The sequence below is a fragment of the Candidatus Brocadia sinica JPN1 genome (assembly GCF_000949635.1).
GTDB classification, from domain to species: Bacteria; Planctomycetota; Brocadiia; order Brocadiales; family Brocadiaceae; genus Brocadia; species Brocadia sinica.
Genome location: NZ_BAFN01000001.1, coordinates 2,248,534 through 2,363,876 on the forward strand (window position 1 = coordinate 2,248,534; position 115,343 = coordinate 2,363,876).

115 protein-coding genes, 8 tRNA genes, 1 other RNA gene and 1 pseudogene (2 of these 125 only partly in view) are annotated in these 115,343 nt (G+C 42.8%); 90 read left to right on the forward strand and 35 right to left on the reverse strand.

What is annotated here, in order from left to right:
• Positions 1-736, reverse strand: the 5' portion of a protein-coding gene (locus tag BROSI_RS10130; protein ID WP_052563652.1) for an RNA ligase. 389 nt of this gene lie to the left of the window's left edge; the window shows 736 of its 1,125 coding nt (coding positions 1-736); the start codon lies at positions 734-736; its stop codon lies off the left edge, out of view.
• Between the two features lie 262 nt (positions 737-998).
• Here BROSI_RS10130 and BROSI_RS10135 point away from each other — a divergent pair, with 262 nt between their 5' ends.
• From BROSI_RS10135 to BROSI_RS10185, 11 genes are all read left to right on the forward strand, one after another.
• The gene (locus BROSI_RS10135) at positions 999-2,471 is read left to right on the forward strand and encodes a DHH family phosphoesterase (protein WP_052563654.1); all 1,473 of its coding nucleotides are present in this window, start codon (positions 999-1,001) and stop codon (positions 2,469-2,471) included.
• A gap of 38 nt (positions 2,472-2,509) precedes the next feature.
• A complete protein-coding gene (locus BROSI_RS19850) occupies positions 2,510-3,637 on the forward strand; it encodes a hypothetical protein (RefSeq protein ID WP_052563656.1) in 1,128 nt (375 codons plus the stop codon).
• Between the two features lie 229 nt (positions 3,638-3,866).
• The gene (locus tag BROSI_RS10145) at positions 3,867-4,352 is read left to right on the forward strand and encodes a hypothetical protein (RefSeq protein WP_052563658.1); all 486 of its coding nucleotides are present in this window, start codon (positions 3,867-3,869) and stop codon (positions 4,350-4,352) included.
• 382 nt (positions 4,353-4,734) lie between these two features.
• Positions 4,735-8,664: a cache domain-containing protein gene (locus BROSI_RS10150; protein WP_052563660.1), complete on the forward strand. Its 3,930-nt coding sequence runs from the start codon at positions 4,735-4,737 to the stop codon at positions 8,662-8,664.
• A 236-nt stretch (positions 8,665-8,900) separates the two neighbouring features.
• Positions 8,901-10,748, forward strand: coding sequence for a sensor histidine kinase (locus BROSI_RS10155; RefSeq protein WP_052563662.1), 1,848 nt, complete (start codon positions 8,901-8,903; stop codon positions 10,746-10,748).
• A gap of 204 nt (positions 10,749-10,952) precedes the next feature.
• Positions 10,953-11,402, forward strand: coding sequence for a response regulator (locus BROSI_RS10160; protein WP_052563664.1), 450 nt, complete (start codon positions 10,953-10,955; stop codon positions 11,400-11,402).
• Between the two features lies 1 nt (position 11,403).
• Positions 11,404-12,525, forward strand: a complete 1,122-nt coding sequence (locus BROSI_RS10165; RefSeq protein ID WP_052563665.1) for a sensor histidine kinase — start codon at positions 11,404-11,406, stop codon at positions 12,523-12,525.
• Between the two features lie 22 nt (positions 12,526-12,547).
• Positions 12,548-14,242 (forward strand): MEDS domain-containing protein, encoded by a 1,695-nt coding sequence (locus BROSI_RS10170; protein ID WP_052563667.1) that lies wholly within the window; start codon positions 12,548-12,550, stop codon positions 14,240-14,242.
• Positions 14,243-14,324: 82 nt separating this feature from the next.
• Positions 14,325-14,801 carry a response regulator gene (locus BROSI_RS10175; RefSeq protein ID WP_052563669.1) on the forward strand — a complete coding sequence of 159 codons (477 nt, stop codon included), beginning with the start codon at positions 14,325-14,327 and terminating at the stop codon, positions 14,799-14,801.
• A 275-nt stretch (positions 14,802-15,076) separates the two neighbouring features.
• The gene (locus BROSI_RS10180; protein WP_200891736.1) at positions 15,077-15,760 is read left to right on the forward strand and encodes a phosphoribosyltransferase; all 684 of its coding nucleotides are present in this window, start codon (positions 15,077-15,079) and stop codon (positions 15,758-15,760) included.
• A 98-nt stretch (positions 15,761-15,858) separates the two neighbouring features.
• Complete coding sequence (locus BROSI_RS10185; RefSeq protein WP_052563670.1) at positions 15,859-16,524, forward strand: dienelactone hydrolase family protein; 666 nt, start codon at positions 15,859-15,861, stop codon at positions 16,522-16,524.
• Between the two features lie 64 nt (positions 16,525-16,588).
• Here the strand turns inward: BROSI_RS10185 and BROSI_RS10190 are convergent, their stop codons facing one another.
• The gene (locus BROSI_RS10190; protein ID WP_052563672.1) at positions 16,589-16,918 is read right to left on the reverse strand and encodes an RNA recognition motif domain-containing protein; all 330 of its coding nucleotides are present in this window, start codon (positions 16,916-16,918) and stop codon (positions 16,589-16,591) included.
• Positions 16,919-17,121: 203 nt separating this feature from the next.
• On the opposite strand from BROSI_RS10190, the gene BROSI_RS10195 reads away from it, so the two are divergent.
• Positions 17,122-19,329, forward strand: coding sequence for a heavy metal translocating P-type ATPase (locus tag BROSI_RS10195; protein ID WP_052563674.1), 2,208 nt, complete (start codon positions 17,122-17,124; stop codon positions 19,327-19,329).
• Positions 19,330-19,380: 51 nt separating this feature from the next.
• On the opposite strand, the gene fusA (BROSI_RS10200) is transcribed toward BROSI_RS10195, so the two are convergent.
• The 5 genes from fusA (BROSI_RS10200) to BROSI_RS10220 all read right to left on the reverse strand — a co-directional run bounded on the left by fusA (BROSI_RS10200) (position 19,381) and on the right by BROSI_RS10220 (position 24,639).
• Positions 19,381-21,417, reverse strand: a complete 2,037-nt coding sequence (fusA, locus tag BROSI_RS10200; RefSeq protein WP_052563676.1) for an elongation factor G — start codon at positions 21,415-21,417, stop codon at positions 19,381-19,383.
• Between the two features lie 78 nt (positions 21,418-21,495).
• On the reverse strand, positions 21,496-22,266 hold the full coding sequence (gene hisA / locus BROSI_RS10205; RefSeq protein WP_052563678.1) for a 1-(5-phosphoribosyl)-5-[(5-phosphoribosylamino)methylideneamino]imidazole-4-carboxamide isomerase: 771 nt from the start codon (positions 22,264-22,266) through the stop codon (positions 21,496-21,498).
• A 170-nt stretch (positions 22,267-22,436) separates the two neighbouring features.
• Positions 22,437-23,060: an imidazole glycerol phosphate synthase subunit HisH gene (gene hisH, locus BROSI_RS10210; protein ID WP_052563680.1), complete on the reverse strand. Its 624-nt coding sequence runs from the start codon at positions 23,058-23,060 to the stop codon at positions 22,437-22,439.
• Between the two features lie 8 nt (positions 23,061-23,068).
• Positions 23,069-23,722: an OmpA/MotB family protein gene (locus BROSI_RS10215; RefSeq protein ID WP_052563682.1), complete on the reverse strand. Its 654-nt coding sequence runs from the start codon at positions 23,720-23,722 to the stop codon at positions 23,069-23,071.
• A 68-nt stretch (positions 23,723-23,790) separates the two neighbouring features.
• Positions 23,791-24,639, reverse strand: a complete 849-nt coding sequence (locus BROSI_RS10220) for a prepilin peptidase (RefSeq protein ID WP_052563684.1) — start codon at positions 24,637-24,639, stop codon at positions 23,791-23,793.
• 264 nt (positions 24,640-24,903) lie between these two features.
• On the opposite strand from BROSI_RS10220, the gene BROSI_RS10225 reads away from it, so the two are divergent.
• Together BROSI_RS10225 and BROSI_RS10230 are read left to right on the forward strand one after the other, a co-directional pair.
• Positions 24,904-26,184: a glucose-1-phosphate adenylyltransferase gene (locus tag BROSI_RS10225; RefSeq protein ID WP_052563685.1), complete on the forward strand. Its 1,281-nt coding sequence runs from the start codon at positions 24,904-24,906 to the stop codon at positions 26,182-26,184.
• Between the two features lie 319 nt (positions 26,185-26,503).
• The gene (locus BROSI_RS10230) at positions 26,504-27,520 is read left to right on the forward strand and encodes a DUF2156 domain-containing protein (protein WP_157842476.1); all 1,017 of its coding nucleotides are present in this window, start codon (positions 26,504-26,506) and stop codon (positions 27,518-27,520) included.
• Between the two features lie 122 nt (positions 27,521-27,642).
• Here the strand turns inward: BROSI_RS10230 and BROSI_RS10235 are convergent, their stop codons facing one another.
• The gene (locus BROSI_RS10235; RefSeq protein WP_157842477.1) at positions 27,643-28,176 is read right to left on the reverse strand and encodes a peptidase associated/transthyretin-like domain-containing protein; all 534 of its coding nucleotides are present in this window, start codon (positions 28,174-28,176) and stop codon (positions 27,643-27,645) included.
• 172 nt (positions 28,177-28,348) lie between these two features.
• Here BROSI_RS10235 and BROSI_RS10240 point away from each other — a divergent pair, with 172 nt between their 5' ends.
• Genes BROSI_RS10240 through BROSI_RS10250 form a run of 3 tightly spaced genes read left to right on the forward strand, consistent with a single transcriptional unit; the run spans position 28,349 to position 31,823 of the window.
• Positions 28,349-29,260, forward strand: a complete 912-nt coding sequence (locus tag BROSI_RS10240) for a deoxyribonuclease IV (RefSeq protein ID WP_052563690.1) — start codon at positions 28,349-28,351, stop codon at positions 29,258-29,260.
• On the forward strand, positions 29,244-30,419 hold the full coding sequence (locus BROSI_RS10245; protein ID WP_052563693.1) for a pyridoxal phosphate-dependent aminotransferase: 1,176 nt from the start codon (positions 29,244-29,246) through the stop codon (positions 30,417-30,419). Before BROSI_RS10240 ends, BROSI_RS10245 begins: the two co-directional genes overlap by 17 nt.
• 18 nt (positions 30,420-30,437) lie before the next feature.
• Entirely contained in the window at positions 30,438-31,823 is a 1,386-nt protein-coding gene (locus BROSI_RS10250) for a hypothetical protein (protein ID WP_052563695.1), read from the forward strand.
• 168 nt (positions 31,824-31,991) lie between these two features.
• Here BROSI_RS10250 and BROSI_RS21375 read toward each other — a convergent pair.
• The 11 genes and pseudogenes from BROSI_RS21375 to BROSI_RS10290 all read right to left on the reverse strand — a co-directional run.
• A pseudogene (locus tag BROSI_RS21375) lies at positions 31,992-32,078 on the reverse strand (CDGSH iron-sulfur domain-containing protein); the annotation flags it as partial.
• 142 nt (positions 32,079-32,220) lie between these two features.
• Positions 32,221-32,463: a DUF5615 family PIN-like protein gene (locus BROSI_RS10255; protein WP_052563697.1), complete on the reverse strand. Its 243-nt coding sequence runs from the start codon at positions 32,461-32,463 to the stop codon at positions 32,221-32,223.
• Entirely contained in the window at positions 32,463-32,699 is a 237-nt protein-coding gene (locus BROSI_RS10260; RefSeq protein WP_052563699.1) for a DUF433 domain-containing protein, read from the reverse strand. Before BROSI_RS10260 ends, BROSI_RS10255 begins: the two co-directional genes overlap by 1 nt.
• 131 nt (positions 32,700-32,830) lie before the next feature.
• Entirely contained in the window at positions 32,831-33,094 is a 264-nt protein-coding gene (locus BROSI_RS21380; protein ID WP_420886079.1) for a DUF5647 family protein, read from the reverse strand.
• Positions 33,095-33,268 (reverse strand): DUF7718 family protein, encoded by a 174-nt coding sequence (locus BROSI_RS21385; RefSeq protein ID WP_420886080.1) that lies wholly within the window; start codon positions 33,266-33,268, stop codon positions 33,095-33,097.
• A gap of 346 nt (positions 33,269-33,614) precedes the next feature.
• Positions 33,615-36,479, reverse strand: coding sequence for a c-type cytochrome (locus BROSI_RS10265; RefSeq protein ID WP_157842478.1), 2,865 nt, complete (start codon positions 36,477-36,479; stop codon positions 33,615-33,617).
• 174 nt (positions 36,480-36,653) lie between these two features.
• Positions 36,654-37,496 carry a cytochrome C gene (locus BROSI_RS10270; RefSeq protein ID WP_082059157.1) on the reverse strand — a complete coding sequence of 281 codons (843 nt, stop codon included), beginning with the start codon at positions 37,494-37,496 and terminating at the stop codon, positions 36,654-36,656.
• 202 nt (positions 37,497-37,698) lie between these two features.
• Positions 37,699-39,405, reverse strand: a complete 1,707-nt coding sequence (locus tag BROSI_RS10275; protein ID WP_052563703.1) for an FAD-dependent oxidoreductase — start codon at positions 39,403-39,405, stop codon at positions 37,699-37,701.
• 6 nt (positions 39,406-39,411) lie between these two features.
• On the reverse strand, positions 39,412-39,564 hold the full coding sequence (locus tag BROSI_RS20300; protein WP_164468392.1) for a hypothetical protein: 153 nt from the start codon (positions 39,562-39,564) through the stop codon (positions 39,412-39,414).
• Between the two features lie 120 nt (positions 39,565-39,684).
• Complete coding sequence (locus BROSI_RS10280; protein ID WP_052565776.1) at positions 39,685-40,467, reverse strand: cytochrome b N-terminal domain-containing protein; 783 nt, start codon at positions 40,465-40,467, stop codon at positions 39,685-39,687.
• A gap of 245 nt (positions 40,468-40,712) precedes the next feature.
• Positions 40,713-41,219 carry a QcrA and Rieske domain-containing protein gene (locus BROSI_RS10290; protein ID WP_052565778.1) on the reverse strand — a complete coding sequence of 169 codons (507 nt, stop codon included), beginning with the start codon at positions 41,217-41,219 and terminating at the stop codon, positions 40,713-40,715.
• 566 nt (positions 41,220-41,785) lie between these two features.
• Between BROSI_RS10290 and BROSI_RS10295 the strand changes: the two genes are divergently transcribed.
• The 5 genes from BROSI_RS10295 to BROSI_RS10315 all read left to right on the forward strand — a co-directional run bounded on the left by BROSI_RS10295 (position 41,786) and on the right by BROSI_RS10315 (position 50,687).
• Positions 41,786-43,105: an ammonium transporter gene (locus BROSI_RS10295; protein ID WP_052563707.1), complete on the forward strand. Its 1,320-nt coding sequence runs from the start codon at positions 41,786-41,788 to the stop codon at positions 43,103-43,105.
• A gap of 1 nt (position 43,106) precedes the next feature.
• The gene (locus tag BROSI_RS10300; protein ID WP_052563708.1) at positions 43,107-44,660 is read left to right on the forward strand and encodes a tetratricopeptide repeat protein; all 1,554 of its coding nucleotides are present in this window, start codon (positions 43,107-43,109) and stop codon (positions 44,658-44,660) included.
• A gap of 186 nt (positions 44,661-44,846) precedes the next feature.
• Positions 44,847-47,939, forward strand: coding sequence for a PAS domain S-box protein (locus tag BROSI_RS20795; RefSeq protein WP_052563710.1), 3,093 nt, complete (start codon positions 44,847-44,849; stop codon positions 47,937-47,939).
• Positions 47,940-47,981: 42 nt separating this feature from the next.
• A complete protein-coding gene (locus BROSI_RS10310) occupies positions 47,982-48,464 on the forward strand; it encodes a response regulator (protein ID WP_052563711.1) in 483 nt (160 codons plus the stop codon).
• Positions 48,465-50,687 carry an EAL domain-containing protein gene (locus BROSI_RS10315; protein WP_052563713.1) on the forward strand — a complete coding sequence of 741 codons (2,223 nt, stop codon included), beginning with the start codon at positions 48,465-48,467 and terminating at the stop codon, positions 50,685-50,687. It begins immediately after the preceding gene.
• Positions 50,688-50,836: 149 nt separating this feature from the next.
• Here the strand turns inward: BROSI_RS10315 and xerD are convergent, their stop codons facing one another.
• From xerD to BROSI_RS10355, 8 genes are all read right to left on the reverse strand, one after another.
• Entirely contained in the window at positions 50,837-51,748 is a 912-nt protein-coding gene (gene xerD, locus BROSI_RS10320; RefSeq protein WP_052563714.1) for a site-specific tyrosine recombinase XerD, read from the reverse strand.
• A gap of 51 nt (positions 51,749-51,799) precedes the next feature.
• Positions 51,800-54,334: a DEAD/DEAH box helicase gene (locus BROSI_RS10325; protein ID WP_052563716.1), complete on the reverse strand. Its 2,535-nt coding sequence runs from the start codon at positions 54,332-54,334 to the stop codon at positions 51,800-51,802.
• 7 nt (positions 54,335-54,341) lie between these two features.
• Positions 54,342-54,773, reverse strand: a complete 432-nt coding sequence (locus BROSI_RS10330) for a type II toxin-antitoxin system VapC family toxin (RefSeq protein WP_052563718.1) — start codon at positions 54,771-54,773, stop codon at positions 54,342-54,344.
• Positions 54,754-54,963, reverse strand: a complete 210-nt coding sequence (locus BROSI_RS19855; RefSeq protein ID WP_052563720.1) for a hypothetical protein — start codon at positions 54,961-54,963, stop codon at positions 54,754-54,756. The genes BROSI_RS10330 and BROSI_RS19855 overlap by 20 nt, the downstream gene beginning before the upstream one ends.
• 73 nt (positions 54,964-55,036) lie before the next feature.
• Entirely contained in the window at positions 55,037-56,764 is a 1,728-nt protein-coding gene (locus BROSI_RS10340; RefSeq protein WP_052563722.1) for a site-specific DNA-methyltransferase, read from the reverse strand.
• 48 nt (positions 56,765-56,812) lie between these two features.
• On the reverse strand, positions 56,813-58,504 hold the full coding sequence (locus BROSI_RS10345; RefSeq protein ID WP_052563723.1) for an ABC1 kinase family protein: 1,692 nt from the start codon (positions 58,502-58,504) through the stop codon (positions 56,813-56,815).
• A 3-nt stretch (positions 58,505-58,507) separates the two neighbouring features.
• The gene (locus BROSI_RS10350) at positions 58,508-58,825 is read right to left on the reverse strand and encodes a phasin family protein (protein WP_082059161.1); all 318 of its coding nucleotides are present in this window, start codon (positions 58,823-58,825) and stop codon (positions 58,508-58,510) included.
• A 21-nt stretch (positions 58,826-58,846) separates the two neighbouring features.
• The gene (locus BROSI_RS10355) at positions 58,847-59,413 is read right to left on the reverse strand and encodes a DUF2284 domain-containing protein (RefSeq protein WP_052563726.1); all 567 of its coding nucleotides are present in this window, start codon (positions 59,411-59,413) and stop codon (positions 58,847-58,849) included.
• 217 nt (positions 59,414-59,630) lie between these two features.
• On the opposite strand from BROSI_RS10355, the gene radC reads away from it, so the two are divergent.
• The 14 genes from radC to pssA all read left to right on the forward strand — a co-directional run bounded on the left by radC (position 59,631) and on the right by pssA (position 69,710).
• The gene (radC, locus tag BROSI_RS10360) at positions 59,631-60,329 is read left to right on the forward strand and encodes a RadC family protein (protein WP_052565780.1); all 699 of its coding nucleotides are present in this window, start codon (positions 59,631-59,633) and stop codon (positions 60,327-60,329) included.
• A gap of 176 nt (positions 60,330-60,505) precedes the next feature.
• Positions 60,506-60,579, forward strand: a tRNA-Arg gene (locus tag BROSI_RS10365).
• A gap of 41 nt (positions 60,580-60,620) precedes the next feature.
• A complete protein-coding gene (gene tadA / locus BROSI_RS10370; RefSeq protein ID WP_052563728.1) occupies positions 60,621-61,091 on the forward strand; it encodes a tRNA adenosine(34) deaminase TadA in 471 nt (156 codons plus the stop codon).
• A 60-nt stretch (positions 61,092-61,151) separates the two neighbouring features.
• A tRNA-Ser gene (locus BROSI_RS10375) sits at positions 61,152-61,243 on the forward strand.
• A 182-nt stretch (positions 61,244-61,425) separates the two neighbouring features.
• A tRNA-Ser gene (locus BROSI_RS10380) sits at positions 61,426-61,518 on the forward strand.
• A 16-nt stretch (positions 61,519-61,534) separates the two neighbouring features.
• An RNA gene (gene ffs, locus BROSI_RS19110) (signal recognition particle sRNA large type) lies at positions 61,535-61,801 on the forward strand.
• Positions 61,802-61,960: 159 nt separating this feature from the next.
• The gene (gene dnaX, locus BROSI_RS10385; RefSeq protein ID WP_052563731.1) at positions 61,961-63,628 is read left to right on the forward strand and encodes a DNA polymerase III subunit gamma/tau; all 1,668 of its coding nucleotides are present in this window, start codon (positions 61,961-61,963) and stop codon (positions 63,626-63,628) included.
• 19 nt (positions 63,629-63,647) lie between these two features.
• Complete coding sequence (locus BROSI_RS10390; protein ID WP_052563733.1) at positions 63,648-63,998, forward strand: YbaB/EbfC family nucleoid-associated protein; 351 nt, start codon at positions 63,648-63,650, stop codon at positions 63,996-63,998.
• Positions 63,999-64,042: 44 nt separating this feature from the next.
• Positions 64,043-64,651: a recombination mediator RecR gene (gene recR / locus BROSI_RS10395; protein WP_082059162.1), complete on the forward strand. Its 609-nt coding sequence runs from the start codon at positions 64,043-64,045 to the stop codon at positions 64,649-64,651.
• Between the two features lie 28 nt (positions 64,652-64,679).
• Positions 64,680-66,119, forward strand: coding sequence for an RNA polymerase factor sigma-54 (rpoN, locus tag BROSI_RS10400; RefSeq protein ID WP_082059163.1), 1,440 nt, complete (start codon positions 64,680-64,682; stop codon positions 66,117-66,119).
• Entirely contained in the window at positions 66,120-66,329 is a 210-nt protein-coding gene (locus BROSI_RS10405) for a hypothetical protein (protein WP_052563735.1), read from the forward strand.
• 74 nt (positions 66,330-66,403) lie between these two features.
• Complete coding sequence (locus BROSI_RS10410) at positions 66,404-67,984, forward strand: N-acyl-D-amino-acid deacylase family protein (RefSeq protein ID WP_052563737.1); 1,581 nt, start codon at positions 66,404-66,406, stop codon at positions 67,982-67,984.
• A gap of 23 nt (positions 67,985-68,007) precedes the next feature.
• Positions 68,008-68,661: a CYTH domain-containing protein gene (locus BROSI_RS10415; protein ID WP_157842479.1), complete on the forward strand. Its 654-nt coding sequence runs from the start codon at positions 68,008-68,010 to the stop codon at positions 68,659-68,661.
• A 317-nt stretch (positions 68,662-68,978) separates the two neighbouring features.
• Positions 68,979-69,710 (forward strand): CDP-diacylglycerol--serine O-phosphatidyltransferase, encoded by a 732-nt coding sequence (pssA, locus tag BROSI_RS10420; protein WP_157842480.1) that lies wholly within the window; start codon positions 68,979-68,981, stop codon positions 69,708-69,710.
• Between the two features lie 129 nt (positions 69,711-69,839).
• Here the strand turns inward: pssA and BROSI_RS10425 are convergent, their stop codons facing one another.
• The 4 genes from BROSI_RS10425 to BROSI_RS10440 form a co-directional block, all read right to left on the reverse strand.
• Positions 69,840-70,649 carry an inositol monophosphatase family protein gene (locus tag BROSI_RS10425; protein ID WP_052563742.1) on the reverse strand — a complete coding sequence of 270 codons (810 nt, stop codon included), beginning with the start codon at positions 70,647-70,649 and terminating at the stop codon, positions 69,840-69,842.
• Positions 70,650-70,671: 22 nt separating this feature from the next.
• Complete coding sequence (locus BROSI_RS10430) at positions 70,672-71,577, reverse strand: phosphoribosylaminoimidazolesuccinocarboxamide synthase (protein WP_052563743.1); 906 nt, start codon at positions 71,575-71,577, stop codon at positions 70,672-70,674.
• Positions 71,578-71,588: 11 nt separating this feature from the next.
• A complete protein-coding gene (locus BROSI_RS10435; protein WP_261338851.1) occupies positions 71,589-72,404 on the reverse strand; it encodes a J domain-containing protein in 816 nt (271 codons plus the stop codon).
• A 247-nt stretch (positions 72,405-72,651) separates the two neighbouring features.
• On the reverse strand, positions 72,652-73,914 hold the full coding sequence (locus BROSI_RS10440) for an ABC transporter permease (RefSeq protein WP_082059165.1): 1,263 nt from the start codon (positions 73,912-73,914) through the stop codon (positions 72,652-72,654).
• Between the two features lie 112 nt (positions 73,915-74,026).
• Between BROSI_RS10440 and aroC the strand changes: the two genes are divergently transcribed.
• From aroC to BROSI_RS10690, 53 genes are all read left to right on the forward strand, one after another.
• Positions 74,027-75,163: a chorismate synthase gene (gene aroC, locus BROSI_RS10445; RefSeq protein WP_052563750.1), complete on the forward strand. Its 1,137-nt coding sequence runs from the start codon at positions 74,027-74,029 to the stop codon at positions 75,161-75,163.
• A 61-nt stretch (positions 75,164-75,224) separates the two neighbouring features.
• Positions 75,225-75,299: transfer RNA gene (locus BROSI_RS10450), tRNA-Thr, on the forward strand.
• Between the two features lie 42 nt (positions 75,300-75,341).
• Positions 75,342-75,426: transfer RNA gene (locus BROSI_RS10455), tRNA-Tyr, on the forward strand.
• Positions 75,427-75,454: 28 nt separating this feature from the next.
• A tRNA-Gly gene (locus tag BROSI_RS10460) sits at positions 75,455-75,525 on the forward strand.
• A gap of 149 nt (positions 75,526-75,674) precedes the next feature.
• Positions 75,675-75,749, forward strand: a tRNA-Thr gene (locus BROSI_RS10465).
• Positions 75,750-75,805: 56 nt separating this feature from the next.
• The gene (tuf, locus tag BROSI_RS10470) at positions 75,806-77,008 is read left to right on the forward strand and encodes an elongation factor Tu (protein ID WP_052563752.1); all 1,203 of its coding nucleotides are present in this window, start codon (positions 75,806-75,808) and stop codon (positions 77,006-77,008) included.
• An 18-nt stretch (positions 77,009-77,026) separates the two neighbouring features.
• Entirely contained in the window at positions 77,027-77,176 is a 150-nt protein-coding gene (gene rpmG, locus BROSI_RS19115) for a 50S ribosomal protein L33 (protein WP_082059166.1), read from the forward strand.
• A 42-nt stretch (positions 77,177-77,218) separates the two neighbouring features.
• A tRNA-Trp gene (locus tag BROSI_RS10475) sits at positions 77,219-77,295 on the forward strand.
• A gap of 19 nt (positions 77,296-77,314) precedes the next feature.
• Complete coding sequence (gene secE, locus BROSI_RS19120; RefSeq protein ID WP_082059167.1) at positions 77,315-77,776, forward strand: preprotein translocase subunit SecE; 462 nt, start codon at positions 77,315-77,317, stop codon at positions 77,774-77,776.
• A 192-nt stretch (positions 77,777-77,968) separates the two neighbouring features.
• Positions 77,969-78,517, forward strand: coding sequence for a transcription termination/antitermination protein NusG (nusG, locus tag BROSI_RS10485; RefSeq protein ID WP_052563753.1), 549 nt, complete (start codon positions 77,969-77,971; stop codon positions 78,515-78,517).
• Between the two features lie 15 nt (positions 78,518-78,532).
• Entirely contained in the window at positions 78,533-78,958 is a 426-nt protein-coding gene (rplK, locus tag BROSI_RS10490) for a 50S ribosomal protein L11 (protein WP_052563754.1), read from the forward strand.
• Positions 78,959-79,005: 47 nt separating this feature from the next.
• Positions 79,006-79,686 (forward strand): 50S ribosomal protein L1, encoded by a 681-nt coding sequence (gene rplA, locus BROSI_RS10495; protein ID WP_052565789.1) that lies wholly within the window; start codon positions 79,006-79,008, stop codon positions 79,684-79,686.
• Between the two features lie 36 nt (positions 79,687-79,722).
• Entirely contained in the window at positions 79,723-80,250 is a 528-nt protein-coding gene (gene rplJ, locus BROSI_RS10500; protein WP_052563755.1) for a 50S ribosomal protein L10, read from the forward strand.
• Between the two features lie 36 nt (positions 80,251-80,286).
• Positions 80,287-80,709, forward strand: coding sequence for a 50S ribosomal protein L7/L12 (gene rplL / locus BROSI_RS10505; protein WP_052563756.1), 423 nt, complete (start codon positions 80,287-80,289; stop codon positions 80,707-80,709).
• Positions 80,710-80,746: 37 nt separating this feature from the next.
• Complete coding sequence (gene rpoB, locus BROSI_RS10510) at positions 80,747-84,439, forward strand: DNA-directed RNA polymerase subunit beta (protein ID WP_052563757.1); 3,693 nt, start codon at positions 80,747-80,749, stop codon at positions 84,437-84,439.
• An 84-nt stretch (positions 84,440-84,523) separates the two neighbouring features.
• Positions 84,524-88,633, forward strand: a complete 4,110-nt coding sequence (gene rpoC, locus BROSI_RS10515; RefSeq protein ID WP_052563758.1) for a DNA-directed RNA polymerase subunit beta' — start codon at positions 84,524-84,526, stop codon at positions 88,631-88,633.
• Positions 88,634-88,654: 21 nt separating this feature from the next.
• A complete protein-coding gene (rpsL, locus tag BROSI_RS10520) occupies positions 88,655-89,026 on the forward strand; it encodes a 30S ribosomal protein S12 (protein ID WP_052563759.1) in 372 nt (123 codons plus the stop codon).
• 25 nt (positions 89,027-89,051) lie between these two features.
• Positions 89,052-89,534, forward strand: coding sequence for a 30S ribosomal protein S7 (gene rpsG, locus BROSI_RS10525; RefSeq protein ID WP_052563760.1), 483 nt, complete (start codon positions 89,052-89,054; stop codon positions 89,532-89,534).
• 18 nt (positions 89,535-89,552) lie between these two features.
• Positions 89,553-91,607 (forward strand): elongation factor G, encoded by a 2,055-nt coding sequence (fusA, locus tag BROSI_RS10530; RefSeq protein ID WP_052563761.1) that lies wholly within the window; start codon positions 89,553-89,555, stop codon positions 91,605-91,607.
• A gap of 31 nt (positions 91,608-91,638) precedes the next feature.
• Complete coding sequence (gene tuf, locus BROSI_RS10535; RefSeq protein ID WP_052563752.1) at positions 91,639-92,841, forward strand: elongation factor Tu; 1,203 nt, start codon at positions 91,639-91,641, stop codon at positions 92,839-92,841.
• 94 nt (positions 92,842-92,935) lie between these two features.
• Positions 92,936-93,244: a 30S ribosomal protein S10 gene (gene rpsJ / locus BROSI_RS10540; protein ID WP_102046795.1), complete on the forward strand. Its 309-nt coding sequence runs from the start codon at positions 92,936-92,938 to the stop codon at positions 93,242-93,244.
• 41 nt (positions 93,245-93,285) lie between these two features.
• Positions 93,286-93,909 (forward strand): 50S ribosomal protein L3, encoded by a 624-nt coding sequence (rplC, locus tag BROSI_RS10545; RefSeq protein ID WP_052563762.1) that lies wholly within the window; start codon positions 93,286-93,288, stop codon positions 93,907-93,909.
• A gap of 17 nt (positions 93,910-93,926) precedes the next feature.
• On the forward strand, positions 93,927-94,538 hold the full coding sequence (gene rplD, locus BROSI_RS10550; protein WP_102046796.1) for a 50S ribosomal protein L4: 612 nt from the start codon (positions 93,927-93,929) through the stop codon (positions 94,536-94,538).
• A gap of 13 nt (positions 94,539-94,551) precedes the next feature.
• A complete protein-coding gene (locus tag BROSI_RS10555) occupies positions 94,552-94,833 on the forward strand; it encodes a 50S ribosomal protein L23 (protein WP_052563764.1) in 282 nt (93 codons plus the stop codon).
• A gap of 35 nt (positions 94,834-94,868) precedes the next feature.
• Positions 94,869-95,714 (forward strand): 50S ribosomal protein L2, encoded by an 846-nt coding sequence (gene rplB, locus BROSI_RS10560; RefSeq protein ID WP_052563765.1) that lies wholly within the window; start codon positions 94,869-94,871, stop codon positions 95,712-95,714.
• A 30-nt stretch (positions 95,715-95,744) separates the two neighbouring features.
• On the forward strand, positions 95,745-96,029 hold the full coding sequence (gene rpsS / locus BROSI_RS10565) for a 30S ribosomal protein S19 (protein ID WP_052563766.1): 285 nt from the start codon (positions 95,745-95,747) through the stop codon (positions 96,027-96,029).
• Positions 96,030-96,077: 48 nt separating this feature from the next.
• Complete coding sequence (rplV, locus tag BROSI_RS10570) at positions 96,078-96,437, forward strand: 50S ribosomal protein L22 (protein ID WP_052563767.1); 360 nt, start codon at positions 96,078-96,080, stop codon at positions 96,435-96,437.
• Positions 96,438-96,446: 9 nt separating this feature from the next.
• Positions 96,447-97,145 carry a 30S ribosomal protein S3 gene (gene rpsC / locus BROSI_RS10575; RefSeq protein ID WP_052563768.1) on the forward strand — a complete coding sequence of 233 codons (699 nt, stop codon included), beginning with the start codon at positions 96,447-96,449 and terminating at the stop codon, positions 97,143-97,145.
• Entirely contained in the window at positions 97,090-97,509 is a 420-nt protein-coding gene (rplP, locus tag BROSI_RS10580) for a 50S ribosomal protein L16 (RefSeq protein ID WP_052563769.1), read from the forward strand. Before rpsC ends, rplP begins: the two co-directional genes overlap by 56 nt.
• A complete protein-coding gene (gene rpmC, locus BROSI_RS10585) occupies positions 97,506-97,736 on the forward strand; it encodes a 50S ribosomal protein L29 (RefSeq protein ID WP_052563770.1) in 231 nt (76 codons plus the stop codon). The genes rplP and rpmC overlap by 4 nt, the downstream gene beginning before the upstream one ends.
• Complete coding sequence (rpsQ, locus tag BROSI_RS10590) at positions 97,733-98,002, forward strand: 30S ribosomal protein S17 (protein WP_052563771.1); 270 nt, start codon at positions 97,733-97,735, stop codon at positions 98,000-98,002. The genes rpmC and rpsQ overlap by 4 nt, the downstream gene beginning before the upstream one ends.
• Before the next feature lie 20 nt (positions 98,003-98,022).
• Positions 98,023-98,391, forward strand: a complete 369-nt coding sequence (rplN, locus tag BROSI_RS10595; RefSeq protein ID WP_052563772.1) for a 50S ribosomal protein L14 — start codon at positions 98,023-98,025, stop codon at positions 98,389-98,391.
• Positions 98,392-98,433: 42 nt separating this feature from the next.
• Entirely contained in the window at positions 98,434-98,769 is a 336-nt protein-coding gene (gene rplX / locus BROSI_RS10600; RefSeq protein WP_052563773.1) for a 50S ribosomal protein L24, read from the forward strand.
• A gap of 19 nt (positions 98,770-98,788) precedes the next feature.
• Positions 98,789-99,331, forward strand: coding sequence for a 50S ribosomal protein L5 (gene rplE, locus BROSI_RS10605; protein WP_052563774.1), 543 nt, complete (start codon positions 98,789-98,791; stop codon positions 99,329-99,331).
• A gap of 9 nt (positions 99,332-99,340) precedes the next feature.
• Positions 99,341-99,526: a type Z 30S ribosomal protein S14 gene (locus tag BROSI_RS19125; RefSeq protein WP_082059168.1), complete on the forward strand. Its 186-nt coding sequence runs from the start codon at positions 99,341-99,343 to the stop codon at positions 99,524-99,526.
• A 56-nt stretch (positions 99,527-99,582) separates the two neighbouring features.
• Positions 99,583-99,984 (forward strand): 30S ribosomal protein S8, encoded by a 402-nt coding sequence (gene rpsH / locus BROSI_RS10610; protein ID WP_052563775.1) that lies wholly within the window; start codon positions 99,583-99,585, stop codon positions 99,982-99,984.
• 26 nt (positions 99,985-100,010) lie between these two features.
• The gene (gene rplF, locus BROSI_RS10615; RefSeq protein ID WP_052563776.1) at positions 100,011-100,574 is read left to right on the forward strand and encodes a 50S ribosomal protein L6; all 564 of its coding nucleotides are present in this window, start codon (positions 100,011-100,013) and stop codon (positions 100,572-100,574) included.
• Positions 100,575-100,595: 21 nt separating this feature from the next.
• The gene (gene rplR / locus BROSI_RS10620; protein WP_052563777.1) at positions 100,596-100,964 is read left to right on the forward strand and encodes a 50S ribosomal protein L18; all 369 of its coding nucleotides are present in this window, start codon (positions 100,596-100,598) and stop codon (positions 100,962-100,964) included.
• Between the two features lie 53 nt (positions 100,965-101,017).
• Positions 101,018-101,476, forward strand: coding sequence for a 30S ribosomal protein S5 (gene rpsE / locus BROSI_RS10625; RefSeq protein ID WP_052565791.1), 459 nt, complete (start codon positions 101,018-101,020; stop codon positions 101,474-101,476).
• Positions 101,473-101,916 carry a 50S ribosomal protein L15 gene (rplO, locus tag BROSI_RS10630; RefSeq protein ID WP_052563778.1) on the forward strand — a complete coding sequence of 148 codons (444 nt, stop codon included), beginning with the start codon at positions 101,473-101,475 and terminating at the stop codon, positions 101,914-101,916. The genes rpsE and rplO overlap by 4 nt, the downstream gene beginning before the upstream one ends.
• The gene (secY, locus tag BROSI_RS10635) at positions 101,913-103,295 is read left to right on the forward strand and encodes a preprotein translocase subunit SecY (protein ID WP_052563779.1); all 1,383 of its coding nucleotides are present in this window, start codon (positions 101,913-101,915) and stop codon (positions 103,293-103,295) included. The genes rplO and secY overlap by 4 nt, the downstream gene beginning before the upstream one ends.
• Positions 103,292-103,975 (forward strand): adenylate kinase, encoded by a 684-nt coding sequence (locus BROSI_RS10640; RefSeq protein WP_052563780.1) that lies wholly within the window; start codon positions 103,292-103,294, stop codon positions 103,973-103,975. The genes secY and BROSI_RS10640 overlap by 4 nt, the downstream gene beginning before the upstream one ends.
• A gap of 1 nt (position 103,976) precedes the next feature.
• Positions 103,977-104,729, forward strand: coding sequence for a type I methionyl aminopeptidase (gene map / locus BROSI_RS10645; protein WP_052563781.1), 753 nt, complete (start codon positions 103,977-103,979; stop codon positions 104,727-104,729).
• 25 nt (positions 104,730-104,754) lie between these two features.
• The gene (gene infA, locus BROSI_RS10650) at positions 104,755-104,973 is read left to right on the forward strand and encodes a translation initiation factor IF-1 (RefSeq protein ID WP_052563782.1); all 219 of its coding nucleotides are present in this window, start codon (positions 104,755-104,757) and stop codon (positions 104,971-104,973) included.
• A 52-nt stretch (positions 104,974-105,025) separates the two neighbouring features.
• Positions 105,026-105,139, forward strand: coding sequence for a 50S ribosomal protein L36 (gene rpmJ, locus BROSI_RS19130; protein ID WP_082059169.1), 114 nt, complete (start codon positions 105,026-105,028; stop codon positions 105,137-105,139).
• A gap of 42 nt (positions 105,140-105,181) precedes the next feature.
• The gene (rpsM, locus tag BROSI_RS10655) at positions 105,182-105,565 is read left to right on the forward strand and encodes a 30S ribosomal protein S13 (protein ID WP_052563783.1); all 384 of its coding nucleotides are present in this window, start codon (positions 105,182-105,184) and stop codon (positions 105,563-105,565) included.
• Positions 105,566-105,619: 54 nt separating this feature from the next.
• On the forward strand, positions 105,620-106,456 hold the full coding sequence (locus tag BROSI_RS10660) for a class I SAM-dependent methyltransferase (protein ID WP_052563784.1): 837 nt from the start codon (positions 105,620-105,622) through the stop codon (positions 106,454-106,456).
• A 34-nt stretch (positions 106,457-106,490) separates the two neighbouring features.
• Positions 106,491-106,871 (forward strand): 30S ribosomal protein S11, encoded by a 381-nt coding sequence (rpsK, locus tag BROSI_RS10665; protein WP_052563785.1) that lies wholly within the window; start codon positions 106,491-106,493, stop codon positions 106,869-106,871.
• 34 nt (positions 106,872-106,905) lie between these two features.
• The gene (gene rpsD, locus BROSI_RS10670; RefSeq protein WP_052563786.1) at positions 106,906-107,532 is read left to right on the forward strand and encodes a 30S ribosomal protein S4; all 627 of its coding nucleotides are present in this window, start codon (positions 106,906-106,908) and stop codon (positions 107,530-107,532) included.
• Positions 107,533-107,686: 154 nt separating this feature from the next.
• Positions 107,687-108,703, forward strand: coding sequence for a DNA-directed RNA polymerase subunit alpha (locus BROSI_RS10675; protein ID WP_052563787.1), 1,017 nt, complete (start codon positions 107,687-107,689; stop codon positions 108,701-108,703).
• Between the two features lie 16 nt (positions 108,704-108,719).
• Positions 108,720-109,268, forward strand: coding sequence for a 50S ribosomal protein L17 (gene rplQ, locus BROSI_RS21005; RefSeq protein WP_200891737.1), 549 nt, complete (start codon positions 108,720-108,722; stop codon positions 109,266-109,268).
• 83 nt (positions 109,269-109,351) lie between these two features.
• Positions 109,352-109,939, forward strand: coding sequence for a Maf family protein (locus BROSI_RS10685; RefSeq protein ID WP_052563789.1), 588 nt, complete (start codon positions 109,352-109,354; stop codon positions 109,937-109,939).
• A gap of 5 nt (positions 109,940-109,944) precedes the next feature.
• Positions 109,945-110,406: a dual specificity protein phosphatase 23 gene (locus BROSI_RS10690; protein ID WP_052563790.1), complete on the forward strand. Its 462-nt coding sequence runs from the start codon at positions 109,945-109,947 to the stop codon at positions 110,404-110,406.
• A gap of 53 nt (positions 110,407-110,459) precedes the next feature.
• Here BROSI_RS10690 and BROSI_RS10695 read toward each other — a convergent pair whose 3' ends face one another.
• Complete coding sequence (locus BROSI_RS10695) at positions 110,460-111,260, reverse strand: acyl-CoA dehydratase activase (RefSeq protein ID WP_052563791.1); 801 nt, start codon at positions 111,258-111,260, stop codon at positions 110,460-110,462.
• 128 nt (positions 111,261-111,388) lie between these two features.
• Between BROSI_RS10695 and BROSI_RS10700 the strand changes: the two genes are divergently transcribed.
• Positions 111,389-111,802 (forward strand): DUF6941 family protein, encoded by a 414-nt coding sequence (locus BROSI_RS10700; RefSeq protein ID WP_052563792.1) that lies wholly within the window; start codon positions 111,389-111,391, stop codon positions 111,800-111,802.
• A gap of 120 nt (positions 111,803-111,922) precedes the next feature.
• On the opposite strand, the gene BROSI_RS10705 is transcribed toward BROSI_RS10700, so the two are convergent.
• The 3 genes in view from BROSI_RS10705 to BROSI_RS10715 are tightly spaced (at most 33 nt apart) and all read right to left on the reverse strand, a layout consistent with a single transcriptional unit that may run on beyond the window.
• Positions 111,923-112,975, reverse strand: a complete 1,053-nt coding sequence (locus BROSI_RS10705; protein ID WP_052563793.1) for an NAD(P)/FAD-dependent oxidoreductase — start codon at positions 112,973-112,975, stop codon at positions 111,923-111,925.
• A 33-nt stretch (positions 112,976-113,008) separates the two neighbouring features.
• Positions 113,009-114,955 carry a sensor domain-containing diguanylate cyclase gene (locus BROSI_RS10710; RefSeq protein WP_162183237.1) on the reverse strand — a complete coding sequence of 649 codons (1,947 nt, stop codon included), beginning with the start codon at positions 114,953-114,955 and terminating at the stop codon, positions 113,009-113,011.
• Between the two features lie 19 nt (positions 114,956-114,974).
• Positions 114,975-115,343 carry the 3' portion of a hypothetical protein gene (locus BROSI_RS10715; protein WP_052563795.1) on the reverse strand. It continues 381 nt past the right edge of the window, so 369 of the gene's 750 nt are visible here — the last part of the coding sequence; its start codon lies beyond the right edge, outside the window; it ends in the stop codon at positions 114,975-114,977.

Here is a 115,343-nt window from a genome sequence, read left to right on the forward strand (position 1 = left end):
TATCACGTAAACAAGAACCTAATGTCACATACTTGAGAATCTTTTCAGCGGGATGGGTTGGTTTCATCACGATCCCTTCACATCCTGTTTCGTCTAACTCTTTAATGACCTTTTTCAGGGCTGAAATATCCGATGCTGAAAACTGTCCAAATCTCCTCACAGTGGGTATGCGATAGGTATCAAAGATTTTATATCGTTCATCAATGGGGATTTTGTGGTGCTTGTTCATCATCATTAAATCAAAAGCAAAAAATCGGACGTCTTCTTTCACGTAAGGAGGATGTTCAATGTTATAAGGATTATCGGGGCCGGCAAATTCACCGCAAACGACCAGATCCGGATTTTCATCAAATAATTTTTTTGCATCTAAAAAATCCACAATCCGATCTGTCGAAAACGGGCAGATATACGCGCCACGAGAAAAAACTGCGATACGGCCCTGAATACGTGCAACCCTGACGTTGTAACCATCAACTTTTTCTTCGACATAAAAGGGCTGAGTATAAGCATTACGGATACCATTTTCCAGATGCAATATTCGAGCGATGCTTGGGAAACCAAAAATGATACCTTCCTGAGTAACGATCGATCCTTTTCCCAGGGTACCAATTTTTTTCGTTACCCGATAATAGTCAATACCATCGAATTCATCGTGGATAGCGTCGCGCTTTTTAATTGATTCCTGCCACAGATCCTCGGAGATACCAATCTGTTTAACAATATTATACATTTGCATGTGTGTCATCTTTCTTTAATAAATATACTAATTTGATACGATGTTACATAAACCGGATCCCTGATTTCAAGACAAAATTGAATTGTAGTTGAGTGCCTCTGTCGCTGTTTATAATGCGATTCTATGTATAACTCCAATGTCTGTAAAAGGTTAAACTTAAGATGCGATCTGTTTTTAGTGTTGACTTCAAAAAGACATAATCGTATAATACATCGCCATTTTAATTATCCCTGAAAATCTGGGTTCCACGTAAGGGTGTATAATGTATATAATTTTTGGTTGTGACGACGTCGGCGGTGCGCTGGCCAGGAATTTAAGTAAATCCGGCGAGGATATACTGGTAATCGATAATGACGAAACCGCTTTAGGGGGGCTGAAAGCCCCTAACATTCGTACGGTCATGGCGGACGTTCATACATTAGACTTGGTCTCGTTACCAGCAAAAGACGCCATAGCCTTCATCCTCCTGCAAAAAAATTTTGAAGATAATCTGACCGTGGCAAAACGCATCAAAAAATCATTTCCGGATAAATTTATATTGTCAAGGGCAACTGGCGAAAAGGAGGAGTCTGAATTATTAGGAAATGGCGTAGACCATGCTGTTCAAACAGTCAGAATCATTACAAACGCAATCTTTGGTGAACTGGAAACCGCAAAATTAAAAAGGTCTGTTTTCCATTTAGTAAGTGTTATCAAGGGAGCAACGAATAAAGGATTAGCAATTTTTTTACAGGACAATCCCGATCCTGATGCAATTGCATCAGGATTTGCGTTAAAGCGCATTGCTGAAAAATATGATATAAAATCCAACATTTATTATGGTGGAAATATTGGACGCCAGCAAAACAAGACGTTAGTCAATTTATTAGAAACCGATCTTGTTCGATTAAAAAGCCCGGACGAGGCGATGAAAATACTTAATGCTGTTGATAAAGCGGCGCTGATAGAGGCTTCTATTTCTTCAAAAAATAATATATTACCAACAGATATAGTTCCCAATATTGTTATTGACCATCATCAAACAGATTTTAACCTTGTAAAAGGGGAGTTTGTTGAAATATTACCAAAAATTGGCGCCACCTCCACTATCATGACAAGATATCTGAGACATCTGGATATTATCCCTGACCCGCCTCTTGCTACGGCGCTTCGTTACGGAATCAGGGTGGATACGTGTGGATTTACCAGAAACACGACCACCGAGGACCTTGAAGCGGCAGCTTACCTCTCGCCATTGCTGGATGTAGGTTTGTTGAACCAGATTGAAAATCCTCCCATGAGCGCAGAAACTATCGATATTATTGGTAGGACCATACGAAACCGGGAGGTCAGAGGTTCGTATCTGATATCTTTTGTAGAATTTATAACCAACCGGGATGCATTACCACAGGCAGCCGAATTAATGTTGCAGATGGAAGGTGTTTCTACTGTTCTTGTTTTTGGGATTGACAAAGACAAGGTTCAGTTATCGGCCAGAAGCGTGGATACAAGAATCAATCTTGCGTTTTTATTGCAAAAAGCATTTGGATTTATGAATGCCGGAGGACATGCCACTATGGCAGCAGGAAGCATAGACTTAGGCATTTTTGGAGATGTAACTGATAAGAAGTCACTTTTGAGAATTACCTTTGATGCCGTAAGGAAAAAGTTTTTCTCGGCTGTAGGGATAGACATAGAAAAGCGGGAAATACCGGATGAGTTAGAATTAATGGTTAGCAACAGTACTAAGAATTAACCGTAATAAGTATTTATTATATAGAAGGAGAAGGAATTATGGGAAGAGGGGTTTTTGGGGTTGGTTTAATAAGTCTTACAATTTTTTTGAGTTCTTGTGTTGCCACTCAAACACAAGTAAAGGAAGCGAAGGAACCAGAAGCAACGTTAGAAATGAAGGCAAAACCTTACAGGGAAGAGGTGAAGACCGGAGTGCCTATTCCTGTGCCAGTAGAGCCATCAGTCCCAGAAACCCCGCAGGCAGTTGAACCATCAGCTCCAGCAGTAAAAGCGCCAGAAATACCACAGGTTCCTGTGCCAGAAGCTCCGGGAGCTCCCAAAGTGGAAGAGCCGGAGATGCCAGAGGTTTCTGTGCCGGAAGTTCCGGAAGCCCCAGAAGTAGAAGAACCGGAGGCACCAGAGGTTTCTGTGCCGGAAGTTCCGGAAGCTCCAGAAGTAGAAGAACCGGAGGCACCAGAGGTTTCTGTGCCGGAAGTTCCGGAAGCTCCAGAAGTAGAAGAACCGGAGGCACCGGAGGTTTCTGTGCCGGAAGTTCCGGAAGCTCCAGAAGTAGAAGAACCGGAGGCACCGGAGGTTTCTGTGCCAGAAGCTCCGGAAGTTCCCAAAGTGGAAGCGCCGGAGGCACCACAGGTTTCCGTGCCAGAAGCTCCATCTCCTGAAACTGTAATGCCACCGGTAGAAGAGACAAAACCTGTAGAACCACCAGTAGAGCCAGAAGAAAAGACAGAGGCATTACCTTTAGAAAAGAAGGAATCTGCAACAGAGGGTTTGCAGCAATGTGCCACGTGTAATAAAGAGGTTGGGGAAGGGCATATTTGTGGTCTTACAACATATTGCCAGCAGTGCAAAGAAGAGGTGGGTGCTGGTCATATTTGTGATTTAACATTCTTTTGCCATGATTGTAAAAAAGAGGTTGGAGATGGTCATATTTGTGGGGTAACGACTTTTTGTCCAAAGTGCGAAGAAGAAGTTGGGCCTGGCCACATCTGTGATGTAACCTATTTTTGTTACGATTGCGAGAAAGAAGTCGGAGATGAGCACATTTGCGGTATCACCCACTTTTGTTTCACATGTAAGGCAGAAGCTGGAGAAGGACATGAATGCGGAAGGACTTACTTCTGTTTTGATTGTGAGAAAGAAGTGCCAAAGGATCATCAGCACGAATAGACAACGAAGCAATTATTTTTTGTTTATTCAAGGATAAATCGAGAGAGGCATGTTTGAGTGTCAAACATGCCTCTCTTATTTCATGGTACTTTCGATGAGTGAGGTGACTCTTCATTCCCCCTCAAAAGTTATCGGAAACGCATTTATCAACCAATATACTTCGCCTCCCATGATCTGTAAAATTCTAACATAGTCTTTGTTCCTTATAATGGTAATGCCGAAATGTTCTTTGGCCTTATTCCAAAGTACGTCTGTCCTCTCGTCGAAGTCATGTTACAAGAAACTCAGTTCTTCCCCAAAGTTCCGTGATGTTCCGGTAAAGACGCTGCTTGCGGAAGTACAGCTATTAGAGACCAAATTGAAAAATGAGAAGGTTGAAGCGGTCACAAATGAAAACTACGAAGTAGCAGCATTGCTCGAAAATCTCGTTGACCCCGTTAAAGAATTGCACGGCGAAGCGTTGCTACTTACGCTCGATGATGTCACTGATGATCGGTACAAAATTGAAGACCGCAAGCTAAGAATCTTATTGAATCTGGTAAGCGTTATGTTTCAACTGAAGAGTACGAGAAACTTGCAGAAGTCAATTCTCGACTTTGCGACCTTCTGCCACAGAAAGAGATTGATTCGAAAGAAACGCGCTACTTCACCGGAATATGTTGAGAGGGAGGTAAATATAGGGCAAGTCCTGTTTCTTGATTTTCAAAAGAAGTGATTTTTTCCTTGCAATTAAAAGGGTTTATAGGTAATACATCAGTGCATGACACTATTTCTCAGCAACAGAGAGCGAGGCGAACTGAAAAAGGTTCATAAAGAAGAGCATCTTAGACGTCATGCAGGCAGAATGAAAGCCATCCTCCTGCTTGACCAGGTTGGAGTTATGGGAAAGTTGCAGAGGCACTCTTATTAGACGGTCAAACTGTCAGAAATTACGAAAAAACATATCAGATTCTAATATCTATTACAATACTTACAAAAAGTTTAAAGATGCGTGTTTAAACTTTTTTGCAAATATTCGCCATTACAAAGAAAAACGCTGAGACTCGACGATTGTCTTAACTCCCGTATTTGTCGTTATTTTACCGGAGAGAGGCTTCATGGGCAGAAAACTTACTAAATTGACGCAACTCCATGTCGTAGCTATCACCTTGCTTATCCTTCTCATCTCTTTTGGTGTCTATTACATCTTTTATGTTTCCTCTCAAAAGACGTATTTTACGAATCGAAGTTTCCGTTTGCTTGCCGGCATCGGCAACCAAATGAAATTAACGATCGAGAATCTTGGTACCAGCTTGAAAAATGCTGCGAGCTCGGCGAAAAGTGTGCCTAAAGAGGTAAATTTAACATCAAAGGATTCTGTCGCTGAGTTTATACATGCCAGGGTCAAAGGATCCTTAAGTCTTGTTCCAAATCTTAAATTAACAGACTGCTCTCCCGAAGCTAATCCATCCGTAATTGAAGGAAACATCTCCAGTCCTGAGATACTTTTCAACACAAGACAGGAAGGGGAAACTTTTTGGTTGTACATCGACTATAGAGGATGGCTGTACTTTGACTATACAGGCAGCAAGGATGCGGGTTTCTATACAATAGAAATTCATGCCAGGAGTGATCTGAATGAACTTTTCGAACCATTTATCAGCCGGGGGGTGTTTGACGAGGTACTGCTGGCAGAAGAAGATGGAGGGGTGATTTTTCAACGGGCAAAATCAAAATTGAGCGTTGCGAAGCTGGGAAAGTTTCTGGATAAGGAAGGCGCGCAGAGCGAATTTACATCGATTAATCCACCCGCGAGCTTCTATGGCGTGCGTCTTGCAGGCACAAGTTACAACCTCTTTTTACAGCCTCTTCAAATCTCTTTATCTGGGAGTGGAACAACAGGCGATCAGGGAATTGTGAAGAAATGGGTCATCTGCGGATTGGTACGGTCTGATCGTTTTCATTCGGAAATTCATGCCATTCCCTACGCCATCCTGATTATATTCATATTTTTAGTCTTGCTCATATTCTTGAGTTTGCCTTTTCTCAAATTATGGTTCATGGGCCCTAAGGACAGGCTTCGTGCTTCCGATGTGTACTTTCTTGTTTTCTCTGTCTTCATGGGCAGTGCGTTATTGACTTTTGTTTTTCTTGACACCTATGCCTATGTTAACTTAAGGATGAAAACAGATGATCAATTGAAAAAATTTTCTGACAATATTTGCAAAAATCTTACCACGGAAGTGATCTATGTTCTCAGAGAACTTGGGATGCTAAACGATCAATTGGCTCATGATATTGAAGAGCTCGAGAATTTAAAAGAAAAGGAAAATGTGAGGAAAGCTACTGATATTCTGGATCGGATGATTCATCGTGATGACCCGTATCCCTACCTCAACATGGCATTTTGGACCGATAGTGGAGGGCAACAACGTATTAAATGGAGTGTGAGAAAACACACAACACCATTTATTAATGTTTCGTCCCGGGACTATTTTAAGAAAGCGAAAGAAGACCATCTTTGGGAAATAACAGACAGAGAGAAAAATAAAAAGTACCGGTTCTGGCTGGAACCGATCTATTCCTTGAATACCGGAGAGAACACGGCAATCCTCTCGATGCGCATGGCCGAAAATAGTCCCGCATGGGTAGCAAGTATTGATACTCGGCTTTTGTCGCTTATCCAAACCGTTTTACCCCCCGGCTTCGGATATTGTGTTATCGAGAATGATGGAAAAGTGCTATTTCACTCCGATGAGACAAGGAACTTGCGTGAGAATTTTTTTGAGGAGTGCGACAACGACCGGTTGCTTCTTTCCGCAGTGTTCGGCCGAAAGAATGAATTTGTCAACACCCAGTATTTGGGCAGGGGGCACCGACTCTATGCGCGTCCGGTTGACGATTTTCCCTGGTCCCTTGTTGTTTATCGGGACAAGCAAATTCTGGGAACTGCTAACCTTGATATCCTCAGTATTTCCGTGATTCTCTTCGTATTTTATTCACTTGGGCTGTTTATCATCTTTGGGTTGATTTATCCACTGAATGCAGGCGATCAAGCCAGGTGGCTGTGGCCCGATAAAAATCAGGCGGGCAGTTATAATCTGTTGCTTATCATCAATTTTCTGTTCTGTGTTTTGTTGTTCAGAGAGATATTGACATCGCATGGATGGCGAATCTTTTTCTCATCTCTCGCGTTTCCTTTCCTTGGGATGGTTCTGGCCGCTTTGATTTTGAAAAAAGGGCCGATCCTGGGAAAGAGGATTGAAGTCTCTGTAGTTTTCAAACAATGGAATTTACTCCCTTATCGTGCGGGATATGTATTCATGATGTTTTCTCTTTTAATACTGATTGGCGTTCTTCCCTCATTTGGCTTTTTTAAAATCATCCACGATGCGGAGATGAAACTTCTTGTTAAGCACGGACAGTTCAATCTTGCCGTTGGCTTGAAGGAACGATTTGGACGGGTAAAAGACCGTTATGATACTGTTACCATTAGTGGTCAAAAGGCAGATTGGTTAGAGAAGCGGCTGAATCTCAAATGGGACGTCTATGATTCATTTTTCTTCGATACATCTGTTCGGGAAACTGAATGCCCTTTCAAGAGAAATAGGATATCGCATGGTTACTTCCGCTGGTTTCTTACCAAAACCAGGCCTCTTTACAATCAAACCTCAGTCGAACTCAGTGGATTGACCCCCGATGCCTCTGCGGATGAGTTATGGCAATGGGAAAAAAGTTCCTCTGCAAGTTTGTTTCTGTGTAGAAAAGGATATGACCGGGGAGGCAAGAAAGACAGCTTCCTCCATATCAGTTCCACAATCCCTATTCTGGAAATACCAAAGAACCCTTTATGGTGGATAGGACCGATGATCCTTTTGGCTATCCTTTTCTTTGTTGTCCGTTCCATGGTGCAGAGAGTTTTTCTCCTGAATCTGGATGAGCCGTTGTCTTCATACAACGGGGATTTGAGTTTTAAAAGCATTTCACAGAATCTTTTCGTACTGAGATCTCCATTTGCCGGCGGAAGTGAACTTTTGAAAAGAACAGAGTTTACCCTGATCGATTTACGGGAAGTAGCAAAAGAAGAGGGATGGTCTGAGACATTCACGTATGAAGAAGTTCTAACCGGGAAAGATACGGTAATTGTCATTGACCATCTTGAGTACAGGATGAACGATTATCAGTGTAATCTTGAAAAACTTCAGTTGCTGGAAGAACTCCTCGTGTATGGCAGAACCATGATTGTTTCGTCTATGGTTGATCCGGCGAATTTCTGTTTCAAGGCTGGAGCCAGAGATGATCGCACAGGAAAGACCAGGGCTGAAGATAATCAGATGGATCGCTGGACAGCAGTTTTAAAATCCTTTGTAAAAATTTCTATCGAGGATACAGGGACTCCCGAAGATTTTCTGAAAGATATGCATCGGGAACAGATGAAGATTTTGTCCGATGCAAGAGATAAGAGGATGAGAAAACGTCTTACCGGCTTATTCCATGTCGTGAACAGGGAATGCCAATCAAGGATATACCTCCAGAATATCGGTAAAGAAATTACAAAACAGATCAAATTCAAACAGCTTACTCCTCAAGAGCTTCTTCAACAAATATCTGACCGGGCTTGCACGTATTATCATGCAATTTGGGCTCTTTGTTCGAGAGATGAAAAACTTGCCTTATTTTATCTTGCGCAAGACGGGCTTTTAAGTTTTACCAATCACGATATTCGGAGATTGATGAGGAGAGGCCTCATTGTCAGAGAACCGGGTCTCCGTCTTATGAACGAGAGTTTTCGGCGATTTGTTCTTTCGGAAAGCCATCCGGACCAAGTTGTAGCCTGGCGGAAAGGGGCAAGGAGCAGCTGGGATACCCTGAAAGGCCCGTTATTGATGGGATTGATGGGTGTAGCCTTGTTTATATTTATAACGCAGCAGGATGTCTTTAACTCAACCGTAACTCTTTTATCAACATTTACTGGCATGTTGCCTGTCCTTTTTAAACTAATCGGACTGTTTCAGCGAGGTAAGATCGGCAGCAGTGCAGAAGTTTAAATACAAATGTCTGTTCTATCTTTTTGTTGAACAGAGGGCATTGGTTTGTTAAAATATCTCCCGATTAATCAAATTTAAGTATACGAAGGTATACACAGAAAAAATGTTATTGCGGGAGCAAAGCGACGAAGCAATCATTTGCATCAAAAAGACTGAAGATTGCTTTGCCATTGCATGACGACTGAATTTACGCGGGGTTTTGGCCGTACTGGTACAATCCTAAGGAATCTTGCAAGGTGGCCTCATATCTATCAATTAAAGCCAGATTACTCATATTTGCGCTCTGCATTGCGCTCATTCCTATTGCTATAATCACAACGGCATACTATTTTCACTCCAGAAATGCTTTAAAGTATCAGATCGTTGAAAAGTTGAAGGCAGTTGCTGAATCGAGAGAGCGCCATATCCTATCTACTATGGAGAGAATGAAGGTTCGGGCCATCGATTTCAGTTCCGATGGGATTATAAGAAGTGGCATTGAGAAAATAGTCCACGGAAGGTCTTCTAAACCGGATGCAATAATTCGCTTAAATGCATACCTCAAAAAAAACAAACTGCCACTATACTCACATCGCCTCCTGGCAATAATCCTTGTTGACAAGGTGGGTAAGGTTATCTCATCTACCAATGAGAAGTTCGTTGGTAAAGATTTTTCTGGCCAGGATGTATTTGTGCAAGGCATACAGAAGAGCTATGGTGAAACATGCGTTGGCCAGCCACAGTATTTTCCTGACCTTCATGAAAACTGTATATTTACCTCCGCTCCGATTATATCTAAGCATGGCGCTGAGACACTGGGCGTTATTATTAACGTCTATAATCTTATAACCCTGAATGAGATTACAACGAACCCTGTGGGAATGGGTGAGACCGGAGAGGTCTGTCTGGTCAATGAAGGCAAGATAATGTTTACTGAATCGCGGTTTCTGGAGGATGCTCCGCTGAAGCTGGCAGTAGATTCAGAACCGGTCCGCAGGATTATAGAAAAGGGTGAAGAGATGGTTGGTATTTATAAAGATTACCGCGGCCAGCCTGTCGTTGGTGTCTCGAAGTATTTACCCGAATATAAATGGATTCTTTTAACCAAGACAAATAAGGCAGAGGCGTTTGCGCCATTAAAGACGTTGGGTATTATCGCCCTGATTTTAGGGGCTGTTAGTGCTGCTGCGGTTACAAGCTTCGGAATCGTCTTTGCTGTTTCAACGTCACGCCCCATTAAAGATTTGACGAAGGCAACAGAGCGGTTCGCCCGTGGAGACTTAGGGCATAGAGTAAAGATAATACGCAAGGACGAAATCGGTTTCCTGGCAAACAGTTTTAATAGTATGGCTGAAGAACTGGCGCGGGTAATTAACGAACACAAGCGGGCGGAGAAGGAATTAAAGCATTATTCAACTGAGCTTAAGAGGAGTAATGAGGAACTGCAGCATTTTGCCTACGTTGCTTCTCATGATCTGCAGGAGCCCCTCCGTATGATATCTAGCTATCTTCAATTGATAAAAAGAAGATACAAAGGCAATCTCGATGCAGACGCAGATGAATTCATTCATTATGCAGTGGATGGGGCCAATCGCCTGCAAAAAATGATTAATGGCTTGCTCGAATACTCACGCGTGGATACCCACGGTAAATCATTCGAGTTGGCAGATTGCGAGGTTGTCCTTCAGCAGGCCCTGACCAACCTGAAAGTAGTGATTGAGGAGAGTATTGCTACAATTACCCATGATCCTCTTCCAACTGTTATGGCTGATAGTTCACAGCTTTTGCTTGTGTTCCAGAATCTCATAACCAACGCCATCAAATTCCGTGGTAATGAACCTCCGCGCATCCATATATCAGCCCAACTTAGGGAAAACGAGTGGATATTTTCCGTGCATGATAATGGCATCGGTATCGAGCCTGAATATTATGAGCGACTTTTTGTCATCTTCAGGCGCCTGCATAGCAGAGAATATCCTGGTGTTGGTTTGGGTCTGTCGATATGCAAGAAAGTTGTAAAACGGCATGGCGGAAGAATCTGGCTGGAATCGGAGCCAAGAAAGGGCTCAACATTTTATTTCACAATTCCAGGTAAGAGATGCTGAAACAAGTTCAGCATGACATATTATACAATGAATTTCAAAGTAATGGCACGGCGCTAAAAATCCCCCTTTTTTAACCAGGGGGGTTTATGTTGAGAATGATTAACTTGATTCTATAGGAATTTTCATTTTAACCTGTCATCTATGAAAAAGCATGTCAAGAGGATAGAAATTATCTGAATATTTGGAGGAGAGAAAAAAACAATTATGAATAATGAAGGAGTAGTTAGATCAATTGAAATTCTGCTGGTAGAGGACAGTCCCGGTGATGTCCGGTTGACTCGGGAGGCTTTAAAGGAAGCCAAGATGCGAAATAATTTACATGTTGTTGGTGACGGAGTCGAGGCTATGTCTTTTTTGCGAAAAAAGGACAAGTATGCCAATGCGCCCCGCCCTGATCTTATTTTGCTTGATCTGAACCTGCCGAAGAAAGATGGACGCGAAGTACTCGCAGAAATAAAATCAGATGAGGATCTGAAGAACATCCCCGTGGTAGTTTTGACCATCTCAAAATCAGAAGAAGATATCCTCAGGTCGTATAACCTCCATGCAAATTGTTACGTTACCAAACCGATTGACTTTGACCAGTTTACTACCGTAGTAAAGGCTATCGAAAATTTCTGGTTTACTATAGTAAAATTACCTATGAAAAGATAACATGGGAAAAAAATGTATAAAAATTCTGCTGATTGAGGATAACCCAGGCGATGTCCGGTTAATACAGGAGATGCTGAAGGAGGCTGGCGCTGCTCAATTTGAGCTGGAGCACGCCGACCGACTTTCATCAGGGTTGGAGCGCCTTAACATGAGAGAGTTTGACGTGATACTACTCGACCTCGGACTTCCGGAAAGTTATGGGCTTTCCACGCTCGTCAATATCCTTCCCTGGGCACAGAAGTTACCAATCGTGGTGCTTACCGGGAGTATTGGCGATGAAACGATCGGTATTGAAGCTGTCCAAAACGGGGCGCAGGACTACCTGACAAAGGGGCAACTGGATGGCAAAACGTTGATCCGTTCCGTACGTTATGCCATCGAGCGCAAGCGTATTGAAGAAGAACAGAGAAAACAACGCGACCATCTTGAATATCTTAACGGTAAACTCATTACCCTGAACAAAGAGCTGGAGTCATTCAGCTACTCTGTATCTCATGACCTGAGTGCGCCTTTGAATCGTATCATAGGTTTTTGTGATATCTTATTAAGTGACTATGCTGATAAACTTGACCAGCAAGGTAAAAATTATCTTCACCGTGTGATTACGGCCAGCCAGCATATGGTAAAACTTATTAGAAATATGCTGGATCTTGCCCGCGCAACCCGCAGTGAGATGCACAATGAGACAGTGAATCTGAGTGCACTGGTGAAGCTGCTTGCTAAGGATCTCATGGAAAGGCAGCCGGAACGTAAGGTAGAGTTTGTTATTGCTGAAGGATTGACTGCCAGGGGTGATCCTGGGCTGTTACGGATAATGATTGAGAACCTGCTGGGTAATGCGTGGAAGTTTACTCAAAAGCATCAAAATGCAAAAATAGAATTTGGGGTGGCACAGTATGATGGAAAATCAGTTTATTTTTTGAGAGACAATGGTGTAGGTTTTAAAATGGACATTGCCGATAAATTATTCAATGCATTCCAGCGTCTGCACTCATCAACTGATTTTGAAGGTACCGGTATCGGATTGGCTACCGTGCGGCGCATCATCCATCGCCATGGCGGTCAAATATGGGCTGAAGGTGAGGCGGACAAGGGTGCGACGTTTTATTTTACATTAGTGTAATGATAGCAAAATGGCGACTAATATGAGAAAAACAGGAATAGATATCATAGGTGATGTGCGATGGGGCACTCATTTTTGCCAATTTTATCAAACCAAAGAAGATTTAACTGATATTTTAGTGCCTTACTTCAAGACGGGATTGGAAAGTAATGAGTTCTGTATGTGGATTACCTCGAAGCCAGTTACTGTTGAAGAAGCTAAAGGTGCGATAAAAAAGGAAGTACCTGATTTCGAACAATACCTAATAAGAGGTCAGATAGAAATCATTCCGCATACAGAATGGTATCTCAAAGATGGCGTTTTTAATCTCCAGAGAGTCCTCAATGGATGGGTTGACAAGCTCAACCGAGCCCTGGCAAGAGGTTACGAGGGTATGAGAATAACAGGGAATACGGCCTGGCTTGAAAAGAATGATTGGAGGAATTTTGCTCATTATGAAGAAGAGATAGACAATGTTATCAGTAAATACAAGATGATGGCCATTTGCAGTTATTCACTTGATACTTGTGGAGTATACGAGATCATCGATGTGGTTCGCAATCATCAGTTCGCCCTTATCAAGCGCGAAGGCAGGCTGGAGCTTTTTGAAAGCTCTGAGCGCAGGCGTGCAAAGGAAGCGCTAAGAATATCTGAGGAAAAGTACCGCATTTTATACGAGACTATTAGAGACGGGATTGTGGCTACCGATATGGATGGGCGCATCCTTGAGTGCAACCAGGCGTATGTAGATATGCTTGGGTATTCGAAAGACGAGATAACGAAATTAACCTACCACCAGCTTACACCGGAAAAGTGGCACCAGATGGAATTCGGGATAGTAAAAGAACTGATTATTGGAAGAGGTTATTCCGATGAATATGAAAAGGAATATAGAAAAAAAGATGGAATGGTGTTTCCGATATCCATCAAGGTTTGGCTGATGAAAGATGAGTATGGTAAACCGAAGGGGATGTGGGGCATTGTTCGAGACATTACTGAGCGCAAGCATGCAGAGGACGAATTGCGGGAGCAACGCGACTATCTTGAATATTTCACCAGCCAGCTCACCGCTGCCAATAAGGAGTTAGAGGCATTTAGCTATTCTGTATCGCATGACCTCCGGGCGCCGTTGCGGAGTATAAACGGCTTTTGTAAAGTACTTATGGAAGATTATGCAGATAAGCTGGATGCACAGGCAAAAAATTATCTCCAGCGTGTGAGTGCCTCCAGTGCATGTATGGGGCAACTTATTGAAGACCTGTTGAATTTGTCCCGTATAACACGCAGAGAGATGTGTTATAAAACAGTTAATTTAAGTGCGATGGTAAGATCGATTGCGAATGAATTGCAGGAGATGCAGCCGGAACGAAAAGTGGAGTTTATTATAGCTAATGGGTTGGTCACCAATGGCGATTCCAATTTGTTGCGGATAGCGTTTAAAAACTTGTTGAGTAATGCCTGGAAGTTTACCAGAAATCGCCAACAAGCACGAATAGAATTTGGTATTACACCGTGTAACGAAAAATCGGCGTATTTCGTTCGTGACAATGGCGTTGGTTTCGACATGGCATATGTCAATAAACTGTTTGGCGCATTCCAGCGTCTGCATATGGCGACTGAATTTGAAGGCACTGGCATTGGGCTGGCTATCGTCCAGCGCATTATTCACCGCCATGGTGGCCATATCTGGGCCGAAGGCAAAGTGGATAAAGGAGCAGTTTTTTATTTCACGATTTAAGATTTCAGATTTGAGACTGACTCTTGGCAACCTCAAGTCTGGAGCGGGGAATCAAAAGTGTTAAGTTAAAAGGTGTAATTATATGATAAATCAACAATCTTCAACCTCAAATTCACAAGTAAAAGTCGTCCTGCTGGTGGAGGATAATCCGGACGATGTGGAATTGTCCCTGCGTGTGCTAAAAAGGAATTATATCAATAATGAGGTAATAGTTGTCCGTGATGGCGGAGAGGCGCTGGATTATCTATTTGGTAAAGGCACTTACGCAGAACGAGATATGAGTGTGATGCCTGCGATTGTTCTCCTGGATTTGAAATTGCCGAAGATTGAAGGTCTGGAAGTGCTGCGCAGCATACGTGCAGACGAGCGGACAAAGCTGCTCCCGGTGATTATTCTTACCTCATCAAAGGAAGATAAAGACCTGATTCAGGGTTATAAATTGGGAGCCATTAGCTATATTCGTAAACCAGTCGATTTTTTCAAGTTGAATAAAGCTGTGAGGCAACTAGCCAAAAATTTTTATTGCGATAGCAAGCAATACCCATTTTTTAAAATATAAAAATCCTGGAATTGCTCTCTAAGAATCAATTCCCGGTTGAGGTTTGAGCCGCTTTTGTGAGCATGATTCACTTCCTTTATTTCACTCATGGTATCTGCCTGCTCAATTATTTGAGATAGGCATCCCGCCCATTTGAACAAGCTGCATCAGGAATTGTTTACGCCGAATGATCCCTCGGACCTGTTCTTGAGCTAACACCTCATTCCATACGTATGAAAAGAATTGAATTGACATATGAGCGATAAGGTGTATTTTTTATTAAAGCGGAGGGCACAATGAAAAATATAATTTTTGAAAACCGACGCGATGCAGGCCGTCAGTTGGCTGAAGTCTTCACGAAACGCGACTACAGCAATCAGCCGCTGGCAGTGCTGGGCATCCCGCGCGGGGGTGTTGTGGTAGCGGATGAAGTCGCCGGAGCCCTCTCCTCACCCCTGGATGTTGTCATCGTTCGTAAGCTCAGGGCCCCCTATCAGCCTGAATTGGGTATTGGTGCAGTGGTGGACGGTGATAACATTAACATTATTAACGAAGAGCTCGTTCGTGCTTTGGGCGTTTCGTCAGATTATCTGAATAGTGAGATTGCCTGCCAGCGGGAGGAGATTGAGCGGCGGTTGCGCATTTATCGTGGCGACCGGCTGGCACCAGAGGTCACCGGAAAGACGGTCATTGTGATCGATGATGGCATTGCAACGGGGTATACCTTCCGTGCAGCGCTGGAAGGTCTGCGCCGGCGTAAGCCTGCGTGGCTCGTTGCCGCAGCGCCGGTTGCAGCTCAAAGTAGTATCGATATGCTGAGCGCTTTTGCTGATGAAATGGTATTTCTCAGCACGCCGGTGTCTTTCTTTTCTGTTGGCACGTGGTACCACGATTTTGACCAGGTGAGCGATGAGGAGGCCGTTGCAATCCTTCACCGCAGCTGGTCCCGGTTCAAACCTCAGAAACCTGTGGAAAACTAAATTTGAATTTCAAATTTGTCAAAAAACAAATAACCGTTTTGCTATTCAATACCAGGTAACTTTTTTTGGTTGCGGCTACGCTGCGCCAGGGATACATCATGACTCAGCCGAAATCGATTGAAAAAAATGAAAGAGAAATTGTGATTCCGGCAGACGCTGTACACCTTCAGGGCATCCTTGGTTTACCCTTTCGGGCGAAAGGGATAGTTGTCTTTGCTCATGGAAGTGGCAGCGGTCGTTTCAGTCCGCGCAACAATTTTGTAGCCAGAATCCTCCAGGATGCCGGCATTGCTACGTTGCTGGCAGACCTCCTGGAGGAATCGGAGGCTTTGAACCGCAGGAATGTCTTTGATATAGATCTCCTGGCAGATCGTCTTTTAGCCAATACCCACTGGTTACGCCAACAGCCGGAAACGCAAAGGATGGTGATTGGTTACTTCGGAGCAAGTACGGGTGCCGCTGCCGCACTTCAGGCGGCAGCACGAGATCCACGCGAAATCGCTGCCCTAGTTTCTCGCGGGGGACGTCCCGATCTTGCTATGGAATACCTGCATCTCGTTCAGGCGCCTACCCTGCTTATCGTAGGGGGTGATGACGAACCGGTTATCCCCCTGAATGAAACAGCATGCGCGCGATTGACGTGTCCTAAAGAGCTGGTTATTGTTCCCGGCGCTACTCATCTCTTCGAAGAACCCGGCGCGCTGGAAAAGGTTGCACATCTGGCCTGTGATTGGTTCATGAAATACTTTCTTTCGCAGGTCTGAGGTGTTAGCGCATTCCGCATGGCCTAGGAAAAGCTGAAAACTCTGACTCGTATGAAGCCGTAACCTAGAAGCGCCGCCTACTACCGCCTCGTCCTTCTCCTCTGCCTCCACCATAGCCACCACGACCACCACGTCCAGCACCGCCCCGGTCAGTTCTCGGTTGAGCTTCATTGACGTTCAGCGGCCGTCCTTTCAACTCCTTGCCGTTCATACCGGCAATTGCCGCCTGGGCTTCAGCTTTTCCCGGCATCTCAATAAATCCGAATCCCCTCGGTTCGCCAGTAAATTTATCTTTAATAATTGTTACTGATGTAACCTGCCCAAAGGCTTTAAAAGCCTCTTCCAGGTCCTCCTGGGTTACTTCACGCGCCAAATTGCCCACATAAATATTCATTCAAATCTCCTTTTTGTTTACATTCTCTGGAATGTAAGTGTAACCGATTTCGTCTGACGCCAGACTCTGTGGAAAGCTCTTTTAAAAGTATACTATATAATATATAATACTTTTACTGAAAATGATAGAAGATTTGAAAATGACTTCCGCAATAGAACCAATAAAACAGAAGACAATGAGGATGCAGCAATACTAACAAAAAAATGGCTGAACAGACGATAAAATTTGATGTGCTTGGCATGCACTGTGTCAATTGTGCTATGGCAATTGAACGAAGACTGAAGGATTTAAGGGGAGTCAAGTCGGTTCGGGTTAATTTTTCCCGTGCAACGGGGATTGTGACCTATGATGCCAACATCACAAACAAAACCCAAATTACAAGATACGTGAAAGAGATTGGCTATACAGCCAAAGAACGGGTTCGCCTGGACCAAACCTCTCAGGCATCCATTCAGATGGGATGGCTTATCCTGAGTATCGTGGCCTCTGTTGCTATGATGGCACTGATGTATGCGCCCGTGCCCGCCTCAATGCATAACTACATGCCGTATATAATGATGATTATTGCTACCTTGACAGTGTTGGGACCGGGGATGGATTTCTTTGTAAGTGCATACAAATCCATCAGGAATCTTTTTGCCAATATGGACGTGCTGGTTTCGATGGGTGTCTTGTCCGCCTATATCTACAGTACCTTTGCTGTCTTCGGCGCCTTCGGTATGGCAGGTCACGCATTTTTCGAGACGGCAGTGATGCTGATTACCTTTATCCGCATCGGAAAGTATCTGGAAGAACGGGTGAAGGGAAGGGCAAGTCATACGCTTCAGAAATTGGTAAAACTCCAGGCCGATAAGGCGCGGTTGTTGTCAACGGAAGGAAAAGAGACAGAGGTTAGCGCCTCTTCTCTTCGTGCGGGGGATATTGTGGCAGTCAGGGCGGGCGAAATCATCCCTGTGGATGGTGAGGTTATGGAAGGGGTCTCATCGGTGGATGAATCCATGGTAACGGGTGAGTCTGTGCCCATTGTGAAGCAGAAAGGTGACAGTGTCATAGGGGCAACCATAAATAAAACGGGTGTTTTAATGGTGAAGACCACAAAGGTGGGCGAAGAAACCGTTTTATCGCAGATTATCACTATGGTTGAAGATGCCCAGATGGATAAGGCCTCTATCCAGCGATTTGCAGATCGGGTATCCAACATATTTGTTCCCATCGTCGTAGGTTTGTCCATAGCGACCTTTTTCTGCTGGTATTTTGTGTTCTATGATAGTGCCGGACAGCAGTCCTTTCTCTGGGCATTAAAGATGGCAATTGCCGTATTGGTGATTGCATGTCCGTGCGCCATGGGACTTGCCACCCCAATGGCCATTATGGTGGGAAGTGGTGTGGGTCTTGATCACTCCATCCTTATCAAACGTGCCAGCGCCCTTGAGGAAATTGCACGGCTCAATGTCATGGTATTCGACAAGACGGGCACCATTACCGAGGGACGCTTTGTGATAACCGATATTGCTCCTTCAAATATGGTTATTGAATCTGAGTTGATTATCCTTGCGGCAGCGGGGTGTGCCTTTTCAAACCATCCCCTCTCCCAATCGGTGGTGGATGAGGCACGAGAAAGAGGTTTCGCATGGGATGCAGTTCAGGATTTCCATGAAGAAACAGGGCGTGGTATTATCTGCCGCTATAAGGAAAAGGTTTTACTGATTGGAAACGAGGGGCTTTTGACCTCTCGCGGTGTGAAAAGCGACGGACTACAGGATAAGGTCGAGGAACTAGAGGCACAGGGAAAATCCCTCATGTACGTGGCATACGATGGCAGATGTGCCGGTGTCCTAGGTCTTATGGATAAAATAAAGCAAAATGCACAGGACGTCGTGATACAACTAAAACAAATGAACATACGTGCCATTATGATAACGGGCGATAGCGAGTTAGTGGCAAAGACAGTGGCATCGGAGGTGGGTATTGAGGAGTACCGTGCGAAAGTCTTACCTGCAGAAAAGATGGAGACTATAAAGAATTTTCAGGGAAAGGGGCTGAAGGTCGGTATGCTTGGTGACGGTATCAATGATGCCCCTGCGCTTGCACAGGCAGACGTGGGTATTGCTATCGGCGCGGGGACTGATGTCGCAAAGGAAACCGGGGATATTGTTTTAATAAAAAATGACATGATGGATGTTGTAAGGGCGATTCGATTGGGCCGGCGAACACTGTCCAAGATCAGGCAGAATTTGTTTTGGGCATTCTTTTATAATATAATTGGAATTCCCATTGCGGCCGGTGTTATGTACCCGGTTTTTGGTATAAGCCTGAAGCCCGAGTATGCAGGGCTGGCCATGGCATTTTCCTCTGTGTCGGTGGTAACCAATTCCCTATTGCTGAAACGTATCACCTTTCATACACATTGAATTTTTCTTTGTGTCCCTTGCTTGTGGTGAACTCTTACAAATACCCTGTGCTTATTTTGTATGGGCAGCCTGGGCGATAATAGACTGCATGAGGTGGGCCGGCACGATGTCATAGTGTGAAAATTCCATGGTAAATGAACCCTGTCCACCCGTCATGGATTTCAGTTCTGTTTCATAATTAGCTACGGATGACATGGGAATGGAAGCCCGCACAACCTGCAAATCCCCCAAAGAATCCATTCCTTTGATGTGTCCGCGATGGCTGGAAAGATTTCCCGTAATCTCGCCCATAAATTTCGCGGGGATTGTAACTTCGATATTTACCAGAGGCTCAAGGAGCACAGGTTTGGCATGATTGAAAGCCTCCTGAAAGGCATGTGAGGCCGCTATCTTAAAAGCAGCTTCGGAAGAGTCCACATCATGATAAGAGCCGTGGTACAACCGTACCCGTACATCCACAATAGGATGTCCAATCAAGATGCCTTTATGCAGAACCTCGTGAATCCCCTTTTCAACAGCCGGGATGTATTGACGGGGGATGGCTCCGCCCACTATCTCATCTACAAACTCAAACCCGGCTCCCCTCGGCAGCGGTTCAATCCTGATATGTACCTCTCCGTACTGTCCGTGTCCACCTGATTGCTTCTTGTGTTTATACTGTGCCTGTGCCCTGGCCGTAATAGTTTCTTTGTAAGGAATTTTGGGGATATGGGCCTCCACATCGATTCCGAAACGTCGTTTTAACCGGCTGATCATTACCTGTAAATGAAGTGTGCTCATGCCCGTAATAACCAACTCGTTGGTCAGGGTATCATGAGAGACCCTGAAGGTTTTATCCTCCTCGGTAAGTTTATGAAGGCACTCGCTGATCTTCTTTTCGGCTCCCTTGCTTGTGGGTACCACAGCCAGGGAGGACATGGGGGTCGGAAAGGTGATCTCCGGGAATTTTACCGGATGTTTTGGGTCGCAGATGGTATCTGAGATATGCATGTCCTCCAGTTTGGACACGGCGATAATATCACCCGGAATGGCCTTTGAAACAGGTTGTTGCTCCTTTCCAAAGACCCGGTACATATGTCCGGCCTTATCGGTCTTTTTGCTCGTCACATTATAAAATGATATTTCACCATCCAGTTTGCCGGAGACAACCCGAAAATAACTTAATTTCCCCACAAAGGGGTCAATTACTGATTTAAACACACAGGCGCTAAAAGGTGCGCCTTTTGAGATTTCTAAGGCAATTTCCTGATTCTTTTGCAGATCAACAGCAGTCCTTTTGCACCCCTCCAGGGGAGACGGAGAAAAGTTCGCTATGGCATCCAATACATCCTCAATCCCTGTGACTTTTTTGTTGGAACAGCAGAGAACAGGCACAACATTTCCATCCGCAACAGCCTTCACAAAACAGGATTCCAAAACTGCTCTCCCGATCTCTTTTCCATCGAGATATTTTTCCATCAATGCATCCTCGGCGGAAACTACGGCTTCGATTAAGGCATTGCGTGATGCGTGAGCGTCGCCTACAACCCCATTTGGCAAAGGATTGGATAATGCAAACAGGTTGACAACACCCTGGAAATCATGTCCGGCTCCGACAGGCAGGACTAACGGGACACACATATTTCCAAAGGTATTTTTGACAGATTCAATCATGGCCTGATAATCGGCATTTTCACCGTCCATCTTCGTCACGACGATTATTTTCCCGAGTCTTTTTTGGCAGGCCAGATCCCAGAGTTTCCGGGTATTGACTTGAATGCCATCCGTAGCCGATATGGTAATGATGGCCGTTTCTGCGGCAACAAGAGAGGAGATTGTGTCTCGGATAAAATCGGGGTAACCGGGGGTATCAATAATATTGATCTCACGTCCCTTCCAGTTACAATGCAGGATGGAAGAATCTATTGAATGTCTTTTCTCTTTTGCATCGGGGTCATAATCCGCAACCGAAGTACCATTCTCAACACTACCGAGGCGTGTGGTTGCCCCGGCCTTAAAAAGCATGGATTCCACTAACGAAGTCTTCCCTGAAGCGCCGTGTCCCAGGAGTATAATGGTCCGAATGTCTTTTGTTTCATACGGAATCATAGATCACCTCCAGCACAAGTGTTTGGAATTGCAGGAATTTAACCACAGCAAGAGATGCTGAAACGCGGGGACAAACTTTTAAAAATCTTTTATTTCTCTGGGGGTTATCTGTGGTTTTCCCTTTTTAACGCAAAGTGTATCACATAGTTGTTTCGCCTCTGAAAATTTGATATGTCCCGTGTATAAAGCCTTTCCAATAATCATACCTGCAATGGGTAACTGACTGAGTGCCTCGATATCCTTAAGTGATGAGATTCCACCCGATGCAATAACCGGGGTTTTTACCGTCATCAGGAGTTCTTGTAAACTTGCAATGTTCGGACCTTGCAGCATGCCGTCTTTTGAGATATCCGTGAAGATTATGGCACACGGTGATGCCTTCTCTATTTCCCGGGCAAAGGCTATCGCCGTCCATTCACACACGGAAGTCCAGCCCTTCACAGCCACCTTGCCATTTTTTGCATCAATTCCAACAGCGATACGCCCCGGAAATGTCGTACAAAGTTCATTTACCCACGACGACGAATCTATGGCCTTTGTTCCTATAATCACACGATCCGCACCCAAATCGAGCAGTGTTTTAACGGACTGTGTCGTCCTTAAACCCCCGCCAAATTCAATAGGTATTTTTACCTTTTTGATGATTTGTTCAACGACGGTAAGATTTTTGGGGGTGCCTTCAAACGCCCCGTCCAGGTCAACCACGTGGAGATAATCAGCGCCCTGATCCTGCCATGATCTGGCCACATCCACAGGTTCGTCAGAAAAGATCGTTTCGAGTTCCTTCTGGCCCTGTGTTAATCGTACACACTTGCCACCCTTTAAATCGATTGCCGGAATGATGATCATATATACCTGTATGAAACAAACAGGGAACCAGATAGTAATACAGAATAAAAATTAAATTCCAAATCTCAAACCCTGAATTCCAAATAAATTTCAAATGCGATGTTTAAGAACCTGAGACAGCAATTGAAATTATATTTTTGTGATAATCCGTGTATCTCTGTAGCAAGCAGTTACAAATTGCCAAAGTTTTTGAGTATGGCAAGCCCATACTCCTGGCTTTTTTCTGGATGAAATTGTGTTGCAAAGATATTCTTGTGCCAGATCATCGATGTAAAACGTACTCCATATTCTGTCTCCGTCGCAATAACACCTTCATCCTCTGGGCAGACATAATAGGAATGCACAAAATACATATAAGCATTGCAGGGCACATTTTTCAGGATAGGGGTGCCTTCTTTCCGAAAGCTGATCTGATTCCACCCCATGTGGGGAATCTTCAATTTTCCGTTTGTCCCATCTTCAGAAAATTTAAACCGGATGACTTTGCCGGGGACAATATTTAAACCTTCATGTTCACCATCCTCGTAGCCTTTAGAAAACAGCAACTGCAGCCCAAGACATATTCCAAGGAATGGCTTACCCGACCGGACACAATCCACAACTGGCTCTATTAATCCCCTCTGCCTTAGACCATCCATAGCGTCACGGAATGCTCCAACGCCGGGAAGCACCAGTTTGTCTGCATGCATGATTTCGCTGGGGCGGTCAGTAACCTTGACATCAAAGCCGAACCGCTCGAAACCCTTCTCAACGCTGCGGAGATTCCCCATCCCATAATCAACGATTGCAATCATGTTTGTTTCTACCCGCCACTGCTCCTTGGTACAATTACAAACTCCACACGCCTGTTTTTCGCCTTGTCACTTTTTGATTTATTATCAGCGATGGGCTGGTATTGCCCGAATCCAGCAACGTAAACCCTTGTCGGAGAAACCCCGCATTCTTCCACCATGTAATGGAGCACTGCGGTTGCCCGTGCTGTGGATAGTTCCCAGTTTGACTTATACTTGTCTTTTTGCTTGCTGATCGGGTCATTATCAGTATGCCCTTCAATCCTCACCATTTCTGCAGATGCCTCAGTCGTAAGGATACCGGCAATCTTCTTGAGTGTTGCCTTCGATTGAGGACGCAATGTCGTCTGTCCGGGATCAAACAATATGGCGCCCGGGAGTAATACGGAAACTGCGCCATTCTTTATCCGTACGGTTGCGCCGGTATCTCTCAATTTGGCCTCGAGTTCCCTTCTCGAATTTTCAAGCCGACTCAGTTCACTTTCATAACTGCTTGCCTTCGATGATAGTTCTGCATTCTCCTGCTGTAGTCGTGTTATATCGTCATTCAACTGCTGATTTTCCTGCCGAAGCCTTTTTGTCCCGGCACAACCAGCGCTCACAGCTAACACTCCTGCCATCCCAATCAAGCACAAACTTTGCATCACACCACATCCCTTTCCCATATGTTCTTCACTCCTTTCACAGTAAAGAAACTTTACCCATAAAAGAACCAGATATTTTTACATTCGGTTTATGAATGGAATCCAGTAAATACCACGGTAAGGAGCTGAATATATACATTGATAATTCCTAGAAAATAATCCTGGAAGAAGATACACACCAGGGTTGCCAGCGATAAAAACGGTCCATAAGGAATCAAGTGAGTTTTTTTAAATAGTAAAACCGGGATGCCCATGAAGAGCCCAAAAAACGGCGCAACAAAAAATATCGCCACCGCTAGTTTCCAGCCTACAATGCCCCCCACCATGCCCATGAGTTTCACGTCTCCAAAACCCATGGCATCCTTCCTGAATATCCATTTTCCTAAAACACTGCAAAGAAATATCAGTCCCCCGCCAACAAGCATCCCCAATGCGGATGCGATTGCTGTATCCGGCCTACTGATACCAACCAGTGAAAAATTTCTCAGGGTCTGTTGTTCATTATGCAAACCCGGACACAGCACACTGAAAATAAGGGCAAGAGGAATACCTACAAACGTAACCTCGTTGGGAATGACTAGTAACTCAATGTCCACAAAGGTCGATATAATCAGGGCACAGGAAAGAACCGCATACCCGATAAAAATACATGGCGATTCATGTCTGTACTGAACAAAAACATACAGATGCGCAAATATATACCCTGTCAGCAACTCTACACATAGATAACGTACTGATATTTTAGCCTTACAGACCCTGCAACGTCCCCATAACAGCAGGTAACTGAAGACAGGTATATTATCATACCACCGGATGGGTGTATGGCAATCCGGGCAAAATGAACGCGGCAATACCAGTGATTTTTTCCCGGGAATTCGATAGATACAGACATTCAAAAAACTGCCTATCGTTAATCCCAGAACAAAAAATATGAACACTGCACCCGGACTAACCGCATCCAGGAAATTTTTCTGGATACCCGTACCCCTTTTTCAGAATGACAATTGTTTCAAATATATTTGACCAAAAGTTTTACGGCATCCTATCAAAACGGATTAACAATTGCAAGATTAAAAGCCGTAAACAAATTTTGTTGTATAAGACTTGAATATGCGAGGTTTTTTGTTAAAGTATAGTATCTGTTTTGACTGTGATTAAATCCTGGAGTTCGCCGTCGATGGCGTCTTTATACGAGTTTGAAAATGGATAATGTTATTTCAGTAATTTTGGGAGGGGGGCGCGGAACAAGGCTCTATCCCTTAACAAAAGAAAGATCGAAACCTGCCGTCCCGCTCGCCGGGAAATATCGGCTCATTGACATCCCCATCAGCAATTGTCTGAATTCCGATCTGAATAAGATTTACGTGCTCACGCAATTTAACTCAGCATCCCTTCATAGACACATAACACGGGCGTATAAATTTGATAACTTTTCCAGGGGTTTTATTGAAATCCTGGCTGCAACCCAGACCGTCGAAAGTATGAACTGGTATCAGGGTACTGCAGATGCCGTTCGGCAAAACCTTCGTTTTTTTAATCAGCCCAATATTGATTTTGTGTTGATACTCTCAGGTGATCAACTCTACAGGATGAATTATGAACAGCTCATTAAAGAACATATCAGAACCGGGGCGGAAGTGACTATTTCTGTAATTCCTGCAGAAAGAAAAGATGCCCCCCATTTGGGCATCTTAAAAATAGACGAACAAAGTCGGATTATCGATTTCTTTGAAAAGCCAAAAGATGGAAAAGTCATTGATTCTTTCTCCTTAGATGCATCTAGTTTTGACCGACATGGTGTTAGCGCCAGGGGTCGTACCCTTCTGGCCTCAATGGGTATTTATATATTTAACCTTGAGGTTTTGAGAGAAGTACTAAAAGAAACAAATAAAACAGACTTTGGCAAGGAAATCATCCCGGAAATTATAAAAAAAAGACGTGTGTTTGCTTATTTCTTTGATGGCTATTGGGAGGATATTGGAACTATAAAATCATTTTATGAAGCCAATTTGAAAATGACCTCTCTTACCCCCAGTTTTGACTTGTTTAATGAAAAGGCACCCATTTATACCAACCCGCTTTTCTTGCCCGGGTCAATCATCAACGACAGCAAGATTACTCAATCCATTATCGCGGACGGTTGTATTATCAACAAAGCGGAAATACATAATTCTGTGATTGGGATCAGGAGTGTTATTGGCAAAAATGTTGTTATTCAGGACTCAATAGTCATGGGTGCAGATTACTATGAATCAGAGCCAAATATTCGGGCAAATCGTTTTAAAAAGATACCGGATGTCGGAATTGGCGATAATTCCCGCATACGGGGGGCTATTATTGACAAGAATGTACATATTGGAGAAAATGTGACCATTGAAAATGTAAAGAAACTCGAACAGCTTGACGCAGAAAATTACATGATTCGTGATTACATAGTCATTATACCCAAAGACAGTGTTATACCATCACATACGGTCATATAAGTAACTTACCAATCCATTTTTACATGGTACTTTTTGGATAGTCCCCAGCCTCTGCTGAAGTACACAAATATTTCTCAATTATGTATGGAATTAACCCTTGCAAATCTATCGATGCATTGTATAATTTACCGTAATTTATACACTATCACCGCATGGCAATGTTTATGGAAAATGGGATAAAAACATTTAGACATTTAAAACCGAAGATTGATTCTATGAAAATCAACAACTATTGGTTCAGGCATCTACAGGGGATGTCTGCCACAATTTTACAATGGTTTGCACTAGACCTCGAACCTCCGTCGTGTGGGCGAGTTTGGTGCAATACCGCATCAGGAGAGAAACCATTTTACAACTGATCGATGCTAGTCTCTCAAAAACAACAGAATCGAATATAAGTATTGAAGAAAAGTGCAAGATTTATGGTTTAAACAGGTTAAAAATTGAAGATAAAAGACTCTTTGACAAATATGGAAAAGAAGAAGGTGTAAATCTCTGTGATTATTCTTTTGCAAACAATTTTATATGGAAAGGCTCGATAGAATTATTATGGAAGCTGATTAATAATAACTTCTGCCTCTTTGGTGTGACATCCAAGGGCATGTGCATGATGCTCCCGCCGTTAGGGAAAAACAACATCCAAAACACCCTCCATGAGTGTTTTTCCCTGATGAGACAAATTAACGACTCCAGTGGTTTTGAATCTTACATCAATTACGTCTATGAAGACTTCCTGAAACTTTTTGACAATAGTCTATATCGTATTGTTGAAAGTTATCCTGACTACATTTACAAAACATCCGACCTCATAAAACTCGCCGGTAGAAAATACGAAAAAAAGAGAAACGAAATAAATTTTTTTAAAAAGCATTACGATGCTTCATTCGAAAAATTCTACTCCAGACATATCGCTGACGCACTTCTTATGGTGGATCAATGGAAAAAGGAAAAAGTCCAGGAGTCGAATCTTTCAAACCACAATGAAACCCATTATCAGTACAGCCTTATTCACGAAGCAGAAGCAGCTAAATGTGCAATCATCTTTTCTGAGGAATTAGGACTAAGTGGCGCAATCATAACAATCAACGGTCGAACTGAAGGGATTACGTTAGGTGAAAATATCACCTCTGATACGGCATCCGTCCTCATAGAAAAAACCAACAACGACTTCCAGGGCATGCCACAATTTATCTATCAGCAATTTTGCTCCAGTGATTTTTCTGATGTGGCTTACATCAACGCAGGCGAGGACTGGGGCATAGAAGGTCTTAGAAGGGCAAAGATGTCGTATCACCCGTGCATGCTTGCAAAGAAATTCCTTATCTATATGAAATAATCTGCCGGCAGTCTGGACATTTTCTCGCTGCGTTCTTGGTGGGCATCTCAAAAACATGCGAAAAAAAGTTTTTACAAAGAAATATCATAAAAATACTTTTATTCGAAAATGTTGTTTGATCCTTAATCTACCGGAATTAACACTAAATCGAATTCGCCTTCGGTCTTGCCCATATCGGGATAATATTGAGTAACCAATGTTCGAAATCCTTTTGCCGTGATTTTCATATGAATGTGTGAAGGTCTGCCACTGTATGGCGGTGGAAAATTGCTTTCAAATTTATACGCCCCCTCTTTATCAGCAAACATTGTTGCGCGGTGGTCATCGTCGTATTTACCATCCGGGCCAGTCAGCCAGCACTCGATCCTGGCTCCTGCAATAGGCGAACAGTCTACGCTCGTCCTGACAACACCACTCAGGATGTGACCTTTTCCAACACTGGTTCGTTCCGGTGCATTTGGCGTGTAAAATGGCCCCAGTGCATCAGGAGGTGTTGGCTTGCACGGTTCGGTGTTGGTCGTCTGAATAGATTTAGCCCCCTCCCCAGCCATTGCCAGGGTTAGCCCGAGCAGGGGCGTTTCTCTGCGGGAGATTCCCATGTCTGCAAAGGTCAGAAACAAAAAGCCGAAGGCAATATACAGGAATAGTCGATTCATAAATCTACCCTCCAAAAATTTAATTACAAATATTGCTTCGGGCCAACGCCCGCGCATTGACAACTTTCTTTCCGTGTTTACTCTCTATCCAAATGCTAAAAGAAAGCCGCTTGAAAGTCTAGTATATTTTCATTGGAAAGATGGCAGATGTTATCTATAATGGCAGCCAGCTATGTTAGGATGTACCGTTCCCACAATAGGCGGATTACCGAAAGGATTTTCCTGGGCCAGAAAATGGGGGTGCGAATGTATTCAAATCTACGTAACATTATCACGCAGATGGGATGTACCCGGGTTATCCGAAGAAGAGGTTTTTAAATTTAAATCTGCCTGGCAGGACAGTCCTGTTAAAAAGGTTGTTGCTCATGTCCCCTATTTGGTAAACCTGGCTTCCCCGGATAAGAATCTCTGGCAGAAATCAAAAGAACGACTTCGGATAGAATTATCGAGGGCGGGACAATTTGGTGTAAATTTCCTGGTTCTTCATCCGGGAAGTTACGGAAACTCAAACAAACTGGATGGAATGAAGAGAACCATTGAGGCTATACATGCCATTTCAAACGCAAGCGACAATCAGAAAACTCAAATACTTCTGGAAACTATGGCTGGTCAGGGAACGTCAATAGGTTCTACCTTTGAAGAAATTGCTTACATCCTTGAAGAAATTAACAATCCCGAATTCATTGGTGTTTGTTTTGATACAGCGCATATCTTCGCGGCTGGATATGATATAAGAGGTTATAAAAACTATGAAATGGTGCTCACAGAATTTGATGAGATAATTGGGTTGAACAAAATGAAAGCTATTCATGTAAATGATTCCAGAGCAAATTTAGGTTCCCGCAGCGACCGTCATGCGTGTATCGGAGAGGGGAAACTGGGGTTAGAAATTTTCCAGGCAATTATGAAAGACACGAGGTTTCTTACGATACCAAAAATATTAGAGATTCCCGAAAGAGGCAAGAGGAGCGAAGACAATTTACGACTACTCCGAAAACTACAATTAATTTCTGGCCATCTTCCAAAATCAAAGAACTTACAAAAACAGCTCATACGAAAGGAATTATATGTCAATATCTCTTAAAGTAAAAGAAGGAATCGCCGCTTCGTCCTGGATTGTGAATATCTTTGAGGGTCGTTCTCAAGTTGTTTCTGAAGAGAAGGAAGTGTGTGATTTTAGGCTGGGAAACCCGAAGATAGAACCACCTTCAGAGTTTGTTGAGGAATTGAAGAAGGTTGCAAATAATCCCTTTCCAGGGATGCATGGCTATTCAGCTTTGGCAGGACATGTTCAGGCACGGGAGGTAATCGCTCAAACGCTGTCAAAAGAAAGAGGCCTGAATTTCACTGCGCAGCATGTAATTATGACTGCTGGCGGCGCAGGCGCATTAAATATCATTTTGAAAGCAATTTTGAATCCCGGTGATGAAGTCATTGTTTTGTCACCGCTCTACCTGGAATATCCTTACTATATTGATAACCATGGAGGCGTTTGTTGCATGGTTGAAACAAATGCAGATTTTACCTTAAACATTGATAAGGTCGCAGCAAAGATAAATCCCCGCACAAAGGCGATTATCATAAACTCGCCGAATAATCCGTCCGGGATGATTTACTCTGATGAGAGTTTGAAATCTACTGCACGGCTTCTGAACGAGAAAAACCGACAGTTCGGGAAAGATATTTTTTTGATTTATGATGCGGCGTACCAGGACATCGTCTACGATGGCAATAAAGTTCCTGATATCTTTAATATCTATTCGAATACCATTTTTGCGGCTTCGTATTCCAAACCGCTTTCGATTCCGGGGGAAAGGATAGGCTATGCGGCAGTCCATCCTGCAATAAAAAATCCTGGAGAACTTATCGAGGCCCTGACCTTTGCGAATCGCGTTCTTGGCTATCTGAGCGCCCCTGTCCTTATGCAACACGTTATTACAAACCTTCAGGGTGTTTGTGTGGACAGGGCCGAATATCAGGAAAGAAGGGATATGTTTTGTAATGCCCTGCAGGATTTTGGTTATTCATTTGTACGACCAATGGGGGCGTATTATATCTTTCCCGAAACTCCCGGAGATGACCTTGTATTTACGCAAGAACTAGCTAAAGAGGGAATACTGGTGCTTCCGGGGAAGAGTTTTGGAAGAAGTGGATACATCAGGATTGCATTCTGCGTGAAGAAAGAAACCATTAAAAAATCGCTTCCTGGATTCAAAAAGGTTAAAAGACTTTTTCAGCCGTAATCCAAGAGGGAGGTTTCGATGAGACCAGCAGATGGCAGGGCTATACAGAAATTCGACTGGGGACTCTGTCCCCAGGCCGAGAATCTCTTAGTCCAACACATCGACACATTTCTGAAGAATAATAATTTTGCCTGTAAACTTTCTTCCAGAATGGAGCAGGAGACCTCAACATGGTTCCTTGACTGGATTGATCATGTTGTGTTGCCTGAAGATGTTGTTAGCGCAAAAGACATTGAGGACGTTGGTTTTCAGCAAATAGATCATCTTAAAGCTCCAACTGGCATGAGGGTATTTATGCACCCGGGGGCTATCTTTTTCCCTGTTCTGCTCAGCCAGGAAAATTCCACAGAAGTTGTACTCAAGCCGGAGAGGTTAGACCACTTTATTCAGGTGATTGGAAAGGGTTTGTCAATAGAAGGTAGTATCTGCGGGTCATACAGGAAGGCCATTATTGCTGAACAGGGTGATTATATCCTCTCTGCTGCGGAAAGGAGAGGGTATGACGGTTTCTGTGTGTCTGAAAAGCTGACCGAAGATACCTGGGAATACCGGCAAACGCTGGAAACATTTTTTTGCAGGCAGCGGTATTACGAAAGCCTTGAGGAAGGCATGAATGCCACACAGAAACTCATAGAAGATACGTGCAAAAAGTTATCACCAGCGCGGGTAACAGACGCCTTTTTCAGGGCGGAACGAGCCTACTGGGAGAGAAGAAACCGGGCAGGTCAGATACAAAAGGCCAGACAAGACAGGTTAGGGCTGGGGTGGGGAAACCACGACCACCATACGTATCGGTCGTCACGAGGGAATTTCACCCGGCTCATAGAAATCTTTGAAACCCTCGGATTTATCTGTCGTGAACAGTTTTTTGCCGGTGAGGAAGCGGGTTGGGGCGCCCAGGTCCTTGAGCATCCGGAATGCGATATCGTGCTGTTCACCGATATCGATCTCCTAAAAGAAGAAAGGAATGAGAATTTTACCCGGCACGGGTTAAAACAAACCGCACAGAGGGGAACGGTCGGGTTATGGGTGGAACTCCATGGAGAAAGCATCCTGCAGGCCGGACTTCACCACCTTGCGGCACGATTTGATTTTGGAAAATTGCGCACTGACCTGAAACAGTTAAACATTACTACAATGGACCCCTTTTCCTATTTCGAATTCCTGAAACAGGCATTCACCGAAGGGGAAGCATGGCATGTGGACAAAGAACGGCTGGACGGTCTTTTGGAAAAAGGTTCAATAACCAGGCCACAGCATGAGACGTTTCTTAAAGCCGGCGCAATAGGTGGGCATCTGGAAAATATCCAGAGAACTCAGGGATTCAAAGGATTCAACCAGCATTCCGTTTCGGCTATTATCAAAGCCACAGATCCGAGGAAATACGGAGTTCAGGGGGTATAAGGGGCATGGAAATTTTTAAAATCGGATGTAGCTACAGAGGTACAGAGACGCCGGGAAAGACAAATAATTTACTGTTCAGAATTCTACGTTAACGTATCCAGCGTATTTTTATTCCGCGTGAACCATCACAAAAGAGCGCATCTTTCGTCCGTTGACAGTTGCAGAGAGTTACCTGCCTTTTCTCGGTAACCGCAATTTAAGGGGTTTATATTCTGTTCCCATGTGAGAACCGTCACAAAAGGGAAGGTCGTTTGATTTTCCGCAACTGCACCACCAATAAGTTCCCGGTTCTCATTCTATGGTAACAGGCATTTCTTTTCCTCCTTTCCTGAATCCTTGATTTTAATCGTGAAAATTGGGTATGGTTGTTTGCAAACAGTGAGATTGGAATTATGGTTCAGTATGGTGTAATTTTTAAGCAAATAACTCCTGAACATAATTCCTTCTTGAGAAAAACCAGCATCCCGAAGTCTTTGTCACGGGTGATAAATAGTCTGTCCGTATTTTTTGCCTTCTCTAACATCATTTCATCTGAAGCCGTATGGAGATCGAGTTCTTTAGCAGTTACAACATCGTGTCCATACTTCCTTAAGAAATCTACGATTATTTTGTATATATCGTGGTCAGTTAACAATTTCATCAGCTTACTTCCATGTATATCTCTTCCTTTCTAATCAAATCCAGCACGTATTGAATGCAGGCCTTGATATCTTCTATCTTTAAATCTGGATAGTAATTTTGTATGGTCTCGTTAAAGGGAATTCCTTCCTGAATTAGTTCAAGCACGTTGTCAACGGTTATCCTTGTACCGATTATGTATGGTTTTACAAAATGTACTTTAGGATTAACGGTTATACGATTTCTATAATCTTTCATGTATACCTCCGATTAAAAATAGTTGCGTTAGGTTGATGAACGAAACCCAATATTTCCGTGAACGCTCCGGATGGTTGGTGTTGGGTTTCGCCTACGTTTTACTCAGCCTTATAGTTCGTTGTTTGTGGAATTTATGGTAAAACAACTTCAGGTTTAATGAGCCTTGATTTGGCTGGTTTTAACCCCTTCACCTTGACATAGACAACTATCTGGCCAGATTCCCTCTGTTTATCGGCTAACTGTCTACTCCACTCGTTATACTCTTCATCCCCTTCAACTTGTAAAACAATTTGAGCATTTTGTGGAATTTTTGTGGCAAATTTAGGATGCTCAACAACATATCGGTCAAATTCTGCGACTAATATGGCATGCCTTTTCTCTAATATATCTATTATTTATTTACCCTCCAGAAAGGCCTTTTGATAAACTTTCCAATTTTCTTTTATGTCTTCATCTGCCAAATTCAATGCCTCATTGAGTTTCAGATGAAGTTCCTTTTTAATCTTTTTCCCATCGAGATAGTTGTGTAGGTTGGGTTGAGCAAAACGAAACCCAACAACACAGATTATTCATATCCTACATTTTCATCAAAATTTATTTCTGCCGTGTAGGGATTAAGGTGCAGTCTCTTGCGCCGAATCGTTCGACTGAGCTCACGACGAAGTCCACCTTCATGTTGGTGGGTTCGCTCCGCTAAACCCACCCTACCCGCTGGATTGAAATGAACATACTCGATATGTTTTATAAAATCAACCCGTAATATTCTTTTTCTATTGTACGTTACGACAGTAAAAAAGAAAGTCGCACCTTGCGCTTGTGATCTGTGATTTTACATTATTTCCTTACAGGCCATATTAAATTATTGGGTTTTATTTCCCGTATCAAGTACGGGACATGCCTCAACCCAACGAAAAACTACTCCCACAGATTCATTAAATAATCCTTCATTACCTCTGCCTGTTCTTCCGGTGTGCCGGGGATATAATCCTGAAATTCTCCCTCTCTGAAAAATTTGGGCATTTTAGTGCCAGGTTGGATGGATTGAGGATCGAGGAGCCATCGCTTTATCCAGGCTGGCTTTAGCCTCCTCTTGGCGAGCATGAGGTCTGGTGCCCAGCCGGTTTTATCACCTTCCGGCATCTTTTCACCCTTTACATGGCATAAGATGCAGTTGACGTCCTTTGATTCAAAGAGTCTCTTTGCTGCTAAGAGGTAACCCGGTAGCATGGCTTCTTTTGCGCCTATGTATTCCTTTTTTGTCTCAAATATATATTCATACGGGTACGACTCATTTTCTACCTCGGCAAAGAACCTGGCAAGGCCGGTAGCCTCATTATCCGGCAAGCTGAATGTGGGCATCTTTATGTCGAGCCAGGGCCTGAGGTCGGAGGGTTCTTTCAAAAATTCGAATAACCATTCGGGCTGTACCTTCTTGCCCTCACCGTATAATAATGGTGGTGCGAATACCCTTGCCTCTTCCGGTACTAACCCCTCAGTTTCAACATGGTACTCTGTGATTTCCGGTACAATATCGCCCCCGAAGGCCACTTTTCTATCCCGTATCTGCTGGTTTTCTATGTACACCGTCTCGCCGGCCTTACGCCCTAGTTTCTCATTATCCTCCCAGAGTTGAAAATAGACCCCTGCATCCTCTTCCAGTTTTATCATTCCCACCGCCTCGATGTCTCCGGCAAGGTGCAATCTGTCCAGGTCAAGCTGATGACAGCCAATGCAATTGTATTTCCCAATGAATCTCTTTCCTTCAGCTATCGCTCGTTCTTTTTCAGTCAGCCTTGCGATATACTTTTCCGGTAATTTTTCTTCCCTCAGTCCGGTTAATAAGATAACTAATGAGTCTATCTCTTCTTCTTTTAATCCAAAATCAGGCATTTTCAGGCGATCCTCTGGTTTTTTATATTTTCCCTCGTCAAACTGTCTTGGGTCATGCAACTTTGCCTGTAACCACTCCCGCCTTGCCTTTCCCACATTTTCCGTAAAATGCCTAAGCCCCGCCTCGCCTAAGATCTTCTTTTCTAACAATCCAAAATCAAAGAGGGTTACCGGTTTAGACCCGATAGCTGATAATTCGGTCCCTATCTTTCCAAGTCCTTCCATGTCCTTGATTTCGTGACAGCCAAAACAACCGTATTTCTTGATCAGTGCATCTCCTGCTTGTGAGAGTTCTTTGTCTTCCAGCCACCTTACATCCGGCATCGCCTCCGTTATGGTATCTGCACTTGTTTTCTGTATCAAATATATGGCAATGAGATGTGCCTTTTCCTGGTTCAACCTGAAACTTGGCATGCGTGTAAGGGGATCCTTTCCTTTTGGGTTCATGATCCACTCTACCAGATACCCATAGTTTACCTTTTGTCCAATCCGTGCGAGATTAGGGGCAAATCCCCGTTCGGCGTCTTTCTTGTAACTGTGACATGCCATACAGCCGACCTGTTCAAAGAGGAAATCACCCTGTGATAATTGTTCTTCGTGAAAGACCGGTATTTCGTCTGTGGTTTTTTTCTCATCGGCATGTTGCCAGAGATATGCTGCTATGGCACGTGATTCTTCATCTGAGAGTTTGAAGTCCGGCATTAACGTGGTAGGTCTGAATTTTTTAGGGGCCTTTATCCAATCCGTGACCCATTCGGCTTTTACCTTGTTCTGTATATTTCGTAAATTTGGGCCTATCATCCTGTTTTTATCCTTGCCAAAGCCTGTTGTTTCATGGCATCCATGGCAGCCCAGATCTTCAAACAGCCTTTTGCCCTTCCAGAGTGATTCACCTCCTTTTACCTCCCTGCCTTCATTATGACATCGTATGCATGACGCCTGAGCTGTCTTTCCACGATAAATTGGTGTGAGCCAGTATTCAACCTCGCCATGTGCTTTCTTTACGCTTGATGTAGCGCTTGCTTGTCCTTCGTGACAGAGCACACAACCGAATCTTTCCGGAGGATGATTGCCCAAATACAATTTCCGGTCAGGATGAGTTGTGAACGGTTGTTCTGTAGACACGCCTTCTGGCCTGTCTATGCCCACATGACACGACATGCACCGATCGATGATGTTTAAATCTTCCATATATGTCTGGTATACTTGCAAACTTGGGCGAGTTTTCCTGAAGGTTTTTAATTGCGCCTTGTATCGTTCTAAACCAGCGGTATAGACATCTAACTCTTCCGTATATTTATCAACGTCCTGTTTGAGATCATTTAATCTTTCTTTTATGGGTGCAATCTTACCTTCCAGATCTTTCATCTTTGCGGTAAATTCCTTACCTTTTTCCTCTGATTCCTCGATCTCGCGCCTGATTTGTTCACTCTGGGTCTTTCCATAGAGATATTCCTTCTCCATGTTTTCATTTCGGGCAACTATTGCCTGAAACTTCTGGGTCTCTAACTCGTTATTCAGTGTCTTTTGTTCTTCTGATAATTTCTTGTATTCATTTTGTATCGATGGTTTTTTAAACTCCTCCCATGCTCGTTCCAGATTATTCTTTGTTTCTCTATATTTTGTCTGTACGTCTGGACTTTCAAAATTTGCCCGTTCCTTTTCGTAGTTTTGCTTAACTTTTTCGTACTCTAAGCGATAGAACTGTCTCTGGTATTTCTTCCATGGTCGTCTGTCAACGGTCTCGTTTACGATCACCCATGCAGTGACTCCTACAAGGATGAAACTAACCACGACAAAGATTATCAGGTAAGATTTGCCCTCTTCTTTTTTTGTAGAACGTGGATTTTTGTTGGTTAACATAGTTTTCGTGTTTACAAGGAATTTCAATTACCCCTCCCATAATCCCCGCGTTTACGGGGGAAACAGGGGGGAAAGTTGCTGAAGGCTTTATTTAATGTTTAGGAATTTTCATTTTATTTATATGGTTTTTATATCAGATAGCCTTTTAAGGCTGGTTCAATCTGCAAGATTGAACCAGCGAAGTCGCCAAAAGCGTTAAATTTATATATTAAACCACGGCGTTACCCAGATATATTTTACATGGAATACCAATCTCAAACATACCTTTATCGGCAACGCTAACATCGAAAAGAAAAGAAACGCCACGATGGAATATCTCATAATGCCAAGTTTTTCTAATGCTACGCTTTTCCTTGACTTCATGAAACGGTAGGGGAGCGTCATGCCCATGAAGAAATATCCGATTACCACTGCACCACCGAGAACAAACCCCAGGAAGGATTTGGAATTGATACCAATGAAACTACTGAGATCGTAGTTGGTTTCTGCTACGATTCGATGTGGATCCCATTCCTGCCAGGGCCAGAACCAGAGCCAGCCCGGCCCACGCATGAAGACGCCCACGATAATCAATAATATCCATAAGAAATGGAATCCAAAGCAGAAGGTAAGCATGGCAAACTTCCGTTCCTTAAAGGTGTAATATCCATTTCCTTTCGGATTAAAATCAACGTAAGGTATGGCCATCAGCCCGATGATGATAAGCATGGGAAAAATGACCCCCGCAATCCATGGATCAAAGTAAACCAGCATTTCCTGGAGCCCCAAAAAATACCATGGCGCCTTTGCCGGATTCGGGGTCATGGTAGGATCTGAAAGTTCCTCCAGCGGTGCATCAAGCAGGATAGACCAGACAATGAGGATGATGGTACAAATGATCGCTGCCAGAAACTCTTTTCTTACCAGGTATGGCCACGTGGGTATTTCCCTTTCGGATATTTCTGCATCTTTTTCCTTGGCAAGGGTGGGGCCTTTAATGAAGGCGAGCGCCCGGTATCTGCCTTTGTCTTTTGGGTTTTCTGCTCTATTATCTAACTTTTCCATATTTTACTATAGGGTCCAGAATAAACATTAAAAATCAAAAATTAAATGTAAAAAATAAAAATGACAGATGTAAAGTAAAAAAGTGTTGAGAAACAAATCTAATGGACATTCGTAACGATTTTTGCATTTTGACTCGTATTTTTAAATTTTCATTTTTTATATTTTATTTGCGTTGGCAATCTTTTCCTTTGTGCTTGTGGTGCTACTCCTCCGAATAGGCAAAACGCCTCATCGTGATAGCGTTTACCGGGCAACGCTTAACGCACAGCCCGCACCTGATACACTTTTCCTCGTCAATAACCATGACTGCATCCCAATCGCCAGGAACAGTACTCTCGTCCCGTAAGGTATCAGTAGTCTCAACATTTTCACGAGAGACCATGGAGATACAATCGTAGGGACAAATATCAATACAACCGCCGCATAGCACGCATTTTTCATCAATAAATATGTTGTAATGACAGAGCAGACAGCGTTCCGCTTCCTTAAAAGTATTTTCCCTTGAAAGCCCCAGTTCAGCCTCTGCGTTCAGATTCCACCTTTCTTTCATGGGAAGGGCATCCTGGCATTGCCTGGGTACAGACTCATAATTGGGCATTCTTTCCGAAGGTGTTTGATCTTTATAATAAAAGGTATATCCTTTTCTTTCTTCCCCTGTTAAAAAGGTATGTATCGACCTTGCAGCCTTTCTCCCGTCTGATACCACCTCAATGATATTCCTTGGGCCGGTGACACAATCGCCTCCTGCAAATACGCCCTTTCTGGCAGTCATAAAACTTTCGGGGTCAATAACCGGCATTCCCCAGTGATTGATTTTTATTCCAAATCTTTCTGACAGGAATCCGATGTCCGGCGATTGACCAATGGCCGCTATGATCATGTCAACAGGTATGATGAAATTGCTTCCTTTTATGGGGATCGGACGTCTGCGGCCTTTTTCGTCTGGTTCGCCCAGTTTGTTTTTTATACATTCGAGATGTGTCACCTTTCGGTCATGCCCGCCGATTATTTTTACAGGAGAGGTCAGATAGTGCATCTTTATACCTTCTTCCTCTGCCATGCTTACTTCCGTTTCTCCTGCCGGCATTTCTTCTAAAGTCCTGCGATAAACAATAGAAACCTCTTTTGCGCCCAACCTCAGTGATGAACGAGCACAGTCTATGGCGGTGAAACCACCTCCAATAACTGCTATTTTTCCGGGGACATCTTTTATTATCCCGAGATTCGTATTTTTCGTAAAGGTAACGCCGTGCATTACTCCCGCCAGGTCTTCGCCCGGGATATCAAGCAACTGCGATTTATGAGCGCCCGCAGCAAGGTAAATGACGTTATATTCCTTTAATAATGTATCAAACTTATTGGGTGTGTCTATAGGGTTGTTTAAACGAATATCGACACCGAGTTCCTTTATCCAGTTCACGGCATCCTCTATCTTATCGCGTGGCAATCGGTAAGGCGGGATACCCACGCTTAACATGCCACCAGCAAGTGGGAGCGCTTCGTAAATGACGATATCGTGTCCCTTGAAAGCCAAATCGTGTGCTGCTGCAAGACCTGATGGGCCAGAACCTATTATTGCAACGCGCCTTCCCGTTTTTTCCTTGTGCATCGGTTTTACCGGAGACTTTTTAGAGGCGAATTCTGCCGCGCTCCTTTTCAGAGCGCATATTGAAATGGGTTTATCAATTGCCCCGCGCCGACATGCAGTTTCACAAGGATGAGTGCATACCCTGCCGAGGATATGTGGAAAAAGGTTTGCCATGAAATTCAGGCGCAACGAGGCATCGAAGTCTCCGGAAACGATGCGTTCTATATAATTCATGGCTGGTGTGTTGACAGGGCATGCATACTGGCAATTGATATTTTCCCTGAACCAGTGGTCATCGGCCTTGACTATTTTGTAGTCCACGGAACACTATTCTCCTTTTTGATGCCTTTTTTGTTCTATCCGTTTATCGTTTTCAAACGCCTGCTGAAAGGTGATCCATGTAAAGAACAAGAGCAGGATTATCAACCCAACAATGGGGATGTTATCAGGTTTCGTTATAATTGCCCAAATATTTTCCATGGTTAAATTCTATTTGTAGAGCGACGAGCCTCGTCGCTCTACATTCGAATCATCTAAATGTTTAATACGGGTGAATTGAGAAGAACAAAACACGTATTGAAATTTTCAATCAATAAATCTTTAAAGCGGCCCGGAAATGCCACCATCCTTGCGGATCCTCCAGAAGTGGACCATCATAAATACACTGATAATAAGAGGTAGTCCGATACAATGCCATACGTATGCCCTTAATAGGGCATTTCCGCCCACCAGTGAACCACCCAAAAGTGCGAATCGTATGTCATTGTGCGCCGTCATCCCGAGTTGTTCTCCAAAAGGTCCTTCATGTCCGAGTAAGGGTGTTGAGCGAGCCATATTCGTACCAACCGTTACGGCCCAGAATCCCAATTGGTCCCAGGTAAGCAGATAACCGGTAAAACTGAGAAGGAGGGTAAGCACCAGCAGAACGACACCCACACACCAGTTAAATTCTCTCGGCGGTTTATAAGAACCCGTTGCAAATACGCGGAACATATGGAACCATACGGTTATGACCATCAAGTGGGCGCTCCATCGGTGCAGATTTCTCAAGATCGCCCCGAAGGGTACCTGATATTCCAGGTCTTTTATATCCCAGTAGGCATCATGCACCGTGGGGCGGTAATAAAACATCAATAATACGCCGGTACCCGTGAGTACCAGGAAGAGGAAGAAACTGATGCCTCCCATACACCAGGTAAATTTTAACTGGGGCGCATGTCTTTTTACCTTGGCAGGATGTAAGTGCATAAAAACGTTTGAAACGATCTTGAGCATGCGATTCTTCGGCGTGTCGGCAAAGGTATGCCTGAAGACAGACTTCCATGCCTGCGAGTTAACCGTTACGTACCTGAGCATGCCGAATAACCCTCTTTCTTTCAGCATGGTTTTGTATCTTGCCAATAAATTTTCTTTGGGTTTATTAACCATATTTGTAGTTGCTTAATTTAATGATAAGGAAATTCAAACAAAAATTTCCTCCCCCGTAATCCCCCTCACTGAGGGAGACAACCAATTGTCCCCCGCTGGCGGGGGCGAAGGGGGTGGACTCCAGTCAGGAAAATTTGTATTTAATGACGTCGCTTTCACAAGAAGGAGATGAAGGGGAAGCCATCCATCAGATTCTTCATTTATACCTTTAAAAATGCCCCAGGCTTGTCCCATTCGCCGCGTTCTCCCCTGAATCGTATTCCCGCATCAACAATGATTTGTCCGTCAGTATCCAACGCAACCTTAAATCTTTCCATGGGTCTCGGGGCAGGGCCTTCAATGTTTATTCCATCGGGTGTGAACCCGCTTCCATGACAAGGGCACTTAAATTTGCCCTCTGATGCAAGCCAGTTAGGAGTGCAACCCAGATGGGTACATTTTGCCTCGATTACATAGAGGCTGTTGGCTTCTCTGACGATCCATATCCGGAACAGTTTTTTGAACCTTTCGCTTACTCCCTGGGTATATTGGGAAGGATATCCGATCTTATATCTTGTTGGCGGTTCAATAATAGTCCTTGGAAAGAAGAACCTGACAACGCCGCCAAGCAGTGTAATGAGAAACATCCCAATAAAACCCCATCCCGTGAAGTACAGGAATCTCCGGCGATTTATTGTAGTTTCTAAATTTTTTGTTGCCTCTACCATGACACCGATGGATTTCCGTGTATGATGCAGATGCGTGCAAAGTGTAAAGGATCTTGAGAAGAAAAACGAAGAATTCAAAACTTTTTTTATGTTACCTGTATTTTGCCTGCATTTCAATTAAATAAAAAACGAATTCCTCGAAATGGTACAAGAACTTTCAAGTTACACAATACTCGTTCCCAAACTCTGTTTGGGAACGCATCTGGCTGAGAAACTTCGTTTCGAGGAAAACCATACCTATACCTGAATTTTGCATACCACACTCACACGAAACAGAGTTTCTTGATCATCGTGTTCCCAAACAGAGTTTGGGAACAAGCAAAAAGCAAAGCACGGACAAACGAGTTTGTCGTTCGACTGGGCGCTCACGACGAAGTCGATGCCACCCTAAAAATCCGCATACATAAAAAGAAAATTCCTATACAAATAAATTATGTGGACGAAAAATGCTGTCTAATATTCTATTGATTATTTATTGAATGCTGGTAGTATATTGAAACACAAAAGTCCTTTTGGAAATTCAATACATCTGCAATCCGATGTGCTTGGAGGAAGGAGAACACCCGATGGTGGATATATTAGCAAGAGATATTATTCTTATTGTTTATATGTTGTGGTTAATCATCACTGGGGTATTAGTCTTTTTTATGCAGGCAGGCTTTGCTTTTCTCGAGAGCGGGCAGGTTCGCTCGAAAAATGCCACCCATGTCTATATGAAGGTCTGCGCAAACATCGGTTTAGGCACACTGGTTTGGTGGCTGTTCGGATTTGCCATTTTTTCCGGCAATTGGAACTATTGCCTTCTGGGGGTAACCGATCCGGGAAGTGTGGACAAATTGAATGTATATGGGCATTGGTTTACCATGTGGGGTTTTTGCCTTGTTTCATGCTCCATTGCATCGGGTTCCATAGCGGAGAGATTCAGTTTTAAGGCATATCTTATCTACGTGGTTCTCTATTGCGGGTTCATGTATCCGTTTTTTGGATGGATGGCTTGGTCGGCAGGGCCGTTGTTAAGATGGGGTTATGTGGATTATGCAGGTTCCGTAGTTGTCCATTTTCAGGGCGGCCTGACGGCCCTTATCGCTGCAATGATTGTTGGTCCGAGGCTTGAGAAATACGCCCGTATGAGTAAAAAGACATGGCTGTTTGAGTTTGGTCGAGGGGAATGTTACACCATCCCCGGGCACAATGTTTCACAAATGATGCTCGGCGTATTTATATTGTGTGTATGTTTTTATGGGTTTAATGTAGGGTCGGTACTGTTGGGGTCGTTATGTGAGCCAACCAGCACGGTAACAGCGCGGAAGATGATCGATGTCCTCGTTTCTGATTTACCCACGACAACGGTCAATGTTACAATGAGCATGGCTGGTGGTATCCTTGGAGCGATGTTTGGCGGATGGCTGGTTAACAAAAAACCAGACCCGCTTACCACAGGAAATGGGGCAATAGCCGGCATGGTGTCTATCTGTGCGGGTGTTGGCTTTACCCACCCTGGTTTTGCCATTGTGGTGGGTGTAATCAGTGGGGGGATTATACCGCTGGTGGTAAAGTCACTGGATAAGATAGGGATTGATGACACCGTTGGCACGTGCGGGGTGCATTGCACCGCCGGGGCTGTTGGAGGCATTGCAACTGGTGTAATGGGACTTATACGCCCGACCTATCACGGCGTGAGTTGCCATATTGGTATACAAGCCCTGGGTTTTGTCATCTGTATTGTTTATGCCTGTCTGTGCTCGATTATTATTTTTGGAGGACTCAAAGCCGTAGGTCTTGGCCGTGTGAGCGAGGAAGATGAGACTATGGGGCTGGATATTTCTGAGCATATGACACCAACCTATCCGGAATTTGTTTCAGCAGGTGGTTTGAAAGGATATTAGTATGGTACCCATCTTAAAATCGATACCGTTTCTTTCCCTCATAGCCCTTGTTATACAAGGGCTATTTTTTTCCTTGCATGCCTCAGAAGAACTAAGCAAAAAAAAATCTTCCCTTGATATTTGGGAAAGACCACGTTACGAACAGGCCAGACAGTATGCGAAAAAGGGGTTAATCGACCTGGCTATACCCGGATTGAAAAAAATAGCCGGGCTTTATCCGGATAACGTGGAAGTTCATGCATATCTCGGATGGGCCTATAGTCAAAAAGGGTTAATTCCTGACACAGTGGAAGAATTCCAAAAGGTCTTACAGCTAAATCCTGATCTGCAAAGAGAACCCTTTGATTATCCCATGGTAAAAGATGTTCCTGCTGTGGTTAAAGAGTTTGCTGAAAATTTTGAAGACTTGATTGGTTGGATAGATAGATTTTCTGGCGCTCATGCAGTACTGGGTTCATGTTATGTGCAGCTGGGAAGGTTGGGTGACGCCTTAAACGAGTATAAAAAAGTATTAAATTTGGAATATGGCTATGGAAAAAGAGATTTCATTGCTGGAGAAAAAGAAACGATATCTGAAATTGACCAGGCTATAAATGAATACGAGGAAGTTCTGAGGTTAAAACCAGATTATGTGGAGGCCTATATTAAATTGGCCTGTGCCCATACAGAGAAAGGGATGGTGGATCTGTCCATTGCAGATATGAAGAAGGCGATATCTATTGAACCTGACCGGCTGGAATTACGCGTCTACCTGGGTTGTTTTTATGCCAGGGAAGGGATGTTCGGCGAGGCCTTAACAGAGTTGCGTGTGGCCAAAAAGACCAGAGACTGTATCTTTGAGAAGCTTATTACGGAGGGGGAACGTTGCATTCATGACGGTGTGTTTGATAAAGCAATAACTGCGGCAAGAGATGCCATCAGGGTATATCCCCGAAGTAAAAAGGGATATTGGCTGTTAGCGACCGCATATGGTAAAAATGGTGAAACAGATAAAGCGACTGAAATATGCAGGGAGATTATTTCTCTGTACCCGGATGATGTTCACGCCTATGTGTTTCTTGGGTGGATTTATGTGCAATGTGACTTGATCGAAGAAGCGAAGGACCTGGTGGAATGGGCGATTCGCAGAGAGCCTGAGAATGCTGAAATTCGAACACTAATGGCTTTTCTCTATGCCTCACAGGATCTTCTAAATGAAGCGATATCCGTGTGTAACATGATTATTGAGTTCCCGGGAAAAAATGATATGGTAAAAAATTATGGTTGGATGAAAGGAAGGGTGCCTTCTATCGAACAAAAACTCAGAGAGGTAGCGGATAGTTTAGAAATAAAATCCGATTATACGGATGTCTATATATGCTTAGGGTGGCTACATGCAAAAAATGGAGAATGTGAGAAGGCAATCGCTGCATTGAAAAAAGCTGTTGAATTAACGCCAGGTTCATATAATATCCATCGTTATTTGGGAAACCTGTATGTGCAAAATGGGAAGATAAAAGAAGCGCTGGACGAATATAACAAGGCATTGAATATTCTATCAGGCGTTGCTTTGTAATAATGAGCAAGGCTAAGTCTCATGCCAACAAAAACATTTGGAACCACAGATTTCACAAAGTACACAAAATATTTTAATATTTTTAGCAAAAATTATGAATAAAATTAACCCTATCAGGGTTGATCCACAAATTTCGTGCTTCGGATTTTGTCTTTTCCGAATCGTTCGGGTCAGGGGGCACTGGCGATGAATCCTTTTTTATCAATGAAGAGCAGATTACTTACCTTTGCGCTCTGTATCTCGCTTATCCCTATTGCGGTAACCACAGCGATATATTACCTCCACGCCAGGAGCGCCATAAAGTATCGGATACTCGAGGATTTGAGAGCAATTGCAGAATCAAGAGAGCATCACGTCCTGTCTCTTATGGAAAAAATTGAGATACGTACGGCAGACTTTAGCACTGATGGGTTCATAAGAAGGTGTTTTGAGATGATCATTCGCGGAGGGAATTCCAAACAGGATGCGGTAGTTCGCTTAAATAAATACCTTTCAAAGAAGAAACTGCCGCTCAACCGACATCTTATGGCAGTGGCCCTTGTGGATAAGAACGGTACAGTGGTCTCATCCAACGATGAGAGATTAATTGGCAAGGACTTTTCCAGCCAGGATGTATTTATGCAAGGCATACGGAAGAGTTACGGTGAAACGTACGTTGGGCAGCTACATTACTTCTCCGGCCTGGATGCACAGTGCATATTTGTCTCAGCCCCAATTATGGTTGGGGTTGAAACACTTGGCGTGGTTATCAATGCCTATTCCCTTTTAACCCTCAATGAGATTACAGCGAACCGTGTCGGAATGGGAGAGACTGGTGAAATATATCTGGTGGGTAAAGATAAGTTAATGCTTACCCAGTCAAGGTTTTTCAACGACGCAGTTTCCAGGCAAATAGTGGACACAGAACCAGTCCGTAAGTTCATCGAAGAGGGTAGAGAGACGGTTGGTGTCTACCGGGATTACAGAGGAAAGGCAGTTGTTGGCGCCTCAATATATTTACCCAAATATGGCTGGACAATTTTGGCTGAAATGGATAAGGCAGAGTCCTTTGCACCATTAAAGAGATTGGGTCTTATTGCGTTGTTTTTTGGCGTAGTGAGCGCTGTAGCTGTTACCGGTTTAGGAATTTCCTTTGCGGTTTCAACGTCAAGTCCCATCAAGGATTTAAAGGATGCATCGGAGAGATTTTCAGGCGGAGACCTGGATTATAGGGTAAAGGTAACCCGCAGGGACGAGATTGGCATCCTTGCCAGGAGTTTTAATGCTATGGCTGAGGAACTCAAGAGGGAAATCACTGGTCACAAGCGTGTTGAGGAGGTGTTGAGGGAATCCGAACAAAGATTTAGAACTATTTTCGACGGTGCAACTGATGGCATACTGATCGCCGATACAGAAACCAAAAGATTCTATACAGGCAATAAAGCGATTTGTCAAATGATTGGTTATCCTGCCGAAGAAATGAAAAATTTAGGAATCGTGGATATTCACCCAAAGGAAGACCTGCCCTTTATCACAGAACAATTTGAAAAACAGGCAAAGGGTGAAATTGCCCTGGCTAAAGATATTCCTGTGAAAAGAAAGGACGGCAGTGTTTTTTATGCCGATATTAACACTTCTCTCGTAACTTTTGAGGGAAAAACCTATCTCATGGGGATCTTTCGGGATATTACTGACCGCAAACGGGCAGAGGAGGCATTGCGGAAGAGCGAGGCCGGTCTTGCCAATGCACAGCGAATTGCCCGCCTGGGAAATTGGGAATGGGATATAACAAGAAATGAATTGCGCTGGTCGGATGAAATTTATCGTATCTTTGGTTTAACTCCACGGTCATTTGGAGCAACATATGAGGCATTCCTGAATTTTGTTCATCCCGATGACAGGGGGTTTGTGAAAAAATCCGTCAATGGGGCTTTATATGAAAAAAAGCCTTACAGCATCGATCATCGGATAGTTTTGCCGGATGGCTCAGTTCGCATTGTCTATGAACAGGCCGAAGTTATCTTTGATAATACCGGTAAAGCGATTCAGATGAATGGAACGGTTCAGGACATTACCGAGCGCAAGCGGATAGAAGAAGCGCTGAAGGTGCTCAACGACACTTTGGAACAACGTATAGCTGAGCGAACAGCGGCGCTGGTAAAGGCAAACAACGAACTCAAGGTTGAAATCACCGAGCGCAAGCGGGCAGAAGAAGAACTTCGCAAGTTGTTCAACGCTGTCGAACAAAGCTCATGCTCGATTGTGATTACCGACAGAGAAGGTAACATCGAATACGTAAATCCCAAATTCGTCCGGATAACGGGTTACGCGCCAGAGGAGGTAATCGGACAAAATCCCCGTGTCTTAAAATCCGGCGAGAAACCATCCGAAGAATATAAATATTTATGGGATACTATTACCGCCGGCGGAGAATGGGAAGGAGAATTTCATAACAAGAAAAAAAATGGCGAGCTTTATTGGGAGTACGCATCCATTTCACCTATCAGAAATCCTGCGGGCGCCATTACCCATTTTGTTGCGATCAAGGAAGATATCACCGAGCGCAAGCGAACAGAGGAAGCATTGAGGAAACAACGCGATCACCTTGAATTTCTTACGAATCGGCTTGCTGCCGCCAACAAAGAGTTGGAAGCGTTCTGCTATTCTGTATCGCATGACTTGCGCGCGCCATTGCGGGGCATCGATGGTTTCAGCAAGGCGCTGATGGAAGACTACTCTGACAAGCTGGATGCACAGGGGAAAAACTACCTCCGGCGTGTGTGCGCGGCCAGCAACTATATGGGGCAACTTATCGACGACCTGTTAAACCTTTCCCGTATAACCCGCAGCGAAATGAGCTGTAAAAAAGTTGACCTGAGTGCGCTGGCGAAGAAGATCATGTCGGAACTCCTGGAGACAGAACCGGGACGTCAGGCGGACTTTGTTATTGCTGAAAAACTAATCGTCAACGGTGACCCGCGATTATTACAGATAGCGCTTAAGAACTTACTTAGCAATGCATGGAAGTTTACCAGAAAGCGTCCACGGGCAAGGATAGAACTTGGTGTGATGCAACACGAAGGAAAAACGGTGTATTTTGTGCGTGATAATGGCGCCGGATTCGATATGGCCTTCGTCAATAAATTATTTGGCGCATTTCAGCGACTGCACTCAGCGACTGAATTTGAGGGCACGGGCATTGGGCTGGCTACGGTGCAGCGCATTATCCATCGCCACGGCGGGCAGATTTGGGCTGAGGGCGCTGTGGATCAGGGGGCAACGTTTTACTTTACGATTTGAGATTGCAAATTTGAGAACAATAATTTACAATTTTGTATAAGTATGATAAATCAACAATCGATAACCTCAAATGCGCAATCCAAAGTTATCTTGCTTGTAGAAGATAATCCAGACGACGTAGAACTGACACTGCGTGCATTCAGGAAGCACAATATTGTGAATGAGGTAGTGGTGGCAAGTGATGGAGTCGAAGCGCTGGACTATCTCTTCTGCAGGGGTAAGCATGCCGGACGTGATATGAGTAACTTGCCGGAAGTCGTCTTGCTGGATTTGAAACTGCCGAAAGTGGATGGTCTGGAGGTGTTACACCACCTGCGTGCTGATGAAAGGACAAAATACCTTCCCGTAGTTATTCTTACTTCGTCGAACGAAGAGCGGGACCTGATAAACGGTTACAAGCTCGGCGCTAACAGTTACATTCAAAAACCGGTGGATTTTACCCAATTCTCCGAGGCTGTGGGACGACTGGGAATTTATTGGCTTCTCCTGAACAAATCTCCGGGTAACAGAGGTGGAAGGCATTAAATGAAAAAACCACTTCGTGTATTAATTGTAGATGATTCGATGGACGACGTTGAATTGATGCTTCGTGAACTGCGACACGGAGGCTATGAGCCGGCATTTGAACGGGTTGAAACTGCCTCAGCTATGAAGATGATGCTCGAAAAACAGAAATGGGACATTGTCCTTGCAGATCACTACATGCCGTTCTTTAGCGCAATTGGGGCATTAACACAGTTGAAATTGAGTGGACTCGATATCCCTTTTATTATTGTGTCAGGCTCTATTGGGGAGGATATCGCAGTTTCATCTATGAAGGCTGGCGCTCATGATTATATTATGAAGGATAATCTGACGCGGCTGGTTCCGGCTATTGAGCGGGAATTGATTGAGGTGGAGGAACGACGGAAGTGCAAGTGGGCGGAGGAATTGTTACGGAAAAGTGAAGCCAGCCTTGCCAACGCTCAACGAATTGCCCATCTGGGAAATTGGGAATGGGACATAGTGAAAAATGAATTGCATTGGTCTGATGAAGTCTACCGCATCTTTGGTTTCGCCCCACAGTCATTTTGTCCGACATTTGAGATGTTTCTGAATGCTGTTCATAATGATGATAGAGAATTTGTAGAGAAATTTTTTCATGATATTCTCCATGAACGAAAACCTTACCATATTGACCATCGCATAGTTTTGCCAGACGACGCAGTGCATGTTGTGTATGAACAGGCTGAAGTTATGTTTGATAATACCGGCAGGGCGATTCAGATGAATGGAATAGTTCAGGACATTACCGAGCGCAAACGACTCGAGGAAGAACTACGATTGCTGAACGAGTCTCTGGAACGACATGTGGCAGAGCGAACTGCGGCCCTGGTGAAGGTAAACGAAGAATTGCGGATAGAAATCGAAGAGCGCAAGCGGGCAGAGGAAAAGATCAAACATATGGCTTTTCACGACTCTCTTACCTCATTACCCAATCGGGTATTATTTAACGATCGTCTGACACTGTCGTTGGCACATGCATATCGTACGACTGAGACACTGGCCGTGATGTTTCTGGATCTGGACAGATTCAAAAGCATAAATGATACGCTTGGGCATAGTGTGGGGGATATGTTGCTCCATGAAATCGCTAACAGACTGAAAAGATGTATACGAGAAGAAGATACCGTTGCCCGCTTTGCGGGCGATGAATTTATCCTGTTATTGTTAGGAATTAATGAAGCGGAAGATGTGAGTAGTATTGCCAGAAAGATCCTCGATGCTATCCAGCAGCCTTTGATGATCAGGGGACACGAACTCTACATGACTACGAGCATTGGGATTGCCATATATCCCAATGATGGCAAAGATGCAGAAACTCTGCTGAAGAATGCAGATACCGCCATGTATCATGCCAAGGAACAGGGGAGAAATAATTATCAATTCTATACCGAAGCCATGCAGTCTGCATCCTTTGAAAAGATGATTATGGAAAGAAATCTCCGCCGTGCGCTGGACCGTGGGGAATTTGTAGTATACTACCAGCCGCTGGTGAATATTGGCACCGGTCAGATCGTTGGTATGGAAGCCCTTGTGCGTTGGCGACACCCTGATCGGGGTCTGATTAATCCCGAAGAATTTCTCTCCTTGTCAGAAAATACCAGGCTGATCGTTTTCATCGATGAATTGGTGTTATATACCGTCTGTGTACAATGCAAGGCCTGGCAGGATGCAGGATTTCAACCTCTGTGCATAGCGGTGAACCTTTCAGCGCATACATTCCAACAGCCTAATCTGGTGGAGACCGTTATGTCGGCGCTGCAAAAAACCGGTCTGGACCCGCATTTTCTGGGTTTGGAAATCACCGAGAGTATTGCTATGCAAGATATAGAAGCTACTATTCATAAATTGAGCAAGTTGAGCGATCTGGGCGTTCAAATCGCCATCGATGATTTTGGCACGGGCTTTTCTTCTTTGTATTATCTCAAGAAATTTCCTGTCAAGAAGCTCAAAATTAGCCAGCATTTCGTGAACGGTATTGTGACCGACCAAAATGACAAGGTGATTGTGGAGTCAGTAATTGCCCTGGCGCAAAGTCTGAAATTTAAGGTTGTTGCCGAAGGAGTTGAGACGGAAGAACAGCTCATCTTTCTTAAGCAAAGACAATGTGACGAGATGCAGGGATATTTGTTCTGCAAGCCTTTGCCAGCTGAAGAGTTTGGGAAAATACCGATGCAGGATAAACAGTTGTGTGGCTTGTGGTAAGAGAAGGTTGCGCTGGTATTTCCCATTTCTTTTGCTCCTTGAGCTGATCCGGGAGTTTTGTTCTAAAGAAGTCTTTCATCTTTTCTTTGTCTTTTTACCTTCCTGAACCACTGTCTTTTCTTTTTCCTTTTCTCTTTTACCTTACAACGTTAAGAGCGCGGATGGTACTGCCGATGGATGGCTTTAAGGTGATGTTTGCTAACGTGGGTATAGATTTGGGTGGTGGAGACGTTAACATGTCCCAGCATTTCTTGTACTGAACGAAGATCGGCGCCATTTTCCAGCAAATGAGTGGCAAATGAGTGTCTCAGCTTGTGTGGGGAGATGTGCCCGTGGATGCCAGCTTTTAAAGCACAATTTTTTACAATGACCCATACATTCTCCCTTCGAAGGGGCTTTCCGGTCTTTGAAAGAAATAAATGAGTGCTCTCCTGGCTGTTTTTTATCTTTGGCCTGGAGATCTTTACATACGTTTGAATGGCCTCAATCGCCTTTGTCCCAAGGGGTACGATGCGCTCCTTTGAGCCTTTGCCCCTGCACTTCACATAACTGTATTCGAGGTTAATCCAGTCCATCTGAATTGCAACGACCTCTGACACCCTCGCGCCGGTAGCATACATAAGTTCAAGAATGGCCTTGTTTCTCATCCCTAATTTCGTTTTTGTATCGGGGACTGAAAGCAGATCGTCGATCTTATGGACGGGGATCACTTCTGGCAATCTCTTCCAGAGCTTTGGTGAATCGATCACCGTAAAGGGGTTCATCTGCAATCTTCCCTCTGAGAGGAAAAATTTGTATAACATACGGATGGCCACAATGCAGCGGGTGATGGAGTTGATGGAGAGTCCTCGTTTTTTTTCAGAAATAATGAAGCTGGTAATCGTATCGGGACGGACGCCGTCAAAGTCTGCTATGTTTTTCGAGAGCAGGAAGGTGGTAAATATCTGCAGGTCGTGGCTGTAACCGAGGATAGTATTTTTGGATAAACCGCATTCAACAAGGAGGTAGTTTATAAAAGACTCAATAAATTCGTCCAATTTGTTGATTTTTGATTCATTCATCGTTAACGTTTTCTGTTGATATGCATGTGTTTTTAAGTCTTAAAATATACATCACCTCATTAAATTCCTCAGTGTCTCGTCCTCCTTTCCTTCCTCAACAAGATAAAATTCTGCTTCCTCATTAATCGTCATAAAAGGCAATTTCATCTGGTGGTATGTACAAATCTTCTTTTCTCTATGCTGTTCTGTCATCAACTCTAATACCGACTTCTTATATTGTGTGTCCGGATTTCCGGATAAATGCTCGCCTTTGCTCTCGATCACATAAAGGATTTCAAATCCGTCTTTCCCTTTCTTTTTGGCGGCAACAAAGTCAGGTCTGATTTTATGCTCCTTCCATCCCTGAATTGCGTACCATCCCTTGCCCTTGTTCGCCTTATTTCTAAACCACCACAATATCTTAGCCTGATTGTCCAATATCTGCCCCACCTTTTTCTCAAGATTGTTCATAGTTTCCAGTTCTACGTCCTCAAACAGATAATATTGAAAGGTATTAGGAAAACGCGAAACGGTTATAGTATCGGTTTCGGGGACTCTGTATCCTATGGTTTCATCATCAGAAACAGCAAGCAAGAGTTTTTTATTCTCAATGTAATCAAGAAAAACCCACTCCTCCTGCCTTGCTTTTTCTTCAGTCAGATGTTTTACAACCCAAGAAACAACGAAGCTGAAATGTTCCTGAAGGTTTTTCCTTCCGATTCTTTCTGCAATAGTTTTCAGGCAGTTATCCGCCAATGTTCTTGCAAGAAAGGGATTTTCAACAATCTCGGTAAAACGTCTCGTCATGTAGCTTATATTAACGTTATTTTCTGCATCTGCGGATAGTTTCTCAGCCGTATGTGTTGTCCTGCTTTTGTCATCAAGCGTTACCGCAAAGGCAGTCCTTTCCCTTCTTTCCCCGCTGAGCGACTGTTTTAAATCCTTTATGAACTCCTCTTTCAGTGCAAGTCTTGAAAAATCAAGACGCGGCTTTATATGCAGCGCATAATTAAATCTCCTCTTCTCCTTTTCGCTTTCAATCATCAGCCATACAGGGAGATAAAAGGTGTTGGCGTATTTGTCCTTAAAAACTTTCTTTATCTTCACGGTTTTGGGTTTAAGGTCTTCGTGGTCAGTCTTCTTTATATTGCCGACAAGGTCTTCCAGTCCTTCATTCTTAAATCCTGCCGCAACCCTGTCCAGTATTTGTCCCGAATCATCCCTTACATAATAGGCATAACTCTCGTCCAAATCCTTTATCCCTGTCTTTTTTGCGTTAGGCTGCCGTAAAATCCTGCCGACCAACTGAGTGACACCTGTATTTGAGCCAACATTCGGAATAATCCCCAGTATGTATGCAAAAGAACAATCCCAGCCCTCTCTCAATGCCTCTTTGGTAATAATATAACGGACAGGGCAGTCTTCTGAAAACAGGTCAACATCTTCAATATCGTTCTGTGCGCTGGTCTTTATTGCAATTTCATCTGGATTGATGCCAAGCTCTGTCAGATGTTCTTTTGCGTCAAGGCTGTGCACCCTGCCCCTTCCCCTCTGGTCGTTCCCCGTCGCTTCCACCTGTATTAATGCAATAGGGCGTATATAAATGCCCTTGCCCTGTTTCAACGCACTTGCCTTTTTCTCAAGCCTCTCACGATGGGTTTTTACTTCATTCAGCATTGTCTTCCAGTCATTCTCAAGATTGCTTGCAGGCGGAAAGATGTGCAGGTCGAGCTTTATCATCTCCTCGTCTTTTAACTCCAGTCCGGTTATCTTTACCAGAATATTCATTTCTTCCTTTGGTGTCGCCGACAACCCAAGCACCATTTCAGGATTCAGATTGTCAATTGTCTTTCGCGCCTGTTCTGAAAACACCTTGTGTATTTCGTCAATAATGATAAACGGCTTTGAACATCGTATGGCGTTTCCGAGGCTTGTTATGATTTGAGGAAAAACAGACTTCGCGCCGGAAATCACGTCAAGATTTGGAACGCACTCGATAATCTGTTTATGCAGGTCATATCTGTTGTCGGGCGGGAAGAAACTCTCGTAACCGCCGCTGTCCTGAAACACCTTCAATGCCTCTCTTGCATTCCTGCGGCTGACTGACTGAATCATGACAAACAACACCACAAGGTTTTCTTCAATATCCTGTGTGGTAAGCCTCTGTCCCTTCTCAAGAATAAGGGTCTTGCCCCCGCTGCACTGGTCAAGCAGTTGCCTGAGATAATTACCTTTGTCTCTCAGTTTTTTGACGGTCTGCGTATAAATAATTTCGCTTGGGACAATCCACACCACAAGCCCTGTGCGTTTCCGGGCAAAGAGGTTTTTGTATTCCCTGATGGCCTCAACGGCAAGGAGTGTTTTGCCGCCGCCGGTCGGGACTTTGATGCAAATTCTAGGATAATAATTGCCAAAACCGTTAACACAACTGTCATTGTATGGTTTATGCAAATTGCTAAACGTGCTTTGTACCCAGTTCAGTGTATGCCACAGGTTTTCAGGCAGGGCTTTTCTGGCGGTTTCAATGGCGTCCTTGGTTTCTCTTGCAGTCTGTAAAAATCTCTTTAATTCGCCGACAACCTTTATTTGATAGTTTTTGAGGAACATGTTTTCATTATGCGATCAGTTTGAAATTCACGAATTCTTTTACCCTTAAAAAATCCTTTGCGTTATTTGTAATAACAGACGCTCCGACCTGCTTTGCGGAAAGGGCAATAAGGACGTCATTCTGTATCCGTGACAAAAATATATTTTCGAAGCCGTATTTTCCTCCAAGTTTAGCAACAACCTTGCCCGTAGTTTGCCAATCGTTTGATGTTGGGGTAACAATCCTTTGTGTGTCATAAAAAGCCTTATACAACTTATCAAGGAGTTTAATAGATTGATTATCAAATGCCCCTGCATAGAGTTCGGCAATAACCACAGTGCTTAAATAGATTACTGGTTTTCCTATATCAATCTCCAGACTAGGATGAACAACGCCGCCGTTTACGAAAGGAATATAAATGGATGTGTCCAGAATTGCCTTAATTCTTGCATCTGCCATAGATGTCTTTGATAGACCCCTTGCCTTTGATTGCCATGAGGACATTCCTTATTTTGCTGTCCGCTATGACGATATCCATAGCCCTGTCAATGGCTTCTGTGTCTGTCTTTGCTTTCATTATTTTTTTTACTGTTTTTATTTTTTCAGGGTCAAGGATGAACTGTTTTCTCATTTTTAAAGCATGTGTCATTTTTAATTACCTCCATGTGTATTTTATATGAGAGCCATACACATTGTCAATTTTATATTATACGGGGTTTATTTTACACGTTACCCCTCTGGAAAAGGTTATACGGTATGTTTACGAACTCAATCTGATTGGATTCCATGTATTCTTCGTCAAGAAAGCAGGCAGGGGCATAAACAATCCGCTTCTTGTTGGGCTGTTCGGCAGTAATCCTTTCGGCAACCTCAAGATTAAGCGCCATTCTGGTCAATGCCTCATAGTCCTGTTTGTAAATCAGATAAATCGCCTGATTGCCGAAATCACCCGCAAAGAATTTTTTCTCGCTTATCTTTTTCTCGTCCTTCAGGTTTTCACCCGTGCAGAGATAATATACGTACCTTGCAAAGGTCTTGTAATCGGGCAGTTTGCCTTCAAGCAATGTCTCTGCATCCAAAGGTTGTCCCACACGGAGATACTGAAATCCGCTGTCATAGCTGTATTTCTCAATCGCCCTCTTAATCCGCTCACGGGTGATGTCTTTACAGATATTTTTGTTTGGCTCATTTTCCGTTGCCTCAGTCATCTGGACAAGGATAAACCTGCGATTGCCGCCGTCTTCCTTGTTCAAGTCCATAACCGCATGACCAGTAGTGCCGGAGCCGGAGAAGGAGTCGAGGATGAGGGCGTCTTTTCCAGCAGCAAGCTTCATAATATGACGAAGCAATTCTATAGGTTTTGGATTATTAAACACTTTTTCTGAATCAAATAAGGATTGTAATAATTTTGACCCAGCAGTCGTCGTACCGTATGTTGTCCATTCACATGCTGTTTCATAATCAATACCATCTTCAATATACGCTTCGGCGGAACAGTCGCCCCACCAGGATATTTCAATCTCACCAAATTCTTTTTTATCATCCCAGAAAACCTTTAATTGAGGCCCGCTTGTTCCCTTTTTACCAAATACAATTCGTTTTTCTTTTAACCATTTTACATAATTATCTTCCTCGGTACGCCAATGGCGCCCTTTGGGAGGCAAGAACTTTTCCCCTGTAATGGGATTAACAATAGCATACATTAAATTATCTCTGATGCCGGGAGCATCGAATGGGTCAGCTTTCCATAACCCCCTTGGATCATTATCTGGATTGCTAAACTTCGATTTATCCAATAAAAGTGGCTTAAGCACAAAGCCAGGTATAGCATCCCATTTTTCTGCATTACTTTCTTTAAGTCGTCTCTCTTCCTGTCGACGATTCTTTGCATATATCAAGACATAATTATGGTTTACACTTATATCGGTATCATTTTGCACAGATTTTCTTGCTTGCCATACAACGTTAGCAACAAAATTCTCTTCTCCAAATATTTCATCCATTAAGGCCTTGAGGTTTGAGTATTCATTGTCATCGATAGTTATAAAAATAGCACCGTTGTCATCAAGCAAATCCCTTAGTAGTTTCAATCGCGGCATCATCATGCAGAGCCATTTATCATGGCGAGTTAGGTCATCACGAGCAACTTCTTTTCCTAACCAATCCTTCAACAGTGGGCTATTAACATTATCGTTGTATACCCAGCTTTTCCCCTCAGCCACATCATTGCCAGTATTATACGGCGGATCAATGCAGACGACTTTCACCTTGCCTGCATACATCGGCAATAGGGCTTTCAATGCCAGTAAATTATCGCCTTCGATAATGAGATTGCCGTTTGATTTCTCAGGCTGGAAGTTCAGTTTTGAAACTTCCTCAAGTGTGTGATAAGGCACGGAGAGATGGTGATTCCAGATGATATTTTTCCCTTTAAATTGCAAGGTTGGCATAAAATTCTTTTCCTCCCACTAAATTCAGCGCATCCGGGTTTTTACACCTTACAAACGCCCTGATCGTAAAACTCCTATTGCCAGTCCCAATCCGAGAATACCCGCGAAGACAAATCCCAGTATACCCAGCACGGGAAAGCCATATACCATGGGACCTCTATTGGCCATAATAATAAGGGAGGAGCCGATAATCAGGGCGGAGATGACAAGGCTAAATGAAATCCGGTTGCTTGATTTGTCCATTTCAGCTATGAATTTTGACAGTCCCTGGTGCTCAAATTCGATCTTTAAGTTTCCTCTTTTTATCTTTTTTACAATTTCATATGCATCTTTTGGAATTATCTTCAGGATATCCAGGAGTTCCGAAGAATACAGGGTCGCGTCTTTAAATATGCGTTTCGGGTCGTGCCTTTCATGGACAAGTTTTTCTACAAATGGTCTTGTGTGGGCGATGGTGTTAAATTCCGGGTCTAGCTGCCTGGCGACACCATCCATAGTAGCGAGGGCCTTGATTAAGATATGGAATTGTGGTGGTATCTTTAATTTGTGCCGTGTCATTAAATCGACTGCCTGGGGCAGGATTGTGGAGATTTCGACCTGCTTTAAAGGGATATCGTAGTACCTTTCCAAAAAATCGCTGACATCGTGTTTGAATTCCCGTACGGATTCCTCTTCCTCGACGAAGGCTCCCAGCATTGCCAGCGCCTTTAAGATACCATTGATATTTTTCATGGACGCAGCAATCAGGAGGCTTACGATGGCATTACGTGCTTCTTCATCAAGCCTGCCCACAATCCCAAAATCCACAAAAGCGGCTGCGTTGTCAGACAGGATGAAAATATTTCCCGGATGAGGATCAGCATGGAAGAATCCGTCAACGAATATCTGTTGCAGGACGGCATTGGCGCCATTTGCGGCAACGGCCTTTTTTTCTTCGGTTGTATGAGGTTGGTTTATGTAATCATTCAGCCGGATGCCAATGATTTCTTCTATGGTAATGACCCTGGGTTTGGTATAATCCCAAAAGACCCTGGGGATATGGACGGTGGTGCTGTCCTTAAAGTTTTTGCGAAATTTATCAATATTATGCGCTTCGTAGGTAAAATCTATCTCCTTTGTTATGACCCTGGAAAATTCATCAACGATACCAACCGGATTAAAAAATTTGACATCCTGCATGTACCGGCTGGCTAGTTGGGCCAAGGCATAAAGAATATCTATATCCGTTTCGATCATTTTACGGATATCGGGTCGTTGCACCTTTACGACGACGTTTTCACCCGTCTTGAGTTGCGCCCGATGTACCTGTCCCAGGGAGGCAGCTGCCAGGGGAGATGGATCAAATGAGACAAATAATTCTTCCGGATACCTTCCAAAGGAGTCCTTTATCTGCTTTCTGGCGTTTTCGTAACTAAAGGGAGGGACGCTGTCCTGGAGTTTGCTCAGTTCATTGCAGAGGTCTAAAGGAATCAGGTCTGGTCGGACACTCAGGATTTGCCCAAATTTTATGAATGTAGGGCCGAGTTCTTCCAATACCTTCCTGAGGCGGACAGCCCTTGATTCCAGAGGCTCTGTAAAACGGCGTAATATCCGGGTTTTGATAATGCCCCTGCCAATGATATGCTCTTCTAAATGAAGTTGCTGGATGGCAAAACCAAAACCATGTTTGGTCAATATCCTGAGAATTTGATTGAAACGGCGTATATCCCGGATCTTTTGGCCGATTTTTCGGAGTTGCATATATTACTCTGTCTGGTCTTCTCTTGATTCCAATCTCTTTATGATCTCCTCAAGTTTTTTCTGCATTTGTTGAAGTTCTTTTCGTGTGGGTATATCCAGCTTGTGGAGCGCATTTTCCACAATCTTTTCAATCTTAGATTCAATTTCCTGTTTGCTTGATGACACTCTTTTCAGTAGCTCATTTACCTGTGCCTTTGCTTCATCCTTCTTGATTTCCCCTTTTTTTACCATTTCATCAATGAGTTCCTCAATATTCTCTTTCGTTACAATCAGTGCGCCAAAACCGAGGTTGATTACCTTACCGATGATATCTGTCATCATGATTTTTCCTCCATAATAAATTTATTCCAGTAAGACCAGGCCGTATATATTGGCCTCTTCGTTGTTGTTTTTCAGCGTTTCTATTTTTAAGTTATGATTTCTTGCTGTCTGATAGACATCGATGCCGCACGCCTCCATGGAAGGTCTGGCTTCCATGGTGCGAACACATGATGCAGTGGTTTCGCAATTTTCACACAATTTGCAAGGACCGGCTCCGAGTCCAAAGGCTTTATAAAATCCCATGGAAAATGCCATTTTTTCAACCTCAGCGGTAATGTAGCGCATCTGCCAGCTCAGGTGCCCATGGAGAAGTAATGCCTTATTATATTCCCTGAGAATTTCTTTCGTCTCTTCATGCGATGGTGAGTGGGGGGGACAGGTGAGTTTTTTTCCGTATTCTTCACATCCGTATTTGCATTTCAATTGAACCCATCGTCCAACGGTAATTGTGTTGGGATGAATAATGACTGCCTGCTCGCAACCGAGTTCTATTGCTTTTTTGATCAATACATTACACAAATCGTTAGAGGACTGAAGTGATGGAAGAACGGCTTGAATTTCAGGCATTGCCGAATCCTGGGTGTGCATAGGTAAACCTCCTAAAGGGTCATTCTTGTATCCAGTGTTACTATAAACAAGGCGAGGTGTTTAATCAAATCTTTTTTCCGGAAAACGCACGCAAGGACATTTTATTGACAGGGGCAATTCATACGGTATAATCCTGTCAGGAAAATAGAATTAGCTATCTGAAAATAAACTACTTCATGATTTTGGTATGCCACTGATGTGGCATTATGACATGGTGATGAAGGAAGAGAAGAAACATCCTACGATCAAACAGCTTCCCACCCATGAAAGACCCCGGGAAAGGCTCATTCAAAGTGGTGATGAACACCTGACAGACGCGGAACTTTTAGGAATCATCATCCGTGATGGTACTACAAATTACAGCGCAGTTGATTTAGCCAAAAAGCTTCTCTCTGAATATGGGGACTTTCGAAGGCTGAGTTTGGCTTCTGTCGGTGAATTGTGCAAAATAAAAGGAATAGGCCCGGCGCGTGCTGCCCAGATCAAGGCGTCTTTGGCCATTGCAAAACGTTTTTCTACCATTTCGGTAAAACCCCTCCAGCAATTTAAATGCAGTAACGATATTTTTGGTCATTTCCATGAACGTTTGCGGGGAAGGAAACAAGAAATCTTTTTGATTGTTTTGCTGGATAATAAAAACCGTATTATGAAAGAATTAACTATTTCTTCCGGCAGCCTGACATCCAGCATCGTCCACCCAAGAGAGGTATTCAATCCTGCAATTAAGGAATCTGCGGCTTCAGTAGTCTTTGTACACAATCATCCCTCCGGTGACCCGGAACCAAGCAAAGAAGACATCCAGATAACCCAACGGTTGTTAGAGGCAGGAAATATTGTTGGCATAAGGGTTTTGGACCATATCATCATCGGAAACGAGTGTTTTGTGAGTTTTAAGGACAAGGGGATTATGTCTTGACAATGACTTTTGATATGCTTATACTTGTTTTCTGTCGCTTATCGATGTGCACGCCTCCACCAATAGCATTAATCCTTTGCTTGTAAATGCAATTTGCTCAAGAATCCGCTGTTTTGCAAAGATGTGTTTTTTCTATGGAATAGATTGGTTACTGGCAAATGAAACAATTATTGTTAGCGCCCATAGCTCAATTGGATAGAGTCACGGACTACGAATCCGGAGGTTGGAGGTTCAAATCCTCCTGGGCGCGTTTTAAATTTCATTCAACGGCTAATATGGATAATTCCAAAGATGTTTGAAACTACCGATGCACACGAATATTTCATGAGACAGGCTATTGTTGAGGCAGAAAAGGCTGTGGAGAAGGACGAGGTGCCTGTGGGGGCCGTAATTGTTTGTGAAAACCGTATTATAGCCAGGGCACATAACCAACGTGAAATGCTCAATGACCCAACTGCCCATGCCGAAATGATAGCAATAACTCAGGCAGCCGCCTATTTGCAGAACTGGCGTTTGACCAGGACAACGATCTATGTTACCCTGGAACCTTGTGCAATGTGCGCCGGAGCATTAGTACAGTCAAGGGTTGGTACGCTTGTTTACGGGACTGTAGATAAAAAGGCTGGGGCATGCTCATCAGTGATGAATCTTGTTCAGGAGCCCAGGTTTAACCACCGTTTGGAAGTTATACCCAATATCCTTGCCAACGAGTGTAAGTGTTTGTTGCAGAAGTTCTTTTTGGAAAACTGTCGTACTAAGTAACTTATCTATTTAAACGGCTTAAACCGGTAAATCTGTTTAAGCCGTTTGAACCACGAGAGGGGAGAGGTGCCAGAGTGGTTGATCGGGACGGTCTCGAAAACCGTTTCTCGCATAACAGCGGGACGTGGGTTCGAATCCCACCCTCTCCGCCAGAACACCCATTGACAGGGTAGACAGGAACAAGGTCATGATTTACAAGTTGCGATTTCAGATTTACGATTTCATGAATCCAAAATCGTAAATCGTAAATTTTACTGAATAGGCTACTATATTTTTGTTAAGCAATTATCCTTGATATATGCTTTTTTAATATTTTTAAACAAAGTTAATAATTGGAGAGGTGTCAGAGTGGCCGAATGAGCGCGCTTGGAAAGCGCGTATACCGACAAAATCGGTATCGCGGGTTCGACTCCCGCCCTCTCCGCCAGTTTTGTTGTAATTGGCCGTGCTAGATGGGGAGCTAGCGGTTCCCTGTAACCTGCAACCCGCTATAGCAGGGTCGATCGCTTTTTCGAGGGCTCACGACTATTTGCTTTATCAATGTAAGTGGTGATGAGGGCCGGATCTCATGCAATAAGAGATTATGTGAACCTGGTCAGATGCGGAAGCAAGCAGCCATAAGCATTGATCCTTATGTGCCGTGAGCCAGTCTGGCCTGAGCTTACTGCATGGATAAGCTAATGGAAATGGGAACAAAAAAAAGTGCACGGCCTTTTCTACAATTCTTTATAATAATATTGCTGCCTTTTTTTGATTTTGGCTTGCTGAATAAGTGGCGGAAGAAAGTGTATTGCTATAAGGTAAAGGGAAACGTATAATTGATGCATTAATGAACGTTGTATTTGATGTGGTTATCGAGGTGACCGTTAATGTCGTATGTTGTATTAGCCCGCAGATATCGCCCTCAAACCTTTGAGGATCTGGTTGGGCAAGAGCCCATCGTAACAACTCTCAGGAATGCTATCCGCTCCAACAGAGTTGCCCATGCCTATTTGCTGGCAGGACCCCGCGGGGTGGGGAAGACTTCGATGGCACGGATACTGTCAAAGGCGCTAAACTGCCAACACGGACCTACGGATACACCCTGCAATATCTGTGATATTTGCCGAGGCATCTCCGATGGGAATGATATTGATGTTTTAGAAATTGATGGCGCTTCCAACCGGGGGATCGATGAGGTGCGAAATATCCGGCAAAACGTCGGCTATGCTCCGTCCCGGGCTCGTTATAAAATTTATATCATCGATGAAGTTCATATGCTTACCCGTGAGGCTTTTAACGCACTCCTGAAGACTCTCGAAGAACCACCGTCACACGTCAAGTTTATTTTTGCTACAACAGCAGCCAATCGCCTTCCTGAAACTGTGCAGTCCCGATGCCAGCGGTTCGATTTTAAAAATATTTCCATCCACGATATTGAAAAGCGGCTTTTGGATATCTGCAAGGCTGAAGGTGTGCTGGTCGAACCCGCTGCCATTCACATGATTGCAAGATATGCCAGGGGTGGGTTGCGGGATTCTCAGTCGGTTTTGGACCAACTCCTTTCATTTTGCAAGGACAGGATTTCGCCGGAAGATGTAAATTTTGTTTTGGGTTGTATTGATGAAGACAAGATCCATGGTATGTTCGACAGCTTTGCCAAAAAGGATGTATCCTCTGCCTTGAGGATTGTGGATGAGGTTTTAACTGAAGGAAAGACGCCGGGGGAATTTATTGACCAGTTGCTCTCGTGCGTCAGGGATCTTTTGATCTTTTCTTCCTGTGGTCAAGAGGCAACGTGGTTTGAGTTTAATGCCTCTTTTGTGCGACGACATGGAAAATCTTTTTCTTGTGATACCCTGGTGTATATGGTCCAAATCCTTTCGGATTCGAAGATGCGTACGACAGACTCCCTCTTGCAGCGTATTTTGCTGGAAATGGCTGTAATTAAGTTGTGCCGGATGGAATCTGTTGGTTTGTTGAATGAAATTGTAGAAAAGATTGCATCATTGGAAGATAGACTTGTGCGTTGCGATAGTGTGCCAGGGAGGAAAAATGAAGAAATAGCGCCGGTTCAAAAATCTGTTGCTCAGCAAATGGTGTTGGAATCAGTATCAGAGGAATATCATACGGCAGCGGCTAAAGGTAATGATTTCGAGAACCTGAGTGATGAAAAAAGTGTTTGGGGGAAGGTGCTGCTCATGGTTCAGAGCAAAAAAAAGTCAACCTGGGCGCTTTTGAAAGAAGGCCGATGTGTTGGGTTCAAGGACGGGGAAATAAGCATCGAATTTCCCGGTAATTGCTCATTTCACAAAGAAAAACTTGATCAAACCGAAGAAAAGAAACTTATCGAACAGTGTGCCAAAGAGGTAGTGCAGAGAGACGTGAGGCTAAAACTTGTAGTATCCAAAAATGGAAGTCCTGAAAAAAGAAAAACGGATGTATCCTCGGGGCATGAATCTTCTCATCTGCAGCCGGTCGATTCGCTACTTTCTGAGCCTGCAGTAAAAAAGACCCTGGACCTTTTTGGTGGGCACGTCGTTAAGGTTAATAAATAAGAGAGAGGAGGTCAATGCGATGAAAGGTTTTGGTAATATTGCAGAAATGATGAAACAGGCACAAAAACAGGCGCAAAAAATGCAAAAGCAGATGGAAGAGATTCAAAATGATTTGAAGGAACGTGTTGTAGAGGCCAGTTCCGGTGGTGGAATGGTCACTGTGCACATGAATGGCAAGCAGGAGATTCTCTCTATCAAGATCGACCCGGAGGTGGTAGATCCGAAAGACGTACAGATGCTCGAAGACCTGATTCTTTCTGCTATTTCACAAGCACTTAAGAAATCACAGGAGTTATACCAGTCTGAGATGGGAAAAGTTACCGGAGGGCTGAATATGCCCGGAATGCAGGGATTGTTTGGTGGTATGTAAGCGACGGAAATGATTAAAAAGAGTGATTTAAGAGGTTTTTTGTTTTGAATGCGTATCCGCAATCCGTGATAAAACTTATCGATGAATTCGGCAAGATGCCTGGTATAGGACAGAAAACGGCAGAACGCCTTGCGTGCCATATCTTAAAACTACCGGCAGAAGAAGCTATGCAGCTTGCCTACGCCATCCGTGATGTAAAGAAACATGCCAAGACGTGTTCGGTCTGTTTCAATGTTTCAGAAAATGATCCGTGTCACATTTGTAGTGATATGTCGAGAGACAGATCTGTGATTTGTGTCGTTGAACAACTTGCGGACTTTCTGACGATAGAAAAGACGGGGAAATACCATGGCCTTTACCATGTACTCCAGGGGCATATTTCTCCATTGGAGGGTATTCACCCCGAATCTCTGACAATTGAAAAACTTTTGCAGCGAGTGAAGGCGGATCACGTGAAAGAAGTTCTTTTGGCTACGAATCTCAATATGGAAGGAGATGCAACTGCTTTGTATATTCATAAACAATTGTATGTCTTAGGTGTTCGGATTACAAGGCTTGCGCGTGGATTGCCAACGGGAAGTTATCTTGAATATGCAAATACGGCGATTGTTGCCGATGCCATCAGTGGTAGAAGTGAGATGTTAGGAGTTTAAGTTCGTTTTTTATGGAAGGTGATGTTTCATGAAAATGCAATCATCCTTATTACCGCAGCTTCAACAAAAGCTGAAATTGTCTCCCCAAATCATCCAATCAATTGAGATTTTACAGTTACCGTTATTGGCCCTTGTTGAGCATATACAGCAAGAGATGGTAGATAATCCTGTGCTTGAAGAGGTGTTGGATGAGAAGAAAGACGAAAATCCCAAAGAGGGGGATGATGTAGTTCAGGTTGCCGAAGATAATGAGAAAGTCGATGAAATTGATAAATTGGGCGAGATTGCCGAAGATTGGCGTGATTACTATTCACAAACAACAGTACGACGAAATAACGTTTCGGAAGAACGTGATCAAAAGCAGGAAGCATTAGAGAACACGGCAGCCAAGCCGATGTCCCTTCATGATTATTTAATGGGACAGTTGTCATTAATTGATATTCCGGATCATCTCGTAGAGGTATGTGAAAATACCATTTATTCAATAGACAAATCCGGATATTTGGCTAGTCCGTTAGAAGAAATTATGCAATCCCTTGAAAAACCTCTTTCTCTGGAAGAAGTCAAGGATGCATTGAAGATTATTCAGACATTGGAACCGCCCGGTGTTGGCGCCAGGAACCTGCAAGAATGTTTAATGCTCCAACTGGACAAACGGGACCCAAATTATCAACTGACAAAGGAACTACTCCTCAATCACCTGGAAGATATCGAAATGAAGAAATATCCCCTCATAGCAAAAAAGACCGGATACAGCCTGGAGGTGATAAAGAGACAAGTGGAGTTTATACGTACGTTGAACCCCAAGCCTGGTTCTCTTTTTTGTGATGAGACTATTCCGTATGTAGTTCCAGAAGTAAAAGTAGAATATATTGATGGGAAATACGAGGTATTTCTTATTGACAACACCAATCTGCCTCATTTACATATCAGTTCTTTTTATAGGAAATTTTTGAATGAGAATGGCACTGACACATCGACGCGCCAGTATATACAAAAGAAAATTGAATCGGCGAAATGGCTCATTGATGCTATTGAACAGAGACGGAGTACGTTATATAAGGTAGCCTCTAAAATAGTAGAGTTACAAAAGGATTTTCTTGATGAGGGAATCCATCGTCTTCGGACGCTCAAGATGCAAGATGTTGCAGATGTTGTTGGCGTACACGTTTCAACGGTAAGCCGTGCCATTGCGCATAAGTATATTCAGACACCGCAGGGCATATTCGAAATGAAATTCTTCTTTACGGGAGGTTTTCAGAATGTAGACGGGTCAATGGAATCATGGGAAGCGATAAGGCAGAAGCTTGCCGAGATTGTTGCAAAAGAAAATAAAGCAAATCCATTGAGCGATGAAGAAGTCGCTGAAAAATTACATGCATCCGGTATCGCCATCGCCAGGAGAACGGTGACAAAATATAGACGGATTATGAAAATACCATCATCAAGACAGAGGAGGGAATATTAATTGATAAAGCAAAAAACTTCCCTGACAAATATCCTCTTTTTTATTATAAGTGTGGCGGTTCTCTGGTGTTCGGCCAGCTGCTCTCCCACCGATAAGTATCACAGCAAAAGACACGACGATACTATGAAGAAAGATATCGATGCTGCACACCGGGACATCGACAGGGTGCTGGGATTGGATGAGCCTTCTCCACTGATAGAAGAAAAATAACGTCTCAAAAGTGAAATCACTATTCACCCGCTGTCAATAAAGCATATCTATTCCTTAATCCCGATAGGGCGATAATGGATTTTGATCTCATAATAAAAAATGGAACGGTAATCGATGGCACAGGTATGGCCGGGCAAAATCTGGATATTGGCATCAGGCAAGATACGATTACCCTTTTGGATCCGTATATTCCCGACAACGGGTGTCCTACCGTTTATGCAAAAGGGATGATTGTTGCCCCAGGATTTGTTGATATCCATTCCCACAGTGATTTTTTGTGGCTTGTTCGCCCGGAAAGTGACAGCAAAATACTCGATGGCGTAACTACGGAGATTTGCGGAAACTGTGGTCTGTCCGCCTTTCCATTGCGCGGGAAGATGTTGGAGAGACGAACCCAGGGGTTAGCAAAATATGGCATTGTTCCTGCCTGGCAATCGGCTGCAGAGTTTTACGAGGTAGCGGAAAAAGGTAAAAGTTCTATCAACAGGGCATTCCTTGTTGGCCATGGGAATATCAGGGCATGTGTCATTGAATATGAAAACAGAAGGCCTGATCCGTATGAATTAGTTTACATGAAGAAAGATCTGGAAGAAGCCATGCAGTCCGGGGCGTTTGGCATGTCCAGCGGCCTGATCTATCCGCCGGGATGTTATGCAACGACAGGGGAGATTACGGAAATGTGCAGGGTAATTGAGAAATATGGCGGCTTTTATACAACCCATATTCGGAATGAAGGTGATTTGCTTGAAGATGCCCTTACAGAGGCAATTGAAGTGTCAAAACGCTCGGGGGTCAGATTGCAGGTATCTCACCTTAAGACATCTGGAAACCGAAACTGGCATAAGATCGAAGACATAAAAACGATTATTGAGCATGCTATTGGCGAAGGGATTGATGTTACCTGCGATCGTTATCCCTATATTGCAGCTGCTACCGATCTGGACGTGGTCCTGCCAAATTGGGTCTATGAAGGTGGTGCCGAAAAACAAATCCAGCGATTAAAAGATGCAAATACCCGAAAGCACATTGCAAAGGAAGTATCCCGGGAGTACGATGATACTTTCTGGAATGGACTCATGATTTCATCTGTCTGCTATGATAAAAATAAGTGGATGGAAGGGAAAACAATCTCAGAGATTGCAAAGGATCTCAATAAGCCCCCTCTAGAAACTATTTTTGATTTGCTTATAGATGAAGATACCAGGGTAGATATTTTTTTGTTCAGTATGTGCGAAGAAAATCTGGAGAGGATACTGCTCTGGGATTTTGTATTTATTGGATCTGATAGTTCTCTGCGCGCCAGGGAAGGGATCCTGAGTGAAGGCAAACCTCATCCACGGAGCTATGGAACTTTTTCCCGTGTTTTGGGAAGATTTTGCCGGGAAGAGAAAGTCCTTTCCGTGGAAAAGGCTATCCAGAAGATGACGGGTCTGCCTGCACAAAAAGTCGGGTTGGCTAGAAGAGGTTTGATAAGAGAGGGATATTTTGCAGACATAACCATTTTTCATCCTGAAAAGATTACTGATAAAAGCACATTTACGGAGCCCCATCAATATTCGGAAGGGATAGAATACGTGATAGTAAATGGAAAGATTACCGTAAGTAATGGTAGGCACAATGGCACAACGAATGGACGTATATTGCGAAAAATATAGTAACTATTCGCCGACGAATGAATGTGGATTTCCACGATAACAGATTCAAGACGGAAATTGAGGCAAAGTTTATTTGTCCTGATGGACTTGGCTTGGATATCCTTCTGTATGTTGTAAAAACCCTTGGTTTCCAATACGCCAAAGAAAAACCGTGTTTTCAGACGGATGTCTACTTTGATACACCACGATATACACTCCTCAATTCCGATATTGGCCTGCGCATCCGTCAAAGGGGTGAAGACTATGTGGGAGCCTGCAAATTGTCTAAAAATCAGCAAGGCGCCATCTTCGAACGTAAGGAACATGAATGGATACTTTCTCGCGACGAAATAAAACTCTGGAGTGAAGAGAAAAAACTAACGATCCCACCATCAATCATCGATGCCCTGAACCTCTGTGGGCAAACATTAAGAAAGGTATTGGTAATAAAGACACTGCGTTATACCGCAACAATTCATGGTAACGAAGGATTTAAGGCAGAGTTGTCCCTCGATGAAGTAACATTTCGTGGACACAAGGGCCAAAAACAGTATCGGGAAATCGAAGCAGAACTAGTAAACGGGCGATTTGAACAGCTCAAACAAGTCACCGATAGCCTGCAAAATCAGTTAAAATTGCAACCCGCCGTCGACTCAAAATACAAAACAGGGCTGATGCTGGTTGGAACACAAGCCTGAGCCCTGAACTCCACAAGGGAAATAGTACGATAACAGCAGAATGACTCAAAAATCTTTCTAAGGAAGTATTCGTTACGGTTTCTCTGCACTGCAGTATTTATGCTTAATAGGCGCAGTAATTATACTGCAATTTCAGTAATACGATCCGATACCTTGTTTTATTCCGTTTCTTGTCATATCATAAAGCTTGATATAGCAAGACTTTGTGGAACTAATACAAAAACTACTTTTTCTGTATGTTAGGCACATTATTTGTTGTTTTGTATGCAGGTAAGAGAATCTTGTATCATGTATCTAACTTTAACTGGAGGTTTACTTTGGAAATAAAAAAAATGTTACCCACCATGGTAACTATGGGGAATATTATATGCGGTTTTGTTTCGGTACTATGTGTTTCAAATCAGAAGTTTGAACTTGCCGCATGGTTGATTGTGGTTGCCATGGCATTAGATGCCTTTGACGGAAGACTTGCCCGTATGATGAAGAGCACCAGCAAGACGGGAGCTCAGTTGGATTCCATGGCAGATTTGGTAACATTCGGCATTGCGCCAGCCGTTCTTATGATTAAGACGTGCGACAATTTCCCGGTTATCTTTTTGTGGGGCATTGGCTTGTTTTTTATGATGTGCGCCGCTTTCCGGTTGGCAAGATTTAACGTACAAAAGGAAGATGGTGTAAATATACCAAAACATTTTTTCACGGGATTACCCACCACGCTTTCGGGGGGGACGATTGCACAGCTCGTTATTCTTAATCATTTTGTGCAAACAAGATTTGGACCGAATGTAGTTGCTATACTTTTGCCCATTGTTACGTTTGTACTAGGCTTGTTTATGGTCAGCAAAGTTCCGTTTTTTAATATTACAAGCAAAATCGGTTTTCGGCAGGGTATTTGGGCCATGGTATTAGAATTTTCTGCGGCCATTTTATTCTTTGTAATTACCCCGGAATTGGCGCTATCAACGGTATTAAGCTGTTATCTGATCATATGTGCGATGTATGGAGTGGTAAAAGGCAAACATCTGAACAAGGGATACTCTACAACATAAACTTTTATTTTTATCGTGCCCACTCAGCATGGGTGCAGTACAGGTCTGTGGTCATGAGAGGATGGCGATGAATAACGGTTCCGTTCTTTTTGCGATGTGTTTAAGATCCATAATACCTTAAATAGCTACTCACTTCTTAAAGGTTTTTTGAATAATTTCCAGCATCTCATGATGAACTCCTTTGGAACCTGCAATGATGTTACCGGTTTTTAGATATTGATCATTGCCTTTAAAATCTGTGACCATACCACCTGCCTCTTCTACCAGAAGTGCACCTGCAGCCATGTCCCATGGCGACAGGGCACATTCAAAAAACCCTCCAAAAATATCCTCTGCCGTATACGCAAGGTCGAGACAGGCTGAACCTCCCCTTCTGATACCGGTGGCACACATGAAAAAATCTTTAAATACCTTAAGATAGGGGTCAATAATGTCTTTTATTCTATAAGGAAAACCGGTTGCAATCAACGAGGTGTTCAGTGTTTTGGAGTGGGAGACCTGGATGCGTTTGTTATTTTTAAAAGATCCATGTCCCTTCATTGCAGAATAAGTGTTTTCCCTGAGAGGATCGTAGATGAGGCCAACTGCCAGATTCCCCTCGATTTCTAAGGCAATTGAGATTGCAAAATTCGGCAGGCCGTGGATATAATTTAAAGTGCCGTCCAGGGGATCGATAATCCATAAAAAGGCGGAAGTATTTTTTTCTTCCAAAGATTCTTCTGCTAAGATGCCATGGTTGTTAAAATGAGATTTAATATGGCCTTTGATAATTTCCTCAGATTTTTTATCAACATCAGTGACGTAATCGTTTTTGGCCTTTTCGTCGATCATTGAGGGGCACACTTTCCCAAAATGTTCTTTTAAAATAACGCCGGCGTGAAGGGCGGCCTCCCTTGCAACTTCAAGATATGTATTTAAATCATGTGGATTTGTTGTCATTCTTCTAATGAAAAGACGTTTTTCAGATAAGGCTTTTTCCCGTGAGTGCATTATAGGCACTGAGGTATTTTTCAGAAGTTTTTTGGATGATGTCAGGGGGAAGGGCTGGCGCCGGCGGTTTCTTGTCCCAATAGATGCTCTCGAGATAATCGCGGATAAACTGCTTATCGTAAGAGTGTTGTGGTTTTCCCGGCTCATAACCTTCTTGTGGCCAAAAGCGTGATGAATCCGGGGTGAGCGCCTCATCAATCAGTATTGTCTTGTTATCTTTTGTGACACCCCATTCAAACTTGGTGTCACAGATGATAATGCCTTTGTCTCTTGCATAGTCGCTTGCCTTGAGATAAATTTTCATGCTCTTTTCTTTCAACTCTTCGGCGAGTTTTTTGCCAACCATATCGATAACCCTTGAAAAGGGGATATTCTCATCGTGTCCTGTTGTTGCCTTGGTAGAAGGGGTAAAAATGGGTTCAGGCAGCTTGTCAGATTCTTTCAGTCCGGCAGGCAATTTTATCCCACAAATTGACTGGGTCTTCTGGTATTCTTTCCAGCCAGAACCGGCTAAATAACCCCGAATGATGCACTCTACCGGGATGACAGCCACCTTCTTCACGAGCATGGAACGACCCTGCAGGATGTCTTTTTGTCTCGCAATAACGTCGTTGTTCATTTTCTCAATCTGGGTGGTAATAAGGTGGTTCTCGATAATGTCAGAGGTGTATTTGAACCAAAATTCAGAAAGTCCGGTGAGTACCTTCCCTTTGTATGGAATACCGTTTGGCAGAACTACATCGAATGCCGAGATACGGTCTGTGGCAATGATTAATAAGGTGTCATTAATTTCATAAATGTCCCGTACCTTGCCACGGTTGCATAATTTGAGTTGTGGTATGTTCGTGGTAAGGATGGGAATGGTTTTTTTGTTCATCGGTTATAGTTTTATATGGCAAAGTCTGTAATATGTAGTTTGAGTTTTGTCTTAAGTTTATTTGCGCCTTGAAGGTTTGGTTTTAACGACAAGGCAATATTCAGGTGTTTTAAGGCATTTTCATATTCTTCCATTTTAAGAAAGCACTCGGCCATTTTTTTGTAAATAAAGGCATTTTCGTTTTTATATAAATTGAGCTTCAGCACCTTTTCGTAATAGCCCAGAGCCTTTTCAGGAGGAGCGGTTCTTGCCAGGTTACGGCAATAGATGTTTCTTATCCGTTCTTTAATCTCGTGGAGCAAATGTCTGCGGTTGGTAGAACCTTTTCCCCTTTCCAGGATAAATTCGTAAAGTTCGATGGCAACATCGTATCTTTTGAGTTTTTCATAAGCCTCAGCCAATAAAAATTTGCAGTCGATATAGTCCCGGTGATTTAAGTACGAAAAAAAATCAATAGCATCAAAATCTTGTAAGAGACGTTCGTAATTATCGATGGCACTATTTGAATGACCTTCCAGGAGGTCAAAGAAAATAACACGTATGCGCGCTTGAATATCACTGTCTAGCGTTGTTTCTTTTTTAGAGAAACTTGATTTTTTCCTTGTCTGGAAGAGATGTTTGTATTGCTTATCGTATTGTTCGCGTGTTACAGAATCAGAGAGCGTCTTATATGCTTGTATAATAATCTTGGTTTTTGATTCAGCCCATAGCTTATTCCGGCTGTGTATATCGGGGTGATATTTTTTGATAAGCGTTCGAAACGAGCGTTTTATCTCTTCCACACTTACTTCTTGATGAACTTCGAGGATGTCGTAATAATTTACCACGATTAATGTCTATAGTGAAGTAATAACGAGACGTTTTATGAGAAAATATCCATACTATCTGTAGCATGTGTTTACCACCTCCCAATCCTGACTATAAGGGTTGGTGCTACATTTCAACCCTTTTATAAGCCACAATGCCCAAATAGGGTTTGATACGAAGATAGACGGTAGACGAATTAATGAAGTTATGCTATCAGCTATTTTGTCACCTGTCAATAGTTTTGATTAAATTCACGGCATGAGCAGGCTATTCATAACGCAACGTCTCTACGGGGTCGAGACGCGCAGCCCTTAAAGCGGGATAGATACTAAATACCACACTACTTGCAATGGCAATGGCTGCTGTGAATACAATACTAGTTGGATTTACTACCGTGGGGATCTGATTAAAATAATAAACCTCAGGCGGGAACGGTCTCCAGCCTGTCATATGGTATAGGGCATTTTCAATCCAATTAATCCTTAAAACAATTGATAATCCGGCAGCAGTTCCAATGCTTGCACCAATGCTGCCGATAAGTAATCCATTTAAAAGGAAGATAGACATAATACCCTGCGTGGTTGCACCGAGTGCTTTGAGAATGCCGATGTCCTTGGATTTTTCAAGGACAATCATGGTGAGTATGGCCAGGATATTAAATCCTGCTACCACAATGATGAAAAATAGTATGAATGCCATTACGCGTCTTTCCATCATCACGGCTGTCAAGAAGGTTTTTCTGGCATCTTCCCATGTTTGCACATAATATTCAATACCCAGAGCGGCCTGTAGTTTGTCCCGTACCTGGTTAGCGTAACGGTAATCATCTAGTTTTATGCTTATCCCGGTGACAGCATCTTTTCCCTTTGAACCGGTTAGCTCCTGTGCCACAGTAAGGGGGATGTATACATAGTTTTTATCAAAATCGTACATTCCCGATTTGAATTTTCCGACAACAACAAATGCCTTCACACTAATTTTATCCCATTCTTTCAGTGTGACCAGCACAATTTGTTCGCCGTTTTGTATGAAACTTCCCGGGTCTTTTTCAGGTTCCCCGGGACCGACCCTGAATAATTCTGAACCACCAAATACGCTGCCGGTATTTTTTTCTCCGTGGGTTTTTAATAAATCTTCAGGTTGATTTCCGAACGGGGTAATATACGACGTAAAATCACCCACGCTTGCTTCTGCATCAGGGTCAATTCCTTTGAAGTAGACGAATTCCTTTCTATTTCTCAATTTGATAAGCGCCGGACCCTCCACATAGGGTGCACAGGCTGTTACATGCTCAAAAGTTTTCACTTTTTCGATCACTTGTTTATAATCTTCGAGTCCGTACATGCCGCCTTTTAAAATAATAATATGCGCCAGTGTGCCTCGAATCCTGCTTCGAAGTTCCTGATCAAAGCCATTCATCACGGAAAGTACAACAATCAGGGTCATTACTCCAACGGCAACTCCGGCCACGGCAAAAAAGGATATTTTTCTATTACGCAGATAGCGCAGACTAATGAAAAGATTATACATCGGACAGGTTTTGCATTGTTATTTTGAGTTGTTAAATATATAATTTCCGAATTCTAGCATATATAAATTTTTAGGCAATGAAATAATAAATTTGCCGTTTTGGAGACATGGAATGTTATATTTTAAAACTGCAGGAGAATCTCACGGAAAATGTCTTGTCGCGATGATTGAAGGGTTTCCCTCGGGAGTGTTTATTGACGAAGCGGTTATCAACAAGGAAATGAAGCGAAGACAAGGTGGGTTAGGCAGGGGTGGGAGAATGCAGATTGAGGAAGACCGGGTGGAAATTCTCTCCGGAATTAGGAAAAATATAACCTTAGGCAGCCCCATTTGTTTAATGATCAAAAATAGTGATTATAAAATTGATGAGTTGCCCGCTGTTACTCGCCCCAGACCAGGCCATGCAGACTTGGCTGGTGTCCTAAAATATAATCTAAAGGATGCGCGAAACATATTGGAACGGGCAAGTGCAAGAGAGACAGCGGCCAGGGTAGCAGTTGGCGCGGTGGCAAAAATTTTACTCTCTCTCTTTGGAATAGGCATATTTGGTTACGTAAAGGGGATCGGGGGTATTCATTCAGATAAATTCCTCAAAGACATCGATGTTGCAGAAAAAATTCGTGAGAAAAGTTCCGTATATTGTATTGACCAGGATATTGAGGGGAAAATTATCGAAAAGATTCAGCAAACCGCGGAAAAAGGAGATTCTCTCGGGGGTGTTGTTGAAGTTATTGCGTATGGGCTGCCTGTGGGATTAGGAAGCCATACTCAGTGGGATCTCAGATTGGATGCAAGGCTTGCCGGCGCCCTGATGTCTGTTCAGGCAATCAAAGGTGTTGAATTGGGATTGGGTTGTAATGTTGCGAACAGATTCGGTTCAGAGGTGCATGACGAGATTTTTTATGAAAAGCCAAAACAGGGCAAATCAGTAACAGGCGGATTTAAAAGGATGACAAACAATGCTGGAGGAATAGAAGGCGGTATCAGTAATGGGGAACCGATTATAGTAAGGGCATATATGAAACCTATTCCGACATTGAAAAAGCCATTAAGATCTGTGGATTTGTTGACAAAAGAGCCAATCACGGCTACCTATGAAAGATCGGATGTGTGCGCGGTTCCGGCTGCTTCTGTGGTTTGTGAATCTATGATTGCCTTTGAAATTGCCAGAGCATTTCTGGAAAAATTTGGAAAAGATAGTATTGACGAAGTAAAGCGTAATTTTGAAGGGTATCTTTCAGGTTTCTGATGTTGGTTATAAATTTTACTTGAATAATTTGTATGTTTTGATATCATAAAACCTTTTCTGAGCTAGCGTAGCTCAATGGCGGAGCAGCGGTTTTGTAAACCGCAGGTTGTGGGTTCGAGTCCCACCGCTAGCTCCAGAATGTGTTTCAGTAACAAACTCATAAGAAAGAGAATAAAAAGGGTGGATTCCCGAGTGGCCAAAGGGGACAGACTGTAAATCTGTTGGCATAGCCTTCGGAGGTTCGAATCCTCCTCCACCCACCAGTTTTCGTGGAATTAAAGTTTGGTTTCTGCGGGCGTAGCTCAATGGTAGAGCCCTAGCCTTCCAAGCTAGTCATGTGGGTTCGATTCCCATCGCCCGCTTGATCTGTTTAAAAAAGAAAATAAAAAAGCACTTTGTGTTTGACATTTATTTTTCTTGTGATAAAATACGTGACTTCTATGCTTGTATTAGAAAAAGGGTGATGTATGAAGATGTGGTGTGGCTATAAGGTTTGCTTTGTCATGTACATGCTGCTGTAGCTCAGTGGTGGAGCACGTCCTTGGTAAGGACGAGGCCATGGGTTCAAATCCCATCAGCAGCTCCATATAAAATAAAAAATATTAAATATTAAAGCAGGGAATTATAAGGGAAAGGGAGTTTATGGGAAAAGAGGTATTTAAGCGGACGAAGCCGCATGTGAATGTGGGGACGATAGGGCATGTGGATCATGGGAAGACGACGTTGACGTCAGTGATAACGCATGTGTTGGCGAAGCAGGGGTTGGCGAAGGAGAGGCCGTATGATTCGATAGACAAGGCTCCTGAGGAGAGGGAGAGGGGCATAACGATAGCGATATCGCATGTGGAGTACGAGACGCAGAAGAGGCATTATGCGCATGTAGATTGTCCTGGGCATGCTGATTACGTGAAGAACATGATAACTGGTGCGGCGCAGATGGATGGTGCGATATTGGTGGTGAGTGCTCCGGATGGGCCGATGCCGCAGACGAGGGAGCATATTTTGCTGGCGAGGCAGGTTGGTGTGCCAAGGATTGTGGTGTTTATGAACAAGGTGGATATGCTCGAGGATAAGGAGTTGTTGGATTTGGTGGAGATGGAGGTTCGTGAGTTATTGAGTAAGTATAATTTTCCTGGGGATGAGATACCGGTGGTCAGGGGGTCTGCGCTCAAGGCGAATGAGTGTGGGTGCGGGGCGGCTACGTGTGCGAATTGTGGGCCTGTGTTGAAGTTGATGGATGCGGTGGATGCATATATTCCTGATCCGGTAAGAGAGATAGATAGGCCGTTTTTGATGTCAGTGGAAGATGTGTTTAGTATCAAGGGAAGGGGGACGGTGGGAACTGGGAGGGTAGAGAGGGGTCGGGTGAAGGTTGGCGATGAAGTGGATATAGTGGGGATAAGGCCGGAGATTAAGAAGTCTGTGGTAACAGGGGTGGAGATGTTTAATAAGACGCTGGATGAGGGGCAGGCGGGAGATAACCTTGGGGTGTTGTTGAGGGGTATAGAGAAGGATGATTTGGAGAGGGGTCAGGTGTTGGCGAAGCCTGGGAGTATAACACCGCACAGGAAATATGAGGCAGAGGCGTATATATTGACGAAGGAAGAGGGTGGCAGACACACGCCATTTTTTAATGGGTATAGGCCGCAGTTTTATTTTAGGACGACGGATGTGACGGGGGTGGTGAGTCTGACAGGCGGTGCGGAGATGGTAATGCCTGGTGATAATGTGAAGGTAAATGTTGAGTTGTTGACGCCGATAGCGATGGATGAAGGGCTGAGGTTTGCTATTCGGGAAGGTGGAAAAACTGTCGGCGCTGGTGTCGTTACAAAAATTATTGAATAAAAACTTTGGGAATGCGCGATGCGTGAATATGTGACTATGGTGTGTAAGGAGTGTTCTAATAGAAATTATAGAACACCGAAAAAGACACAACAAACAGAAAAGCTGGAACGAAAGAAGTTTTGCAGGTATTGCAGGAAGCACACGGATCATAAGGAATACAAGAAGTAGATTTTTACTTTAATGGTGATGGGTAGTTTTCATATAAAATAAAGGTCTGTAGCTCTAATTGGTAGAGCACCGGACTCCAAATCCGGCCGTTGGGGGTTCGAGTCCCTCCAGACCTGCCATATATAAAGAGATTTCATAATGCCGTTTTTAGGGGTTTATAGAAAAGGATTTGGCGTTTATAGCAGGGTTGCTGTAGGGATAGCCTTGGGTCTGCTTGCATTGTTTGCTTCTATCTCGTTGTACAATGTTTTGATAGATTTGCCTAATATTGCCGGAAGTGCAAGGATTCCGTTGGTTGATATTAGCTTGTCTTGGGGATTGGTGTGTGCTTTTTTGCTTTTTGTTTTTTTGGGTTTTTTGATTGGTATTTTTGTTGTAGGTTTTGAGACGGGGATTAGGCCTTTAGACAGCAGCGGCAAAAAGACGGTTGAATTTCTCATTGATACTCAGGGAGAGCTTCAAAAGGTTTCGTGGCCAACAAGATATGAGTTGGTCGGTTCAACGGCGGTTGTTATCGTGTCGGTTATTGTAATAGGAGTATTTATATTGGGTGTTGATTGGTTTGTATCTATGGTAATGGAGTACATAGGTGTGCTTTAAAGTATGTTGGTGATTTGGGTGAAAGGTTGGGTATTACGCCTCCGTGTGGCATAATGACGAGTTACGGATGATCCTCAGGCTGTTTACTCCTCGGTTTCCTTCCTTGTGATTGAATAAAGCAGATTAATCAATATTTTGCAGCGATTGTAGAGTGTTTGTAGTAGCTTTTTTCTATAAGGGATAAACATTAAAATGTCCAGGCAATGGTTTGTATTGCGCGTTCAGAGCAATAAAGAGGACAAGGTAAGAGATAGTTTGGCGGAGCTCATTAAGGCGCGCGGCCTAGAAAAGCTGATTACAAATGTTTTGGTTCCCAGTGAGAAGGTTTCAGAAGTTAAGGGTGGTAAGAAGAAGATAACGGAAAGAAAAATATATCCAGGTTATATAATGGCAGAGGTTGAAGTGGATGAGCACGGTCAGATACCGAAGGAAGTTTGGTTTTTGATCCGTGAAACGCCTGGCGCTGGTGATTTTATCGGTGGACAAAACAAACCGGTGCCTATGGCAAGTTATGAAGTGGAGAAGTTGCTATCTGAAGTTGAGCATAAAGAAGAAAAACCTAGGGCAAAGATTGAATTCCGAGAAGGTGAGAAGGTGAGGGTTAAGGAAGGACCGTTTGAAAATTACGACGGGATTGTCGAAGAGGTATTGCCTGCCAGCGGTCGTGTGAAAGTAATGCTTACGGTATTTGGCAGGGCGACTCCGGTTGAGTTGGAATATTGGCAGGTTGAGGCAATTTGATAGTAGGAGTATAAGATGGCAAAAGAGATATTGGCAAAGATTAAACTGCAGTGTCCGGGAGGGCAGGCTACCCCAGCACCACCAGTAGGACCAGCGCTTGGTCAGCATGGAGTAAATATAGGACAATTCGTAAAGCAATTTAATGACAAGACAAAAGACTTGCAAGGTGTGTTGACACCGGTAGAGATTACGGTTTATAAAGATAAAACATTTACATTTATTTTAAAATCTCCCCCTGCCTCGGTATTGTTAAAGCAATTGGCTGGTATTGCAAAGGGCTCTTCCGAGCCAAACCGGCAAAAGGTAGGGCAGGTAACCACGCAACAATTAAAAGAAATTGCTAGTAAAAAACTGGCGGATTTGAATGCTGATAATTTGGATGCCGCTATAAAAGTCGTAGAGGGAACTGCTCGTAATATGGGGATTAAGGTGATAGATTAACTTCCATAAAAGTGTATGTTCTGGATGTTTGAAAGGAAAGTATGCAGATGGCAAGAAAAAGCAAGAGATATATAGAGTCTTGTAAGATTGTTGATTCAGGGAAAAAGTATGATTTAAAAGAGGCTATTAAGTTGCTTAAGTCTTTTAAACCAGCAAAATTTGACGAAAGCGTTGAAGTTGCAATGAAGCTGGGTATTGACCCGAAGCAATCGGATCAGCTTGTAAGAGGGTCTGTTTCTTTGCCCAACGGTATTGGTAAAAGTCTTAAAGTAATTGTTTTTGCTGCCGGTGAAAAGGCGGTTGCAGCAAAAAAAGCTGGTGCGGATGAAGTTGGAGCTGAAGAATTAGTAAAAAAGGTTGAGGGCGGATGGACTGATTTTGATGTGGCAATTGCCGCTTCTGATATGATGAGGTTGGTCGGTAAGTTGGGTAGGGTTCTTGGGCCTCAGGGTAAGATGCCTTCGCCTAAATCGGGGACGGTGACAGATAATATTGAAACGGCTGTAAAGGAGTTTAAGGCGGGTAAAATCGAGTATAGAACTGATGCGGGTGGAAACGTCCATACCATTGTAGGAAAGGTTTCGTTTTCAGAAAAAGATTTAGAGGATAATATAAATACGTTTGTTAAGCATATCGTTAACTCACGTCCGGCCTCAGCAAAAGGGGTATTTTTGGAAAAGGTTTCAGTATCTTCAACAATGAGTCCTGGAATCACAGTACAGATTTAGGTTTAGAAATAATTGTGAGGGGAATGAAATAAAGCAATGGCAAATGAATTAAAAGAGCTTGTTGTAAAAGGATTGATTTCCAACTACCGCAACACGAGCAATTATTTGGTAGTTAGCTATCAGGGGATAAAAGCATTAGAATTTGATCAACTGCGAAAAGATTTGAGAAAAAAGAAAATTTGCATGGAAATAGTTAAAAATTCGCTTGCGGTGATTGCATTCAAAGAACTTGGAATTACGGGACTTGTGAGTATGCTTATCGGCCCTTCAGCGATAGTAACCGGAGGGGATGATCCGGTCGTTATGGCAAAAGAAACCCTTGAGTGGTCGAAAAAAATACCTTTTTTACGTTTGCGCGGCGGGTTTGTTGATGGGACAACAGTTTCAGTTAACGATATAAATGATCTGGCAAAGCTTCCCGCTATGCCAGTGCTTCGTACACAAATAATTACTGGTATCAATGCACCCATTGTAGGGGTTGCAAGTGCTTTTAATGCTGTTTTGCGTAGCCTGGCAACGGTTTTCCAGGCAGTTAAGGATAAGAAAGAAAAAAGTGGTGTATAGTTTTTTTGCAGAATTCCCGAAAGGTAGGAGGATAAAATGACTCAGGTTGGTGAAGAAAAGACAGTTGAGCCGTCTGGCAAAATTTTACAAGTGCTGGATTTAGTGGCAGGAATGACGTTGCTGGAAGCCTCGCAACTCGTTAAAGCGTTTGAACAGAAATTCGGTGTCTCAGCGGCAGCGGTTGCAACCATGCCATCTGGTGTTGCGGCCGTAGCAGCGGAAGGTAAGGCTGCCGCTGTTGAGGAAAAGTCTGCTTTTGATGTGATTCTGAAGGATGGTGGCGCAAACAAAATCCAGGTGATTAAGGCCGTTCGTGCTGAGACGAATTTGGGTTTAAAGGAAGCTAAGGACCTTGTAGAAGGTGCTCCTAAAACAGTTAAAGAGGGGGTTTCGAAAGAGGACGCAGAGAAGATTAAGAAATCGCTTGAGGCAGCAGGTGCTAAGGTAGAAATTAAATAGGAATTTGTATTTTCCAACTTAATAACACAGGTATATCATGGAAATCCGGAATTGTGGCAAAATTGAAGATGTTATAGAAATCCAGAACCTTGTTCAGATTCAGACAAGAGCATATGGTGATTTTTTGCAATCGGACGTGCCTGCCTCTAAAAGAAAGAATCACGGAATCGAAGCGATATTGAGGGAGATATTCCCGATAAGTAACTATGACGGAACGATGTCTTTGGATTATATTAAATACGAACTTGGGAAACCGAGATATACGCAAGATGAGTGCAGACAATTGCGGTTAACATATGGTTGCCCGTTTCGGATTTGGCTGAGATTAAATAAAGCAGAGCCTATCGAGGAAGAGGTATACTTGGGTGAAATACCCGTTATGATAGGTGGCGGTGAATTCATTATTAATGGGACTGAAAGGGTAATTGTAACTCAATTGCATCGTTCGCCAGGAATAGATTTCATCGAGGAATTTCATGCTGAGAAGAGGTTGCATTCGTGTAGAATTATTCCAGAGAGGGGCAGTTGGATTGAGTTGGAAGTAGGAAAGAAGGATAGCCTTACAGTAAAAATCGACCAGAGCGGAAAGTTGCCTGCTACCTGTTTCCTAAGGGCTTTATCGGAAGAATATACGAACGATGAAGACATTATCCGTCTTTTTTATGAATCGGAAGTTGTAAAAATATCAGATTTTGCATCAGCCACAAAATTAAGAGGCAGGTACACTGTCGATAAGATTGTGAACCCCCAAACTGGAGAAATTGTTCTTGAAGCAGGCCGACAAATATCCGATACGTTGATAAAAACGATTACGGATTTGGAAATCAAGAAAATTGAAGTAATTAAGAAAATGGAAGATCCGTTGATGTTGAATTCGTTGGAGTCTGATTTTACTAAATCCCACGAAGACGCCTTGTTGAAAATTTATGCTCGGTTTCGACCGGGAAATCCACAACAAGTAGAAAAGGCCAGACAGCTATTTTATGATAAGTTCTTTGATGTAAAGAGATACAGATTGGGATCGGTGGGAAGATTTAGGCTGAACAGGAAGTTGGGGCACAACATTAATGAAGCCGAGATGACGTTACAAAAAGAAGATTATGTAGAGGCCGTACGGTATATAATGAAGTTACGCAAAGGTGAGACTGGGGCATCTGTTGACGATATCGATAATTTAGGGAATCGGCGGCTTCGAACCATTGATGAGCTGGCAGGGGAAGAGTTACGCAAAGGTTTTTTGAAACTAAGGAGAACTGTGCAAGAACGGTTAAGCGTAAAAGATTCCGAGCAATTAACACCGCGTTCGCTGGTTAACTCTAAGGCTATTTTTTCGGCGATAGACTATTTCTTTAGTAGAAGCGAACTGTCGCAAGTATTAGATCAGACAAATCCTTTGGCACAATTAACTCACGAAAGAAGATTAAGTGCTTTAGGACCTGGCGGGTTAAACAGAAAGCGAGCGGGTTTCGAAGTTAGAGATGTTCATGTATCTCATTATGGCAGGGTTTGTCCAATCGAGACGCCTGAAGGTACCAATATAGGCTTGATTGCATCCTTGAGCATTTATGCTACAACGGATGAATATGGTTTTTTGATTACGCCGTATCGTATAATCGATAAGGGAAAGATTACTGATAAAATAACGTATCTTCGTGCTGACGAAGAAGAAAATAAATTAATAGCTCCTGCGGATGTGTTAATAAGCGGTACGGAGAAACTAGAGAAGGAAAACGTTTTATGTAGATATAACGGTGATTTTCACCAGGTGAATTTTAAAGACGTAAATTACATGGATGTTTCTCCCAAACAACTGGTAGGAGTATCGGCCAGCCTGATACCTTTTCTTGAACATAGCGATGCGAACAGGGCGCTAATGGGTTCTAATATGCAAAGGCAGGCAGTGCCACTGTTAAAAACAGAACCTCCAATAATATCCACTGGTATGGAACGGTTCGTTGCACAGAATTCAAGTATGACTGTCCAGGCGATGAACGCTGGGGCTATAACAAAAGTAACGGCAGATGAAATTGTTATAGATGATAAGGATATCTACAAACTGAGGAAATTTGTAGGTTTAAATGAAGGTACATGTTTGAATCAGAAACCAATGGTTGTTGAAGGTCAAAAGGTAAAAAGGGGAGAGGTGATCGCTGATGGAGCCGCCACTTGCAGGGGTGAGCTAAGTTTAGGCAAAAATGTTTTGGTGGCCTTTATGACCTGGGATGGATACAATTTTGAAGATGCCATAGTGATCAGCGAGGCATTACTTAAGGATGATCGTTTTACTTCCATACACAGAGATGAGTTTGAGGTGGAAATACGGGAGACGAAGTTGGGAAGGGAGGAGTTTACCCGTGATATTCCCAATGTTTCCGAAAAAGCTTTAAGTAATCTTGATGAAAACGGTGTAATACGAATTGGGACAAAGGTAAAGCCTGGAGATATACTGGTTGGCAAGATTGCCCCAAAGAGCAGGAGTGAATTGTCTCCCGAAGAAAAATTATTGCATGCCATTTTTGGACGTGCAGGTGAAGATGTGAAAAACGAATCTCTTGAGGTTCCTTCCGGCATGGAAGGAATTGTAATCAATACGCAGGTGTTTTCCAGAAAGTCTTATCTATCTGATGACAAGAGACAGAAGATTTTACAAGAAATAAACGAAATAGAAACAAAATATGATGAAAGTATTTCAAAAGAATTTGTGAAAATGTTGAAGGCAATAGATGAGGACATCAAAGAACCTTTGGTGGATATACAAACAGGACAGACATATTCGGTTGAACGAGGTATGCCAGTGAAGTCTATCCTTATGCTCGAGGAACGTTTTGATATTGAGAACATAGAGTTCAGCAATAAAAAGAAAAAAGAGAAGGTCGTCGAAATTAGTCGTGAATACTGCGAAAAAATTGAATTTTTGAAGGATGAAAGAGATAGAAAAATTAATCATTTGAAACGGGGTGATGAATTACCTACTGGAGTATTGGAGCTCGCAAAGATATCTGTTGCGACGAAGAGAAAGCTGTCTGTTGGGGATAAAATGGCTGGGAGACATGGTAATAAAGGTGTTATTTCCAAAATTCTTCCGGAGGAGGATATGCCTTTCTTGGCTGACGGGACAAGAGTGGAGATGTTGTTGAATCCGCTGGGTGTACCTTCGAGAATGAATGTTGGTCAGATTCTTGAGACCCATTTAGGATGGGCAGCGAAAAAAATGGGATTCCGGGCAGTCACTCCAATTTTTGAGGGGGCAAGTGAGGAAGAAATTAGGGCGACCCTGAGGAATGCTGGCCTGCCTGAGGACGGAAAAGCCGTTTTGTACGATGGCCGCAGTGGTGAACCTTTTGAACAAAAGGTTACGGTAGGTTATATGTATATGTTAAAACTCCATCATTTGGTAGACGAAAAAGTACACGCAAGGGCGACGGGCCCATACTCGTTGATTACTCAGCAACCGTTAGGTGGGAAGGCAAGATTCGGTGGGCAGAGATTCGGTGAAATGGAAGTTTGGGCGCTTGAAGCGTATGGCTCTGCGCATAATTTGCAGGAATTGCTGACTGTGAAAAGTGATGATGTCGAGGGAAGAACAAAGATTTACGAATCGATGGTAAAGGGTGAAAATACGCTGGAAGCTGGGACACCGGCGTCTTTTGAAGTACTTGCGAATGAAATTGCTGGGCTGGGGTTAAGTTTGAAATTGGAAAAGAAAAAAATGGAAGTGTTAAAAGAGTGATCGATGAAGGTAGTTTGATTTCTATTACAGCAAAAAGTAATAAAATGAAATAGGTAAGGAATTTCTATTAAGAGGTTTTTTAGAATGGCAGATATAGTGTACGATAAAATAAATGAGTATAGCTCAGTGAAAATATCACTTGCATCGCCTGAAGATATTAGAAGTTGGTCTTACGGGGAGGTAAAAAAGCCGGAAACGATCAATTATCGTACGTACAGGGCTGAAAAAGATGGCTTGTTTTGTGAACGTATTTTTGGCCCTGAGCGCAATTGGGAATGTTTTTGTGGGAAATATAAAGGGATAAAGCATAAAGGAATTATATGCGACCGTTGTGGTGTGAAGATTACCCACTCACGTGTTAGAAGAAAGCGTATGGGTCATATCAATCTGGCTGCACCCATTGTTCACATTTGGTTCTTTAAGGCAATGCTGTCCCGTCTGGGTACACTCTTGGGGATGAAAACCACCTCGCTGGAAAGAATTATCTATTTTCAGGATTACGTTGTAATAGAGACTGGAAGTACTCAGTTAAAAGAATATCAGATACTCAGTGAAGAAGAATATAAAACGAATAAAGAAAAATATGGAGAGCAGTCTTTCAAAGCCGGAATGGGTGCAGAGGCGATACGGACCCTTCTGCAAAAGATCGATTTAGTTGCGTTGTCAAAGGAGTTGCGCGAAGAACTTAATCAAACGAAATCGAAACAACGTGCCAAAGAGATAATTAAACGGTTGGAAATTGTTGAGGCATTCAGAGATTCTGGAAATAAACCTGAATGGATGGTGCTTAGCGTGGTTCCGGTTATTCCTCCTGATCTGAGACCACTGGTGCTTCTCGAAAGCGGAAACTTTGCAACGTCTGATCTCAATGATCTGTACAGGAGGATTATTAACCGTAATAATCGTTTAAAGAAGTTGATCGATTTGAACGCCCCGGAAGTAATTATAAGAAACGAAAAAAGAATGTTGCAGCAGGCTGTTGATGCCTTGTTTGATAATACGAGGGGAAAGCGCCCTGTATTGGGTAGCAACAACAGACCATTAAAATCGTTAACCGATATGATAAAAGGCAAACAAGGGCGTTTTAGAGAAAATTTACTTGGGAAAAGGGTCGATTATTCTGCGCGTTCTGTGATAGTTGTGGGACCTGAGTTAAAATTGCACCAATGTGGCTTGCCAAAGAAAATAGCGCTCGAATTGTTTCAGCCATTCATAATTCGAAGGTTAAAAGAGATGGGACTTGCCGATACAATTAAGAGTGCTAAAAAGATGTTGGGTCGCAAAGATAAGGAAGTTTGGGATATTCTTGAAGAGGTGGTCAAACGACATCCTGTATTGCTCAATCGGGCGCCCACATTACATAGGATGGGCATACAGGCTTTTGAGCCTATTCTGGTGGAGGGGAATGCTATCAAATTGCATCCGTTAGTATGTCGCGGCTTCAATGCCGATTTTGATGGCGATCAGATGGCTGTTCATCTCCCTCTTTCTATAGAAGCCCAGGTTGAGGCGATTACCTTAATGCTGTCTACGAATAATATCTTTTCGCCGGCTTCTGGTGAACCAATTATTACGCCAACCCAGGATATTGTATTGGGTTGTTCTTTTCTTACCACAAGTTTGCAGGACAGCTCGGAAGATAAATACAAAAAATTTAGCGGTCCTGACGAAGTTGTTTATGCGCTTTCTCAGAAAAAGGTACATTTGCACACGAAAATTGAGGTAAGAATAAAACAAACAAGAATTATAAAAGATAGATTTGGCGCTGAAGAATCCAAGAATGGTTTATGCAAAACAACAGTAGGTCGTGTTGTTTTTAATAATATATTACCTGATGGAATGCCTTTTTACAATTATACATTGGATTTAAAAGGTATTAGCAGGATAATTCAAGATTGTTATAAGTTGCTTGGCAGAGAAAAAACGATTGATTTATTAGATAATATTAAAGAAATAGGTTTCAAGGAATGTACTAAGGCAGGCCTTTCGTTTGCTATAACAGATGTAAAAATGCCCACAAAGAAACAGGAGATTATTGACAGGACGCAAGAGGAGATCGAAAAAATACAGAAACTATATCGAAAAGGAATAATAACGGAAGGAGAAAGGTACAATCAGATCATAGATACTTGGACCTATGCCGGTGAAAGGGTTGCAGAGGAGATGTTGAGTGAGCTGAAAAACGATGTGAGGGAAGGGAAGCGGTATCTGAACCCTGTGTATTTAATGTCATCATCCGGTGCAAGGGGTAGTTCTCAGCAGTTAAGACAGCTTGCCGGTATGCGTGGATTGATGGCGAAACCTTCTGGTAAGATTATTGAGGCTCCAATAAAAGCTAATTTCAGGGAAGGGTTAGGGGTACTGGAGTATTTCAGTTCCACACACGGTGCGAGAAAAGGATTGGCTGATACAGCCTTAAAAACGGCAGATTCTGGTTATTTGACAAGGAAATTGGCTGACGTTGCACAGAACGTGGTCATAACAGCGCTAGATTGTGGCACCACTAATGGTATTACCAAGAGTGTTGTTTACCGGGGGGAAAAAGTAGAGGTACCGTTGAGTAAGGTGATTACAGGACGAGTTGCGAGGAATAATATTGTAGATTTGGTAAAAGACGAAGTAATCGTGAGGGAAAATGAATTAATTACAGAAGAAAAAGCAAAGAGAATAGAAGCTTTAGGATATGAAAAGATTAAAGTCCGTTCGCCGTTGACTTGTGAAATGTCCCTGGGGCTTTGTATAAAGTGCTACGGAATGGATTTGTCACGAGGGCAATTTGTGGAAGAAGGTATGGCTGTGGGGATTATTGCGGCGCAATCGATTGGTGAACCAGGTACACAACTTACCATGAAAACGTTTCATATCGGTGGCACTGCAACTCGTTCGGTGGAAGAGTCAGAGATAAAGGCAAAGCGGGCTGGAACCGTGAAGTATAACAATTTAAATGTAGTGAAAAATCCACAGGGAAAAAATGTTGCCATTAATGCAAACGGTGAGATATTTCTTATCGATTCCAAGGGGAGACAAATTGATAAACATACAGTAGTGCTTGGTGCAGAGGTATTGGTCAAAGAGAATGATAATGTCGTTGCTCACCAAGTGCTGTCTAGGTGGGACCCCCATATGATACCCATATTAACAGAAATGTCTGGAAAAATCCGTTTTGAAGATATTGTGTTAGGTAAGACTATGAGGCAAGAGTCTGATGCTTCGACCGGTGTAAAGCGGAAGGTGATTATGGAACATAAGGGAGATTTGCATCCTCAAATCATTATTGAGGACGAAACAGGTAAAATTCTTGGCCTCTATCCAATTCCGGAGAAGGCGCATATTGAAGTGGAAGAAGCTGAATTTGTTACTGCTGGAACTTTGCTTGCAAAAACACCGAGAGAAATTTCAAGGACTGAAGATATTACAGGTGGTTTGCCAAGGGTAGCAGAGATTTTTGAGGCGAGAAAACCGAAAGACCCTGCGGTAATGAGTGAAATTGATGGTGTTGTGGAGGTGGGTGAAAAGCGTAGAGGGAAACGCACGATATTAGTTAAGAGTGAGACGGGGATGGAAATAGAACATCTCGTTCCCCGGGGCAAGCATTTAAAAGTACACAGAGGTGATCATATTAAGGCAGGTAGTCCGCTAGTGGAAGGGCCTCTCATACTGCAGGACATTTTAAGAATAAGCGGAGAGGAAGAGTTGCAGACATATATGCAGAAAGAAGTTCAAAATGTCTATCGGTCTCAAAATGTACCAATTGATGATAAACATATTGAGATTATCATTGCTCAGATGCTCAGAAAGGTAAAAGTGGATGATGTTGGTGACACGGGTTTTCTGCCAGGTCAGGTTGTCGATAAATTTAGATTTAAAGAAGAAAATAAGAAAATCATCGGAAAAGGTGGAAAACCTTCAACAGCGAAACCATTATTGATGGGCATAACAAAAGCCTCTTTGCAATCTGACAGTTTTATATCTGCGGCATCGTTTCAGGAAACAACCAAAGTTTTAACCAGAGCTGCGCTTGAAGGTAAAGTTGATGGGCTGGTTGGATTAAAGGAAAATGTTATACTTGGGCATCTGGTGCCAGCCGGAACTGGTTATAAGTCCTATTGTTCACTTTCTGCTGTGCCAAGTGAAGTAGTCTCTTCAAAAGAGTTAGAAAAACGTGAGGAAAAAGAACTTGTTACATCAACCTAATAATATAGGGATGAGGAAAATATGCCAACAATAAATCAGTTAATCAGGAAAGGCAGAAAGGGCGCCAAAAACAAAAGTAAAAGCCCGGACCTGGAAAAATGCTCCCATAAGAAGGGGGTATGTCTTCAAGTTATGACGAGGACGCCAAAAAAACCTAATTCTGCATTAAGAAAAGTAGCTAGGGTTCGATTGTCTAATGGCAGGGAAATAACTGCCTATATTCCAGGTGAAGGTCATAATTTGCAAGAACACTCTATTGTATTGGTAAGAGGGGGGCGAGTAAGAGACCTCCCTGGTATTAAATATCATATCATTCGAGGAACGTTAGATTGTGCAGGTGTTGATGGCAGAAGGCGTTCCCGTTCCAAATACGGGACAAAAACACCCAAATAGGTTTTCATGAAGGAGAATTTAGTTTATGGCGCTTGCATACAGGAGCACAGAGGTATATCTGCAGCCGGATATAAAATATAAGAGTAAGTTGGTATCCAAGTTTATTAATTGCCTTATGCGGAAGGGTAAAAAAAGTGTAGCTGAGAAAGTATTTTACGATGCAATGGGGATTATAGAAAAAAAGATAACAGATGTTGAACCTTTGGAGATATTTGAAACTGCAGTAAATAACGTTAAACCGTTAGTGGAAGTAAGGTCAAAGCGTGTAGGGGGAGCAACATATCAGGTGCCGGTAGAGGTTCCAAAGCAAAGACAAATTTCTTTGGCATTTCGGTGGATAATAGGCGCAGCGAAAGGGAAAAAAGGACGTCCAATGTTCCAGCGATTGGCTGATGAACTGGCGGATGCATATAAAAAACAGGGAGCAGCCATAACCCAGAGGGAAAATACTCACAAGATGGCTGAGGCCAATAAGGCATTTGCACATTTTGCATGGTCAAAATTTTAGTACAGGAAGTTTAATAATATGAATATTGAAAAAATGAGAAATTTTGGTATTGCAGCACATATTGATGCCGGTAAGACAACCACTTCAGAACGAATTCTTTATTATACCGGAAAGTCATATAAAATGGGTGAGGTACACGATGGAACTGCGATAATGGATTGGATGGAGGAGGAACAAAAACGTGGAATTACTATTACGGCGGCTGCGACAACGTGTTCCTGGAATGATTATCATATTAATCTGATTGATACCCCAGGCCATGTTGATTTTACTATAGAAGTAGAGAGGTCGCTCCGCGTGCTTGATGGTGCCATTTGTGTATTTTGTGGTGTGGGCGGTGTCGAGGCACAATCTGAGACGGTTTGGCGTCAGGCAGACAGGTATAATGTACCCAGAATATGCTTTGTGAACAAAATGGACCGTATTGGTGCTGATTTCATGAAGGTTGTGGGAGAAATCAATGAACGATTAGGGATAAAGGCGGTTCCTATTCAGCTTCCACTGGGTAAAGAACAAGAATTTAAAGGAGTAATTGACCTTGTAACTATGAAGGCCATAATCTACTCGGACGATGTTGATAAATTGGGGGTCAATTTTTCAGTAGAAGAGATCCCGTCTGAATATAAAAAAGAGGCTGAAATTCATCGTGAAAAGATGATTGAGTGGCTAGCTGAACAAGTTGAGTGGCTTACGGAAAAATTTTTAAATGGTGAGACTATAACAAATGAAGAAATAAAAAAGGCCATTAGGGAAGGGACGATTAATTTAAAACTCGTACCTGTAATGTGTGGCTCAGCGTTTAAGAGAAAGGGGGTTCAACCGCTTCTTGATGCAGTGTGCGATTACCTGCCTTCACCGCTTGATAGGAAATCAATTGTTGGTACAAATCCATATACAGACGAAGATGTATCAAGAAAACCGCTTCCTGCAGAGCCTTTTAGTGCCTTGGCTTTTAAAATCGCATCAGATAAGCACGGAGATCTGACATTTGTAAGGGTGTATTCCGGGAAAATAACTTCTGGTACGAGGGTAATAAACTCTGGAAAAGATAAAAAAGAATTAGTTAGTCGTATTTATAAAATGCACGCTAATACCCGCGAACAGGTGGATGAGCTTGTTGCCGGAGATATAGGCGCTGTGGTTGGTTTGAAGTATACCGTAACGGGAGACACCTTGTGTGATCCGGATAATCCTATTGTTCTTGAGAAGATGGAATTTCCTGATACTGTGATATCAATGGCGATAGAACCTAAGACGGATGCAGAAAAAGAAAAACTTGGCGTTGCCCTGTCAAAACTGGCAAAAGAAGACCCAACGTTCAAAGTTCGCATGGATCAGGAGACTGGGCAAATGATTATCTCAGGTATGGGTGAGCTGCATTTGGAAGTAATTAAAAATAGAATGCTGAGCGAATATAAAGTCGATGCCAATGTGGGTGCTCCAAAGGTATCTTACAGAGAAACAATTGGCAAAAAGGTTGAGGTGGAAGGTAAATTTATTCAGCAGACAGGTGGCCACGGTCAATACGGACACGTATGGATTATACTGGAACCATTTAAGGGCGAGGAACCGGTAACTTTTGAAGATGCAATTGTTGGTGGAAAGATTCCGAAACAATATATAAGATCTGTAGAAAAAGGAATCAGGGAAACAGCAACGACTGGTGTTGCCGGTGGATACCCCCTCATCGATATTAAAGTTACGCTTACCGATGGTTCAACTCATCCTGTGGATTCATCCGATTTAGCATTTTATACTGCTGCGAGTATTGCGCTGAGAAAAGGTGTGGAAATGGCAAAATCTATATTGCTAGAGCCAATAATGTCTTTGGAAATTGTTGTTCCTGAGCAATATATGGGAGATGTGATAAGTGAGGTCCATAGTCGAAGGGCAAATATTCTTGAAATGGGTACAAGGGGTGGTCTCAAGATCATCAAGGGTGACGTGCCCCTTGCAGAAATGTTCGGGTACTCGACGGTATTGCGATCAATTACACAAGGTAGAGGTACTTTTACTATGGAACCGTTGGAATACAGACCTGCACCTGCGAAGGCGTTCAGTAGTGTTGCATAAGGTAATTTCAAAATAATCGGAGGTTTGAACGATGGGAAAAGAGGTATTTAAGCGGACGAAGCCGCATGTGAATGTGGGGACGATAGGGCATGTGGATCATGGGAAGACGACGTTGACGTCAGTGATAACGCATGTGTTGGCGAAGCAGGGGTTGGCGAAGGAGAGGCCGTATGATTCGATAGACAAGGCTCCTGAGGAGAGGGAGAGGGGCATAACGATAGCGATATCGCATGTGGAGTACGAGACGCAGAAGAGGCATTATGCGCATGTAGATTGTCCTGGGCATGCTGATTACGTGAAGAACATGATAACTGGTGCGGCGCAGATGGATGGTGCGATATTGGTAGTGAGTGCTCCGGATGGGCCGATGCCGCAGACGAGGGAGCATATTTTGCTGGCGAGGCAGGTTGGTGTGCCAAGGATTGTGGTGTTTATGAACAAGGTGGATATGCTCGAGGATAAGGAGTTGTTGGATTTGGTGGAGATGGAGGTTCGTGAGTTATTGAGTAAGTATAATTTTCCTGGGGATGAGATACCGGTGGTCAGGGGGTCTGCGCTCAAGGCGAATGAGTGTGGGTGCGGGGCGGCTACGTGTGCGAATTGTGGGCCTGTGTTGAAGTTGATGGATGCGGTGGATGCATATATTCCTGATCCGGTAAGAGAGATAGATAGGCCGTTTTTGATGTCAGTGGAAGATGTGTTTAGTATCAAGGGAAGGGGGACGGTGGGAACTGGGAGGGTAGAGAGGGGTCGGGTGAAGGTTGGCGATGAAGTGGATATAGTGGGGATAAGGCCGGAGATTAAGAAGTCTGTGGTAACAGGGGTGGAGATGTTTAATAAGACGCTGGATGAGGGGCAGGCGGGAGATAACCTTGGGGTGTTGTTGAGGGGTATAGAGAAGGATGATTTGGAGAGGGGTCAGGTGTTGGCGAAGCCTGGGAGTATAACACCGCACAGGAAATATGAGGCAGAGGCGTATATATTGACGAAGGAAGAGGGTGGCAGACACACGCCATTTTTTAATGGGTATAGGCCGCAGTTTTATTTTAGGACGACGGATGTGACGGGGGTGGTGAGTCTGACAGGCGGTGCGGAGATGGTAATGCCTGGTGATAATGTGAAGGTAAATGTTGAGTTGTTGACGCCGATAGCGATGGATGAAGGGCTGAGGTTTGCTATTCGGGAAGGTGGAAAAACTGTCGGCGCTGGTGTCGTTACAAAAATTATTGAATAATACAACATTTTGATGTTGACTTTTATTGAATATATGTTAATATTATTCCCTTTTGCAAAGAAAGTTTCACTATTACATTAATTGGAGCGTTAGAGTGCTGGATCAGAAAATAAGAATACGAATGGAAGCTTACGATCACAGAATACTGGATCAATCAGCTTTGGAGGTTGTAGAGACGGCGAAACGCACCGGAGCAAAAGTGTTTGGCCCAGTCCCGCTGCCGACACGCATCGAACGATACACTGTGCTAAGGTCGCCTCATGTTGACAAAAAATCCAGGGAGCAATTTGAAATAAGAACACATAAGAGGTTGATCGATATTGTTGAGCCTACTGCAAAGACTATGGACGCGTTGAACAAGATAAATATGCCTGCCGGTATAGAGATTAAAATAAAAGCGTAAATTCAAGATTACAAATTTCATAGGATTGAGGTGAAAGAAGGATGCTGAATGGCTTTCTTGGTAAAAAAATAGGGATGACTCAGATATATTCTGGGGATGGAAGGTTGTTGCCGGTAACTCTGATACAGGCTGGACCATGCAGTGTGATGCAGGTAAAAACCGTTGAAAATGATGGATATATTGCTGTTCAGCTTGGGTTTGATGATAAGAAGATGAAAAAAACGAATAAACCGGAGATGGGGCATGCGACAAAGTCATCTTTGGGGCCAAAGAGATTTATACGCGAAGTAAGACCTGAGGCGGGGGCAGACATCAGAATAGGTCAGAGCGTTACCGTGGAAATATTTAACGATGTCAAAAAGGTGGATGTTGTTGGTATGACGAAGGGGAAAGGGTATGCTGGTGTAATGAAGAGGTGGAATTTTAAAGGCGGTCTCAATACCCATGGATCCACCAGGCATAGACCACCAGGTTCTATTAGTTCGAACACAGATCCGGGAAGGGTGATTCGCGGAAAGAAGATGGCTGGAAGGTTAGGGGGGGAGCGTGTAACGATAAAAAATATTGATGTCGTTGGAATTGATAAAAACAGAAATCTGTTGTTTGTTAGGGGTGCCGTTCCCGGGCATAAGGGTGGGTATCTCATATTGAATAAAGCAAGGTGAAAAGATAGGCAAGTGAAATTATGGATATACCTGTATACAATAAAGTAGGGGAAAAGATAGATAGCGTGCAGCTTGATGAGAGATTTGGTGGTCCGGTTCGCAAGACGCTGCTCCGTGATGCCGTGTTGATGTATGAAGCAAATAAACGACAGGGTAATGCTTCCACAAAAACAAAGGGGGAGGTCGCAGGCGGTGGAAAAAAGCCTTGGGTTCAAAAACACACGGGTAGGGCTAGGGCTGGTAGTATTCGTTCTCCTCTCTGGAAAGGCGGTGGAGTGGTTTTTGGTCCAAAACCAAGGGAATATTCATATGCTATTCCCAAAAAGGCAAGGAAGCAAGCGCTTTTTTCGGCACTGACAGCCAGGGTCAGAGATAATGAGTTGGTTGTGGTTGAAGATTTGAACTTCGATGCTCCCAAGACCAAGCAGATGGTTGAAATATTAAAGGCTCTGGGAATAAATGGCCTTAGATGTTTAATTGTTATACCAAATGCAAATGAGATGGTTTGGAAATCTGCCAGAAATATTCCTTCTGTGAAAGTCATGAACAGCGCAGAGTTGAATGCATATGAAGTGCTAAAGCCGGAAAAAGTACTGCTAACAAGGGAAGCTTTGGGTAATATAAGATAGGAGTTCGGGTTTTATGAACAGTTATCAGATAATAAAAAGGCCTTTGAGAACTGAGAAAAGCGTTGCCGATGGACAAGCGACAAATTCGTATCATTTCGAGGTCGATTTACGAGCAAACAAGATTCAAATCAAGCAAGCGATAGAGAAATTCTTTAGCGTAAAGGTTGATGATGTGCGGACATTGGTCAGGAAGGGGAAGAGCAGGAGGGTTAGATTCAAGTTGGGTAGAACAAAAGATTGGAAGAAAGCCATCGTTACGCTAAAAGAAGGAAATACTATAGATCTTGGCTATTAATAATTAAGCCTGAATACGGGAAGAGGGTGTGTTTTATGGGTATTATATATTATAAACCAGTGTCGGCAGGAAGAAGATTTGCAAGCGTTTCTGATTTCTCTGAGCTTACAAGGGGTAAGCCGGAAAAATCGTTATTGGAACCATTGAAAAAAACTGGTGGCAGGAATTCAGAAGGTAAAATAACAGCGGAGCATATAGGTGGGGGAAGTAGGCGCCATTACAGGCTTATCGATTTTAAACGGAAGAAGGATAGTGTGCCGGCAAGGGTCGCGAGTATAGAATATGACCCCAACCGATCCGCCAGAATTGCGTTGTTGCATTATGCGGATGGCGAGAAGAGATATATCCTTGCGCCGGAAAATTTAAGGGTTGGTCAGACGGTAATGTCTGGCAATAAGATTGAGCCAGAAATTGGTAATTGTATGCCGCTCAAAAATATACCGTTGGGTTTGGATGTGCATAATATTGAATTGCGTCCAGGCCAAGGAGGCCGATTGGTTCGCTCTGCTGGTGGGGCGGCTAAGTTGATGGCCCGGGAGGGAAACTATGCGCACATTGTTCTTCCGTCTGGCGAGGTAAGAAAGGTATTTTGTGATTGCAGGGCGACAATTGGGCAGCTTGGGAATGTAGATCATGTGAATGTTAGAATTGGAAAAGCTGGCAGAAACCGATGGAAGGGTAGAAGGCCTCATGTAAGGGGTGTCGCGCAAAATCCGGTAGCTCATCCTTTGGGGGGTGGTGAAGGTAGGAGCGGGGGTGGGAGGCATCCATGTTCGAGGACTGGTTTATTGGCAAAGGGTGGAAAAACGAGAAAAAAGAAGTCGTTAAGTAATAAATTTATCATACGAAGAAGAAAAATTGGTGCTAGGGGTAATCTATAGAATGAAAAAAATTAGTACTCGGGAGACATTATGAGTCGTTCAGTTAAAAAGGGACCGTATATCGACGGTAAGTTAATGAAAAAGGTGTTGAGGCAAAAAGATTCCGGGAATAATGAGCCTATCCGGACGTGGTCAAGGAGTTGTACGATTGCCCCTGAATTTGTATCGCATACGTTTATGATTCATAACGGCAAGACATTTCAAAAACTTTTTGTTACAGATGATATGGTTGGTCACAAGCTTGGCGAGTTTGCCCAGACGCGAATTTTTAGGGCCCATGGGGGTGTGAAGAAGAAGGAAACACCGCATGGATAGCGAGACGTAATGTTTTTTTGAGTGGAACACTGAAAGGTTGGACGCTATATGGAATTCAGATCCAGTTATAAATACGCACGAATATCCCCGCGAAAGGCAAGATATGTGATAGATCTTGTTCGTGGAAAATCGGTTAATGATGCACTGAGAATTTTGAGGGTGACTCATAAACGATCATCATACATGATCGATAAGGCAATAAGGGCGGCGATAGCCTCGGCAAATGAAAATCTAGATGTTGATATTGATTCTTTATATGTGGCACAAGCCCTTGTGGATGCAGGGCCTAGCAGAAAATGGCAACGTCCAAGGCCGCGTGGCATGTCAGCCCGTATATTAAAACGAACAAGCCATATTACCGTGGTGTTATCGGAAAAGGCTAAGAGTGGAATATTTAATAATAAATGAGGAGATGAAATGGGTCAAAAGGTTTGCCCAATAGGTTTAAGAATAGGAATTACGCAAGGTTGGAAGTCCCTTTGGTATGCCGATAAAAAAGATTTTGGTTCTTTGCTGGTGGAAGACCAAAAGATACGCAAAATAATAAAAAAAAGTTATGGTTTTGCAGGAATACCCGTTATAGAGATTGAAAGAACTCGGCAAGATGCTAAGGTAACATTGCACACCGCCCGCCCTGGTTTGATTATAGGCAGAAAAGGAGCCGAGGTTGACAAACTTAGAGATGAACTCCAGAAGTTCATAGGTCGTGAAGTAGTTATAAAAATAAAAGAAATTACCAAACCAGAATTATATGCGCAGCTTGTTGCCGAAAACATAGCGGAGCAATTGGAAAAAAGAGCAGCTTTCAGAAGAACGATGAAGAAGGCTATGGATGCATCCGTAGATGCCGGTGCGAAGGGTGTGAAGATGCAGGTGGCAGGTAGATTGGGTGGAGCCGAGATTGCTAGGACTGAGAAGATGTCGTTTGGAAGTATTCCCTTGCACACCTTAAGAGCTGATGTTGATTATGGTTTTGCAGAGGCTAAAACTACGTATGGTGTGATTGGGGTAAAGGTGTGGATCTATAAAGGTTTAATTGGTTCCGGGAAGGAGAAGAAATATGCGCCTGATGCCGAAGAGGGTGAAGTTCAGGAAGTCGCAAAGACAGAAAATTAAAGGAAATGCTACGAGATGTAATACGGTAGCCTTTGGTGAGTATGGTTTGCAATCCTTAGAGCCTGGCTGGATAACCGCTCAGCAATTGGAAGCAGGGAGGGTGTCAGCTTCTCAGTACCTTCCAAGGGAAGGAAAGCTAACTATACGGGTTTTTCCACACAAATCGGTTTCATCAAAGCCAATAGAAACACGAATGGGTAAAGGGAAGGGAGAGCCTGAATTTTGGGTTGCCGTGGTGAAGCCTGGGACTATGCTTTATGAATTGAGTGGGATTAATGAAGAGATAGCCAGACTGACGTTTAACAGAATTGCCCATAAAATGCCAGTAAAAGTACGGCTTGTTCAGAGGAGAAAGACGATTTGAAAGCCAGTGAAATTAGAACAAAATCTAGGCAGGAAATTTTGGATGAAATAGACGCCAGCAGACGTGAATTGCTAAATATTTGCTTTCAGTGGCAGGCAGGCGAAACGAGAAATCCTGCGCAGAGGAAAGATATTAGAAGGAAAATTGCTAGGCTGCAAACCATTCTGAAGGAGATAGATTTAGGTATAATCAAGAATTCTCAGAGCGAAGGAGTAGAAAACAGATGAAGCTTGGAGATACGCGTGGTAGAAGGAAAAAAATTGTAGGAATGGTGGTAGGCAATAAAATGCACAAGACGATAGTGGTCGAAGTTGAGCGACTTATTAAACATACGAAATACGGAAAGTATATAAAAAGGTCTACCGTATATAAGGCGCATGATGAAAACAATCAGGCAGGGATTGGTGATAGAGTCGAAATTATAGAAACGAGACCGCTGAGCAAAACGAAAACTACAAAATTGTTAAGGGTTATTGAGAAAGCAAAGCAATAATAGTAATTGGAGTTTTTGAAATGATAATGGAACAAACAAAGCTGGATATCGCTGATAACAGCGGGGCAAAAAGAGCAACCTGTATTAAGGTCCTTGGAGGAAGCGGAAGAAAATATGCGACCGTGGGAGATGTCATTGTAGCTGCAGTAAAGAAAGCTATCCCCGAGGGAGTTGTAAAAAAAGGAGATGTGGTGAAGGGGGTTGTTGTCAGAACAAGAAAAAATATTCGCAGAGATGACGGGTCATATTTAAAATTTGATAAGAACGCAATTGTTATTATCGACAATGATGGCAATCCGAGAGGAACACGCATATTTGGCGCTGTTGCCAGAGAGTTGAGGCAAAAGAATTTTATGAAGATTGTGTCGTTGGCTGCAGAAGTTGTGTAGGTTGATTCAGATATAATAGTAAATAGTATTTTGGAGAGACATATGCATGTTCGTTTGAATGATTTAGTTGCCGTAATGGCTGGCAATGAGGCCGGTAAAACGGGAAAGATAATAAAAGTTTTGCGTGATAAGGAACGAGTTGTAATAAAAGGTGTGAATTTAGTTTACAGGCATACAAAACCGAGTCAAAAAAATCCGCAAGGCGGGAGAATACAAAAGGAGGCATCTCTTTCTATATCGAATGTGCTGCCGATTTGTCAAAATAAAAGCTGTAACAAGTATAATATGGGTGTCAGGACGAGGAAAAGGATATTGGGCAGTGGTGATAAGCCACGCATTTGCGTTTATTGTGGTTCTGAAATAGTGTCGACTGAATGAAGGTTATGGGATTTAAAATATGGTGAGACTGTTAGAAAAATACAAGCATCAGGTTGTTCCGCAGCTTATTGAGAAATTCAGATATAATAATAAATTATCTGTACCACGGCTTCAGAAGATCGTTGTCAATATGGGTATAGGCAGGGCGACGGAGAATAAAAAACTTATTGAGGAAGGGGTTGAGCATCTCTCAATTATAGCGGGGCAAAAGCCGCTCATTACCAAAGCAAAAAAGGCTATTTCTGGTTTTAAACTCAGGAAAGGCCAGGCTGTGGGATGTAAAGTAACGCTCCGTGGAGATAGGATGTATGAATTTTTGGATCGTTTAATTAGCATTGTGTTGCCGAGAATTCGAGATTTTAGAGGGATTTCAGCGAAGTCATTTGATGGCCGTGGAAACTATACCGTTGGACTTACAGAACAGATCGTATTTCCTGAAATAAGTGTGGACACGGTTGAATTTGTTCAGGGAATGGATATTACTTTGGTAATTACAGGCAATTCGAATGAACAATCTTATGAGTTATTAAGGTTATTAGGTATGCCTTTTAGATTAGAATAGGGAGTGTGAATGGCGAGGAAATGTCTTATCGAGAAGTCGAAGAAAGAGCCGAAATATCAGACGAGAAAGTATAATCGGTGTAAACTCTGCGGGCGTCGGAGGGCTTACTATCGCAGATTCCAGATTTGCAGACTTTGCTTTAGAAAGCTCGCTTCGAAGGGTGAGATACCGGGGGTAAAAAAGGCTAGTTGGTAGGGAGAAGGTAACTGAATAATATTTGTAAACTGTGTTAAATTTAAGGAAATACAAAAATGAGTATGACAGATCCAATTTCTGATATGCTTACGCGTATGAGAAATGCAATTATGATAAAGCGCGAAAGTGTAGATATTCCCTTGTCTAAGCTAAAGTTATCAATTTTGAGGATACTGAGAGAGGAAGGTTTTATAAAAGAATTCAAAGAGATACCAAGTGAGAATAATCAAAATCTTGTTAGGGTATATCTAAAGTATGGGCCACTAAGGCAGCAAATAATCAACAAATTGGAAAGGGTGAGTAAATCAAGCCGACGGATTTATAAGAAGAAAGAAGAAATTAATAAAGTTTTTGGCGGGATAGGGGTTGCGATATACTCGACATCAAAAGGAATTATCAGTGATAAAGAGTGTAGACGGCTGAAAATAGGCGGTGAACTAATTTGTATTGTATCGTAACATGATTTATTTGATAGAGGCTTAATATGTCACGAATAGGGAAGCAACCAGTTAGAGTTCCAGACAATGTAAAGCTGTCGATAGCTGGTAATACGTTGAATATTGAAGGACCGAAAGGGAAACTGAGACAGGTCGTTCATCCTGATATTGCAATAGAATATAATCAACAGAATAAACAAATTTTAATAAAAAGGGCATCTGACGAAAAGTATCATAAGGCGCTACATGGCTTGACTCGTGCGCTTATAGCAAATATGATTACAGGTGTTACGAACAGTTTTTCAAAAAATCTTGAAATTGTTGGACTCGGTTACAATGCCAAGGTACAAGGTAAAGAGCTGGTTTTGTCGCTTGGTTATACACATCCGGTGCATTTGGAGATTCCAATGGGAATAAAAGTGGATGTTACTAATCCTACTAACCCGGCGAAACTTACAGTTTCTGGTCCTGATAAGCAAATGGTGGGACAATTTTCTGCAGTAATAAGGGGGAAGAAGCCACCCGAGCCGTATAAAGGGATGGGAATCAAATATGAGGGTGAAGTTATTAGAAGAAAGGCTGGGAAGGCATTTACCTCTGGTGCTGCATAGCTGATATAAAAGGGTTTAACTATGAATCATATACAGGAAAAAAAACGCAAGAGAGAAAGGCGTCATCTTAGGATTAGGCGGAAAGTGATCGGAACCAGTGACAGGCCACGTTTAAGCGTCTGTCGAACATTAAAGCATATTTATTGCCAAATTATTAATGATATTGAGGGCAAGACCTTGGCAGCAGCATCGACACAATCTGCTGATATTCGGTCGCAGATTAAGTATGGTGGGAATGTGAAGGCTGCAGAGATTGTCGGAAAAAAAATTGCAGACGAAGCAAAAAGTAAGGGTATTACAAAAGTTGTCTTTGATAAGGGTGGTTATAAGTACCACGGCAGAATAAAGGCATTAGCTGAGAGTGCTAGAAAGAATAATCTGAGTTTCTAAAAGCGGATTCTTACAAGGAGATTCACTTGGCTCGTATTGAAGAACCTATAAATATGGAAGAAACGGTTGTAAGGGTTAACCGTTGCACAACAGTAACAAAAGGCGGTAAGTCAATGAGTTTTAGCGCTCTTGTTGTTGTCGGTGATAAGAAGGGTAGTGTAGGCATCGGATTTGGTAAGGCACGTGAAGTGCCGAACGCCGTAAGTAAGGCGGTTAAGGAAGCAAAAAAACAAATAGTAAAAATTCCATTGAAAGGCGGCACGATACCACATGTGGTTTGGGGAAGATTTAAGGCTGCTAATATTTTTTTGAAACCGGCATCGCCTGGAACTGGTATTAAGGCAGGAGCTTCGGCGCGGGCTGTACTTGAGTCTGCAGGAGTTAAAAATATTCTGACGAAATGTTACGGTAAAAGAAACCCGCTTAATGTGGCCAAGGCGACATTGTTCGGATTGAAATCTTTGAGAACTAAGGAAGAGATCGGAGAGTTAAGGGGAGTGAAGATAGAATGAATTTTATAGACGTAAAAGCAATTTCGTTTCAAAGAAAACGCAGGAGGAGAGTTGGCCGTGGCAGAGGGTCTGGTATGGGAAAGACCTCTGGAAGGGGTGGCAAAGGCGCGACTGCAAGGTCTGGAAATGAAACAAGGATACAGTTTGAGGGTGGACAGACTCCTCTTTTCCGCAGGCTACCAAAAAGAGGGTTTAATAATCCGTTTAAAAAGAAATATGCTATCGTTAATATAAAAGACATTGCCCGTTTTGATAGTGGAACGACCGTGACTATGGACAAGCTTTTGGAATCCGGGATTATTAAAAAAGTGTTAGATGGTATAAAGATACTCGGTGAAGGTGAGATTAAAAACGTTTTGACGGTTGTAGCGCATAAATTCAGTAGGGTAGCTATGGAAAAGATTGAGGCGGCAGGGGGGAAAGCAAAGGTTCTGTCATGATCGAACAATTTGGAAATATTTTTCGAATCCCTGAATTACGTAAGAAAGTACTGATAACTCTCGGGCTTATAGCATTGTGTCGTGTTGGTGTGTATATACCAATTCCAGGGATTGATACGATGGTGCTAAAGTCATATTTTAATCAATTTACACAAACCGGTGTTGGTCAGTTGTTAGGACTTGTAGATATGTTTGCTGGGGGTGCCTTGGCTTCCGGTGCAATCTTTGGTTTAGGGGTGATGCCTTACATCAGTGCATCCATTATTTTCCAATTGTTGGTTGGCGTAATACCTTATTTGGAGAGATTGCAGAAAGAGGGTGAGGTTGGAAGAAAGAAGATTAATCAGTATACTCGGCTTACGACTGTAGGATTGTGTCTCTTTCAGGCGTTTGTGATGACGAGGACGCTTTATACGGTCGAACTGAATGGTGCGCCTGTGATTCCAGTCTATCTGCAAGGTTTTGGGTTTCAGGCCATGGCTGCGCTTCTGTTAACTACTGGAACGATGGTCTTGATGTGGATTGGAGAACAAATCGAGGAACATGGGATTGGTAGCGGAATTTCAATAGTTATTATGGTTGGCATTATCGATCGCCTGCCTTGGGCATTCTCGCAAGTGATGGAGAACTTTACCTTTTCAGTAACGCCTGCTGAACATCAGATTGGCGTTGTAAAATTAATCATTTTGTTGGGTATGTTTTTTGCCATTGTTGGTGGAGTCGTGTATATCACGCAAGGGCAGAGACGTATACCTGTGCAACAGGCGAAGCACACGCGTGGACGGAAGGTATATGGTGGGCAAAGGCATTTTTTACCCCTTCGTGTGAATCAGGCAGGTGTTATGCCTATAATATTTGCACAGTCGTTGTTAATCTTTCCTGCAGCGATTATGCAGGGTGTCCAAGTCAGGCTGGAGCCAGGTAGCTTTGGATACTGGGTCACATCTCGCTTATCTGAAATTTTACAAGGTGGCGTGGTTTACGTACTGCTTTATATTCTCCTTATAACGTTCTTTTGTTACTTTTGGACTGCTATACAGTTTAATCCCAAAGAGATGTCAAATAATATGAAGGATTATGGAAGTTTTATACCAGGAATCAGACCAGGGCAAAGAACCGCAGAATATTTAGAAGGGATTATGGGGAAGATTACGTTGGCAGGCGCTGCATTTCTGGCTTTAATTGCTATTTTGCCAAAACTTGTGGCGGGGGGTTTTGAGCTTAACCGCGCTATAGCAGGTTTCTATGGTGGAACAGGTTTGCTTATAATAGTAGGTGTGGCGCTTGACATGGTTCAAAGGATAGAATCTCATATGATCATGAGGCAATATAGCGGATTTCTCAGCGGTGGTACTAGAATCAGGGGACGAATGGGATGAGGATTGTGTTTCTTGGACCTCCTGGCGCAGGCAAAGGTACGCAGGCTGAAACTATTAGTAGAGAAAAAAAATTACCGCATATATCTTCTGGTAATTTATTGAGAGAGGCGGTTGAGACCGATACTGAAACAGGTAGAAAGGCACGCGAATATATAGAGAAAGGATTGTTGGTACCTGATCAGATAGTTGTCGACATTATTAAAGATCGTATTGTAAAAGATGATTGTAAAGACGGATTTATTTTAGACGGCTTTCCAAGGACAGTTTCTCAAGCTAAGGTGTTGGATGAGATGTTAAAACAGCTTGGGAATAAATTGGACTTGGTATTTTATTTTTCAGTATCTGAAGAGAGTGTGATTCTCAGGTTATCAGGTAGAAGGATTTGTAGCAGTTGCGGTGCAAATTATCATATTAAATTTGTTCCGTCCTCGAAAGATGGAATTTGTGACAAATGTGGCGGGAAGTTATATCAACGTGCAGATGATAAGTTAGAAACTGTCTCGGAGCGGCTCAGAGTTTACCACGATCAAACTGAAGACCTCGTTGAATATTATAAAAAGAACGGTATTTTAAAAGAGATAATAGCAGATGCAAATATAAAAGTAATTACTAAAAATATATTTGATGCCATTAAGTGTACTCAGAAGAACAGACCATTAATTGGCTATGGAGTAGTTTGAGTTGATAGTTCGGAAATCACCCCGGGAAATTGAATTGATGAGGGTGGCTGGGAAAATTACCGCGGGGGCTCTGAGGTTAGCTAAGGAAATTGCAAAGAAAGATGTAACTACCGACTATTTAAATACAGAGCTTGAAAAGTACATTATAAATGAAGGTGGAATACCGATTTTTAAGGGGTACAGGGGGTTTCCGAAAAGCATATGTGCCTCAATAAACGAGGAAGTTGTCCATGGAATACCAGGAAGTCGAAAGCTGAAAAATGGTGATATCCTTAGTATTGACGTTGGTGTTGGCTATCGCAAATATGTGGCTGATGCAGCATTAACAATTCCCATTGGTGAAATAACGGCAGAGGCCAGACACATCATCGATGTTTGCGAAAAGTCGCTTTATCTTGCAATTAATGTCATTAAAGCGAATGAAAAGCTTTCCTTGATTTCCAGGACAATACAAGATTATGTAGAGAGAAATGGGTATTCCGTCATAAGAAATTATACTGGTCATGGAATTGGAAGATGTATGCATGAGGATCCGCAAGTCCCCAATTTTGTGAGTAAGGCGTTGTTGGAAGCAGATGAAATTTTAATGCAGGGAGTGACGATCGCGATAGAACCCATGATATGTCAAGGGAATTGTGATACCGAAGTATTAAATAACAAATGGACGGTTGTGACCAAAGATAGAAAATTATCTGCCCATTTTGAACATTCAGTTGTGGTTACTGATGATGGGGTGGATATTTTGACATTATAACAGATATTTTATATACTATAATAAAATGCCAAAAGAAGAGCCAATTCGGGTTGAAGCAACTGTCAAGGAAGCGTTGCCCAATGCAATGTTTTGGGTAGAATTGCAGAATGGACATAGGGTGCTTGCGCATGTTTCTGGAAAAATGCGCATGCATTTTATCAAAATATTACCAGGTGATAAAGTGACTATCGAAATGTCACCATATGATCTCGATAAGGGAAGAATTATCTATAGACAGGTGTAGTCTTGGGTTAATATTTGAAATACTGCATAATTAAATGTAAAAGGATGATGATATGAAGGTTAGAGCATCTGTAAAACGAATCTGTGAAAACTGTAAGATAGTAAGAAGAAAAAATCTTGTTCGTGTGATTTGCATAAATCCTCGTCACAAACAGAGACAAGGATAATGTTTAGGGTTAAATTAAAGAAATTGAGAAAAGGATATATAAATGCCAAGAATTGCTGGAAACGATATTCCTGCCGATAAAAGGGTTGTTATTGCGCTTACTTACATTTATGGGATTGGAAAGGCACTGTCTCAAAAGATATTGAAAGATTTGAATATCGATGAGAATGTGCGTGCAAAGGACATACATGAAGATCAATTGAGCATGTTGGGCGCATATATCGAAAAGAATTTTACCATTGAGGGTCAGTTGCGCAGGCAGGAAATGCAGAATATCTCGCGTATGAAAAGTATCAACTGTTACCGTGGAATACGACACAAAGTAGGTTTGCCAGTGAGGGGGCAGAGAACTAAAACAAATGCCCGCACAAGAAAAGGTCGAAAAAAGACAGTGGCCGGTAAAAAAAGTGTAAAAGAATTGGGTTAATGTGACATCGTCTTATGCTCAGATTGCTGATATGTTACCTTGAAGAGAATCGCTATGACAGGCAAAGAAACAATAGAAGGTGTGCTGAAATCTAGCGATGAATTATTAAAGATTCTTGATCTAAATATTGATCAGTCAGGGGATGACAGGGAAAAAAAGAAATTCAATGAAGTGGTAGGGTTTTGCGAGCAAGTTCTGCGGGTTATAGAAACTTATGCGGCAGATAAGGAGATTGTGTTTCTTGATTGCTCGTGCGGTAAATCATACTTATCATTTGCACTAAATTATATATTTTTGAAGTGCCTTTTTAGAAAAGCTTTTTTTTATGGTGTAGATACTAATCGGGTACTTATAGAGAAATGTGAACAAATTAAAAAAAGTTTAGGTTTTCAAAACATGCTTTTTGTCAACGGCAGGATTATCGATGTTCAGCCAGAAAAGTATGTTGATATGGTGATTGCATTGCATGCCTGTGATATTGCCACCGATGAGACAATTGCCAAGGGTATTAAGCTTGGGGCGAAATATATAATAGTAGTGCCTTGTTGTGAGAATCAAATTCGGGGACGACTAAAGGCTGGGCACCCGTTAGTCGGTTTAACTGACTTTGGGCTTTTAAGATATCGTTTTGCAGACATTCTAACGGAAGCTTTGAGATCGCAATTCTTAACTGGCGCAGGCTATCATGTGAAACTTATTGAGATCGTATCTCCGAAGTTTACTCCGAAAAATTTAATGATTATAGCACGAAAGAAAAAGGAATACAGAAATTGCAACATGGATAAATATAAAAAGCTAGATGAAATGTTTAACACGAAATTTGTTTTAAAAAATTATTTTGATGAATGTGAATTAAAACGAGATGATTGCTTTAGTTCTGTTAACAGTTAGAGAACTTGTTTAGTTTGAGGACAATAAAACAATTATGTCAAATGTAGGTAAGAAAAAGATACGGCGTAATGTAACACGAGCAATTGCTAACATACAGGCGACTTTTAATAATACCTATGTCACGATTTCAGATATTAACGGTGAGACGATATGTTGGGCAAGTGCTGGTACAGTGGGATTTAAAGGGTCCCGCAAAAGCACACCCTTTGCTGCCCAGAAGGCGGCATCGAGTGCTGCGGAGAAAGCCCAAAAATTTGGGGTTCAGGAGATAGAAATCAGGGTAAAAGGTCCTGGCCCTGGTAGGGAGTCGGCAATTACGGCACTTCAGGCAGCAGGTCTGAGTGTGAAAGCGATTGAAGATGTAACGCCGCTTCCACACAACGGTTGTCGGCCCAGAAAAAAACGCAGAGTATAAATACGTTATAAGATGAGCTTTAGGAAAGGATAATATGGCTAGATATATAGGTCCGCAGTGTAGATTGTGTAGGCGGGAGGGCGAAAAACTATTCCTTAAAGGAATGAGATGTGACACCGTAAAGTGTGCAATTACAAAACGTAAATACCCCCCTGGCCAATTTACGTGGGGAAGAGGTAAATTATCAAAATATGGCATTCAATTTAGAGAAAAACAGAAAGTAAAACGGTTCTACGGAATTTTGGAAAGGCAATTTCGGAATTATTTTAGGCGGGCAGAGAGACAAAAGGGGAATACAGGCGAAAATTTTCTGAATATGCTAGAGAGAAGATTGGATAATGTTGTTTATTTACTTTTTTTTGCTGCGTCTAGAAAAAGCGCAAGACAGCTTATTTTGCATGGCCATATAATGGTTAATAATAAAAAAGTAGATATTGCTTCTTACCTTGTAAAGGTTGGTGATGTTATAAAACCGAGGAATAACGAGGTGAGTCAAAACATAGTAAAAGCAAATATCGAATTGGTTAAAGGTAGGAATCTTCCTGCTTGGGTTCAATTTAAAGCTGACGCACTGGAAGGGGTGGTAACACAGCTCCCTACAAGGGAAGATATTTCAGTTCCTGTTCAAGAACAGTTAGTAGTTGAACTGTGTTCTAAATAAGTTATTTGGTCAGTTCAATTCATTCCACAACTGTAATACCAGCGAATGATTGTAAATAGCCTCACGATTTTTGTTTTTCTTATTAGATAATATTATTCACGACCAACATTAATTTATTTTAAAATCCCTTATTAACTGGATTAGGGGGAAAAATATGCGAATAAGGTGGAGAGGTCTTGAGCTTCCTGTCCGTGTGGATGTGGAAAAAGAGACTTTGACCGATAAATATGGCAAGTTTATAGCTGCTCCTTTTGAGCGAGGTTTTGGGCATTCTATAGGTAATAGTTTACGTAGAATTTTACTTTCTTCGTTAGAGGGAAGTGCGGTTGTATCTGTTAAAATAAATAGTGTAAGTCATGAATTTACTACTATTTCTGGTGTTGTTGAGGATGTGGCAGATATCATATTGAATATCAAAAATCTTGTTGTGAAGCTACACACTGACCAACCTAAGGTAATAAGAATTGACGCGAACAAAAAAGGGGAAGTAAAAGCAAAAGATATTATAACGGATGCCAGCGTGGAGGTCGTAAATGGAGATTTGCACATTGCCACGCTCTCGGAGGATATAAATTTTACTGTAGAAATGGAAGTGCGAAAAGGCCGGGGGTATGTTACGGCTGAGGAAAATGAGCCAGATGAACAGGAATTTGGATTAATTCCCGTCGATTCTTTATTTTCTCCCGTAAGAAATGTTCGTTATACTATTGAAGAAACTCGTGTTGGAAGACGTACGAATTATGATAAGCTCGTTATGGAAATATTTACGAACAGTGTGGTTTCCCCTGAGATGGCCTTAGTTGAAGCAGCAAAAATTATGAGGAAACATCTAAATCCTTTTGTGCAGTATTTTGAGATAGGCCGTGAGTTGCAACAAGTAGAAAAGAGAATGGGAATAGAATCAGTTTCAGAGATATCCGAGGAAGAGCTCAATAAAAAACTAGGTATACCGATAACAGAGTTGGACTTATCAGTAAGGGCTTCCAATTGTCTTGAGACTTCAGGCATTGCTACGGTGGGAGATCTTGTAGCAAAGACGGAAGAACAACTGCTAAAGATAAAAAATTTTGGTAAAACCACATTAAAAGAAGTAAAGGCGAAATTGTCACAGTTAAACTTGTCGATAGGAATGCCTGTGGCAGTTAAACAAACGGAAGAAGGGAAAGGATAGTTCCATGAGACACAGAATGAGAGGAAGACATTTATCAAGGACTGCCGCTCACAGAAAGGCATTAAGGCAGAATATTGTAAACAGCCTTTTTACCTATGGGAGAATTATTACAACACTTGAAAAGGCAAAAGAGACGAGATCGTTTGCTGAAAAGGTAATTACCACTGCTAAAAAAGGCTTATTAAAAAAGAATGCTGATAAACCGGGTTATGTCCATTGTTATCGACAGGTCCTTGCGAAATTAAGAAATGTCGATGTCGCAAGGAAACTGTTTGGGGAAGGGCAGTGGCGGGAAACGGGTGGTCTTGCCCAGAGATATATGGACAGGAATGGCGGATATACAAGAATATTAAAACTATCAGGGACTCGGTTAGGAGTTCTGTCGGGTGGTAGTGTCGGGAAAATACCGGAACTTGAATATAACATGGAAGGCAGAGATCGAAAATTACGGTTGCTGGGAAGACGACTCAATGATAATGCATCCCGCGTAATCTTTGAGTTAGTCGAAGGTGCGGTTGAAACACAATCTGCTGAGGAAATTAAACCAGAAGTTACTACAGCCTAGCTGGGGAATATAAGCGGGTTTTTTAACGGTGCCGTAATCTTACCCTTCTGCTAAATGAATAGTAGAAGGGTTTTTTTATTAAAATGGAAACTATTCTCAAGAAGCGTTTAGTGCTGGCTTCAAATTCGCCAAGACGGATTGCCTTGCTAAAAACGTTGGGACATCATTTTGATGTTATACCACACAATATAGAGGAATGCTTTCCCGACAATTTTTTGCCGGTGGAGTTAGTTCAGAATCTGGCCTTTTTAAAGGCATATAATGTTGCCAGAAGAGTGGATAATGCCATAATTATCAGTGCAGACACAATCGTGGTACAGAATAAAAATATATTAGGTAAACCAAAGGATACACAAGATGCCAGAAGGATCCTTTCCTTACTGAGTAATTCAGAACACGATATTCTTTCAGGGGTATGTATTATCGATATGCCTTCAGAAAAGAAACTATTGCGGATCGGTCAGACACATATTAAAATGAAGTACATCAGTGAAAAGGAAATTGAGATGTATGTTAGATCCGGTGAACCTATGGATAAGGCTGGCGCATACGCTGTGCAAGGGGAAGGAAAAAAATTTATTGAAAAAATAGAAGGTAGCTATTCAAACGCAATTGGTTTGCCTTTGAAAATAGTGCATGAAATGCTAAACAATTTTATAGGTACAAAATAATTCTAATGCCAAGAAACTTTAGTTGGGTTATACAAGATGAAATTGCCGGTATGGCGAGACCTTTGTCAATCGTAGCAGACCTTGAATTTCTCAAGGATAATGGGATTGAGGCAATAGTTTCTCTAACGGAATTACCACTTCCTAAAACTTTAATAGAAGAATTTGGGTTTGAATACAAACATATTCCCATTGCAGATCTTACATCACCGACTCAGGAACAAATCGAGGAATTTGTCACTTTTGTAAATGGCCTTATATTCTCCAAAAAAAGAATCGTTGTTCATTGTGATGCTGGAATTGGCAGAACTGGAACTATGCTAGCCTGCTATCTTGTAAGCAAAGGTTACAATGCAAAAAAGGCTATTGCGGAAGTGCGCAAAAGGAGGCCAGGTTCCATTGAAACAATGGAACAGGAAGATACGATAATAAAATATGAAGAAAGACTCTTAAAGAAACGCAAGGACTAATCCTACATTATTTCCTAAGCTAAAAAAGGGTAGTGACGATTATCCGGTTGTAGCTATGCTGTGTTATGCGTTTTGGTAAAATGTTCACTGGCAATGATGGCCGCTCCTAATGCTGTGGTGATTTGTGGGTCTGAAGGGACATGTAAATCTACATTCAATTCTTGTTCCAACGCACTCTTTAGTCCTTTATTAAATGCAGGGCCCCCATCAAAGAAGACCGCTTCTTTAATGCCAATTTTTTTGACCATAGAACCTACCCGCTTGGCAATAGACTTATGGATGCCGGCAATAATATCTTCCACCATTCTCCCTTGGGATAATAATGAAATGACCTCGGATTCACCAAAGACTGTGCACAAACTATTTATATGGGGTATATCTTCTGCCTTTTCGGACAGTATGCCCAGTTCGTCCAATTCCACCTCAAGGATGCGGCTCATAACCTCTAAGAATCGCCCCGTTCCGGCTGCGCATTTGTCGTTCATCGCAAAATCTGTCATTATACCATTATCATCCAGGGAGATTACTTTGCAGTCCTGTCCACCAATGTTGATAAGGGTTCTTACGTTTACTTTATCGCGCATAAGCCATTTAGCGGCCTTAGCATTAGCCGTTATCTCTGTGATAATTTCATCTGCGGGGATTATTCTGCGACCATAACCAGTAGCTACGGTGTATTGAATTTCATCCTCTCTGAGATTGTAATCTTCAAGCATCTCAGTGAACAATAGTTTTACTGTTCTTTTGCAATTTGTTCCTGTGGAGGAAGTTTTTGAACCGATGATTGTATGCCCGCGCATTATTACGACCTTTGTAGTCGTTGAGCCGATGTCAATTCCTGCAACCGTTTTCATATTCCCAATATTAACCGCTATAGACATGCAAGGCAAGGCAATATTAAGTGATATTATTTAGGCGATTGTATGATACATAGATATGTACAACGAATTATTTTAAACGACCTATAGAGAAGGAGCCAGGTATGCTACCTGTAAAACCAGAAATCATATCGTTCCTTATTGCAGACATGGTTATTCAGGAAAAGGGGACAAACAAATGGAGTGCAATAGGAATATTCGATAGAATTCGAGCCGCAAACTTTCCATACATACATCCCTGTCTTGCCCTGTATATCCGCCTGGCAGATGCGGAAGGAGATTACGATATTCGCGTTGAATTTTGTGACGATAGCGACCGTATATTTGCTGTTTTTGAAGGAATAACCCTGTCGATTCTTTCCCGGTTGCATCATCCGGATCTGGGAATCAGGGCAGGAAATCTGCTTATTCCAAAATCAGGAAAATATTATTTTAAACTGTATTTTAATGGGGTATTTGCTAAAGGGTTTCAACTGGATGTAGACGAAATACCATCACTAAGGCAAAGAAGTGAATAGGTTGTATGGATAACGGAATATGACGTTAATCCGGTGTCATCCTTTTCAACAAGTATTTTTGTGTCCTTTTCTTTGTACGAATTATTGTATGTTTTCCATAATAAGTTCAATTGAATACCATTACAACGGCATGAGATTTCTTCCGGCTATTTTTGCGCCTAACTTCCACGATACCGTGGTTTGCCTTCTTTCCAGCTTTGTTAAATCAGTATACGTCGCAAGTGCATTCATTCCTGATTTTATGCTCTTACTTACCGCTTCTGCGGCGAAAAGTCCCGTTGATAATGCGCATGAGATACCTTCGCCGAAGGCATTCAGGAATCCTCCCGCTTCTCCAACCAGAAGCACATTACCCTTTCCCAGATAAAATCTTCCTGTTGTACACATGTCATTGCCCAGGCAGCCTGCTTTTCTCACCATGTTTTTGAGTTTTAAGCCAAATCTTTTTTCTAACATCTCGGTATATTTGCTAAGATAGGGATACATCTTAACGCCTCTTTTTACGGCAGTGCCAAAGATTTGCAGCCCGTCCTTTACATTAAACCATGAATACACGTCGCCATATTGTGCATCCAGGAATCCATGGTAGAAACAGGGGTCTAAATCTGAATTGCCTTCATAATAATTCTGATACGCAACAAACCATTTTACACCTTTTTCAAATTCGGGATCAAGCGCTGCCCTGATTATCGATCTACTGCCTTCGGCGCTTATCAGGTATCGGCATGTGATAAGCTTCGTTTTGCCATGTGAGGTATTATAACATTCTGCAGTTATGTGATTCCCTGAGTCCTGAAATCCTTTCAGACAATAGCAATCCCACACTTCTGCCCCGGAATTGTTTATAAGCCAATAATCATATTCAGAGCGCCATACGTTGGGTGCGCCGCTGCCATCCTTGCTGAATGGCCAATCAGTATACTGCTCATCATGAGACCAGAATCTTACCCCCTTTAAAAAATTTGGGGCAACATATGCTGGGTTAGGAATTTTTCCAAAATATTTTTCTGTAATATCCTGCGATTTTTTGAAGATAATACCGGAACACATCTTGTATCGGGGGAGTTTCTTTTTTTCTATGACAAGGACTTTTAACCCTTCGTTCACGAGCCCTTTGGCTGCTGCTGCGCCTGAAGGCCCAGCTCCTGCTATAACAACATCGTATTCCACCATCTGTGAAACTCCTCAAATCAGATAAATTTCATATTAGATACGGATATTCAAATTAGGATTATAGAATTGAAAGGTGTTTTTGCCCTGCCCCTTCGCCAGATACATGGCAATATCAGCCTGTTTGATAAGACTGTCTTTGGTGTCTGCATCCAGGGGATAGATGCTAATGCCTATGCTTGCAGTGGTAGAGAGTTTGTGACTGCCCAGGAAAAAAGGTTGCTGTAATACATGAATAATTTTGCTTGCTACCGGAGCGGCATTGAGCGCATCGGCAAGATCGGGAAGGATCAGCATAAATTCATCGCCACCCATGCGTGCAAGCGTGTCACCTTTACGGATACACCGGCTTAGTCGCTCGGCAGCAGCCTTAAGCAGCAAATCACCCACTTGATGTCCGAGAGAGTCATTAATGGTTTTGAAACTATCCAGGTCAAGAATCATAATAGCCACAATGCCATTGGTGCGCCTTGCCTGAGTTATCGTCATTTGCAGGCGGTCTTGCAACAGATTGCGGTTTGGAAGGTTTGTAAGGGCATCATAATAGGCAAGGTGATTAATAAGAGTCTCTGTTTGCCTCCGTGCCAGGGCTCCTCCTATTATTCCCGACGTGATACGGAGCAGGGAAATATCCCTTTCCTCAGTTGATAAGACATTATCCAACCGAACAAATCCCAGCAATTTCTCCTCGATATACAAGGGAAGAGACAGGACTGATTGAACACCTTGCCTTTTCAGAGACTCCTTTTCAGGAGCAGCCTCCGGTGGCATTTGAGAAACATCAGGAATATAAATTACGTTATTGGCGTGCAAGTTTTTCATCCACCAGGGAAATAGTGCAGTTTGAAAATGCTTGATTTCAGACATGACGCCCACTTCACGCCATTCATGGGTATTATCCATTATCCCACCATTATCGCAGAACTGAAACAGTTGGACTCTGCATGCCCCGCTTAGTCGCCCAATATCAGCCAACGATGCGGTAATTGCGTTATCAAAGTCTGTGAACTTAACGAATCTGGCGGAAATATTCGACAGGATTTGTTCCTTATCTATTCTTCTCCTGAGCGCTTCCTCCGTCCGTTTCCGTTCGGTAATGTCCTGAACCGTTCCGTTCATCCCGATTGCCTTGCCCGTATCGTCAAAAACAACTTCAGCCTGTGCATGGACAATCCGTTCTGTGCCTTCCGGTAAGACGATGCGGTAGTCAATGTTGCACGGTATTTTTTCATGTAAGGTTTTGTTCACGGATTCTTTTACGCATTCCCTGTCATCAGGGTGAACGGAGTTCAGAAACGCTTCATAGGTAGCGCCGAATTCCCGTGGAGCGAGACCAAATATTCGGTAGACTTCATCAGACCATCGCACCTTATTTATTACGATATCCCATTCCCAATTTCCCAAATGGGCAATTCGTTGCGCATTGGCGAGGCTTGCTTCGCTTTTTCTGAGGGACTCTTCCACACGCTTGCGGTCCGTGACATCCAGAATTATACCAATCAAACCAACAAGCGCTCCTTTCAGATCATAAAAAACCGCTTTGTGAAAAACGACATCACGTGTAGAACCGTTGCTGGGCTTCACGTGAGCTTCATAAACCTGACTATCCTTGCTCTGAAACAATGCCTTATCCGCTTCATAATAGTAGGCGGCGAGTTCTTCCGGCGCAACATCAAAGACTGTTTTACCAATAATTTCTTCCTTCTTCATGCCTAAAAAATCTTCAAATGCCTTATTGCAGCCTGTATATTTTCCATCTGTGTTCTTGTAAAATACCGGCGCTGGAATCGAATCCAAGAGGGTTTGCAAAAACTGTTCGCTGGCCTTTATTGCTTTTTCAGCTTTTTTGCGCTCTGATATTTCTCCATACAATTTATCCGTTTGTTGAAGCATAGTTTTTTCGTATACATCGAGCAACTGTTCCAAGGCTGCTATTTGAGACTTAAGGGATTGATTTTCTGTATTTTCAGCACTATTTCCCATACGGACAATCTCTTTCCATTCAAGTGAATACCGCATTTGTAAATGGCAATACTGCCACCTTTACACATAATGACAGGGTCTTGAAAAAATCAGCAACCTCTTTCGAAACCGGAACCTTAAAAAACATAATAACTGCAAAAATATCTTCCGATGGGAGCGTTCCACCAAACCCTAAAACCGATTTTATCCCATAGGGGATGATAAATTCTTTCTGAGCAGGGATATAGGGACTATTTGGGGCATCAGGTACATAAAAGACATTGTAGGTGCTCTGTTCGCTATCTAACAGGAGTTTTAGGTCTGGTTTGATTACCATGTTTATACTTAATCCCAATTGAAGAATCAGATTCCGGATCATTGGGATCTGATAAACCGCCTGTTTACCTGG

Bases quoted from the DNA above. Each gene is read 5' to 3' on its own strand.
- BROSI_RS10135 (WP_052563654.1), top strand. From the start codon at position 999: ATGTATATAATTTTTGGTTGTGACGACGTCGGCGGTGCGCTGGCCAGG.
- BROSI_RS19850 (WP_052563656.1), top strand. From the start codon at position 2,510: ATGGGAAGAGGGGTTTTTGGGGTTGGTTTAATAAGTCTTACAATTTTT.
- BROSI_RS10150 (WP_052563660.1), top strand. From the start codon at position 4,735: ATGGGCAGAAAACTTACTAAATTGACGCAACTCCATGTCGTAGCTATC.
- BROSI_RS10160 (WP_052563664.1), top strand. From the start codon at position 10,953: ATGAATAATGAAGGAGTAGTTAGATCAATTGAAATTCTGCTGGTAGAG.
- BROSI_RS10165 (WP_052563665.1), top strand. From the start codon at position 11,404: ATGGGAAAAAAATGTATAAAAATTCTGCTGATTGAGGATAACCCAGGC.
- BROSI_RS10170 (WP_052563667.1), top strand. From the start codon at position 12,548: ATGAGAAAAACAGGAATAGATATCATAGGTGATGTGCGATGGGGCACT.
- BROSI_RS10175 (WP_052563669.1), top strand. From the start codon at position 14,325: ATGATAAATCAACAATCTTCAACCTCAAATTCACAAGTAAAAGTCGTC.
- BROSI_RS10180 (WP_200891736.1), top strand. From the start codon at position 15,077: ATGAAAAATATAATTTTTGAAAACCGACGCGATGCAGGCCGTCAGTTG.
- BROSI_RS10185 (WP_052563670.1), top strand. From the start codon at position 15,859: ATGACTCAGCCGAAATCGATTGAAAAAAATGAAAGAGAAATTGTGATT.
- BROSI_RS10190 (WP_052563672.1), bottom strand. From the start codon at position 16,918: ATGAATATTTATGTGGGCAATTTGGCGCGTGAAGTAACCCAGGAGGAC.
- BROSI_RS10195 (WP_052563674.1), top strand. From the start codon at position 17,122: ATGGCTGAACAGACGATAAAATTTGATGTGCTTGGCATGCACTGTGTC.
- fusA (WP_052563676.1), bottom strand. From the start codon at position 21,417: ATGATTCCGTATGAAACAAAAGACATTCGGACCATTATACTCCTGGGA.
- hisA (WP_052563678.1), bottom strand. From the start codon at position 22,266: ATGATCATCATTCCGGCAATCGATTTAAAGGGTGGCAAGTGTGTACGA.
- hisH (WP_052563680.1), bottom strand. From the start codon at position 23,060: ATGATTGCAATCGTTGATTATGGGATGGGGAATCTCCGCAGCGTTGAG.
- BROSI_RS10215 (WP_052563682.1), bottom strand. From the start codon at position 23,722: ATGGGAAAGGGATGTGGTGTGATGCAAAGTTTGTGCTTGATTGGGATG.
- BROSI_RS10225 (WP_052563685.1), top strand. From the start codon at position 24,904: ATGGATAATGTTATTTCAGTAATTTTGGGAGGGGGGCGCGGAACAAGG.
- BROSI_RS10235 (WP_157842477.1), bottom strand. From the start codon at position 28,176: ATGAATCGACTATTCCTGTATATTGCCTTCGGCTTTTTGTTTCTGACC.
- BROSI_RS10240 (WP_052563690.1), top strand. From the start codon at position 28,349: ATGTTAGGATGTACCGTTCCCACAATAGGCGGATTACCGAAAGGATTT.
- BROSI_RS10245 (WP_052563693.1), top strand. From the start codon at position 29,244: ATGTCAATATCTCTTAAAGTAAAAGAAGGAATCGCCGCTTCGTCCTGG.
- BROSI_RS10250 (WP_052563695.1), top strand. From the start codon at position 30,438: ATGAGACCAGCAGATGGCAGGGCTATACAGAAATTCGACTGGGGACTC.
- BROSI_RS10255 (WP_052563697.1), bottom strand. From the start codon at position 32,463: ATGAAATTGTTAACTGACCACGATATATACAAAATAATCGTAGATTTC.
- BROSI_RS10260 (WP_052563699.1), bottom strand. From the start codon at position 32,699: ATGAAAGATTATAGAAATCGTATAACCGTTAATCCTAAAGTACATTTT.
- BROSI_RS10270 (WP_082059157.1), bottom strand. From the start codon at position 37,496: ATGGAAAAGTTAGATAATAGAGCAGAAAACCCAAAAGACAAAGGCAGA.
- BROSI_RS20300 (WP_164468392.1), bottom strand. From the start codon at position 39,564: ATGGAAAATATTTGGGCAATTATAACGAAACCTGATAACATCCCCATT.
- BROSI_RS10280 (WP_052565776.1), bottom strand. From the start codon at position 40,467: ATGCTGAAAGAAAGAGGGTTATTCGGCATGCTCAGGTACGTAACGGTT.
- BROSI_RS10290 (WP_052565778.1), bottom strand. From the start codon at position 41,219: ATGGTAGAGGCAACAAAAAATTTAGAAACTACAATAAATCGCCGGAGA.
- BROSI_RS10295 (WP_052563707.1), top strand. From the start codon at position 41,786: ATGGTGGATATATTAGCAAGAGATATTATTCTTATTGTTTATATGTTG.
- BROSI_RS10300 (WP_052563708.1), top strand. From the start codon at position 43,107: ATGGTACCCATCTTAAAATCGATACCGTTTCTTTCCCTCATAGCCCTT.
- BROSI_RS20795 (WP_052563710.1), top strand. From the start codon at position 44,847: ATGAATCCTTTTTTATCAATGAAGAGCAGATTACTTACCTTTGCGCTC.
- BROSI_RS10310 (WP_052563711.1), top strand. From the start codon at position 47,982: ATGATAAATCAACAATCGATAACCTCAAATGCGCAATCCAAAGTTATC.
- BROSI_RS10315 (WP_052563713.1), top strand. From the start codon at position 48,465: ATGAAAAAACCACTTCGTGTATTAATTGTAGATGATTCGATGGACGAC.
- xerD (WP_052563714.1), bottom strand. From the start codon at position 51,748: ATGAATGAATCAAAAATCAACAAATTGGACGAATTTATTGAGTCTTTT.
- BROSI_RS10325 (WP_052563716.1), bottom strand. From the start codon at position 54,334: ATGTTCCTCAAAAACTATCAAATAAAGGTTGTCGGCGAATTAAAGAGA.
- BROSI_RS10330 (WP_052563718.1), bottom strand. From the start codon at position 54,773: ATGGCAGATGCAAGAATTAAGGCAATTCTGGACACATCCATTTATATT.
- BROSI_RS19855 (WP_052563720.1), bottom strand. From the start codon at position 54,963: ATGACACATGCTTTAAAAATGAGAAAACAGTTCATCCTTGACCCTGAA.
- BROSI_RS10340 (WP_052563722.1), bottom strand. From the start codon at position 56,764: ATGCCAACCTTGCAATTTAAAGGGAAAAATATCATCTGGAATCACCAT.
- BROSI_RS10345 (WP_052563723.1), bottom strand. From the start codon at position 58,504: ATGCAACTCCGAAAAATCGGCCAAAAGATCCGGGATATACGCCGTTTC.
- BROSI_RS10350 (WP_082059161.1), bottom strand. From the start codon at position 58,825: ATGATGACAGATATCATCGGTAAGGTAATCAACCTCGGTTTTGGCGCA.
- BROSI_RS10355 (WP_052563726.1), bottom strand. From the start codon at position 59,413: ATGCACACCCAGGATTCGGCAATGCCTGAAATTCAAGCCGTTCTTCCA.
- radC (WP_052565780.1), top strand. From the start codon at position 59,631: ATGAAGGAAGAGAAGAAACATCCTACGATCAAACAGCTTCCCACCCAT.
- tadA (WP_052563728.1), top strand. From the start codon at position 60,621: ATGTTTGAAACTACCGATGCACACGAATATTTCATGAGACAGGCTATT.
- dnaX (WP_052563731.1), top strand. From the start codon at position 61,961: ATGTCGTATGTTGTATTAGCCCGCAGATATCGCCCTCAAACCTTTGAG.
- BROSI_RS10390 (WP_052563733.1), top strand. From the start codon at position 63,648: ATGAAAGGTTTTGGTAATATTGCAGAAATGATGAAACAGGCACAAAAA.
- rpoN (WP_082059163.1), top strand. From the start codon at position 64,680: ATGAAAATGCAATCATCCTTATTACCGCAGCTTCAACAAAAGCTGAAA.
- BROSI_RS10410 (WP_052563737.1), top strand. From the start codon at position 66,404: ATGGATTTTGATCTCATAATAAAAAATGGAACGGTAATCGATGGCACA.
- BROSI_RS10425 (WP_052563742.1), bottom strand. From the start codon at position 70,649: ATGACAACAAATCCACATGATTTAAATACATATCTTGAAGTTGCAAGG.
- BROSI_RS10430 (WP_052563743.1), bottom strand. From the start codon at position 71,577: ATGAACAAAAAAACCATTCCCATCCTTACCACGAACATACCACAACTC.
- BROSI_RS10440 (WP_082059165.1), bottom strand. From the start codon at position 73,914: ATGTATAATCTTTTCATTAGTCTGCGCTATCTGCGTAATAGAAAAATA.
- aroC (WP_052563750.1), top strand. From the start codon at position 74,027: ATGTTATATTTTAAAACTGCAGGAGAATCTCACGGAAAATGTCTTGTC.
- tuf (WP_052563752.1), top strand. From the start codon at position 75,806: ATGGGAAAAGAGGTATTTAAGCGGACGAAGCCGCATGTGAATGTGGGG.
- rpmG (WP_082059166.1), top strand. From the start codon at position 77,027: ATGCGTGAATATGTGACTATGGTGTGTAAGGAGTGTTCTAATAGAAAT.
- secE (WP_082059167.1), top strand. From the start codon at position 77,315: ATGCCGTTTTTAGGGGTTTATAGAAAAGGATTTGGCGTTTATAGCAGG.
- nusG (WP_052563753.1), top strand. From the start codon at position 77,969: ATGTCCAGGCAATGGTTTGTATTGCGCGTTCAGAGCAATAAAGAGGAC.
- rplK (WP_052563754.1), top strand. From the start codon at position 78,533: ATGGCAAAAGAGATATTGGCAAAGATTAAACTGCAGTGTCCGGGAGGG.
- rplA (WP_052565789.1), top strand. From the start codon at position 79,006: ATGGCAAGAAAAAGCAAGAGATATATAGAGTCTTGTAAGATTGTTGAT.
- rplJ (WP_052563755.1), top strand. From the start codon at position 79,723: ATGGCAAATGAATTAAAAGAGCTTGTTGTAAAAGGATTGATTTCCAAC.
- rplL (WP_052563756.1), top strand. From the start codon at position 80,287: ATGACTCAGGTTGGTGAAGAAAAGACAGTTGAGCCGTCTGGCAAAATT.
- rpoB (WP_052563757.1), top strand. From the start codon at position 80,747: ATGGAAATCCGGAATTGTGGCAAAATTGAAGATGTTATAGAAATCCAG.
- rpoC (WP_052563758.1), top strand. From the start codon at position 84,524: ATGGCAGATATAGTGTACGATAAAATAAATGAGTATAGCTCAGTGAAA.
- rpsL (WP_052563759.1), top strand. From the start codon at position 88,655: ATGCCAACAATAAATCAGTTAATCAGGAAAGGCAGAAAGGGCGCCAAA.
- rpsG (WP_052563760.1), top strand. From the start codon at position 89,052: ATGGCGCTTGCATACAGGAGCACAGAGGTATATCTGCAGCCGGATATA.
- fusA (WP_052563761.1), top strand. From the start codon at position 89,553: ATGAATATTGAAAAAATGAGAAATTTTGGTATTGCAGCACATATTGAT.
- tuf (WP_052563752.1), top strand. From the start codon at position 91,639: ATGGGAAAAGAGGTATTTAAGCGGACGAAGCCGCATGTGAATGTGGGG.
- rplC (WP_052563762.1), top strand. From the start codon at position 93,286: ATGCTGAATGGCTTTCTTGGTAAAAAAATAGGGATGACTCAGATATAT.
- BROSI_RS10555 (WP_052563764.1), top strand. From the start codon at position 94,552: ATGAACAGTTATCAGATAATAAAAAGGCCTTTGAGAACTGAGAAAAGC.
- rplB (WP_052563765.1), top strand. From the start codon at position 94,869: ATGGGTATTATATATTATAAACCAGTGTCGGCAGGAAGAAGATTTGCA.
- rpsS (WP_052563766.1), top strand. From the start codon at position 95,745: ATGAGTCGTTCAGTTAAAAAGGGACCGTATATCGACGGTAAGTTAATG.
- rplV (WP_052563767.1), top strand. From the start codon at position 96,078: ATGGAATTCAGATCCAGTTATAAATACGCACGAATATCCCCGCGAAAG.
- rpsC (WP_052563768.1), top strand. From the start codon at position 96,447: ATGGGTCAAAAGGTTTGCCCAATAGGTTTAAGAATAGGAATTACGCAA.
- rplP (WP_052563769.1), top strand. From the start codon at position 97,090: ATGCGCCTGATGCCGAAGAGGGTGAAGTTCAGGAAGTCGCAAAGACAG.
- rpsQ (WP_052563771.1), top strand. From the start codon at position 97,733: ATGAAGCTTGGAGATACGCGTGGTAGAAGGAAAAAAATTGTAGGAATG.
- rplN (WP_052563772.1), top strand. From the start codon at position 98,023: ATGATAATGGAACAAACAAAGCTGGATATCGCTGATAACAGCGGGGCA.
- rplX (WP_052563773.1), top strand. From the start codon at position 98,434: ATGCATGTTCGTTTGAATGATTTAGTTGCCGTAATGGCTGGCAATGAG.
- rplE (WP_052563774.1), top strand. From the start codon at position 98,789: ATGGTGAGACTGTTAGAAAAATACAAGCATCAGGTTGTTCCGCAGCTT.
- BROSI_RS19125 (WP_082059168.1), top strand. From the start codon at position 99,341: ATGGCGAGGAAATGTCTTATCGAGAAGTCGAAGAAAGAGCCGAAATAT.
- rpsH (WP_052563775.1), top strand. From the start codon at position 99,583: ATGAGTATGACAGATCCAATTTCTGATATGCTTACGCGTATGAGAAAT.
- rplF (WP_052563776.1), top strand. From the start codon at position 100,011: ATGTCACGAATAGGGAAGCAACCAGTTAGAGTTCCAGACAATGTAAAG.
- rplR (WP_052563777.1), top strand. From the start codon at position 100,596: ATGAATCATATACAGGAAAAAAAACGCAAGAGAGAAAGGCGTCATCTT.
- rpsE (WP_052565791.1), top strand. From the start codon at position 101,018: ATGGAAGAAACGGTTGTAAGGGTTAACCGTTGCACAACAGTAACAAAA.
- rplO (WP_052563778.1), top strand. From the start codon at position 101,473: ATGAATTTTATAGACGTAAAAGCAATTTCGTTTCAAAGAAAACGCAGG.
- secY (WP_052563779.1), top strand. From the start codon at position 101,913: ATGATCGAACAATTTGGAAATATTTTTCGAATCCCTGAATTACGTAAG.
- BROSI_RS10640 (WP_052563780.1), top strand. From the start codon at position 103,292: ATGAGGATTGTGTTTCTTGGACCTCCTGGCGCAGGCAAAGGTACGCAG.
- infA (WP_052563782.1), top strand. From the start codon at position 104,755: ATGCCAAAAGAAGAGCCAATTCGGGTTGAAGCAACTGTCAAGGAAGCG.
- rpmJ (WP_082059169.1), top strand. From the start codon at position 105,026: ATGAAGGTTAGAGCATCTGTAAAACGAATCTGTGAAAACTGTAAGATA.
- rpsM (WP_052563783.1), top strand. From the start codon at position 105,182: ATGCCAAGAATTGCTGGAAACGATATTCCTGCCGATAAAAGGGTTGTT.
- BROSI_RS10660 (WP_052563784.1), top strand. From the start codon at position 105,620: ATGACAGGCAAAGAAACAATAGAAGGTGTGCTGAAATCTAGCGATGAA.
- rpsK (WP_052563785.1), top strand. From the start codon at position 106,491: ATGTCAAATGTAGGTAAGAAAAAGATACGGCGTAATGTAACACGAGCA.
- rpsD (WP_052563786.1), top strand. From the start codon at position 106,906: ATGGCTAGATATATAGGTCCGCAGTGTAGATTGTGTAGGCGGGAGGGC.
- BROSI_RS10675 (WP_052563787.1), top strand. From the start codon at position 107,687: ATGCGAATAAGGTGGAGAGGTCTTGAGCTTCCTGTCCGTGTGGATGTG.
- rplQ (WP_200891737.1), top strand. From the start codon at position 108,720: ATGAGAGGAAGACATTTATCAAGGACTGCCGCTCACAGAAAGGCATTA.
- BROSI_RS10685 (WP_052563789.1), top strand. From the start codon at position 109,352: ATGGAAACTATTCTCAAGAAGCGTTTAGTGCTGGCTTCAAATTCGCCA.
- BROSI_RS10690 (WP_052563790.1), top strand. From the start codon at position 109,945: ATGCCAAGAAACTTTAGTTGGGTTATACAAGATGAAATTGCCGGTATG.
- BROSI_RS10695 (WP_052563791.1), bottom strand. From the start codon at position 111,260: ATGAAAACGGTTGCAGGAATTGACATCGGCTCAACGACTACAAAGGTC.
- BROSI_RS10700 (WP_052563792.1), top strand. From the start codon at position 111,389: ATGCTACCTGTAAAACCAGAAATCATATCGTTCCTTATTGCAGACATG.
- BROSI_RS10705 (WP_052563793.1), bottom strand. From the start codon at position 112,975: ATGGTGGAATACGATGTTGTTATAGCAGGAGCTGGGCCTTCAGGCGCA.
- BROSI_RS10710 (WP_162183237.1), bottom strand. From the start codon at position 114,955: ATGGGAAATAGTGCTGAAAATACAGAAAATCAATCCCTTAAGTCTCAA.